This window comes from Cupriavidus sp. GW821-FHT07C08 (genome assembly GCF_059419025.1).
This window is the reverse complement of the sequence record NZ_JBWKQZ010000010.1, coordinates 57,672-173,014: the sequence shown is the minus strand read 5'-3', so window position 1 is coordinate 173,014 and position 115,343 is coordinate 57,672. Positions and strand designations below refer to the sequence as shown.

91 protein-coding genes and 7 pseudogenes (2 of these 98 cut by a window edge) are annotated in these 115,343 nt (G+C 59.2%); 53 read left to right on the top strand and 45 right to left on the bottom strand.

Translation table 11 applies throughout. From position 1 onward, the window contains the following. Positions 1-673, top strand: partial view of a citrate synthase gene (gene gltA, locus AC07UK_RS15580; RefSeq protein WP_494687239.1) — the 3' portion only. 629 nt of this gene lie to the left of the window's left edge; only the last 673 of its 1,302 coding nucleotides appear in the window; its start codon lies beyond the left edge, outside the window; the stop codon is at positions 671-673. Positions 674-823: 150 nt separating this feature from the next. Here the strand turns inward: gltA and AC07UK_RS15575 are convergent, their stop codons facing one another. The 4 genes from AC07UK_RS15575 to AC07UK_RS15560 all read right to left on the bottom strand — a co-directional run bounded on the left by AC07UK_RS15575 (position 824) and on the right by AC07UK_RS15560 (position 4,508). Further along, positions 824-1,987, bottom strand: a complete 1,164-nt coding sequence (locus AC07UK_RS15575) for an RNA-guided endonuclease InsQ/TnpB family protein (protein WP_494687240.1) — start codon at positions 1,985-1,987, stop codon at positions 824-826. A 144-nt stretch (positions 1,988-2,131) separates the two neighbouring features. Next, positions 2,132-2,419: an IclR family transcriptional regulator domain-containing protein gene (locus AC07UK_RS15570; protein ID WP_494687299.1), complete on the bottom strand. Its 288-nt coding sequence runs from the start codon at positions 2,417-2,419 to the stop codon at positions 2,132-2,134. A gap of 275 nt (positions 2,420-2,694) precedes the next feature. Next, a complete protein-coding gene (locus AC07UK_RS15565) occupies positions 2,695-3,567 on the bottom strand; it encodes a transposase family protein (protein WP_494687241.1) in 873 nt (290 codons plus the stop codon). Positions 3,568-3,797: 230 nt separating this feature from the next. After that, the gene (locus tag AC07UK_RS15560) at positions 3,798-4,508 is read right to left on the bottom strand and encodes a TetR/AcrR family transcriptional regulator (protein WP_494687242.1); all 711 of its coding nucleotides are present in this window, start codon (positions 4,506-4,508) and stop codon (positions 3,798-3,800) included. Between the two features lie 196 nt (positions 4,509-4,704). Here AC07UK_RS15560 and AC07UK_RS15555 point away from each other — a divergent pair, with 196 nt between their 5' ends. Genes AC07UK_RS15555 through AC07UK_RS15540 form a run of 4 tightly spaced genes read left to right on the top strand, consistent with a single transcriptional unit; the run spans position 4,705 to position 9,232 of the window. Further along, on the top strand, positions 4,705-5,700 hold the full coding sequence (locus AC07UK_RS15555; RefSeq protein WP_494693880.1) for a PDR/VanB family oxidoreductase: 996 nt from the start codon (positions 4,705-4,707) through the stop codon (positions 5,698-5,700). A 37-nt stretch (positions 5,701-5,737) separates the two neighbouring features. Further along, a complete protein-coding gene (locus AC07UK_RS15550; protein WP_494687244.1) occupies positions 5,738-6,757 on the top strand; it encodes a Rieske 2Fe-2S domain-containing protein in 1,020 nt (339 codons plus the stop codon). Positions 6,758-6,797: 40 nt separating this feature from the next. Next, positions 6,798-7,775, top strand: a complete 978-nt coding sequence (locus AC07UK_RS15545) for a Bug family tripartite tricarboxylate transporter substrate binding protein (protein WP_494687245.1) — start codon at positions 6,798-6,800, stop codon at positions 7,773-7,775. 2 nt (positions 7,776-7,777) lie between these two features. Further along, complete coding sequence (locus AC07UK_RS15540; RefSeq protein ID WP_494687246.1) at positions 7,778-9,232, top strand: NAD-dependent succinate-semialdehyde dehydrogenase; 1,455 nt, start codon at positions 7,778-7,780, stop codon at positions 9,230-9,232. Between the two features lie 36 nt (positions 9,233-9,268). On the opposite strand, the gene AC07UK_RS15535 is transcribed toward AC07UK_RS15540, so the two are convergent. After that, a complete protein-coding gene (locus tag AC07UK_RS15535; protein WP_494687247.1) occupies positions 9,269-9,898 on the bottom strand; it encodes a TetR/AcrR family transcriptional regulator in 630 nt (209 codons plus the stop codon). A 164-nt stretch (positions 9,899-10,062) separates the two neighbouring features. On the opposite strand from AC07UK_RS15535, the gene AC07UK_RS15530 reads away from it, so the two are divergent. From AC07UK_RS15530 to AC07UK_RS15500, 7 genes are all read left to right on the top strand, one after another. Beyond that, a complete protein-coding gene (locus AC07UK_RS15530) occupies positions 10,063-11,643 on the top strand; it encodes a linalool dehydratase/isomerase domain-containing protein (RefSeq protein WP_494687248.1) in 1,581 nt (526 codons plus the stop codon). Continuing rightward, a complete protein-coding gene (locus tag AC07UK_RS15525) occupies positions 11,634-12,152 on the top strand; it encodes an SCO family protein (protein WP_494687249.1) in 519 nt (172 codons plus the stop codon). The genes AC07UK_RS15530 and AC07UK_RS15525 overlap by 10 nt, the downstream gene beginning before the upstream one ends. A 92-nt stretch (positions 12,153-12,244) precedes the next feature. Further along, positions 12,245-13,753 carry a class I adenylate-forming enzyme family protein gene (locus AC07UK_RS15520; RefSeq protein ID WP_494687250.1) on the top strand — a complete coding sequence of 503 codons (1,509 nt, stop codon included), beginning with the start codon at positions 12,245-12,247 and terminating at the stop codon, positions 13,751-13,753. Between the two features lie 396 nt (positions 13,754-14,149). Further along, the gene (locus tag AC07UK_RS15515) at positions 14,150-15,592 is read left to right on the top strand and encodes an aldehyde dehydrogenase family protein (protein WP_494687251.1); all 1,443 of its coding nucleotides are present in this window, start codon (positions 14,150-14,152) and stop codon (positions 15,590-15,592) included. A gap of 58 nt (positions 15,593-15,650) precedes the next feature. Further along, a complete protein-coding gene (locus tag AC07UK_RS15510) occupies positions 15,651-16,769 on the top strand; it encodes an NAD(P)-dependent alcohol dehydrogenase (RefSeq protein WP_494687252.1) in 1,119 nt (372 codons plus the stop codon). A gap of 78 nt (positions 16,770-16,847) precedes the next feature. After that, positions 16,848-17,294, top strand: a complete 447-nt coding sequence (locus AC07UK_RS15505) for a nuclear transport factor 2 family protein (RefSeq protein WP_494687253.1) — start codon at positions 16,848-16,850, stop codon at positions 17,292-17,294. Between the two features lie 247 nt (positions 17,295-17,541). Next, entirely contained in the window at positions 17,542-18,717 is a 1,176-nt protein-coding gene (locus tag AC07UK_RS15500) for a porin (RefSeq protein WP_494687254.1), read from the top strand. A 190-nt stretch (positions 18,718-18,907) separates the two neighbouring features. Here the strand turns inward: AC07UK_RS15500 and argC are convergent, their stop codons facing one another. Next, positions 18,908-19,837: an N-acetyl-gamma-glutamyl-phosphate reductase gene (gene argC, locus AC07UK_RS15495; protein ID WP_494687255.1), complete on the bottom strand. Its 930-nt coding sequence runs from the start codon at positions 19,835-19,837 to the stop codon at positions 18,908-18,910. Between the two features lie 128 nt (positions 19,838-19,965). Here argC and AC07UK_RS15490 point away from each other — a divergent pair. From AC07UK_RS15490 to AC07UK_RS15480, 3 genes and pseudogenes are all read left to right on the top strand, one after another. Then, a pseudogene (locus tag AC07UK_RS15490) lies at positions 19,966-20,844 on the top strand (LysR family transcriptional regulator); the annotation flags it as partial. A 461-nt stretch (positions 20,845-21,305) separates the two neighbouring features. Next, positions 21,306-21,524, top strand: a complete 219-nt coding sequence (locus AC07UK_RS15485) for a hypothetical protein (protein ID WP_494687256.1) — start codon at positions 21,306-21,308, stop codon at positions 21,522-21,524. 153 nt (positions 21,525-21,677) lie between these two features. Beyond that, complete coding sequence (locus tag AC07UK_RS15480) at positions 21,678-23,219, top strand: tannase/feruloyl esterase family alpha/beta hydrolase (protein ID WP_494687257.1); 1,542 nt, start codon at positions 21,678-21,680, stop codon at positions 23,217-23,219. Here AC07UK_RS15480 and AC07UK_RS15475 read toward each other — a convergent pair. The 6 genes and pseudogenes from AC07UK_RS15475 to AC07UK_RS15450 all read right to left on the bottom strand — a co-directional run. Further along, positions 23,198-23,374 (bottom strand): annotated as a pseudogene (locus AC07UK_RS15475) (helix-turn-helix domain-containing protein); the annotation flags it as partial. The gene AC07UK_RS15480 and the pseudogene AC07UK_RS15475 overlap by 22 nt on opposite strands. Before the next feature lie 810 nt (positions 23,375-24,184). Continuing rightward, positions 24,185-24,592: pseudogene (locus AC07UK_RS15470) on the bottom strand (transposase); the annotation flags it as partial. A 373-nt stretch (positions 24,593-24,965) separates the two neighbouring features. Then, entirely contained in the window at positions 24,966-25,745 is a 780-nt protein-coding gene (locus AC07UK_RS15465) for a sensor histidine kinase (protein ID WP_494687258.1), read from the bottom strand. Between the two features lie 216 nt (positions 25,746-25,961). Continuing rightward, positions 25,962-27,707 (bottom strand): methyl-accepting chemotaxis protein, encoded by a 1,746-nt coding sequence (locus AC07UK_RS15460; protein ID WP_494687259.1) that lies wholly within the window; start codon positions 27,705-27,707, stop codon positions 25,962-25,964. A 33-nt stretch (positions 27,708-27,740) separates the two neighbouring features. Beyond that, on the bottom strand, positions 27,741-28,265 hold the full coding sequence (locus AC07UK_RS15455) for a chemotaxis protein CheW (protein ID WP_494687260.1): 525 nt from the start codon (positions 28,263-28,265) through the stop codon (positions 27,741-27,743). Positions 28,266-28,544: 279 nt separating this feature from the next. Then, positions 28,545-28,933: pseudogene (locus tag AC07UK_RS15450) on the bottom strand (LysR family transcriptional regulator); the annotation flags it as partial. A gap of 267 nt (positions 28,934-29,200) precedes the next feature. Between AC07UK_RS15450 and AC07UK_RS15445 the strand changes: the two are divergent. The 3 genes from AC07UK_RS15445 to AC07UK_RS15435 all read left to right on the top strand — a co-directional run bounded on the left by AC07UK_RS15445 (position 29,201) and on the right by AC07UK_RS15435 (position 32,362). Next, positions 29,201-30,121: a dioxygenase family protein gene (locus AC07UK_RS15445; RefSeq protein ID WP_494687261.1), complete on the top strand. Its 921-nt coding sequence runs from the start codon at positions 29,201-29,203 to the stop codon at positions 30,119-30,121. Positions 30,122-30,213: 92 nt separating this feature from the next. Beyond that, positions 30,214-31,560, top strand: a complete 1,347-nt coding sequence (locus AC07UK_RS15440; RefSeq protein WP_494687262.1) for an MFS transporter — start codon at positions 30,214-30,216, stop codon at positions 31,558-31,560. Between the two features lie 22 nt (positions 31,561-31,582). Beyond that, positions 31,583-32,362, top strand: coding sequence for a 1,6-dihydroxycyclohexa-2,4-diene-1-carboxylate dehydrogenase (locus tag AC07UK_RS15435; RefSeq protein ID WP_494687263.1), 780 nt, complete (start codon positions 31,583-31,585; stop codon positions 32,360-32,362). Positions 32,363-32,895: 533 nt separating this feature from the next. Here the strand turns inward: AC07UK_RS15435 and AC07UK_RS15430 are convergent. The 6 genes and pseudogenes from AC07UK_RS15430 to mdlC (AC07UK_RS15405) all read right to left on the bottom strand — a co-directional run. Beyond that, positions 32,896-33,178 (bottom strand): annotated as a pseudogene (locus tag AC07UK_RS15430) (amidase family protein); the annotation flags it as partial. 214 nt (positions 33,179-33,392) lie between these two features. After that, complete coding sequence (locus AC07UK_RS15425) at positions 33,393-34,853, bottom strand: benzaldehyde dehydrogenase (RefSeq protein WP_494687264.1); 1,461 nt, start codon at positions 34,851-34,853, stop codon at positions 33,393-33,395. A gap of 40 nt (positions 34,854-34,893) precedes the next feature. Beyond that, the gene (locus tag AC07UK_RS15420) at positions 34,894-36,246 is read right to left on the bottom strand and encodes an MFS transporter (protein WP_494687265.1); all 1,353 of its coding nucleotides are present in this window, start codon (positions 36,244-36,246) and stop codon (positions 34,894-34,896) included. 88 nt (positions 36,247-36,334) lie between these two features. Beyond that, complete coding sequence (locus AC07UK_RS15415; RefSeq protein ID WP_494687266.1) at positions 36,335-37,417, bottom strand: enolase C-terminal domain-like protein; 1,083 nt, start codon at positions 37,415-37,417, stop codon at positions 36,335-36,337. After that, on the bottom strand, positions 37,414-38,595 hold the full coding sequence (locus AC07UK_RS15410) for an alpha-hydroxy-acid oxidizing protein (protein ID WP_494687267.1): 1,182 nt from the start codon (positions 38,593-38,595) through the stop codon (positions 37,414-37,416). Before AC07UK_RS15410 ends, AC07UK_RS15415 begins: the two co-directional genes overlap by 4 nt. Positions 38,596-38,614: 19 nt before the next feature. Continuing rightward, on the bottom strand, positions 38,615-40,192 hold the full coding sequence (gene mdlC / locus AC07UK_RS15405; protein ID WP_494687268.1) for a benzoylformate decarboxylase: 1,578 nt from the start codon (positions 40,190-40,192) through the stop codon (positions 38,615-38,617). Positions 40,193-40,301: 109 nt separating this feature from the next. Between mdlC (AC07UK_RS15405) and AC07UK_RS15400 the strand changes: the two genes are divergently transcribed. Continuing rightward, positions 40,302-41,195 carry a LysR family transcriptional regulator gene (locus tag AC07UK_RS15400; protein WP_494687269.1) on the top strand — a complete coding sequence of 298 codons (894 nt, stop codon included), beginning with the start codon at positions 40,302-40,304 and terminating at the stop codon, positions 41,193-41,195. A gap of 68 nt (positions 41,196-41,263) precedes the next feature. Here AC07UK_RS15400 and AC07UK_RS15395 read toward each other — a convergent pair whose 3' ends face one another. After that, on the bottom strand, positions 41,264-42,166 hold the full coding sequence (locus AC07UK_RS15395; RefSeq protein ID WP_494687270.1) for a LysR family transcriptional regulator: 903 nt from the start codon (positions 42,164-42,166) through the stop codon (positions 41,264-41,266). Positions 42,167-42,323: 157 nt separating this feature from the next. Here AC07UK_RS15395 and AC07UK_RS15390 point away from each other — a divergent pair, with 157 nt between their 5' ends. Genes AC07UK_RS15390 through AC07UK_RS15370 form a run of 5 tightly spaced genes read left to right on the top strand, consistent with a single transcriptional unit; the run spans position 42,324 to position 46,110 of the window. Beyond that, positions 42,324-43,487 (top strand): RNA-guided endonuclease InsQ/TnpB family protein, encoded by a 1,164-nt coding sequence (locus AC07UK_RS15390; protein WP_494687271.1) that lies wholly within the window; start codon positions 42,324-42,326, stop codon positions 43,485-43,487. A gap of 59 nt (positions 43,488-43,546) precedes the next feature. Beyond that, positions 43,547-44,176, top strand: a complete 630-nt coding sequence (locus tag AC07UK_RS15385; protein WP_494687272.1) for an NADPH-dependent F420 reductase — start codon at positions 43,547-43,549, stop codon at positions 44,174-44,176. 19 nt (positions 44,177-44,195) lie between these two features. Then, positions 44,196-45,014 carry a DODA-type extradiol aromatic ring-opening family dioxygenase gene (locus AC07UK_RS15380; protein WP_494687273.1) on the top strand — a complete coding sequence of 273 codons (819 nt, stop codon included), beginning with the start codon at positions 44,196-44,198 and terminating at the stop codon, positions 45,012-45,014. Continuing rightward, positions 45,011-45,679 (top strand): alpha/beta hydrolase, encoded by a 669-nt coding sequence (locus AC07UK_RS15375; RefSeq protein ID WP_494687274.1) that lies wholly within the window; start codon positions 45,011-45,013, stop codon positions 45,677-45,679. The genes AC07UK_RS15380 and AC07UK_RS15375 overlap by 4 nt, the downstream gene beginning before the upstream one ends. Positions 45,680-45,708: 29 nt before the next feature. Next, the gene (locus AC07UK_RS15370) at positions 45,709-46,110 is read left to right on the top strand and encodes a DoxX family protein (protein ID WP_494687275.1); all 402 of its coding nucleotides are present in this window, start codon (positions 45,709-45,711) and stop codon (positions 46,108-46,110) included. 246 nt (positions 46,111-46,356) lie between these two features. On the opposite strand, the gene AC07UK_RS15365 is transcribed toward AC07UK_RS15370, so the two are convergent. Next, the gene (locus AC07UK_RS15365) at positions 46,357-46,674 is read right to left on the bottom strand and encodes an H-NS histone family protein (protein WP_494687276.1); all 318 of its coding nucleotides are present in this window, start codon (positions 46,672-46,674) and stop codon (positions 46,357-46,359) included. A 949-nt stretch (positions 46,675-47,623) separates the two neighbouring features. On the opposite strand from AC07UK_RS15365, the gene AC07UK_RS15360 reads away from it, so the two are divergent. Further along, a complete protein-coding gene (locus AC07UK_RS15360; protein WP_494687277.1) occupies positions 47,624-48,787 on the top strand; it encodes an RNA-guided endonuclease InsQ/TnpB family protein in 1,164 nt (387 codons plus the stop codon). A 139-nt stretch (positions 48,788-48,926) separates the two neighbouring features. Here the strand turns inward: AC07UK_RS15360 and AC07UK_RS15355 are convergent, their stop codons facing one another. Beyond that, positions 48,927-49,430, bottom strand: coding sequence for a helix-turn-helix transcriptional regulator (locus AC07UK_RS15355; protein ID WP_494687300.1), 504 nt, complete (start codon positions 49,428-49,430; stop codon positions 48,927-48,929). A gap of 99 nt (positions 49,431-49,529) precedes the next feature. After that, positions 49,530-49,820 (bottom strand): annotated as a pseudogene (locus tag AC07UK_RS15350) (BrxR family helix-turn-helix transcriptional regulator); the annotation flags it as partial. A gap of 63 nt (positions 49,821-49,883) precedes the next feature. Here AC07UK_RS15350 and AC07UK_RS15345 point away from each other — a divergent pair. Genes AC07UK_RS15345 through AC07UK_RS15330 form a run of 4 tightly spaced genes read left to right on the top strand, consistent with a single transcriptional unit; the run spans position 49,884 to position 57,508 of the window. Beyond that, positions 49,884-51,449: a hypothetical protein gene (locus tag AC07UK_RS15345; protein ID WP_494687278.1), complete on the top strand. Its 1,566-nt coding sequence runs from the start codon at positions 49,884-49,886 to the stop codon at positions 51,447-51,449. Next, positions 51,446-52,174: a hypothetical protein gene (locus tag AC07UK_RS15340; protein ID WP_494687279.1), complete on the top strand. Its 729-nt coding sequence runs from the start codon at positions 51,446-51,448 to the stop codon at positions 52,172-52,174. Before AC07UK_RS15345 ends, AC07UK_RS15340 begins: the two co-directional genes overlap by 4 nt. A gap of 1 nt (position 52,175) precedes the next feature. Beyond that, on the top strand, positions 52,176-56,492 hold the full coding sequence (locus AC07UK_RS15335) for a coiled-coil domain-containing protein (RefSeq protein ID WP_494687280.1): 4,317 nt from the start codon (positions 52,176-52,178) through the stop codon (positions 56,490-56,492). Next, complete coding sequence (locus AC07UK_RS15330; RefSeq protein ID WP_494687281.1) at positions 56,489-57,508, top strand: Wadjet anti-phage system protein JetD domain-containing protein; 1,020 nt, start codon at positions 56,489-56,491, stop codon at positions 57,506-57,508. The genes AC07UK_RS15335 and AC07UK_RS15330 overlap by 4 nt, the downstream gene beginning before the upstream one ends. Before the next feature lie 501 nt (positions 57,509-58,009). Here the strand turns inward: AC07UK_RS15330 and AC07UK_RS15325 are convergent. Both AC07UK_RS15325 and AC07UK_RS15320 read right to left on the bottom strand, forming a co-directional pair. Beyond that, positions 58,010-58,510 (bottom strand): ImmA/IrrE family metallo-endopeptidase, encoded by a 501-nt coding sequence (locus tag AC07UK_RS15325; RefSeq protein WP_494693883.1) that lies wholly within the window; start codon positions 58,508-58,510, stop codon positions 58,010-58,012. Between the two features lie 55 nt (positions 58,511-58,565). Continuing rightward, positions 58,566-58,940: a helix-turn-helix domain-containing protein gene (locus AC07UK_RS15320; protein ID WP_494687283.1), complete on the bottom strand. Its 375-nt coding sequence runs from the start codon at positions 58,938-58,940 to the stop codon at positions 58,566-58,568. Between the two features lie 184 nt (positions 58,941-59,124). Between AC07UK_RS15320 and AC07UK_RS15315 the strand changes: the two genes are divergently transcribed. Genes AC07UK_RS15315 through AC07UK_RS15295 form a run of 5 tightly spaced genes read left to right on the top strand, consistent with a single transcriptional unit; the run spans position 59,125 to position 63,137 of the window. Continuing rightward, complete coding sequence (locus tag AC07UK_RS15315; protein WP_494687284.1) at positions 59,125-59,388, top strand: hypothetical protein; 264 nt, start codon at positions 59,125-59,127, stop codon at positions 59,386-59,388. Positions 59,389-59,396: 8 nt separating this feature from the next. After that, positions 59,397-59,777 carry an E2/UBC family protein gene (locus tag AC07UK_RS15310; protein ID WP_494687285.1) on the top strand — a complete coding sequence of 127 codons (381 nt, stop codon included), beginning with the start codon at positions 59,397-59,399 and terminating at the stop codon, positions 59,775-59,777. Between the two features lie 2 nt (positions 59,778-59,779). Beyond that, the gene (locus AC07UK_RS15305; protein WP_494687286.1) at positions 59,780-61,096 is read left to right on the top strand and encodes a HesA/MoeB/ThiF family protein; all 1,317 of its coding nucleotides are present in this window, start codon (positions 59,780-59,782) and stop codon (positions 61,094-61,096) included. Positions 61,097-61,104: 8 nt separating this feature from the next. Further along, positions 61,105-62,625, top strand: coding sequence for a phosphotransferase (locus AC07UK_RS15300; protein WP_494687287.1), 1,521 nt, complete (start codon positions 61,105-61,107; stop codon positions 62,623-62,625). Next, positions 62,622-63,137 carry a ubiquitination-like system serine protease family protein gene (locus AC07UK_RS15295; protein ID WP_494687288.1) on the top strand — a complete coding sequence of 172 codons (516 nt, stop codon included), beginning with the start codon at positions 62,622-62,624 and terminating at the stop codon, positions 63,135-63,137. The genes AC07UK_RS15300 and AC07UK_RS15295 overlap by 4 nt, the downstream gene beginning before the upstream one ends. 514 nt (positions 63,138-63,651) lie before the next feature. Here AC07UK_RS15295 and kce read toward each other — a convergent pair. Genes kce through AC07UK_RS15275 form a run of 4 tightly spaced genes read right to left on the bottom strand, consistent with a single transcriptional unit; the run spans position 63,652 to position 66,864 of the window. After that, positions 63,652-64,593: a 3,5-dioxohexanoate:acetyl-CoA acetone transferase gene (gene kce, locus AC07UK_RS15290; RefSeq protein ID WP_494687289.1), complete on the bottom strand. Its 942-nt coding sequence runs from the start codon at positions 64,591-64,593 to the stop codon at positions 63,652-63,654. Positions 64,594-64,617: 24 nt separating this feature from the next. Further along, positions 64,618-65,055 carry a lipocalin-like domain-containing protein gene (locus tag AC07UK_RS15285; protein ID WP_494687290.1) on the bottom strand — a complete coding sequence of 146 codons (438 nt, stop codon included), beginning with the start codon at positions 65,053-65,055 and terminating at the stop codon, positions 64,618-64,620. A gap of 26 nt (positions 65,056-65,081) precedes the next feature. Continuing rightward, positions 65,082-65,849 carry a cyclase family protein gene (locus tag AC07UK_RS15280; protein ID WP_494687291.1) on the bottom strand — a complete coding sequence of 256 codons (768 nt, stop codon included), beginning with the start codon at positions 65,847-65,849 and terminating at the stop codon, positions 65,082-65,084. 40 nt (positions 65,850-65,889) lie between these two features. Next, positions 65,890-66,864 (bottom strand): Bug family tripartite tricarboxylate transporter substrate binding protein, encoded by a 975-nt coding sequence (locus AC07UK_RS15275; protein WP_494687292.1) that lies wholly within the window; start codon positions 66,862-66,864, stop codon positions 65,890-65,892. Between the two features lie 144 nt (positions 66,865-67,008). Between AC07UK_RS15275 and AC07UK_RS15270 the strand changes: the two genes are divergently transcribed. Together AC07UK_RS15270 and AC07UK_RS15265 are read left to right on the top strand one after the other, a co-directional pair. Then, positions 67,009-67,743 carry a TetR/AcrR family transcriptional regulator gene (locus AC07UK_RS15270; RefSeq protein WP_494687293.1) on the top strand — a complete coding sequence of 245 codons (735 nt, stop codon included), beginning with the start codon at positions 67,009-67,011 and terminating at the stop codon, positions 67,741-67,743. A 384-nt stretch (positions 67,744-68,127) separates the two neighbouring features. Next, entirely contained in the window at positions 68,128-69,291 is a 1,164-nt protein-coding gene (locus tag AC07UK_RS15265; RefSeq protein WP_494693879.1) for an RNA-guided endonuclease InsQ/TnpB family protein, read from the top strand. 135 nt (positions 69,292-69,426) lie between these two features. Here AC07UK_RS15265 and AC07UK_RS15260 read toward each other — a convergent pair whose 3' ends face one another. Together AC07UK_RS15260 and AC07UK_RS15255 are read right to left on the bottom strand one after the other, a co-directional pair. Beyond that, a complete protein-coding gene (locus AC07UK_RS15260; protein ID WP_494688338.1) occupies positions 69,427-69,615 on the bottom strand; it encodes an H-NS family nucleoid-associated regulatory protein in 189 nt (62 codons plus the stop codon). Between the two features lie 214 nt (positions 69,616-69,829). Beyond that, positions 69,830-70,504: a hypothetical protein gene (locus tag AC07UK_RS15255; RefSeq protein WP_494688337.1), complete on the bottom strand. Its 675-nt coding sequence runs from the start codon at positions 70,502-70,504 to the stop codon at positions 69,830-69,832. 326 nt (positions 70,505-70,830) lie between these two features. Between AC07UK_RS15255 and AC07UK_RS15250 the strand changes: the two genes are divergently transcribed. The 3 genes from AC07UK_RS15250 (at position 70,831) to AC07UK_RS15240 (ending at position 76,485) form a co-directional block, all read left to right on the top strand. Then, positions 70,831-71,850: a hypothetical protein gene (locus AC07UK_RS15250; RefSeq protein WP_494688336.1), complete on the top strand. Its 1,020-nt coding sequence runs from the start codon at positions 70,831-70,833 to the stop codon at positions 71,848-71,850. A gap of 1,038 nt (positions 71,851-72,888) precedes the next feature. Continuing rightward, positions 72,889-74,007: an RNA-guided endonuclease InsQ/TnpB family protein gene (locus AC07UK_RS15245; protein ID WP_494693878.1), complete on the top strand. Its 1,119-nt coding sequence runs from the start codon at positions 72,889-72,891 to the stop codon at positions 74,005-74,007. A gap of 924 nt (positions 74,008-74,931) precedes the next feature. Further along, positions 74,932-76,485, top strand: a complete 1,554-nt coding sequence (locus AC07UK_RS15240) for a methyl-accepting chemotaxis protein (protein WP_494687412.1) — start codon at positions 74,932-74,934, stop codon at positions 76,483-76,485. Between the two features lie 343 nt (positions 76,486-76,828). Here the strand turns inward: AC07UK_RS15240 and AC07UK_RS15235 are convergent, their stop codons facing one another. From AC07UK_RS15235 to AC07UK_RS15215, 5 genes are all read right to left on the bottom strand, one after another. Beyond that, positions 76,829-77,926: a porin gene (locus AC07UK_RS15235; protein WP_494687346.1), complete on the bottom strand. Its 1,098-nt coding sequence runs from the start codon at positions 77,924-77,926 to the stop codon at positions 76,829-76,831. Continuing rightward, on the bottom strand, positions 77,923-78,114 hold the full coding sequence (locus AC07UK_RS15230; RefSeq protein ID WP_494687347.1) for a hypothetical protein: 192 nt from the start codon (positions 78,112-78,114) through the stop codon (positions 77,923-77,925). Before AC07UK_RS15230 ends, AC07UK_RS15235 begins: the two co-directional genes overlap by 4 nt. Before the next feature lie 118 nt (positions 78,115-78,232). Then, positions 78,233-78,817: a cupin domain-containing protein gene (locus AC07UK_RS15225; protein WP_494687348.1), complete on the bottom strand. Its 585-nt coding sequence runs from the start codon at positions 78,815-78,817 to the stop codon at positions 78,233-78,235. A 47-nt stretch (positions 78,818-78,864) separates the two neighbouring features. Then, the gene (locus tag AC07UK_RS15220) at positions 78,865-79,851 is read right to left on the bottom strand and encodes a Bug family tripartite tricarboxylate transporter substrate binding protein (protein WP_494687349.1); all 987 of its coding nucleotides are present in this window, start codon (positions 79,849-79,851) and stop codon (positions 78,865-78,867) included. 29 nt (positions 79,852-79,880) lie between these two features. Continuing rightward, the gene (locus AC07UK_RS15215; protein ID WP_494687350.1) at positions 79,881-80,726 is read right to left on the bottom strand and encodes a fumarylacetoacetate hydrolase family protein; all 846 of its coding nucleotides are present in this window, start codon (positions 80,724-80,726) and stop codon (positions 79,881-79,883) included. Positions 80,727-80,863: 137 nt separating this feature from the next. Here AC07UK_RS15215 and AC07UK_RS15210 point away from each other — a divergent pair, with 137 nt between their 5' ends. Beyond that, complete coding sequence (locus AC07UK_RS15210; RefSeq protein WP_494687351.1) at positions 80,864-81,604, top strand: GntR family transcriptional regulator; 741 nt, start codon at positions 80,864-80,866, stop codon at positions 81,602-81,604. A gap of 286 nt (positions 81,605-81,890) precedes the next feature. Here AC07UK_RS15210 and AC07UK_RS15205 read toward each other — a convergent pair whose 3' ends face one another. After that, positions 81,891-82,802 (bottom strand): LysR family transcriptional regulator, encoded by a 912-nt coding sequence (locus tag AC07UK_RS15205; RefSeq protein WP_494687352.1) that lies wholly within the window; start codon positions 82,800-82,802, stop codon positions 81,891-81,893. Between the two features lie 235 nt (positions 82,803-83,037). On the opposite strand from AC07UK_RS15205, the gene mdlC (AC07UK_RS15200) reads away from it, so the two are divergent. From mdlC (AC07UK_RS15200) to AC07UK_RS15170, 7 genes are all read left to right on the top strand, one after another. Further along, positions 83,038-84,681 carry a benzoylformate decarboxylase gene (gene mdlC, locus AC07UK_RS15200; protein WP_494687353.1) on the top strand — a complete coding sequence of 548 codons (1,644 nt, stop codon included), beginning with the start codon at positions 83,038-83,040 and terminating at the stop codon, positions 84,679-84,681. A 110-nt stretch (positions 84,682-84,791) separates the two neighbouring features. Further along, positions 84,792-86,240 (top strand): benzaldehyde dehydrogenase, encoded by a 1,449-nt coding sequence (locus AC07UK_RS15195; protein WP_494687413.1) that lies wholly within the window; start codon positions 84,792-84,794, stop codon positions 86,238-86,240. A gap of 93 nt (positions 86,241-86,333) precedes the next feature. After that, positions 86,334-87,356, top strand: coding sequence for an MFS transporter (locus tag AC07UK_RS15190; protein ID WP_494687354.1), 1,023 nt, complete (start codon positions 86,334-86,336; stop codon positions 87,354-87,356). After that, the gene (locus AC07UK_RS15185) at positions 87,302-87,673 is read left to right on the top strand and encodes a hypothetical protein (RefSeq protein WP_494687355.1); all 372 of its coding nucleotides are present in this window, start codon (positions 87,302-87,304) and stop codon (positions 87,671-87,673) included. Before AC07UK_RS15190 ends, AC07UK_RS15185 begins: the two co-directional genes overlap by 55 nt. Positions 87,674-87,756: 83 nt before the next feature. Continuing rightward, entirely contained in the window at positions 87,757-88,917 is a 1,161-nt protein-coding gene (locus AC07UK_RS15180) for an alpha-hydroxy-acid oxidizing protein (RefSeq protein ID WP_494687356.1), read from the top strand. 640 nt (positions 88,918-89,557) lie between these two features. Next, complete coding sequence (locus AC07UK_RS15175; protein WP_494687357.1) at positions 89,558-90,256, top strand: hypothetical protein; 699 nt, start codon at positions 89,558-89,560, stop codon at positions 90,254-90,256. A 149-nt stretch (positions 90,257-90,405) separates the two neighbouring features. Further along, positions 90,406-90,837 carry an HU family DNA-binding protein gene (locus AC07UK_RS15170; RefSeq protein WP_494687358.1) on the top strand — a complete coding sequence of 144 codons (432 nt, stop codon included), beginning with the start codon at positions 90,406-90,408 and terminating at the stop codon, positions 90,835-90,837. Between the two features lie 50 nt (positions 90,838-90,887). On the opposite strand, the gene AC07UK_RS15165 is transcribed toward AC07UK_RS15170, so the two are convergent. After that, complete coding sequence (locus AC07UK_RS15165; RefSeq protein ID WP_494687359.1) at positions 90,888-94,097, bottom strand: sensor domain-containing protein; 3,210 nt, start codon at positions 94,095-94,097, stop codon at positions 90,888-90,890. A gap of 280 nt (positions 94,098-94,377) precedes the next feature. Between AC07UK_RS15165 and AC07UK_RS15160 the strand changes: the two are divergent. Beyond that, positions 94,378-94,446 (top strand): annotated as a pseudogene (locus AC07UK_RS15160) (zinc ribbon domain-containing protein); the annotation flags it as partial. Next, positions 94,415-94,570, top strand: a complete 156-nt coding sequence (locus AC07UK_RS15155; protein WP_494693882.1) for a zinc ribbon domain-containing protein — start codon at positions 94,415-94,417, stop codon at positions 94,568-94,570. The pseudogene AC07UK_RS15160 and the gene AC07UK_RS15155, both read left to right, overlap by 32 nt. A gap of 176 nt (positions 94,571-94,746) precedes the next feature. Here AC07UK_RS15155 and AC07UK_RS15150 read toward each other — a convergent pair whose 3' ends face one another. Further along, positions 94,747-96,456: a methyl-accepting chemotaxis protein gene (locus AC07UK_RS15150; protein ID WP_494687361.1), complete on the bottom strand. Its 1,710-nt coding sequence runs from the start codon at positions 96,454-96,456 to the stop codon at positions 94,747-94,749. A 720-nt stretch (positions 96,457-97,176) separates the two neighbouring features. On the opposite strand from AC07UK_RS15150, the gene AC07UK_RS15145 reads away from it, so the two are divergent. Both AC07UK_RS15145 and AC07UK_RS15140 read left to right on the top strand, forming a co-directional pair. Further along, positions 97,177-98,796, top strand: a complete 1,620-nt coding sequence (locus AC07UK_RS15145) for a methyl-accepting chemotaxis protein (protein ID WP_494687362.1) — start codon at positions 97,177-97,179, stop codon at positions 98,794-98,796. Positions 98,797-99,344: 548 nt separating this feature from the next. Continuing rightward, complete coding sequence (locus AC07UK_RS15140; protein WP_494687363.1) at positions 99,345-99,671, top strand: hypothetical protein; 327 nt, start codon at positions 99,345-99,347, stop codon at positions 99,669-99,671. Here AC07UK_RS15140 and AC07UK_RS15135 read toward each other — a convergent pair. The 5 genes from AC07UK_RS15135 to AC07UK_RS15115 all read right to left on the bottom strand — a co-directional run bounded on the left by AC07UK_RS15135 (position 99,618) and on the right by AC07UK_RS15115 (position 105,623). Then, positions 99,618-100,781 carry an RNA-guided endonuclease InsQ/TnpB family protein gene (locus AC07UK_RS15135; protein WP_494687364.1) on the bottom strand — a complete coding sequence of 388 codons (1,164 nt, stop codon included), beginning with the start codon at positions 100,779-100,781 and terminating at the stop codon, positions 99,618-99,620. The genes AC07UK_RS15140 and AC07UK_RS15135 overlap by 54 nt on opposite strands. Before the next feature lie 182 nt (positions 100,782-100,963). Further along, positions 100,964-101,656: a hypothetical protein gene (locus AC07UK_RS15130; protein ID WP_494687365.1), complete on the bottom strand. Its 693-nt coding sequence runs from the start codon at positions 101,654-101,656 to the stop codon at positions 100,964-100,966. Then, a complete protein-coding gene (locus tag AC07UK_RS15125; RefSeq protein ID WP_494687366.1) occupies positions 101,653-103,833 on the bottom strand; it encodes a zinc finger domain-containing protein in 2,181 nt (726 codons plus the stop codon). Before AC07UK_RS15125 ends, AC07UK_RS15130 begins: the two co-directional genes overlap by 4 nt. Before the next feature lie 26 nt (positions 103,834-103,859). Beyond that, on the bottom strand, positions 103,860-104,546 hold the full coding sequence (locus tag AC07UK_RS15120; RefSeq protein ID WP_494687367.1) for a hypothetical protein: 687 nt from the start codon (positions 104,544-104,546) through the stop codon (positions 103,860-103,862). Positions 104,547-104,558: 12 nt separating this feature from the next. Next, the gene (locus AC07UK_RS15115; protein WP_494687368.1) at positions 104,559-105,623 is read right to left on the bottom strand and encodes an SPFH domain-containing protein; all 1,065 of its coding nucleotides are present in this window, start codon (positions 105,621-105,623) and stop codon (positions 104,559-104,561) included. A gap of 343 nt (positions 105,624-105,966) precedes the next feature. On the opposite strand from AC07UK_RS15115, the gene AC07UK_RS15110 reads away from it, so the two are divergent. Together AC07UK_RS15110 and AC07UK_RS15105 are read left to right on the top strand one after the other, a co-directional pair. After that, a complete protein-coding gene (locus AC07UK_RS15110; protein WP_494687369.1) occupies positions 105,967-106,185 on the top strand; it encodes a hypothetical protein in 219 nt (72 codons plus the stop codon). A 218-nt stretch (positions 106,186-106,403) separates the two neighbouring features. Beyond that, positions 106,404-106,931, top strand: coding sequence for a hypothetical protein (locus AC07UK_RS15105; protein WP_494687370.1), 528 nt, complete (start codon positions 106,404-106,406; stop codon positions 106,929-106,931). Between the two features lie 743 nt (positions 106,932-107,674). Here the strand turns inward: AC07UK_RS15105 and AC07UK_RS15100 are convergent. Together AC07UK_RS15100 and AC07UK_RS15095 are read right to left on the bottom strand one after the other, a co-directional pair. Further along, positions 107,675-107,965: an immunity protein CdiI family protein gene (locus AC07UK_RS15100; RefSeq protein WP_494687371.1), complete on the bottom strand. Its 291-nt coding sequence runs from the start codon at positions 107,963-107,965 to the stop codon at positions 107,675-107,677. After that, positions 107,962-115,343 carry the 3' portion of a beta strand repeat-containing protein gene (locus tag AC07UK_RS15095; RefSeq protein WP_494687372.1) on the bottom strand. Its footprint extends 4,087 nt past the window's final position, so the window shows 7,382 of its 11,469 coding nt (coding positions 4,088-11,469); the start codon falls outside the window, past its right edge; its stop codon occupies positions 107,962-107,964. The genes AC07UK_RS15100 and AC07UK_RS15095 overlap by 4 nt, the downstream gene beginning before the upstream one ends.

The window sequence follows — 115,343 nt, the reverse complement described above, 5'->3', positions numbered from 1 at the left end:
GTGCGCCCCGTACACCGTCAACCCGGTGCTCGAGCGCGCGCTGGACCGCATCTTCATCCTGCACGCCGACCACGAGCAGAATGCCTCGACCTCGACCGTCCGTCTGGCCGGCTCGTCGGGCACCAACCCGTTCGCCGCCATCGCCGCCGGCGTGGCCTGCCTGTGGGGCCCGGCCCACGGTGGCGCCAACGAAGCTGCGCTGCGCATGCTGGAAGAGATCGGCAGCGTCGACAACATCGGCGAGTTCATCAAGCAGGTGAAGGACAAGAACTCGGGCGTGCGCCTGATGGGCTTTGGCCACCGTGTGTACAAGAACTACGACCCGCGCGCCAAGCTGATGCGCGAAACCTGCCATGAAGTGCTGGAAGAGCTGGGCCTGCACAATGACCCGCTGTTCAAGCTGGCCATGGAACTGGAAAGGATCGCGCTGGAAGACGAGTACTTCGTCAGCCGCAAGCTGTACCCGAACGTCGACTTCTACTCGGGCATCGTCCAGCGCGCGCTGGGCATCCCGACGTCGCTGTTCACCTGCATCTTCGCGCTGGCTCGTACCCCGGGCTGGATCTCGCAGTGGGAAGAGATGATCACCGATCCGGAGTACAAGATCGGCCGTCCGCGCCAGCTGTTCAACGGCGCAGCGCCCCGCGACGTGCCGGACATCGGCAAGCGTTGATCGCAACGTGTGCATTTTGCTCAGCCTACCGGTACGCAGCGAGATCAGCGGCATGGCCAAGCGGCATCACGGCACGGCTGCGCTCTATCGACGGATCGATATGACTGCATATGTTCATGGCATAAATCTCTCCTTGACGTCCTCTCCGCCCTAAAGGACGGAGATTCCTTCCGCAAGAGGGGCACGTCCACCCCCGGCTTCTGACGAAGCCTCATTCACAGCGGCTTTACCGGCCGCTGCGGCAAATGCTTCTTCCATGCTAGAAAGTCCCGTACGCAGGATATTCTTTGCTGCATTGACATCGCGCTCGTGTGAGGTCTGACACACCGGACAGGTCCACTTTCTGATGCTGAGAGCCTCCTGCCCGGCGGGACCCGTTCGTGACTCGCAGCACGAACAGGTTTGCGTGGAATAGCGTTCATCAACCTCCTCGAACCACACACCCGCGTTATCGCATTTGTACTGGAGCATGGTGCGGAACGCACTCCAGCCCGCATCCAACACAGACTTGGCCATGTTGGTCTGGGCGAGCGCGGAGGCGTTCACGTTGCCGATGAAGATGGCACCGTACTGCCGTACGAGTGCCGTGGATTGCTTGTGCAGAAAGTCACTTCTGCAATTCTTGATTTTGGCATGCAGTGCGGCGACGCGCTTCTTCTTGCGTGCCCGCTGGGCCTTGCCGATCGCCGCCTCATACCGACGGTAGAAGCGCTGGGCCTCGACTACTTGCCCATCGCTTGTTGCGGCGAAGTCCTTCAGTCCCAAGTCGATGCCGACTGACACGCGGCCTTCCGAGCGTGCAGCGACTGGCACCTTGACGGTCACGTTCAGATACCAGCGCCCCCGCGCATCTTCACTGAAGTTGCCCGCCCGCAGGTCGTATACGGACAAACCGTAACTGTCCCACAGGGACAACCAGCGGCCGTTGAAGCGCACCTGGCCGTGCCCATACTTCAGCGCTCCGGTTTTGAACGGAACCCAGCCCAGGCTGCGGCGGGCGCCGCCGCTGACGCGCCAACGCAGCTTTACCTTCTTGAACTGTTTTCGGCGACGACAATACTCCTGACCGATCTCCTGCACCGTATGGCTATGCAGGGACAAGCCTGCCTTGGTCGCGCCGTCGGTGCACTTCTGCAACTCGTACGCGCCGATGAAGCGCCGCTCACGCTCGAACACCCGCGCCGAAAGCTCATTGGCGTAATTCCACACGAAGTTCACCTCCCGCGCTTGCGCGCAAAGCCAAGCAGCATGCTTGTCCTTGATGCGCAGGCGCAGGACGCGGATGACGGTCGGAGTATGAGAGGAAGCTAACATACCGAGTCTATGACTCGGTTTTAGTCTTCCCTATAGCAGACCCTGCGCCGCTTACCCTGCCCTGAAGAGACGGGGCTTGCGCGGCAATCCTATGGGGTCAGGCATCACGATCGGTATTGCAATCGCATTGACGTCTGGATTTCATTACCCCAACGATATCGTGTAGCCATTAGCCCAAAAGTGAGCAATTGCCGAATCCAGGGTTCCCAGCTCTTCAGACACAAGGCTTGACCCCGTGAGCTGTAAGCCCGCGATCAGCGAGTTTCGGGTCGACTCATCTAGCGCCGCCATGTAGGATCGCCCAATCGCAGAACTCAAAAGCCCCAGCCGGCCTCCGATGCCAATTCGAATCACGATCGCAGCGGAGAGCGGTCGCACGCTTTCGATCAGGACAATCTCAAGTCCGTCGCGGACACCGAGGTGGACGCTCACCGTTACTCTAAAGATGTGCAAATCTGAACATTCAGAATGGCGCAAGGCGAACGGTGGTCCTTGCTGGAGGGCTTCGACCAACGGTGCTGACGCCTGGCCGCGCGGACGCGCGACCGGCTGCAAGCCACTGCTCGCGCACCAGACTCCTGTACGCTGTATGAACCTCGCCCCAGGAACCTTGTCGCGATCTGCGGTCTTTCCTTACAGGTAACCGCAGGACTTCATGGCGCCCTCGCACCGGAACACGGACATCCGTGCCTGCGCGCGGCAATCGTTCAGACAACTTCTGTCCGCGGCGGGCGATTCCGCCCGCTGCGGCAGCATGCACGCTCCAGCCCCGTCGCGCGGCGTACTTCACGGCCCATCAGAATCAGTTCGACTCCGGCACGGTGGCACTTGGCCGCGAGCTGTTGTCGGTATTTGGCATAGAGCAGGCCCGAGAGCATCCGGGCGCCCGTGGGACTAAGCTGGCCCAGTGCCTTCTTCTTGGCGCTGAAGTCCAGGTCCTCGGCCACCAGCGGCTTTCTGGCGTCCCGGGCCAGCCGGACGACCTGGCTCAAGGCGTCAGACAGCGCAGCCTCGCGCTGTCCTGAGGTGGCATCCTCGCGCAGCAGCGGCAGCCGCAGGGTGCGTAGCATGTTGCCGTACAGGTCAGTCTCGGTCACCGCCAGGTGGTCGGCGTTGAAGTCGACGCCAATGGCGCCGTGCTGGACGGCCAGCGTGGAGCGCTCCGCTGGTAGGTGATGGAAGGCGACGAACGCCCGCCAGCCGCGCTCGTCCCGGTGCAGCCGCCAGCTCAAGGCAACGTTTTCGGCGAGCGCGCGCTCGATGGCGGTCCGGTCGTAAGCGAAGTCCACCTCTTCACTGACCAGGTATTTTGCCTCGCCATCGGCGAGCAAGCGGTCAGGCAGGCGGATCTTAAGGCGGAACCGGCCGTTCTCGGCCGGAAGTAGCTGACAGAGCTGGTTGCCCGATGTCTCGCCCTTGGAGCCCAGGGAGAACACCTGGTGCGAGCGGGCGACGCGCCACGCTTCGCGCCAGGCCTCGCGGCCAGCATGCGACGTCAACTGCAGGTGGAACTGCTGCCGGAACAGCTTGCCGGTGCCAAAGCAGATGCCGGGCACCTTCGCCGCGAGGCGCGCCTCCACCGCACGGAGCCTCGACAGCCAAGCCGCCTGATAGAAGTTGATTTCCCGGTTTGTTCATAACCGGGTATAGGCATGCTTTTTAAACGCGCATGATCAGGTTTGTGCAATCTATCCAAAGATAGCTACATACCCCCGCTAGTGCGTAACCGGCTTCAATCCCTGGTCGACTCCCCACTCAGACATCTCGATCATGGCATCTTGATCAGATTCATCTCCGCCAATTCCGGTTCTCACGATTCATTGTCTCGGGCTGCTGCGCTCCACGCCACAATGAAGCTGTCAGCAATGACTTTCGCTAATTTTTCACCGGCGGACCACTTCATCGTTTCGAGGTGGATAGGCACGGCTACCGCCCCGTGGATGGCCACCACAATGCTGTCCGTAGCCAGTTTCAGTGGCATCGGATAGCGAGGCAGAGTATCGAAAAAATCGCGCACTGCAATCTCATATTGCTGATAGGCGCGTATCGCGACTTCTGTTCGCCCAAATGGCGTCCCCTCGCTGGTACTCGGTGTCGACTGACGCTGCACACCCGAAAACAGGATCTCATACTGGTCGAAATGGGCACGCCAGTGCTTCAGCATGGCCAGCAGTAGCTTGCGCAATCGCATCGCGGGATCGGCTGCACCGCGGGTCGCTGCAGCGATCTGCTCGATCGCCTGCGCAAGGTCTTCTTCGCGGACTGCCATGAATAGCGCCTGCCGATCCTCGAAATAGTGATACACAACGGCCGGCGTGTAACCCGCCGCTGCGGCGATGCCACGCAGCGATACCTTGGCGTACTCCTGTTCAGCAAAAGCCCGCCGCCCGGCAGCGATCAGGGCCTGTCGTACCGCCGCCTTTTCTTCGGGAGAACGCGCCCTCTTGCCGGCTGTCCTACGCACGACCTGCGCGTCGCTATCCGGCGCCGCTTTGTCGGTCACCGGGTTCTGTTTTCGCATGGAAACGCTGGAAGTCATGTGCTCGATGAGCAGTAAAGGTAACGCGCCGATCCTAACACGCTAGCCTCCATGGCTGGTGTTTACCCTCCCCCGCGGCACCGCGAATTCAGCTTGTCTCCACATAATTTTACGTGTTTAATTATCTGCAACATCGACAGCCCCCGATGTCCGCGCTGAACCTCACGGACACATGCCCATGCCTTCCACACCAGACTCAATCGAAGTCCAGGTCCACGCGATCTCGATCGCCGCCGCCGACGTGCTTGCCTTCGAGCTGCGCGATCCGCACGGCGGCATGCTGCCTGCCGTCGAGGCCGGCGCTCATATCGAGGTGCGCCTGTCCGGGAACCTGACCCGTCACTATTCGCTCATGAATGCGCCAGGCGAGCGCCACCGCTACAAGATTGCGGTGCGCTTGCAGCCAGACAGTCGCGGCGGCTCACGCTATATGCACGAGCGGCTTCGGGTCAGCGACCGGCTGGCGATCAGCGCGCCGCGCAACAACTTCCGACTCGCCGAGGCGCCGCCTCTGAGCGTGCTGATCGCTGGTGGGATCGGCATCACGCCGCTGTATTCGATGATTGCGCGGCTCGAGCAACTAGGCCGCGACTGGAAGCTGCACTATGCGGCGCGCAGTGCCGCAAGCGCGCCGTTGCTGGAGGAGCTGGAGCTAATCGAGCGCCAGCATCCGGGGCGCGTGCATCTGCATTTCGATGAACGGCACGCCGGCCGTCCGCTCGACGTGCGGGCGGTCGTAGCTGCCGCAAGCGGGGACGAAGGTACCCACTTCTACTGCTGCGGCCCTACGCCAATGCTTGTGGCATTCGAGCAGGCCTGTGCCGGCCTGCCTTCAGAACACGTGCATGTGGAGCATTTCGGCCCGAAGACAATGCCCGCGGCGGGCGTCGCTTACCCGCCTGCCGGCGAATCTTTTGAGGTCGCGCTGCGCCGTTCGGGCGTTACCGTAGAAGTACCGCCGCAGCGATCGATCCTCGACGTACTGCTCGATGCCGGCATCGACGCGCCCTTCTCCTGCGGAGAGGGATTCTGCGGCAGTTGCCGCACGGCGGTCATCGAAGGCCAGCCGGACCATCGCGACACAGTCCTCGATGCAGCGGAACGCGCGCAGGGCGACACCATGATGATCTGCTGCTCGCGCAGCCGCAGTCCCAAATTGGTGCTGGATCTTTAACAACATCCGACACACAGCAAGCCCCACAGGAGACGAAATGACGATGCATTACCCCAGGAACTGCTGGTATGTAGCCGCAATGAGCCATGAGGTCGGGCGCAGCCTGCTCGATCGCACCATCCTCAAGGAGCCGGTACTACTGTACCGCCGCGAAGACGGCAGCGTGGCTGCTATCGAGAACCGCTGCAGCCATCGCCGCGTTTCGCTATCGCTCGGCACGCTGGTAGGCGACCACGTGCAATGCGGCTACCACGGCCTGCGCTTCGACGGCGACGGCACCTGCGTGCGCATTCCGGCCCAGGACCGGATCCCGCCTCAGGCCTGCATCCGGGCTTATCCGATCGCCGAGCGCGACGGCTTCGTGTGGATCTGGCCGGGTCAACGCGACCTCGCCGACCTGAGCCTGGTTCCCGATTTCTCCGAGGTGTGCTCATCGCCGCGCTTTGCCGGCCGGCGCGCCAGCACCCTACCGGTGCAGGCGCCATGCCTGTTCAATATCGAGAACGTGCTGGACCTGTCCCATGTCAGCTACGCGCATGAGAAGACTGTGGGCACGCCCGAAGTAGCAGAGACGCGTCCTGAGAACGAAATCACCGATACCTATGTAGAGGTCCGCCGCACATTGGATCGCTCGAGCGCATCACCACTGTATCGACGGCTGTTTGACTGGCATGAGGTTAGGCATACCCAATCCATCCGGTTCTGGCCCGGCGGCAACGTGCGCCTGAACATCACGATCGAGCCAGTCGGCAACACCGATCCGTCACAGGTGCGCCACCTGCGCGTGGTCGGCCCGTGCACGCCCGAGACCGATACGACTCATTTCAAGTTCTCGGCAATGTATCGCGATTTTGCCCTGGACGATGACGACATCACCGCAACCATCGCCGAGCAGTTCCACAAGACCATCCTCGAGGACAAGGTTCTGATGGAGGATCAGCAGCGCAACTGGCAAGCCGATGGTGACGGCGTCCGGATGATTGACCTAGCTGTTGACCGGGCGCCGCTGGCCGCGCGCCGCATGCTCAGACAGCTGGCTGAAGACGAGCGTCAGTAGCCCCAGCGCCACGCATAACGACAATACAAGGAGACAACCCATGCCCCCCCGCACCCTTCTATGCCTGCTGGCATTCATCCCCATGCTGGCCTTGCAGCCGGCCGGCGCCGCACCGCCGGAGTCCAGCTATCCAATCAAGCCGGTCACGATCGTCGTCGCCTACCCCGCCGGCGGCGGGGCGGATACCATGATCCGTCCCATCGCCGAAGCACTCAGCACCCAGTGGAAGCAGCCGGTCGTGGTCGACAACCGGCCGGGTGCCAACGGCATCATCGCCACGCAACTTGTCAGCAAGGCCACCCCGGACGGCTACACGCTATTGCTGAACCTCACCGGGATCGTGCAGAACCTGAGCCTGTATAAGAAATTGCCGTATGACCCGTTCAAGGACCTGCAGGCCATCACACAGCTCGGCACGCAGCCGATGGGCCTCGCCGTGACCCCAGCTAGTCCGTACCGCACTGTCGGCGCATTGCTGGATGCCGCGCGCGCTGCCCCTGGCAAGTTCTCTTATGGGTCGTTCGGCACCGGCTCCACCGGCCACATCTACGGCGAACTGCTGCGCAGCACCGCCAAGCTCGAGATCCCGCATGTGCCCTACAAAGGCGAGGCATCGATGCTGCCCGACCTCATCGGCGGGCGCATCCAGCTGGGCTTTGTCTCGGTGTCCACCGCGGCCACGCATCGCGACAAGTCGCTGCGCATCCTCGCGGTGACCGGGCCACGTCGCATTGGCACGATGGCAGACGTGCCGACGCTGGCCGAGCTTGGCTACAAAGGCTTCGAAGCCGTGGGCTGGTACGGCCTGTTCGCGCCCGCCGGCACACCAAAGCCGGTGGTGGAGAAAATCGCTGCCGATACCAGGGCGGTACTGCAGAGCCCCGCCATTGTGGCACGCCTGCGTGATCAGGCGATCGACCCCACGGGCACCTCCCCCGACGATTTCACCAGGCTGCTGCGCGCTGACTACGCCAAGTGGGACGGCCTGATCAAGACCTTCAAGATCGAACTGGAATAACTATGATCGCACTCCAACACACCGCCCTTCTGAAGCCACTTTGCCTGATTGGCGGCGCGTGGCAAGGCGCGGACAACGGCGAGACCTTTGACGTCCTAAATCCCGCCAGCGGCGCCTGCCTGGCCAACGTGCCGGCGGCCGGGCGCACCGAAGCCTGCCGTGCCATCGACGCTGCCGAATCCGCTCTCGCCGCATGGCGCAAGCGGCCGGCACAAAATCGCGCCGCACTGCTGCGCCGCTGGCATGACCTGATCCTGGCGAATCAGGAAGACCTCGCGCAACTGCTCACCGCTGAGCAAGGCAAGCCGCTGGACGACGCCCGCGCGGAAGTCGCCTACGCCGCGTCCTTCGTCGACTGGTTTGCCGAAGAAGCTCGTCGTGTCTATGGCGACGTAATTCCGGCGCCGTCCGGTGATCGCCGCATCCTGACGCTGAAGGAGCCGGTTGGCGTTTGCGGCGCGATTACGCCGTGGAATTTCCCCTACGCGATGGTGACTCGCAAGGTCGCGCCCGCGCTGGCCGCCGGCTGCACCATCGTGCTCAAACCCGCCGAGCAGACGCCGCTGTGCGCGCTGGCGCTTGGCGTGCTGGCCCAGCAGGCCGGGATTCCGGACGGCGTGTTCAATATCGTCACCGGTGATCCCGTCGCCATCGGCAGGGCGTTGACCGACAGTCCGGTGGTGCGCAAGATCAGCTTTACCGGCTCTACCCAAGTGGGCCGCTTGCTGATGCGCCAGTCGGCCGATACCTTGAAGAAACTATCGCTGGAACTGGGAGGCAACGCGCCCTTCATCGTCTACGACGATGCCGACCTGGACGCCGCGGTAGCCGGATTGATGATCGCCAAGTTCCGCAACGCTGGGCAGGCATGCATTGCAGCCAATCGCGTCTATGTGCAGCGCGGCGTCTACGAGGACTTCGCCGCCCGGCTCGCGCACGCCGTCTCCGAACTCAGGGTTGGCAATGGTGCAGAACCGGGCGTGGAAATAGGACCGCTGATCGACGATGCCGCCATCGCCAAAGTCGAAGCCCACGTGCAGGACGCCTTGCGCCATGGCGCCCGGGTGCTGTGCGGCGGCCGGCGCCACGGGCGCGGGCGCACCTGGTTCGAACCTACCGTGCTCGCCGATGCCTCGACCGCGATGCGGTTGGCCACCGAAGAGACCTTCGGCCCAGTCGCACCACTGTTTCCGTTTGATGCCGATGACGAAGCCATTGTGGCGGCGAATGCCGTGGAATACGGCCTGGGCGCCTATGTCTACAGCCGCGACATCAACCGGATCTGGCGTGCGATCGATGCGCTGGAAACCGGAATGGTGGGCATCAACAGCGGGCTGATCTCGACGGCGGTCGCCCCGTTCGGTGGCGTCAAGCAATCGGGCCTAGGCCGCGAGGGCTCGAAGTACGGCCTCGACGAGTACCTAGTGCTCAAGTACGTTTGCCTCGGGGGACTATAGCCTGGAGCGCAGACCGGCTCGAAAGCCGGCCTGCCTTCAGCCTGCGTCAGCGGGCAGCGGCTGATCGACTATTGTCTGCGCACGTGCGGCGTCCACACCGAGCGCCCGCAGCAGGGAGACGCACAGGGAGCGCACATAGCCCGACGGGCGCGATTCGCTCAGCAGCGCCCGCATTGCCATCCGCACGCTGCCCACGACCAGGTCGCTGGCACTGGCAAGATCGTCGAACTCGAACTGGCCCGCATGTTTTCCGGCAATCAGCTCCGGGCGGGGATAGCTGAGCAGGTCCTCGTTGATGGACTGGCCATCCACCGACAACGCATACACGAGCCAGCCCCAAGCCGGCTTCTCGATCGTGCGCTGCAAGACGAGGCGCGTCTGCGCCGCAAAGCGCTCGACCGGATCGGCAATGGTGTGACAGCGTCGCTGGATCTCGTCGAACGGGTCGTGGCCAATCTCATTCCAAAGATCCGCCAGCAACTCGTCGCGGGTCTCGTAATAGTTGTAGAAGGTGCCGCGCGCTACGCCGGCAGCCTGAATGAAATCGTCGATCGTGGCCTTCTTCTCGCCCAGATCCGCGACCACCCGGGCAGCGGCCTCCAGCAGTTTCTGCCGCATCCGGTTCCTGCGCTCTTGCCCGATCTCCACCCGTCTAACGTTGTTCATGTTTGCCATTGTCCTATCTGGTTAGCATGATACCAAATAGACTGATAATGTTCATATTGACAATTTCAGTCCAATGAACCATGATGAATTCACTGTCGGCACAAGGCAGCGCTACCTTAGAAAAGTGCACTGCCAGTGGTATGTGCGCAAGAATGGAGACACACATGAACCACTCCCCTGCTCAAAGGGAATCAAGGATCTCTCCGCAATGGCTGGCGTCGACGCCGCTCTTGGATGATGTCCAGACAGGGAGCTTGCGGCATATCCTGAATCTCGCGGCCCTGTTGCCTGATGATTGGTCCGGCATGCAAGCGCGCAGCACATTGCAGGAGGATTTCGGCTCGCTGCGCTTCCAGCTTGCATACATGGCGTACGCATTGGGCCTCGCTCATGTGCATCGTCTTCCCGCCGCCCCTGCTGTCTTTAAGCAGCCGTTCGACAGCCTGATCGGCAAGATTCTTTCGCCTGATGTCTGGACCTACTGGCACTACGTCGGCACCGGGAACGGCCCGTTCAACAAATCGCTGGGCGAGCTTCCCGCGCAGTGGGATCCGGTGGTCAAAGACAACATCATGTACAGCGCCTATGTCCAAAGCATGGCGTTGCTCTATCACTACCTGTTCCGCGACGGCAAGTACGCTGCCGAGGGTGCCCTGACCTTCTCGGTCAACCCGCTGTTCTGGGGTGAAGGCGGGAAGCATTTTGCGTACGACGAGCGATCGCTCAACCAGCACCTCTACTGGAGCATGGTCGAGCGTGGCTACCTTGGCATCGCGTGCGAGCCCAATTGCGTATTCCAAATCTGCAATCAGCCCTCGATCTTGGGCTTTCGCTTCCATGACCTCGTCTACGGAGGCTCCATCGCTGAGGAAGTGACCACCGGTTACCTGCAGGCCTGGTCCGAGTTCGGGGTACTGAACGACGCCGGCCACTTCAACATGATGGTGCAGGAGCGCGAGCGCCAGGTGATCACGCCCAACATCCTCCCCTGGACTGATTTCTGGATGGCTTCGCTGATGCACGCGTGGAACCCGGACTTCGTGCAGCAACATTACCCGCGCTTTGTCGCGCGGTGGGTAAGCGATGGCCCGGATGGCAGCGCCTGGGTCATGCCTGCACCGACGCTCGCCCCCGGCGCTGCGGATCGGCCAACAGCGTATGACTTCGGCTGGGCTGCAGTCTGCGCTTCCGAGGTTGGCGACGAAGCCTTGCTCAATCGCCTGCATGCTTATGCTGATGCACGCCTGGACCCGACGTGGCATCACGGCGGTCTCTACTATCCGCGTTGTGACCAACGGCTCGACGAAGACGGCTTGTTGCGCGCAATGGATCCGCATACCAGCAATGCCTTGCTGCCCTATTCACGGCTCAATGTGCCCGGCGGCCTGCGGACCCTCTATGAAGGGCCGTGGAAGGACGAGCATTTCGCGCAGCCAGCCTTGGCATCCATGACGCCTTCGCTCGATGTTCGTCGGGCATGGTTCGATCCGCATATCAACGCCCTGGCACTGACGGTGGGCCCGGTACGCGATACCAGGGCCAAGCCTGAGGCGCGCCTTGAACTGGGCAACGTATGGAACCGCGGCGACTGGCGACTGGAGCGCGACCAGGAACTGCTGGCTTACGGAAAGGCGGACCAGGTCCTCTGGACCAGCCCCAACGTCCGGGTGGAACGGGCACATGACCAGATGATCGTCGAGCTCGATATCGTCGACACAACCACGATGGTGCTCTCATGGAACTGAAGGCCGGCCCGGGCGGAGAATTCTCGCTGATCGACCATGACGGGCAGGCCGTGACGCAGGAGAGCTATCGCGGCCACTACCGCCTGGTCTTTTTTGGCTTCACGCATTGCCGCGTGGTGTGCCCGCGCAACCTGGCGCGCCTGTCCCACATCCTCGAGGCGCTGGGTCCGCACGCCGAGGAATTCCGCCCCCTCTATGTCAGCGTGGATCCCGAGCGGGATTCGCCCGAGGTCATGAAGGACTTTCTTGCCAGGAACTATCCGCGCTTCACCGGTCTGACGGGAAGCCGGGACCAGGTCGATCAGGCCAAGCAAGCCTTCCGCGTCTTCGCCGAGCGCAAGAGCGATCCCGACGATCCCGACGGCTATGCCGTGCCGCATACCGCGATCACCTACCTGATGGACCGCAACGGCGGTTATCTCGCGCATTTCACGGAGAGTCTGCCGGAGCAGGAGGTGCTGCAGCGGATTTCAGCGCTACTGGATTCGGCAAGCTCCCCACGTCAGTAAGGATTACCTGAAGCAAGCTCAAGCGTTTTGCGGAAACCATCCCCCACTATCAACGCGCCAACCAATCAAGAGCGCGATGCGGAGACCCCGACGTGGAAACATCCATTGGAGACCTCATCAGGCATTCAGCAGTCAAGTATTCCGATAAGACTGCGCTGATTGTCGATGGAAGGCGTTACTCATTCACGGAAATCGACACCCTGTCGTCAAATTTAGCTGCCCATTTGGTCAGGCGCGGGCTTGAGCAAGGGACACGGGTGTCGCTCTACTCGCCCAACTGCGCCGAGTGGATCATTGCCTATTACGGGATCCTGAAAGCGGGTTGCGTCGCCAACCCGCTCAACCTGATGCTGACCGCGTCCGAGGCCCTGTATGCCATCCGCGACTGCCAAGCGGCCGCGGTGTTCGGCCAGTTGGACAAGCTTGCAGCGCTTCGCGAGCAGTCCGACAGCGCAGGTCCAAGCCTGATCTCGTTTCAGGGTCCGTCCGGCGGGATTGAAGGCTTCGAGGCCTGGATCGCTACCCCGCCAGAGCCGATGACCGACCGATGTCTGGTCGCGCCCGACGCAGTCGGCACCATTGCCTACACCTCCGGCACCACCGGCAATCCCAAGGGCGCAGTACTGTCACACCGCTCGATCCTGCTAAATACCGCGATGACGGCCACTTTCCATGTCCGCACCGCGCAGGACACGGTAGTCAGTGCGTTGCCACTGTCGCACGTCTACGGCAACATCGTCATGAACAGCGCCATCGCGTATGGCATGACGCTGGTGCTCCACAGCACGTTCAAGCCCGAGGACATACTGGGCAGTATCCAGCAGCATCGCGCCACCTTATTTGAAGGCGTGCCGACGATGTATATGTATTTGCTGGACTTCCCGCAGCTCGCCGACTACGACCTGTCATCGCTGACGCGCTGCACGGTCGGCGGGCAAACCATGCCGCTGGCCAAAATGGAACAAGTCGAAGCACGGCTCGGGGTTCCCCTACTTGAGCTGTGGGGCATGACGGAACTTGGTGGCCTGGGTACCACCCACTGTCTGCATGGACCGCGTCGCCTCGGATCGATCGGTATCCCACTGCCGTTCATGCAAGCGCGCGTCGTCGGGCGTGGCTCCGCTTTGCCTTTGGCGAAAAATGAGGTTGGCGAACTCATCCTGAAGGGACCGCTGACGATGGAGGGCTACCTGAACGCCCCCGACGCCACCGCCGAAACCATTGATGCAGAAGGCTGGCTGCACACCGGCGACTTGGCCTATATCGACGGTGACGGGTTCATCTATATCGTGGACCGGCTCAAGGACATGATCATCACCGGCGGCTACAACATCTATCCGGCCGAGCTGGAACGGGTGCTTTGCGCACACCCGGCGGTCGCCATGGCGGCGGTGGTGGGCGTGCCCGATCCGACCAAGGGCGAACTGGCGAAAGCATTCGTCGTCATAGCCCGCGGCATGTCCGTTACCCAGGACGAACTCCTGGACTTCTGCCGAACACGCCTCGCCAACTACAAAGTCCCGAGGATGGTGCAGTTCGTCGATGACCTGCCAAAGACTGCGTCGGGAAAGATCTTGCGCCGGCACCTGAAACGCCGCTAACGCACTTCAGAAATCCAAGAGGGCAAATATGGCTTGTTGCCTGTTGGCAATGGCGGCGCTCGGCCCGGGCATCGCCTTGATAGGCTGGCTGCGGCAGATGCTGGGAGGCACGTCGACTGCGAAGTGCTGTCCGGCCATGGCATCCCGGCATCGTTCTCGTGCCGCGCTTGTGGCTGCGCTGGCGTTGATGGCCCCTGCCGGTGCCACCTTGGCGAACTACGGATGGGCCACTTGGCAGGCTCATCAAGTCCACTTGAAACAAGCCCTCGACCAAGTGGAAACCGACCTTCAAGCGTCTCGCTGCAAAGCAACCCCGGCACCGGAGGCGCGAACAGGACCCCCCAACGGCAGCGTAGCGCTGCTTTCCCAACATATCGCGAAAGAGCGAGGAGACAGATGAAACACCTAACAGCAGAACCAGGACGCGCACCATACGCGATGACGATCAACGGCAAGCGGGTCGAATCGGCGCAAACAGGGGTCGCGCTAAATCCGGCAACCGAGGAGGAAATCTGCCGCTTTCCCATGGCATCCAGGGACGATCTCGAGGCTGCCGTCGCAGCAGCCCGAGCGGCGTTCCCCAATTGGGCTGCCACGGTGATCGAAGAGCGGCAGCGCGTGGTCACGGCGCTTGGCGACATTATCGAGCGCAACTTCGAAGCGTTCGTCCAGTTGCTGTGCACGGAGCAAGGCAAGAGCCGTGCCGCAGCCGAATGGGAGATCGGCGGATCGGTTCACTGGTGCCGCGAGATTGCGAAACAGCGCTTGGATGACGAAACCGTGGACGTGGGCAGCGACGACGCGGTTATCACGCGCTACACGCCGATCGGCGTCGTCGCAGGGATCACGCCGTGGAACTTCCCGCTGCTGCTGGCAATCTGGAAGATCGCGCCGGCCCTGGTCGCGGGGAATACGATGGTGCTCAAGCCCTCCCCTTACACACCGCTGTGCACGCTTTGGTTCGGCGAGCTCGCACAAGACGTGCTGCCGCCTGGCGTGCTCAATATCATCTCCGGCGGCAATGAACTGGGGCAATGGCTGACGGAACATCCGAAAATCGGCAAGATCGCATTCACCGGCTCCACCGCAACGGGCAAGAAGGTGATGCAAAGCGCGGCAAGCAACCTGAAACGCCTGACGCTGGAGTTGGGCGGCAACGACGCAGCCATAGTGTTGCCGGATGTTGATCCGCGCAAGATCGCCAAAGACCTGTTTTGGGCATCGTTCGCCAACAGCGCGCAGTTCTGCGTTGCCTGCAAGCGCCTCTACATCCACGAAGAGATCTACGACGAAGTCGCCGAGGCGCTGGTCGCTTATGCAAAGAGCGTGACCATGGGTGAATGGACCGGTCCCTACGTCGAACTAGGTCCGTTGCAGAACCGCATGCAATACGACAAGGTGCGGGACCTGCTGGACGACTCGCGGGCACAGGGACACAAGTTCCTGCTTGGTGGCGAGGTCCCTGACCAGCCTGGCTATTTCATTCCGGTCACGCTGATCGACAACCCACCTGAGGATTCACGGTGTGTCACCGAGGAGGCGTTCGGCCCAGTGTTGCCACTGCTGAAATGGCGCGACATCGACGACGTCATCGAACGAGCAAATCGCAGCAACTATGGCCTTGCAGGCTCGGTATGGTCCCGCGATACCGACATGGCACAACGCATCGCCGCCCGCCTGGAAACCGGAACGGTATGGATCAACCAGATCCACGTTTTCTCTCCGCACGTTGCCTTTGGCGGGCACAAGCAATCGGGCGTGGGCATCGAGAACTCGCTGCATGGTCTGGCCGAGTACGCCAACCTTCAAACGATTCGAACCAAGCCATTGGCGACCTGATACGGGCAGCTTCATTAGGCAAACCATGACGAGCATTGGAAATTGGGAGTAAGAACTGATGGAGAAGACAAACCTGCGGACCGTCAAGGCCGCTGTCGTACGGGAAAAGTCGGGCCCCTTCCTGCTTGAGGACATCGGTCTGGAGGAACCACGCGACAACGAGGTGCTGGTCAGGATTCTTGGCACCGGCGTCTGCCACACCGACATGGTAGTGCGCGACCAGTATTTCCCGACACCGTTGCCCGCCGTATTGGGCCATGAGGGTGCAGGCATCGTGGAGAAGGTTGGCGCTGCTGTCACCAAGGTCGCGCCCGGCGACCATGTCGTGCTGAGCTACGCGAGCTGTGGCGTGTGCGCGAACTGTCAGAAGGGACTTTATGGGTACTGCACTGACCTGTATGCCCGGAACTTCTCGGGTGCGCGCCCGGATGGTTCTTCGCCGTGCTGCACCGCGCATGGCGGACGCCTAAGCGGATATTTCTTCGGCCAATCGTCGTTCGCCGAGTACGCGGTGGCGACGGAGCGCAACGTAGTAAAGGTGCGCGAGGACGTACCGATCGAGTTGATGGGGCCGCTTGGCTGCGGCATCCAGACCGGTGCAGGTGCGGTGATCAATGCGCTGAAACCTGGCGCGGGCTCAAGCATTGCCGTGTTTGGCGCAGGATCGGTCGGCCTGGCGGCAATCATGGCCGCACGCGTAGTCGGCTGTACCACCATTATCGCGGTGGACATCGTTCCTGAGCGGCTTTCTCTGGCTCAGGAACTGGGCGCCACGCATGTGATCAATGGCGCGGAGTCTGATGCCAGCGCGGAGATCGCGGCAATCAGCGGTGGTGAAGGCGTTCAGTACTCGCTGGAATGCACAGGGGTTCCGCGTGTGGTACGCCAGGCAGTGGACTGTTTGAGGCTGACAGGTACCTGCGGATTGATCGGGGTCGCCCCACTAGGTACCGAAATCGCACTGGATCTCAATACGATTCTATTTGGCCGTTCGGTAAGGGGCATTATCGAAGGCGACAGTATCCCTGACATCTTTATTCCTCAACTGATCGAACTCTGGCGCCAGGGGCGTTTCCCATTCGACAAGCTGGTGCGTAAATACCGTCTTTCTGAGATAAACGAGGCGGTGCAAGCGAGCGAACGGGGTGAAGTCCTGAAGGCCATCGTCACTCCCTAAGCGGTTGTCAGTTCCCGGGCACGATGCCCTGGCGTGCTCGGGTCGATAGCTTTGCCCTTCCTCTAAGGAGAGGATGTTATGAATGTTACCGATATTGCCACCAGCTGGCTTGACCAACTCCAGCAACCTGACTCCGTTGCGTTTGCCGACCTCTTCACGGAGGATGGCCTGTACGTCGACCCATCCTTTGGGCTTGTGCGGCGTGGCCGCGAGTTTGTTCGTCTGCATCACCGAAAGTGGCACGCTGCAGTCCCCGACTTCAAAGCCAATCTCGAGCGGATGCTTGTAGACGGTCTGACCGCAGTCCTTCTCTATGAAGGGACGGGGACATTCACAGGCGAGCCGCTCGGGTCAAGCGAGAGTCCGATGCAGCCGACCCATCGCGCATTCAAAGCGCGCGCCGTCATTGTTCTCGACCTTAACGAGAACGGGCTCGTCAAATGCTGCACTGAATATTATGACCGTTCCATTATGCCGATGGGCATTAAAACGCCTTTTTCAGACAATCCACACGCAACCCAATAGCCTTTTTCATCGAAATCGCATTTCGAATGTGTCTAGTCCGCTAACTTCGTGCAGGGCAGATAAGTAACAACGAGGGTGTGCTGTTGCGAGAGGACGAAAACATCGACGCTCCTCACTAGTAAGAAGACAGAGAATGGCCAATTTCTAAGGCCAGGACCGCCAGGTCAGCGCCGAAGAGGGAAGAGTGAATCACGTTCAATTTGATGTCCCTCTGCCGCTATAACGATTTCATTGGAGACAAAAGAGAATGAAAAAAGTACTGATGGCGCTTGCCGCGTCAGGGATGGTCGCGGGCGCCGTACATGCTCAGAGCAGCGTCACGCTGTATGGCGTCATCGATTCCAACATCGAGTACGTGAACAGCATCCGCTCTGCCTTGCCGACTCCGGCGAATCCGAAACCCAGTAACGGGAGCGTTCTCCGCATGGGCAGCGGCGGCTTCGCCTCGAACCGCTGGGGTCTGCGCGGCGTGGAAGATCTCGGTGGCGGTCTCGCCGGCATCTTTGTAGTCGAAGCGGGCTATAACGGAGACAATGGTGCCTCGTTCAATGCCACGCGCACCTTTGACCGCCAGACCTACGTTGGTTTGCGCAGCAGCAAATTCGGCCAGCTGACGTTCGGCCGCCAGTACACCTCGATGTTTTTGATGCTCGGTAACTACTCGCCGACCGTCTACGCACCGCAATACGAGCCGATCACCTTCATGACCGGCCTGAACTTCCGCGAAGACAACATGGCGCAGTACATGATTAAGTTTGGGGCGGTGACAGCCCGTGCGCACATGTCATTTGGTACCGGTGTGTTCTGTACCGGCGGCGTGAGTCCCTGCGCTGGCTCCGGCGAGACCCCAGGCAGTTTCCGCGCTAACATGGGCTACGGCGGCGCAGTCGATTACAACGATGGCAAACTGGGCGTTGGCATTGCCTACGACGAGTACGATCCGACCGCTTCAGTATTCGGTGACACTGGCATCGCCCGCTTCAGGAAGGCCACTGTCGCAGCAGGGTACAGCATTACGCCGGACCTGCGCCTGCAGGCCGGGTACCGTTGGAGCCGAAATGCATTTTCGAACGGCGTCGTGGCACTGCGCGACAATCTCTACTGGATCGGAGTTAACTACACCCCAATCACTAACCTCGACTTGACGCTCGCATACTACTACGACGACGCCAAGATGGTAACTCCGACCGCCACAGGTGCTACGGCCGTGGGCACCAACCCGGCCAATCCGTATCAGATCAGCTTCATGGCTGCTTACAACCTGACGAAGCGGACCAACGTGTACCTGACTACTGCATGGTCTAAGCACGCCGGCCTGGCCTTCGGCGGCCTCGCTGCCACAGGCGGGGCGAACACCTATATCCTGGGTGCCGGCAAGGACAGCCAGTTCGGCGCCGCTTTCGGAATGCGCCACATCTTCTGATTCTTCACGGTGGAGCTCTATTGGTGGCACCTTCGGGTGCCATTTTTTTTGGTTCATCGCCGATTTCCGAGGAAGGCTGATGACCCGACGACCGCGTTCGGCCATCATGAGACATCCGACGGCCACGACCAGATTGGCGGCAATCGTTGGCATATGGGTGCGGCAGACATTTAGCTCACGCCATCGGCCGCTATTGCTGCGTGAGCATCAGGTTCAGGTTCTGAACCGCGGCGCCGGCTGCGCCTTTGCCAAGATTGTCGAAAACCGCGGACAGCAGGACGTGCCCGTGTTCCATGTTAGGAAATACGCTTAAGTGCATGTCATTCGTACCGTTCAGCACTTGCGGATCCAGGTGCTTTAAAACGCACGACTCGTGCAACGGCAGGACATGTACATTGGCCGCCCCGGCATAGAGGCGGGCGAGGCATGCGTGGAGCGTGGCGCCATCCACGTCGGGGGCCAGCAGCCTCAACGCGAGGGGCACCGTCAGCACGATGCCCTGGCGGAACGCACCATACGCGGGAACGAAGATGGGACGCTGCGCGAGCCCGGCGTGCTGCTGGATCTCCGGGGGATGCTTGTGCGCGAGTTCCAGGCCATACACCTGGAATGCCGGCGCGCTGACGGCATCCGACCCCTCATACTCCTCCACGCCGGCACGCCCGCGTCCGGAGTAGCCGGACACCGTATGAATGCTGACCGGGTAGCCGGCTGGGACAAGCCCGGCCTGCACCAGGGGACGCAGCAGGCCAATCGCACCGGTCGGATAGCAGCCGGGATTAGTGACCCGTCGCGCATTCTCGATGCGCGCGGCCTGTCCCGGTGCCATTTCCGGAAAGCCATATGTCCAGTCCGGATGCGTGCGGTGGGCGGAACTTGCATCGATCACCCTGACGGCGGGATTGACGATGGCGTCCACCGCCTCGCGTGCGGCGGCGTCGGGCAAACAGAGGATGGCGATGTCGCAGGCATTGATGGCTTCCGCACGACGCCGTGGGTCCTTGCGTTCCGACGCGCCAAGCGTGAACAGGCTGAGGTCGGTCCGGCCGCGCAGCCGTTCGTGGATTTGCAACCCGGTGGTGCCTTGGTCGCCGTCGATGAAAACCAGGGGAGAACTCATGCGAGGAATACTCCGGTGAATGAAGGGGGTAACACGTCGAAGGAGCCCCAATCTTCCATGGACCGCTAGAATAGGGAAAGTTGAATTTCACAACCTCGGCATTCAGTTTTCCTGAATTTGGAGCCCACATGCGAGAAATCAGCCTGGACCGCCTGCGCACGCTGGTCGCCATTGCCGACCATGGCTCATTCGCCGAGGCAGCGCGTGCATTGCACCTTGCGCCGCCCACGGTCAGCCTCCACATCGCTTAACTGGAACACCGCATCGGGGCACCGCTCCTGTCGCGAAAACGCGGACAGGTAAGGCCGTCGGCGATCGGAGAGGTGCTGGTGGAGCGCGGGCGTCGGCTGCTGGCCGACGCGGAGCAGGCGCTGGACGATATACAACGACAGGTGGAGGGTCTCGAAGGGCGCGCCCGGCTCGGTGCGTCGACTGGCGCGATCGCGCACCTGCTGCCACAGGCGCTCGAGGTGCTGCGCCAGCAGCATCCCGCCATCGACATTCAGATTGCGGTCCTCACTTCGCAGGAAACACTGTCCCGACTGGCGGACGGCACGCTGGATATCGGACTGGTTGCACTGCCTCAGCCACCGGTGGCCGGACTGGTGATAAAGCCCTGGCGGCGCGACCCCGTGATGGCCTTCGTGCCGGAGCATTGGCAGTGCCCGGCCCGCGTCACGCCGGAATGGCTCGCCGCCCAGCCTCTGATTCTCAATGACGCGACCACACGCCTCTCGCGTCAGACTGCGGAGTGGTTCGCGGCCGCGGGACACCATCCCGCACCACGCATTCAGCTCAACTACAACGACGCGATCAAGAGTCTGGTCGCGGCGGGTTACGGCGCGGCGTTGTTGCCCCACGAGGCCACCACGCCATTGCCGGACAAGCGCATCGTCATGCGTCCGCTGCGCCCGGCGTTGTGGCGGCGGCTCGGCATTGCACATCGTGCGGGGTACGTTGAACGTTCCACGCAACACGTACTTGATGTGTTGTGGGATCTGCGATTGACTGTACGAAGGTATTCCCCGAACTACTCGCCTCGCCGGAGTTCTTCAACCGAGATGCCCATAGTATGGCGCTCATGAGAGTGGAGCTCTAGTTTTCAGTCCCCGGCTTTAGATAGTGTGAACACGCCCTAGCCACTATTTCAGCCACCTTCGCATCCAGCTCGTGCAGATACCCCAAGGACAACAACCCGGCCGACTTCATAGGCAGCGATGTCCTGCCGATCACGTTCGGCGCCATCCGAGGCGCCCGGGATAGGGTCAGCTGACACGCGCTGTCGCCAGCATGCATGACGACAGGCCACCGACGTTCTGGACCATTCTCAAAGGCAATGGGGTAGACCACCCCTATCACTCGACAACCTGGGAAGATGCACAGGACAAGCACAGACGAGTGTTCGAAAAAGTGCGTCGCAAAGCAGCCGGCGTCACGCGCTGAAAAGTGATACATAAGTGCTGATTGATTGAATCATGTTGTATCACTAACATCCATTGCAACTGGCTGGATTGATGTAAATCAAAGCCACGTCGCGAACGCCGCCACGCCGAACAGCGTGCGCGCCATGTTGCCCGGCGTCCTGCCAGAGAAGCATCACACCTTCTTCCTATCCGGCTTGGTGCCGGTAATCCCCGCACCGCTCAACGTCCCGGTGCTGGCCCTCTTCATGCATTCGCAGCCTTGAAAAAGGGGGGGCGCGACAAGGCGCTCCGACGCTTCCCCCGCAGCGGCTTTACCTTGTTTCAGTCGTGCCGGCAAAGCCGCAAATATAAGCGTGGCGCCACCAGAGGAGACAATCATGTTTGAAGGGACTTACCGGACCCGTGCGTCCGCGCAGATGCTGTCGCGCTGGCGCAATGCCATCGGCGTTGCCCTGGCACTGGGCATCGGACTCACGCTCAGCGCGTGCGGTGGCGGCGACGGGCCGCCAGCAGCTGGCACCGTGGCCGCGGTCGACTACTCGGCAGCCTGCACTTCATTGCAAGGCAAGGCCATCGGCGGGGCGAGCATCACGGCGGCAAAGCGTATCGAGGCGGCGGGCATGCTGCCCGGCTATTGCAAGGTTTCGGCAACCAGCGGCACGATGCTCGACATAGAAGTGGACCTGCCGGACAACTGGACGGGCCGGCTAATGCAGCAAGGCGGCGGGGGCTTCGATGGGCAGGTGAAGACCGTGGAGAGCTTCAGCGCAGGCTTTCCACTGTACCAGCCGCTGCAGCGAGGCGTTGCCTATGCCGCGTCGAATGGCGGGAACCGTACTGGCGATCCTTCCGAATTCCTGAAAAGCGAAACCGAGAAGACCGACTATGCCTATGCCGCTGTCGGCACCACGATCGCTTTCGCCAAGGCAGCAGTCAAGGCGTTCTACGGCCGCGCGCCCAGCTATACCTACTTCAACGGGGCGTCCAATGGCGGTCGCAATGCCTATATCGCGGCGCAGCGCTGGCCGGACCAGTATGACGGGATCATCGCCGGCGCGGAAACCATGAACATGGCGACGCAGACAGCGGCGTGGCTCAATCTGGCCCGGCATGCTGGCTCCGGCGACATGCCCGCCGCGGCCCAGTGGTCAGCGCTGAACGCTGCCGCAGTGGCAGGGTGTGATGGGCTGGACGGGATAAAGGACGGCATCATCTCCAACCCGAATGCCTGCACCTTCAGTCCGGCCACGCTGGCGTGCGATGCCCCCGGCGCCGATGCGGCCACTTGCCTGAGCCCCGGACAGCTGCGCACCGTCCAGGAACAGGTGGGGCCGTTGAGCGACTCGGCGGGCGCGCTGGTTTACTCGGGCTACTACTGGGCCGATTTTAACGAGTATCTACCCTATTACGCGGCCCTGGGTGGGGGCTTCGCCGCCATCGCCACGGGTAACGCAGCGTGGATGCTGCCCGCCGCACAGCCAGGCAGCCTGCAGGCAACGTTCGACGTGACGCGGGACTTGCCGCCGATCGCAGTCGGCTTGCAGCAAGCCGGGGCCGAACATGATATGCGTGCCATCGCGCAATACGTGTCGTCGGGCAAGAAGCTGATCTCCTGGCACGGCGGCGCCGATTCGCTGCTTTCCGGCAGGGACCATGTTCGCAATTTCATAACAATGACCCAGCTTGCGGGCGCTGGTGCGGCCAATGCACGCTTCTACCTCGAGCCGGGTGTCGGGCATGTGCAAGGCGGCGTTGGCCCGGACCAGGTCGACTATCTTGGTGCCATGATCGACTGGGTTGAGAAATCGGTTGCCCCTGAGCAGCTGCAGATCTCGAAGATGGACGCGCGGCAGAACGTGGTACGCACCATGCCGCTGTGCGTGTACCCGAAATTCCCCAAGTACTCGGGATCGGGAGATGCCAATCTTGCTGCCAGCTACAGTTGCGCGACGAGCTGAGCAATCGCAACAGCCTTGCTGGTGGCAAGCATCACATAGCCCGCCCCGCGCCGCCGCAACGTCTGCGCCGGGCATTCCCCGAACGCGCGCCGGTACTCCGCGCTGAAGCGCCCCAGATGGGCAAAGCCCCAGCGCAGCGCCGCCGCGCTCACTGATCTGGAGGCGAAAATCGCGAAGCTGGCCGAGGGCGGTGGGATGCCGCGCGCGACAAGCACATGTCGCGTGGCAAGCTGCTGCCGCGCGACCGCGTGCAGCAGCGGTTCGATCCGGCGATCCGGGCACGCCGTTCCTGGAGCCACTGAACTTCTTCGTGTGGTTGCGGCCATTTTTGCATCTTTTCTGGCCCCGAGTGGCACACCCGGGTCTATCCACGGGCTCGCGCGCTCATCTACACATACGCGCGCATGCCTGCCCTGTAAGCAGATGCATTCCGCAAGGCCCAACCAGCATAAGCATCACCAGCGCGGACCAGAATATACGGACATTCAGATGGCAACTAGGAAAAGGATGACGAAAAATGGGGCACGGCCCCTGCGTCTGTTGATCGAAAAATGGTTCGGTTCATCCGCGTCAATCCCATGCCGAGTCACCGAATTCGGCCGCACGCGCTCGAATCGGAGGCGCTATGTTTGTGTCGAGGCTAAGCGCGCGACAGGTTCGCTTGCCATTTTCTTCTTCCGGCACGACGACGGGTCCTGGCATGTGTTCCCGCCTGCAGCCGAATCGACGGTGAGCTGTTCCGGAGCACATCCCGCCTCGGAATCAGCGTGAAAGCGATCGTTATGCCCGCACGCTCAACTGCCCGCGATCCTCACATAGGAGTACTGGACTCGTCGACTCTCCAGGGCTGACTTGATCGCAAATCGCCTTCCAGCGTCTCAAGCTCCGGGCGCTACTTTGGTGCTTGGCACCATTTTGTGCTTATATCAGTTCCCCAAAAAATGGGCGTTGTTGCATAAGGGCCGCTAACAAAACTCCTCGACAAATCGGGAGCAGATGACAGCGCAACCAAGCGTGAGCAGCGCGAGATGGATATCGAGGCGCCGTTCGAAGCGAATGCGCAGCTTGCCGAAGGCGGAAAGCCAGGCATGCGTGCGTTCGACAACCCAACGATGCTTGCCGAGGCGACCGTTCTTCTCGATGCCACGGCGTGCGATTCGTGGGTTGATGCCCCGCTTGCGCAAATGCCTACGACACCGCGCGAAGTCAGCGTGAAGCTTGTCGGGGCGGCTTCGCGGTCGGCCGGACAGGCCTGGCAGCGCGGGTATTGCATCGACCAAGTCTTCGAAGACAATCGAATCGTGCCTATTGGCCCCGCTCACGGCCAGCGCCAAAGGAAGGCCGCGCCGGTCTACGACGAGATGACGCTCCGCCGTGATGCCAGCACAACGCACCGACCATGATCGGCTCCTCTTTGGCTTCAAGACCCCAAAATGGCTAGAGGAATGCATGGCCGAAGCTCAGCCAAAGTTCGAGGCGCGTGAAGCGACCCTTCTGAATCATGTGTTTTCAGAGCTTCCATTCAAACCAACCTGAAGGCAACAGGCGAGCTTCAGTTTCCCGGCCGTTAGACTTCCCTTAAAGGTTGCTTAGTGCCTCCAGGATGGCGTTGTGGTGCGACCTTCTTACCGGGGGGAAGCCACCCTTGTGAGGAACACTATCAATCGGGTAACGCCGAGAAGGAGCTGTGCTTGTCGCGCTCCTCCTGGACACATTTTCTCTTCACCAGGAGGTGGCGCAAGACTTTTATTGCCGACGATCGCGCTTTGATTGCTGAGAAATAGCGATTGAGATCGTTGTACCGGAATCTGGGGCACTCTGGACCCGTAATGCGGTTCCCAAAGCGTGCGCCCGTTCCCTCATACCCAGGAGCCCAAACGATGAATCTGGCAAAAGATGCGCCATATCGAAACCACGGCCGTTATCGCTAATCTCGAGCACGATCGCCTCAGTGTTGCTGATAAGCTTCACCGTGACTTTAGAGGCGGCAGCATGCCTGGAAACATTGGTTAGCGATTCCTGCGCTATGCGAAAGATCAGCGTCGCCTGACTATCATCTAAGGAGGGCTCTGGACCGTGCACCTGAAGTCGGCATATGGCGCTATTGCGCTGAGAGAAACTCACAGTCAGCCATTGCAGCGCAGGAACGATGCCGTAATTTAGTGCGACAGGGCGCAGATGATTGACGACATTGCGCACGGCGCCGATGGCCCGCTCCACAAGCTCGCGCATTTCGCCCAGCTTTTGCATCCCAAGCGGGTCGATCGACGGTCGCATTTCAAGTAACGACACGTCCATCTTAAGCGACGTCAACAGCTGGCCGAGCTCATCATGGATTTCCATCGCGATATGCCGGCGTTCTTCTTCGCGAGCGGCCTCAAGATGGGCGGAAACCTGCCTTAGCCGGTCTGAGGTCAATGGCTCTTCCACGATACGAGGCATCGTATGAGCGAAACTATCCGAGGAAAGGGCGACGAGATCCCCGAACGTAATTCGGCGCAACGACATCGGGGCCCGGTCGATCATGCTTCTCTCCTACCTTGGATAGCTTCAAAAATCACTTTAGACTTCTGCCATATAATTCGGCAAAAATGACGAGGATGCGCTCTGCCACTCGCCTCCTCTTTGCTTAACCGAGCCTCTCGCCAGTATTACTCGCACCGACTTCGTCTTCGCAATGGTGCGGTTCAGCAATTTCTGTCCATTCGGATTTTACCCGCTCACTTTGTTCGGATGGAACCCTCAGAACGAATCCCAGCCGTCAGTGCCGGTATTCCTGACTGTCACAGAACCATTCGCACTCGACAGGTCGTCCTTGGCACTAGCCTTCGAGTCCAGTCGCGCCACATTCCTGGAACTGCTCGGAGTACGGCGCTCGACCGGCGGAAGACGCTTCATTGGCACTAGAGCGGGCCGCACCGGGGCTGCTTGGGGCATTTCGTTGCTGCTTAGCTTGAAGACTGCTACCGCCCGCACCAGTTCATGGGCCTGCACCTTCAGTTCTTCTGCCGCAGCAGCACTTTCTTCCACCAGCGCGGCGTTCTGCTGCGTGGTTTGGTCCATCTGGCTCACCGCTTCTCCGACTTGCGTGACGCCCGCGCTCTGCTCGGTACTGGCCGCACTGATCTCCCCCATGATGTCGGTTACGCGTTTGATCGCGGTCACGATCTCCTGCATCGTCACCCCGGCATGGTCGACCAGCGCCGTGCCCTGGTCGACGCGTTCAACGCTAACGGTGATCAAGTTCTTGATCTCCTTCGCAGCCTCGGCGCAGCGTTGTGCCAAGTTCCGCACCTCGCCGGCCACCACCGCGAAGCCACGGCCCTGCTCGCCGGCGCGAGCCGCTTCCACCGCCGCATTGAGCGCCAGAATATTAGTCTGGAATGCGATGCTGTCGATCACGCCGAGGATGTCGCCGATCCTCTTGGAGCTGTCGTTGATGCCCTTCATCGTGTCCACAACCTGCCCCACCACCTCGCCGCCCTTGACTGCGACCGCAGAGGCACTGAGCGCCAACTGGTTCGCTTGCTTCGCATTGTCAGCGTTTTGCTTGACAGTCGTCCCGAGTTGCTCCATTGACGCCGAGGTTTCTTCCAGCGCGCTGGCCTGCTCTTCGGTGCGCTGACTGAGGTCCTGATTGCCCTGCGCGATTTGCGCACTGGCTGTGGCCACGCCTTCGGCGTTCTGGCGGACGTTCGAAACCACTTTGACCAGGCTCGCTTGCATATCCTTTAGCGCCTTAAGCAATTGTGCGGTCTCGTTCTTGCCTCCAGCGTCGAACTGCACGTTCAAATCGCCGGCTGCCACGGCGCGTGCGACAACCACCGCTTGGTTGAGAGGGCGGGTGATGGAGCGGATAATCCAGATCGCCATCAGCACGCCTAGCATCGCGGCGAAGGTAGACGAGGTCCACACTGCGGGCTTAACACTCGCCAAGGTGGTGGTTGCCTCGGTTGATGCCTCCTTCAAACGTTCGATCTGGAAACTTATCATGGCGTCTACCGCCGCGTTGTAGGCCACTTGTACCGGCCGCAGTTCCGTCAGCAAGTGAACTTTGGCTTCTTCCATTTGGCCGGCAATCACCAAGTCAATGAACTTGTCTTGGAGAGGCAGGAACTTGCTGCGGACCTCGAAAATCTTTGACAGAAGAGCTTTCCCTCTTTCCGATTTAGTGTCCGCTTGTAATTTCTCCAGCGCGTCGTTGACGAACCTGTTCGCGGACTGGATTCTCTCCACCTCCTTCTTACCCTCGGTCGGGTCATTCATGATGATCACGTTGCGCATCGAGACTCGCACCTGATCGACGTTGTTCTTGATCTTGTTGAGCAGCGCGACCCGCGGCACGCGTTGATCTATCACTTTTTTGAACGCTTCATCGATCGTGGCGACATTCGCGAGCGAGATGCCGCCCATGACGGCGAACAGCAGCACCAGGATGCCGAACCCGAGCGCGAGTCGGGTAGATATTCTCATGTCATTGAGGTTCATGATGATGGCTTCTTGTATAGGGATGTGACTGCCTTATGACAGCGTTTGCACGACAAGCCCCATTTCTGCGCTCGTCATGAGTTTTTCGATGTCCAGCAGAATCAGCATGCGCTGGTCGAGTGCACCGAGAGCAAGCAAGTAGTCACCGGTAATGCTGGAGTTGAACTCGGGCACCGGTCGCAGTTGTTCGGTAGTCAGGGAAACCACGTCGGACACAGCATCCACCACCATGCCAATCACGCGCCGACCAATGTCAAGCAAGATGACAACGGTGAAGCTGTTGTATTCGACCTCCTCTAGGTTGAACTTCAGCCGCATGTCGATGATCGGAACGATCACGCCACGCAGGTTCATCACGCCCTTCAGAAATTGGGGTGCGCTGGCGATTCGCGTCGGCTCTTCATACGAACGAATTTCCTGCACTCGGAGGATGTCGATGCCATATTCTTCCGCACCGAGCTTGAAGGAGAGGAACTCCCGCACTTCGGTTGGCAGTTGGATTGTCGCCACTGCGCTAGCGGAAACTGAGGTAGACGCTCCTTCTGTCACGTATTGCATGTTCTGGCTCTCCAGTCTTCGTGTGACCTCCACATCGCGGGAGGACAACATTCTCCTGGAGAATCAACGTCACATATCGAATAACCTTAATATGATTGTTAATACATTTAACGCATATAGGTATGCCTTTTTTTGGGGAAATTGATAGGTGCACAGAAGTGGTGCATCATCACCAAACCGCGCCGGAGTTTGAGAAGCGCTGGAGGCGATTTTCGGCGACAGAGCCTTCGGGAATCGACGAGCCCGTAGGGTCTAGTCCTATGTGAGAATCCCGAGGGCTACGGTAATCATTTCACTGAGCCCCACTTCCACCTGACTGTCCGCACCGCACAGCTCGCGGATCAGTTCGGGCAGGAAGCAGTACAGCATCGAGGGCACGAAGCCGATACCGAACCAGCGCTTCTCATTGGGCCAATGCGGCGCGTGCCTTCAATGGCTTCGTCCAGCTGCTGGGTCGACTGCGGCGATTGCTCCAACAGGAAGTGCCCGGCCTCCGTCAAGCGCAGGCCGCGACCGACTCGGTCGAACAGTGCCACGCCGATTTCTTCCTCGAACTGGCGAATCTGACGCGACAGCGGGGGCTGAGCCATATGCAGCAGCGAAGCCACCCGCGTCACATTCAGTTCCTGGGCGACGGTCTGGAAATAGCGCAAATGGCGAAGCTCCATGTTAGGTCTAACCCATACCTCCAGAGTATTTATTCAGACATTTTGGGTCTTGGACATCGCAAAAGTCGAGGCACATACTCAAAGGCAGACCTTAATGGACCACAAAGGTCTGAGGGCACTACGGCGGTGTAACTGGCCCATGGAACCTTCCTAGCCCCCGCGGGTGTGCAGGATGCCGCCAATGTGCGACCTAATTAGAGAGTCCGTTTTTGGATCGGTCCTGATCTGACCGGCCGCCCTTACTCACAGAACAAAAGGAGACAAATCATGGCGGAGTACACCCAACAACAGCTGCTGGATCTGGTGAACCAGTCCCAAGTCAATCCCGGCAATGACCGCGTGCGACAGATCACCGAGCGTATGGTCACCGATCTGTTCCGCGCGATCGATGATCTTGATATCAAGCCCGACGAATTCTGGGCCGGCATCGACTGGCTGTCCCGCCTGGGCGCCAATGGCCAGATCGGCCTGATCACGGCCGGTCTTGGCTTCGATCGTCTGATCGACATCCGCGAAGTAGAAGCCGACGCAGCCGCCTGTCGCGCAGCGGGGACGCCGCGTGCCATCGAGGGCCCGCTCTACATCCCCGGCGCGCCGCTTGCCCAAGCCGAAGTGCGGCTTGACGAGGATCCCGTGCCGGGCGAGATCCTGATCATGGAAGGGCAGGTGCGGGACACCAACGGCAAGCCGGTGGCAGGCGCACTCGTCGACGTCTGGCATGCCAACGAGCACGGCCGCTACTCGCACTTCGACCCACAGCAGACACCATATCACCTGCGCCGCAAGATCGAGACTGACATGCAAGGCCGTTATCGCTTCCGCAGCTTCATCCCGCCCGGTTATGCAATTCCGCCGAACAGCCCGACGTCGGAGCTGTTCGAAGCGCTCGGTCGACACGGCAACCGCCCCGCACATATCCACTTCCTTGTGACCGCCGAGGGCATGCGCACGCTCACGACGCAGATCAACATCCCGGGTGACACGTTCCTCGACGACGACTTCGCCTTCGCCACCCGCGATGGCCTGATCGTCGCTTTGGAGCCGAATACGCCGGCGCAGGGCTATGAGAGTCTGGGCGTGAGCGCACCGTTTACCCGTGCGCACTTCGACTTCGTGTTGCAACCAGCCATCGATGCAGACGAAGCTCGCCCCGAAGCACGAATGGAGCGCATCGCAGCTACCGTGTAATGCTGGGCGCGGACCTGCCGCGCCGCGTGCTTCATCCGAACAACAAAATTCGACGCGATTCGCATGCCGAGCGCGTTATGGAGACATGCACCATGACTACCCCTCTCAGCTGGTCGATTCCAGCGCTCATCGACAAGGAGCAGCCCGGCGCTTTTCAATGGCGCGTGCTGATCCTGTGTTTCGTGATCGCGCTGTTTGACGGCTTTGACACCCAAGCTATCGCCTTTACCGGCCCGGCCATTCTTGCGTCGTTCCACTTGCAGACAGGGGCACTAGCGCCAATCTTGACCGCTGGCATCGTCGGCATGACCGTAGGCGCCATGACGCTGGGACTCGTCGCTGATCGAATCGGGCGACGTCCCGCCATCATGGTCGGCCTGGCGCTGTTCGGCATGTCCACATTGGCTACAGCGTGGGCCACCGAACCGAATCACATACTCGTGCTGCGTTTCATTGCGGGGCTCGGCATGGGCGGCTGCACGCCGGTGCTGCTGGCCCTGGCCGCTGAGTACGGACCTGCCCGCCTGCGCGGCACCATCATGACCGGTGTGCTGCTCGGTTTGCCCGCCGGGGCGATGCTGGGCGGCCTGCTCGCGGCCCGCATGCAGTCAGTCATCGGGTGGCAAGGCATCTTTGTCGTAGGCGGCGCAGCGCCGCTGGCGATGCTCGTGCTGGCCTTTATGCTGCTGCCCGAATCGTTGTACTACAAGGCGACGCGCGGCGACGCGCTCAGCCAACGCTACATCGGCGACGTGCTGGCGAAGATTGTAACGCGCCCGCTCCCGGCCGATGCACGCTATACGGTGCCGGACGAAGCTGTGGTCAAGGCCAGCGTCAAGGCCCTGTTTGGCGGCGGTAACAGTGGAAAGACGGTGGCGATCTGGGCCGTGTATCTGCTCAACTGGGTGGCCTGGTTCATGCTCCTGTCGTGGTTACCCACCGTGCTGAAGGCGGCCGGCCTTCCCGCGACGCAGGCACCGCTGGGCACCGTCATTGTGAACGCCGTGTTCATCGTGTGCGCAATTCCGCTGTCGTTCATCCTGCCGCGCGTGGATACGCGCCGCTTGCTGGGCAGCATGTTCGTGCTGGGCATCGCCGTTGCCCTAGGCTTGAGCTATGCAGGTGAGAACTGGACGCTAGTGTTTATACTGGTTGGCATTGCGGGGTTGGGTGTCGGCGGCCAGCAGATCGCGCTGAATTACCTGATCGCAGGCGCGTACCCGACGGCCTTGCGTGCAACCGCGACGGGTTGGGCCATTGGCATGGGCCGAGCGGGCGCCATCGCCGGCTCAGCGATTGGCGGCACGTTTCTCGCCTGGGGCGGACCGTCGGGGTTCTTCCTTGCCTTGGCCGCGCCGCTCGCGGGTGCCGCCATCGCCGTGCTAAGCCTGCGGCTGAGCCACGCCTCCACTGATGCGGCGATGTCGGCCAGTCACTGAACTTTCAATGCCGCCGATAAAGATGCAGAGATTTAAGGACCAATTGGCGCTCGTGACGGGCGCTGCCCAAGGCGTGGGACGCGCCACTGCCAAACGTCTGGCCGCTGAAGGCGCGCATGTGGTCGTAGTGGACCGCGCAACGGCGCAAGGCAATACCGTCGTGGAGGAGATCCGAGCCGCGGGTGGTCTCGCACTATTCGTCGAGGCCGATCTGGAGACGCACCAAGGGGCGCGCCGCATGGTGGAGGCTGCCTTGGGGGTGACAGGTTCGATCGACGTTGCGGTACATAACGTGGGTGGCACAATATGGGCCAAGCCATACTGGGAATACACGCCCGAGCAGATGCAGCGCGAGGTCAACCGCTCTTTGTGGCCAACGTTATGGTCGTGCCGGGAGGTGATTCCGGTTATGCGGGCACAACGTAGCGGCGCGATCGTCAATGTCGGTTCGAACGCCACGCGTGGCATTTATCGAGTACCCTACTCGGCTTCCAAGGGCGGCGTGCATGCCGCGACAGTTTGCATGGCGTTGGAGTTGGCCAAGTCCGGAGTGCGAGTAAATTGCGCCTCGCCCGGGGCGCTTGACAACGGCGTGCGCGCCATTCAGCGAAACACCGAACCGCCGTCGGAGCGCGACGAAATCTGGATGCAGGAGATGTACACGTCGTGCCTTAAAGACACGCCGCAGGATCGCCTGGGACACGCCGAAGAAGTTGCTGCAGCGATCTGTTTTCTTGCCGCGCCGGAAGCGTCCTACATCACCGGACAAGTGATATACGTAGCGGGCGGCGATATCGGCTGAGCGCCAGTTTCTCTGCCGCGGGCGGTTGCCAAAAGCGACAGGCGGCGGATCAGCAGCCCGTGTCCGGCAACGCTGCCCGCGCACCTCCTATGAAGTCGTGATTTACGGCGCAGGGGTTGCTCCCCTGCCACCTCACCGCCGTAGGCCAAGCTTTATCCACAATCTCTGACGGCTTACTCGTACAAGGCCGGCCATTCGAGCGATTGCAATTGCACCGAGCACGGAAGCGACTGCCGAACGCACAGCACAACTAAGCCATCGGCGCTGGCGCCAAACTCAACTAAGCGGTCCCTGTCGCATCTGCCCGGTACTGAAGCTCCATGCTACGGCACGCAGGCGCTGTATGCCACATGCACCGCACAACGCAACTGCCAAAGCTTCCCTTCAAAGCAGCGGCCACCTTGGTATAGCCATGCTGTGGGCAACCTGGATCGCAAAAACATGACAGGCCAACGGACTCGACCGTCATATGGCTCCACCTACATGACATCTCGGGGATGAGTTGGATCTTCAGGCACAGCGTGTTAATACCTGTGAGGTATGTATCTTAGACATCCTCGGTCTTCGTAGCGGCGCGCCTTTCCGCCTTTTCCGACCGACGGCCGTAATCCGGCCATGCCGTTCAGCGCAGCCGGAATCCGTACCGAGCCACCGGTGTCAGTACCCAGTCCGACAGGCGCCATGCGCGCGGCTATCGCGACGCCCGTTCCCCCGGAAGAGCCGCCAACCATGCGAGTCGGATCGTAGGGGTTGTGACGCCAGCAAACGGTGCGTGGTCGTCGTAATGCCAAACGCGAGTTCACGCATGTTCGCCTTCCAATGGTCGGCGACTGTGCAACAGCGCCAATCCTCGACACAAAGCTGCGCCTGCTGATCAATTTTGGTGCGGTCATATTTTTTTTGTCTGCCTCAGAATTTCTTGCCCTAAGCCCAAACGGGAGCAAACTGCGAAGCCAAGTGCTAACGCGGCAGAATTGGCTGGCCGCGTTTCCCAGCGCGCCTCGTTGGCTTCGGCATGTCTATAGTCGTGTCAGAACGGATAGTGGATCGGCTTGTCTAGTGCACTGACCCATTGGGTCTGCGTGAACTCATGGAAATTGGCCGGCCCGCCAAACCTGCCGCCATTGCCGGATGCGCCCATGCCGCCGAAGGGAACATGGAACTCGTTGTTCACGGTCTGGTCGTTCACATGCACCATGCCCGCGTGAATGCGGGACGATAACGCCAGCCCGCGCGCCAGGGATTTCGTATGGATCGCCGCGGCAAGGCCATACTCGGACGCATTGGCAAGCGCCACGGCTTCCTCTTCGTCTTCAAAGACCGTCACCGGGGCGACCGGGCCGAAGATCTCGTCCGTGAAGGCAGGCATTCCCGTCGTCACGTCCGCCAGCACCGTAGGCTCGTAGAACAGGTTTTCATACTTGCCTCCTGCGAGAACCCTTGCCCCCGCTGCGACGCTCCGCCTGACAATGCTGTCGATGCGGTCGCGCTGCTTTTCGTTGATCAAGGGTCCAAGATGTACCGGTGACAACCGTGGGTTGCCGACCTTGAGGTTCCGCGCGCGTTCCGCCAGCCTCGATGCATACTGGTCGGCTATGGAACGATGCACCAGATGGCGCCCCGTCTGCATGCAGATTTGGCCCTGGTGCAGGAACGATCCCCAGGCACCGCTCGATGTGGCAGCGTCAACGTCCGCATCGTCCAGAACGACGATCGCGTTGTTGCCGCCAAGTTCCAGCGCAACCCTCTTCAGCATGCGCCCGCAGATCTCGCCGATCGAACGGCCGACGGCAGTCGACCCGGTAAAAGAGATCATCCCGACCTTAGGGTGCCGCACCAGCGCATCGCCAGTCACCGGACCACCAGGAATGACATGGAAAACGCCCGGAGGCAGCCCCGCATCTTCGAACACCTTTGCCAGCAGCAGTCCGCCTGACACGGCGCTCTGCTGGTCCGGCTTCAGGATGACCGCGTTGCCCACCGCCAGCGCCGGCGCAACGGACCGCATCGCGAGCAGGATGGGGAAGTTCCATGGCGCGATTACGCCCACGACACCCACTGGTACATGGCGGCAGATATTTATGCGGCCGGGCATGGCCGAAGCGTACAGCGCGCCTTCGGGTTGCATAGGCATTGCCGCCGCCATGAGCAGCTGCTCGTAGGTAGCGTGAAGCTCCCACTCCGCCTTGGCGCCAGTCGAGCCGCATTCGCGGACGTTCCACTCGTTGATTTCATCCGACCGCGCCTTCAGCAAACGTGCGGCTTCGCGGAGAATTTCAGCTCGCTTGTCGAAGGTAGTAGTAGCCCATCCCGGTTGCGCCAGATGTGCGACGTTCGCGGCCCTGTCTATATCCTCAGCTAGTCCCGTCCCGATCGTCGTTAGGGTTTCTGCGGTGGATGGATCGACGACATCGGCAGCACCACCCGTTCCAGGCACCCAACCATTCGAGAAGATTCGCCCTTCCCATGCGTTCGAACTGCTAATAGTCATCAATTTCTCCACAAATGCTGTAGGAATATCGCCAGCGTCATCAATCGACAGAGCCGGCCAGAACCTGCACGGCGCCCGACTCCCTCTTACCGTGATTCGAGATTAGGAAGACTGCGATAGCGGCCACAACGCCGGGGATGGCAAACACCATGAAGTTGAACGTGTTAGGAAACTGCTGGCTCAGGAGGTAGCCACCCAGTGCGGGCCCTGACATGGCGCCGAACCGCCCGGCTGCTGCTGCCCAACCAACTCCTGTCGACCGTACGTGCGCCGGATATAGCTGGGCTGCGAAGGCATGTACGATGCACAAGGTACCAATCGTCGTCGCCCCCGCACATGCGAGCAGCAAATTGAGGACTGCCGGTGTTTGCTTGTACCCGAGCAGTTCGATTGAGACAGCCGCCCCCACGAAGAAGAAAATCAGCGTCGGCTTGCCACCATAGCGATCCGCCAACCATCCACTGCACAGTCCACCTACGACAGCGCCAACGTTCAGCGTAATCAGGAACGACAGGCTGGAACCAAGGGAGTAGCCGCTGGCGGCCATCAACTTGGGCAACCAAGTGTTGAGCCCATAGACCATCAGCATGCACATGCCGAACGCGGTCCACAGCAGGAAGGTATCTGCAGCTCTGCCGTGCGTGAACAGTTCCGCAATGCGCAGGCGCGGGGGCTCTTCGACCTTGGATTCGCCCAACGCTGTCACAACGCTTGCCACGCTGCCCTTGTACTGCGGTGCGTAACGGCGGAAAAGGGGCTCGATTTCTGGGAAGCGGCCGCGCCCAGCCAGGAAGCTGATCGACTCAGGCAGCCAGCGATAAAGCAAGGGAAACGTAAGTAGCGGAAGCCCGGCGATCAGGAAGTTCGCACGCCAGCCAAACTCCGGGGTTATCGTCTTCCCCAGGACCGCTGCGATGACGCCGCCAACGGAATAGAAGCTGAGCATGATCGTCACCATGATATTGCGCTTGCCGGGCGGAGACATTTCCGTCATCAGCGCCACGATGTTCGGCACCATCCCGCCCAGCCCCACGCCGGTCAGGAAGCGACAGATCGTGAACTGCGTCGTGTTCTCGCAAAAGCCATTGGCGAGCGCCGCCGCACTGAAAAAGACCAGGCAGGCAAGGATGACCTTCCTGCGACCGAAACGGTCCGATGAACTGCCCAATGTCAGCGCTCCGACCATCATGCCGAACAGGGCACTGCTGCCGATGAAACCCGCCGCGACGGGGGATAGATTCCAGTCACTCATCAGGTGCGGCAGCACGGACCCATAGATCACCAGGTCATATCCGTCGAACAGCATCAACATCGAACACCAGAACATGATCATGAGGTGAAACGAATTGACGCGCGTATCCTTCAGTACATCGTCAGCGATGTTCTGTTTCATGGGTGTCTCCAAGTTGAGTGGATTTGCTGGTCTATGCCAGCATTCAGGTATTGCTTCTGAAATATGTGTTCATTGACATGGGGGCGGGTTAGACGGCGAAGCGTTCCACTTGGTCTTCGCGCCAGACAAGGCCGGCGCCGGCAGATTGCCCGAAGTGGGCCATGCCGTCCTTGAATTCGATTGCGGGCTCGAGTACTGGACCGGCGAGATCCATCCTCTCGAGCCAATGACAGGTCGGGGTCACCGCCAGCAGGTGGGCGCTGAACTCCTGAAAGATGTGGCTCGACATGGGCAGCGCCGCTTGCTCGGCCAGCGCGCTTGCGCGCAGCCAACCGCTTACGCCGCCGATCTTCATCAGGTCGGGCATGCAGAGATCACACGCTTGCGCGCCGAGCGCCTTGACCATGTCCTCCGGACCGAACCAGTTTTCGCCCATCTGCACGGGCACGTTCAAGGCGGCGCGGACGGCGGCATGGCCCTGGTAGTCGTGCTGCAAGGTCGGCTCTTCGATCCAGGCAATCCCTTCCCGTTCCAGCGCCCGGCCCCGGCGCATGGCTTCCGGCACACTCAGGCCCTGGTTGTAGTCGACCAGTATCTGCACGTCGCTGCCGACGGCGGCGCGAATGGCACGTACGACGGCAATATCCTCTTCCAGCGTCGGATACCCGATCTTCGTCTTGATGGCGGTAAAGCCCTGCTCGGCGGCCGCCTTCGCGCGTTCCCGGCCAAGCGTTACGCCATCCATGCTGTGACTGTCATACGCGCGCAGCGGCCGCGCCTTGCCGCCAAGAAGTTCCACGAGCGGCAGGTCGCAGGCCCTGGCCAGCGCATCCCATGCCGCCATATCGATGCCCGCTGTTGCCATCCTGACCAGGCCGGTATTGCCGATCAGGCGAAAGCGCGACTGCAGCGCCTGGTCGATGGCGTATGGGGCGAGCGGCATGCCAACGACCACGGTCCCCAGCTCTTCCACCATCCGCTGCACGGGCTTCAGCGCGAGCGGCGTATAGGTGAACACATAGGCCCGGCCCGTGATCCCGGCATCGGTCAGCAGGTCAATCAGAACCAGCGGCGACGTCGCCACCGTTCCTACCGCCGTCTTGACTGGGTACTCGAGCGGTACGTTGACGGACCGCGCACGCAGGCTGGTAATCTTGATTTCGTTTTTCATGGGGTACAGCAAAGAAGCGGCTCGTTCGATTGCCGGTTTCGCGTTGTTTGCGAAGCGCAGGCCCAGATGTAGTCGGTGTCCAGTTGCGTCACCGCCGGACAGCCGATTTGTGCGAGCGTGGTATCGATCTCGCTCTTTAGCATCGACAAGGCTGCTTCCACACCTCGCTCGCCCTGCGCTGCCAGCGCGTACAGCGTTGCCCGGCCCAGGAGCACAGCCTTTGCACCCAAGGCAACGGCCTTGACCACGTCCGACCCACGGCGGATGCCGCTGTCTATCAATACCGGAGCACCGATGCGTTGCGCCGTGACAGACAAAGCTTCGAGCGGGGCGATGGCGGCGTCCAGTTGCCGTCCGCCATGGTTTGAGAGGATGACGCCGTCCGCACCGAGTTCGATGCAACGCTCGGCATCGTCGGGGCGGCTGATACCTTTGATCAGCAATGTATGCGGCCACATGTCGCGCAGCCATTTGAGGTCTTGCCACGCAAAGCTCGCATCCATCTGACGGCTCATCAAAGCCGCCTGGATTTCGGCGTCCCTAACGTCGGCCGAAGCAAAGTTGGCGAGCTGCGGCATGCCATGCCGGACGAGATCCCAGGACCAGCGCGGATGCACGATGCCATCGAGCAGCGTGCGCAGGGTGTATCGCACCGGCATGGCGAATCCGTTGCGCAGGTCGCGTTCGCGCTTCCCATTGACCCCGACGTCCGTGGTCAGCACCAGCGTCGTATAGCCGGCCGCCAGCGCGCGCTGCACGAGCCGCTCGGCGAGCTTCCTGTGCACGATGTACAGCTGGAACCAGAGTTCGCCCGATGCAATGTCCGCAACGGCCTCGATCGACGACGTCGACGCCGTCGACAGCGCGAAAGGTATCCCGAACTTGCCTGCCGCCCGGGCCAGCGCGAGATCGCCATCCGGCCAGAAGATGCCGTTCAGCCCGGTCGGCGCGATCACCATCGGCGCGGACAATGGCTTGCCGAAGAGCGATGTCCGGGTGCTGCGGCTGCTGATGTCGACCAGGCGGCGTGGCTGGAACTTGACCTTTTCGAAGGCGTCCCGGTTGTGCCGCAGGCCGATCTCGTCTTCCGCTCCGCCCTCGAGGTAATCGAACACCATGCGCGGAAGGCGCTTCCTGGCGAGAGCGCGGTAATCTGCCGTGTTGACAGGCTTGCTCATGACACAGTCCCCTGCCCGCTCAGGCACGCGTCTCCACCTCGATGAGCACTGGCCGGTCGCCGACAAGCGCCTCTCGAAGCGATGTGATCAGCGTTTGGCTGCTGTCTGCGTGCAGGGCCTCTACGCCGTAGCCGCGCGCCAGCGCGCAAAAGTCCAGGCCGGGCACATCCAGGCCGGGCACGTTGTCTGCCTCGAGCACGCCGGCGAACCACCGCAATGCGCCATACGTGCCGTTCTTCATGATCAGGAAGATGGCCGGGATGTTGTATTGCGCAGCCGTCCACAGCGCCTGGATGCCATAGTTGGCCGAGCCGTCGCCGATCACGCCGATGACGCGGCGTTCCGGCTTCGCAAGTTGGATGCCCACGGCAGCAGGCAGTGCAAAGCCCAGGCCGCCGGCCGCGGCGAAGTAGTAGCTGCCCTGCTCGGTCATGCGCAAGCGCTGCCACATGGCGTTGGTCGTGGAGGTGGACTCGTTCACGTAGATGGCGTTGCGCGGCGCCATCTCGTCCAGGATGTCGAACACGCGCTCGGGCGCCAGCGGGCCTTCTTCTTCCTCGGCCAGCGCTGGACGCACGCGTGCGGTCGGCATCGGGCGCGAGGCTTGGCTTGCCGTCTCGGCCAGCGCGCGCAGCGTGCCGGCTATGTCGGCGATGACGGCGTCACCCATCGGGGCCCGCGCAGCCTCGTTGATGTCACAAGTAATCGAGATAAGACGCGTGCCTTTGGGCAGGAAGTCGCCGGGCTCGTACTGGTGGTATCTGAACACCGGCGCACCAACGACCAGTACCAAATCGTGCCCTTCCAGCAGCCGGCTGATGCTCGCGATACCGGCTGGCAGCAGGCCGCGGAAGCATTCATGCGTAGTCGGAAACGAACAACGCGGTGCGGAGGGGGCCATCCAGACCGGCATCGCCAGCCTTTCGGCCAGCGTGACCGCCGACCCGTTGGCGCCGCACGCATCGACATCCGGGCCGACGATCATCACCGGATTCGATGCCATCTCCAGCGCGCTGGCGAGCCTCGACAGCGCCTCCTGCCCGGGCATGCCTGCCATTTCCACGCGTCGGCTGGCGAGATGCTCAATCCCAGGACCCGCCTCCTGTTTCCAGTCGTCGTACGGCACCGACAAATACACCGGACCTGAAGCGGGCGTTGCCGCCATGTGGATCGCACGGCTCAAAGCCAGCGGCACCTCCTGCGCGCAGCTTGGCTCGGCACTCCACTTGACCAGCGGGCGCGGCAGGCTGGCCGCGTCCACGTTGGCCAGCAAGGCCTCGACGCCGATCATCGGCCTGACCTGCTGCCCCGCGGTGACCACGAGGGGGGTATGCGAGTTCCAGGCGTTGGCGAGCGCCCCCATGGCATTGCCCGTACCGGCTGCCGAGTGGAGATTGACCAGCGCCGGTTTGCCGTTCGCCTGGGCGAACCCGTCGGCCATGCCTACGACCGCCCCCTCGTGCAAGCCGAGGATGTAGCGGAAATCCTCGGGAAAATCCTTAAGGAAGGGAAGCTCGTTGGAACCTGGGTTCCCAAAGAACGTGGTCAATCCCTGCGCGCGAAGGATCTCGTAGCAAGCCTGGTGGACGGTCGTCATCGCAAAAACTCCTAGTCAACGCAGGCATGCTAGGGTTCAGGAATAAATAAATCCAATCATCATTTTTTTGTTCTTAAAATAGATGGCATCTATACGAACGTGCGAACCCATGACCACGGACCTGAACCTGATCCGGACTTTCGTCGCCATCTACGAGACACGGAGCGTGAGCGCCGCAGCGAAGCGGCTGAACGTCACGCAGCCCTCCGTCAGCTACGCATTGAACCGCTTACGCGATGTGCTGAACGACCCACTTTTTACGCGCACACGGGACGGCATGGTGCCCACTTTCAACGCCACGCAGCTCTTCCATTCGTTCAGGAGTGCGCTGGACAGCATCGAAGTGGCTATTTCGGCGACGCGACAGTTCGATCCGCAACGCTCGAAGCGCTCGTTCCGGCTGGCACTTTCCGATCTGGGCGAACTGTATTTCCTGCCGCTGCTGGTGCGCGAGCTAAAGCGCATTGCGCCGCAGGTCGGCCTGGAGATCGTACAGATGGACAGTGAGCGTATTGGCGATTGGCTGCAGACGGGCAGTGTCGACGCGGCAGTGGGGAACGTCCAGCTTACCGGCGGACGGGCGCGCAAGAAGACGATTTTCACGGAGAGCTACTCTTGCCTGCTGAGCGCCTCACATCCAACCATCGGCGACACGCTTAGCCTCGCTGAATTCGTGGCGGCAGAACACGTCGTGGTGGCGCCATTCACCGGTCACCATCTGGTCGAGGACGTCATGAACGAAATGGGACTGACGCGCAAGGTGGCCTTGCGGGTTCCGCACTTCACAAGCCTTGTTGCGGTGATTGCTTCCACCGACCTGCTACTGACGCTACCAACCCGCATCGCCAATGCATTTGCCATGGACGGTCGCATGCGGGTGCTGCCGCTGCCGTTACCAATTCCTTCTTTTGACGTCAATCTGTACTGGTATCCGCATGCCGAAGATTCGACTGCACAGCAATGGTTTTGCGACACCATCAGTCGGGCACTGAGCACAGTATGACGTCTGCCTTGGGGGTTCGGCCAAGATGGGTGCCAAAAATTACTTCGGCTCCCGCCGCCGTCCCCTTCTCAATCGTCCCAACTGATGTGTTCGAAGCGTTCCGCAAGAAAATTGACTAATGCGCGGACCTTTGGCGAGAGATGCTTACGCGATGGGTATACCGCGTAGATGCCCAACACAACGGAGCGGTAATCGGGAAGGACCTCCACCAGATCCCCGCGTCGCAAGTCTTTGAAGACCATAAAGCTAGGCTGCAGGAGGATGCCGCCACCGCTTATTCCGATCGCCCGGCATGTGTCTCCATTGTTGCAACGGACCATCGCGCGCGTCTGAACCGAATGCGGTTCACCATGAGGTCCGGTGAAACTCCATTCGTTGCGAGTAGCAAAATGAGTGTACGCAATCACCTGGTGGGCGAGCAAATCGTCTGGAGTTATCAGCGGAGGATGCTGAGACAGGTACGCCGGCGAAGCACACAACCTCATTCGGGTGCTCGCCAATCGTCTCCCGACAAGCGACGAGCTTTCCATGCGCGCGATGCGGACAGCCACATCGAACCCTTCCTCGACAAGATCAACCACGCGATCATTTAGGGTGATATCAAGCTCAATCTGCGGGTAGGCGGCCATGAACTCCGCCCACAACGGCGCAAGATGCTGAATGCCGAAACTCAATGGGGCATTGAGCCGCAACACCCCGACAGGCTCTTCTGATCCAGACGCCGCCGCGTTCTCGGCGCCTTCCATCAGGATGAGAATTTCCCGCGCCTGCTGATAGAAGTCGCGCCCCTCGTCAGTCAATGAAAGGCGTCTTGTGGTTCGGTGCAACAAGCGGACACCGAGCCTTGATTCCAATGCATTGACATAACGCGACACCGCCGCCTTGGACATTTCAAGTGGCTCCACGGCAGCAATAAAGCTGCCTTTCTCCACAACTGTGCAGAACACCTCCATCTCAAGAGCTCGATCCATCACTTGTCTCACTAATCGGCACAATATGTTGCATTAAACCATCTTTATCTCACAGATTGAACCTATAAGATGGCCGCACGCCCCGTCTCTTCAGGGGGTAAGCGGCGCAGAGTTTGTTTGATATGGGAGAAGGCTAAAACCGGGTCTTAGACTTGGTATGTCAGCCAACTTTCATACTCCGACCGTCACTCGCGTCCTGCGCTTGCGCATCAAGGACAAACATGCTGCCTGGCTTCGCGCGCAGGCGCGGGAGGTGAATTTTGTGTGGAATTTTGCAAATGAGCTTTCAGCGCGCGTGTTTGAGCGCGAGCGGCGCTTCATCGGCGCCTACGAATTACAGAAGTACACCGACGGTGCGACCAAGGCAGGGCTGGGCCTGCATAGCCACACCGTGCAGGAGATCGGACAGGAGTATTGTCGCCGGCGAAAGCAATTCAAGAAGGTCAAGCTGCGTTGGCGCGCTAGCGGCGGCGCCCGCCGCAGCCTGGGCTGGGTTCCGTTCAAAACCGGAGCGCTGAAGTATGGGCACGGCCAGGTGCGCTTCAACGGCCGCTGGTTGTCCCTGTGGGACAGTTACGGTTTGTCGGGATACGACCTGCGGGCCGGCAACTTCAGTGAAGATGCGCGCGGGCGCTGGTATCTGAACGTGACCGTCAAGGTGCCAGTCGCCGCCTGCTCGGAAGGCCGGGCATCGGTTGGCATCGACTTGGGGCTGAAGGACTTCGCTGCGACAAGCGACGGACAAGTGCTGGCGGCCCAGCGGTTCTACCGTCGATATGAAGCGGCGCTCGGCAACGCCCAGCGGGCAGGCAAGAAGAAGCGTGTTGCGGCGCTTCACGCAAAAGTCAGAAATTGCAGAAAAGACTTTCTGCACAAACAGTCCACGGCACTCGTACGGCAGTACGGTGCCATCTTCATCGGCAATGTGAACGCCTCCGCGCTCGCCCAGACCAACATGGCCAAGTCTGTGTTGGATGCGGGCTGGAGCGCGTTCCGAACCATGCTCCAGTACAAATGCGATAGCGCGGGCGTGTGGTTCGAGGAGGTTGATGAACGCTATTCCACACAAACCTGTTCCTGCTGCGAGGCTCGAACAGGTCCCACGGGGCAGACGGCTCTCGGTGTACGAGAGTGGACCTGTTCGGTGTGTCAGGCGTCACACCAGCGCGACGTCAACGCAGCGAAGAACATTCTGCGTATGGGACTCCTTAGCATGGAACAGGCATTTGCCTCAGCGGCCGGTAAAGCCGCTGTGAATGAGGCTTCGTCAGAAGCCGGGGGCGGGCGTGTCCCTCTTGCAGAAGGAATCTCCGTCCTTTAGGGCGGAGAGGACGTCAATATATAGACTGACCTCATATCTCAACCGTTTCAGAGGTTCACATGAACGTTACCGTTATTGGCACCGGCAACATGGGCGCTGCATTCGCGCATCAGCTCGATAAGGCCGGACACAAGACCCGCATCACAGGCCGTGACCTGGAGAAGGCGCAGGCTTTGGCAAGCAAGTTTTCCAATGTTGAAGCGGTCCCGGCCGACCAAGCGGTCGGTGACAACGATGTTGTGATCCTTGCCACCGCCTATCCCGACGCCGTCAGCGCGCTGCGCGGCCTTGGGGACCTGTCCGGCAAGGTTGTCATTGACATCACCAATCCCCTGACCGCGGATTACATGGGCCTGACAATCGGCCACAACACCAGCGCCGCGGAGGAGATCGCTAAAGCGTTTCCCGAGGCGCAGTTGGTCAAGGCGTTCAATACCCTTTTTGCCCAGGTACTGGCCGACGGCCCTGTTTTTGCAAACGGTCAACGCGGCTCGGTATTTGTGGCTAGCGACAGCAATCGTGCCAAGCAAACCGCCATGGCACTGGCGGAGAGCCTCGGGTTCGCCACAGTCGATGCAGGCGGACTCGCCAATGCCCGATATCTTGAGCCGCTGGCTGGCCTGAACATCTACCTGGGTTATGGCGCGGGACTTGGCACGTCAATCGCGCCTACCTGGATCAGCAAGTAATCCGTTGATTCGAGACCAGATGAACCATCCGTATCCGGTGCTTTTTGTTTCCCACGGTGCACCAACGTTCGCCATGGACCCCGGGCCAGCAGGCGCAGAGTTGGCTGCCCTGGGGCGAGAACTTCCGTCGCCTCGCGCGATTGTCATCGTCTCACCTCACTGGATGACGCGTGATGGCCTGCGAATCACAGGTAGCAAGTCGCCTGAAACCATCCATGACTTTGGCGGGTTCCCGGCGGCACTTTATCGCCTCCGTTATCCAGCCCCGGGAGACCCCCAACTTGCTCAACATATTCAGGAGATGTTAAGCGCCGACGGTTGGTCTGCCGCAGTGGATGATCATCGCGGGCTTGACCACGGGGCATGGGTTCCGCTGCTTCATCTGCTGCCCGATGCCAACGTACCAGTAGTACAGGTCTCCATGCCAATGCCGCTCGATCCGGTGGGTGCCTTGCGACTTGGGATCGCGCTGCGTCCATTGCGCGACGAGGGCGTGATGATCGTAGCTTCTGGCAGTCTGACCCACAACCTTTACGAGTTCCGCGGCTCGAATGGCAGCGCAGCACCATATGTGGAAGCGTTTGCAGATTGGACCGCGAACGCTTTAGCCCGCGCAGATCTGGCGGCGCTGATCGACTACCGCATGCAAGCGCCTGAGGCTGCGCGTGCCCATCCTACCGACGAGCATTTCCTTCCGCTGTTCATCGCGCTGGGGGCCGCTGGGAGCAAGTATGCGCTGCGCAAACTGCGGGGCGGCGTTGCTTACGGTGTCCTTGCCATGGACAGCTATGTCTTCAGCCCTTCAGATATCGACAACGCAAAGCAGGCTCTATCGTGACACATCGAAAATTCTCCAGCCTTCAGGTCGAGCCCCATTCCGGGCTGCTCTTCCGGAAAAGCAGCGAATCCGACGAACCTCGTGCACGTCTTCTGCTGCTCCATGGCGTGGGCGGCAACGAATCCAACCTCGCATCCTTTGCATCCTATCTGCCGTCGAATCTGGAGGTGCTGCTATTGCAAGCGCCACTGCAAATCGCGCCACAGGGCTTCGCATGGTTTCAGGTCAGTTTCACGAGCGAAGGCCCACGGATTGACCCGGCGCAAGCCGATGCAAGCCGTCGCCGCTTGCTGACGTTCCTCGATGCTCTGCCGCCACTGCCCACCATCATTGCTGGCTTCAGCCAAGGTGGCATCCTCAGCGCCAGTGTGGGATTGAGTGCCCCACAAAAGGTAAAGGGATTCGGACTTCTCAGCGGCCGGATACTGCCAGAACTGGAGAGCGATATTGCGCCGGCAAACGCGTTGGCTACGCTGTCCGCCTTTGTTGCTCATGGGCGGCATGACACCAAGTTGCCGCAGTACTGGGCTGACCGGGCCGATGCGTTACTGACCCGACTAGGCGTTTCGCATGAAACGCGACTCTACGACATGGACCACGAAATCGTCGCTGAAGAAATCACTGACTTCGCCCACTGGCTGAGCAAAACGCTGGACCTTCACTAAGCCCCTTCCCTCATCCAACTTACTCCATCATGATCGACAACCGCACCACACCTTTTGCAGCCTTCATTCTCCGCATCGCGCTGGGGACTATGTTCCTCGCGCATGGCCTGACGAAATTGCTGGTCTTCACGCCGGCTGGCACGGCGGGCTTCTTCCAGTCTGTCGGGTTCCCCGGATTCCTGGCCTACCCCATCATTGCCTTCGAGATCCTTGGTGGCATCATGCTCCTTCTCGGCGTGTACGCTCGATGGGTCGCCGCCGTTGCCGCTATCCAACTATTCTTCGCATCCACCGTACATTTCGGTAATGGCTGGAGTTTCACCAATCCCAATGGTGGATGGGAATATCCGGTTTTCCTGTCGGTCTCAGCGCTCGCCATAGCATTGCTGGGTGACGGCGCCTATGCGCTAAAGCGTTCCCAAAAGGACTGACTCCTGGTAGCCAAGAGGTTGGACTCAAGAGCCGAAAAAACTTGAGCAGGCAGCGCCGAATTATCAATGGCCAAGGAAGCGCTGCCCAAGTACTAGACCGAGACCTGCGCATGGGGCTATCCGAGAATGGAAGAAGCCTTGCCACAGCGGCCGGTCAAGCCGCTGTGAACAAGGCCTCGTTAGAGGCTGGGGGCGGACGTGCCTCTATTGCAGAAGGAATCTCCGTCCTTTAGAGCAGAGAGGACGTCAAGCTTCCGCAATCAAGAATCGATCGCGATTTTTGCCAAGCCAGGCCGGTGCGCGGCCGCGACCCGACCAAGTTTCGCCGGTCTTCGGGTTCTGGTATTTCGGCGGCAAGGGTTCACGCTTCGCGCCAGCGCCAGCACCAGAGCCGGCAGGACGACCGCGACGGCGCTTCGCAGCGATATCGTCAACACTGAGGCCATACTGGGCCATCAGCGTCTGAATCTGCTCAATGACTCCTGCAACTTCGGTAGCTCGCACTTCCGCCAATTGAGCTTCGAGTCTTTCCTTTTCTGCCAACAATTGCTTGTATGTAGCCATTGTTTTCTCCATTTCTGTTGTAATTGCAGCATGGTACATTATTGCGGGGAATGCAACACATGATTCCCCCTATTCCACCGCCTCACTTTGCCGCCAAGAGGCCACTACTGCGAGCAACATTCGAGCTTGCGAAAAGGCTGATGCGTCACCAAGACTCGGAAGCGAGAATGTGCGTACCAGTTTCTGCGTTTCAAATTGCCGAAATCACAGCAAGCTTCAGACCTTGAACACGTGATGTGAGAGGGGAACGCCGATACCAACAATCGACTCGACCTGAAGCCAATTCTCATGCCCCCCATCCCAAGCGGGAGAAGATAGAACTGTTCAAGTCTTGGCCACTATCGCGGCCTGCCAGAATCTGAATACCGAGATCGGCCCCATGGGTGTTTCGCCGCTCTGAAGCCCAGCATTAAGAACTATCTTGGCGAGGCTAAACTCGATAGCTACGTTAACCAAAAACTTCTTCGTTGGTAGAGTCCCGTAGAAACCAAGATTTCCAGTTGATCAGGTCGGCTAACGCCTTGCGGCAGTGTGTCGTTCGTGCAAAGTCCTGGCAAGAACCGTCCTTTGGGACAACTGCAGCGCCCTGGCGAACTACGCAGCCACGGCGCCATTTTGGTGGCGCCGTAGCGTTGGCGAGGGCGTGAAGAGGCAAAGCTTTATGGCAATGCCAAGGTGGGCAATATAGCAGCCAAGATGAGTGCTTTCCGCGCCCACCGAGGTGACCTACGAAGACTCAGCTACAGCCAAAGAGTAGATTGCGGTGCCAGGGCTGGAGATTCCTTCATGCGTCTAGTCCTGAACGGCTAAGCGCTACAAATGCTGAAAATTTATGCCTCTGCCAAGTGTGCTGACCCGGTAGAACCGCCGCTTACCCCGTCTCTTCAGGGCGGGGTAAGCGGCTTAGGGCCTATGATTGGGAAGGCTAAAACCGAGTCTTAGACTCGGTATGTTAGCCACCTCTCATACTTCGACCGTCACTCGCGTCCTGCGCTTGCGCATCAAGGACAAACATGCTGCCTGGCTTCGCGCCCAAGCGCGGGAGGTGAATTTCGTGTGGAATTTTATCAATGAGCTATCGGGACGCGTGCTCGAGCGCGAGCGGCGGTTTATCGGGGCCTACGAGTTGCAGAAGTACACCGACGGAGCGACCAAGGCGGGTCTGGCCTTGCATAGTCACACAGTTCAGGAGGTTGGGCAGGAGTACTGTCGTCGCCGAAAGCAATTCAAGAAGGTCAAGCTGCGTTGGCGCGCCAGCGGCGGCGCTCGCCGCAGCCTGGGCTGGGTTCCGATCAAGACGGGGGCGCTGAAGTACGGGCACGGCCAAGTGCGCTTCAACGGCCGCTGGTTGTCGCTGTGGGATAGCTACGGTTTGTCGGGATACGACCTACGGGCAGGCAACTTCAGTGAAGACGCGCGCGGGCGCTGGTATCTGAATGTGACCGTCAAGGTCGAGAAGGCGCCTCGGTCAGAAGGGCGGGCGTCGGTCGGCATCGACCTCGGGCTGAAGGACTTTGCCGCGACTAGCGACGGACAGGTGCTCGAGGCCCAGCGATTCTACCGACGACATGAAGCGGCGATCGGCAAGGCCCAGCGGGCGCGCAAGAACAAGCGCGTCGCGGCCCTTCACGCCAAAGTCAGGAATTGCAGAAATGACCTTCTGCACAAGCAGTCCACGGCGCTCGTACGGAAGTACGGTGCTATCTTCATCGGCAACGTGAACGCCTCCGCGCTCGCCCAGACCAACATGGCCAAGTCCGTGTTGGATGCGGGCTGGAGCGCGTTCCGCACCATGCTCCAGTACAAATGCGATAGCGCGGGCGTGTGGTTCGAGGAGGTCGATGAACGCTATTCCACGCAAACCTGTTCGTGCTGCGAATCACGCACAGGTCCCACCGGGCAGACGGCACTCGGTGTTCGAGAGTGGACCTGTCCGGCGAGTCAAACCTCACATGAGCGCGATGTCAACGCAGCGAAGAACATTCTGCGTATGGGACTCCTTAGCGTGGAACAGGCATTTGCCACAGCGGCCGGTAAAGCCACTGTGAATGAGGCTTCTTCAGAAGCCGGGGGCGGACGTGCCCCTCTTGAAGAAGGAATCTCCGTCCTTTAGGGCGGAGAGGACGTCAAACCTCGCCACGGCATTGCCCGACGGGCGAGAGCCATTGCGCCTGCACCCAACTCCTGAACGCTACGCAAACGTCGCGCCGGGCAGGCGATCCGCGGTCTTTTCGCTTGCAGGTACTACCAGCTCAGTTGATTGTCGAAAGATAATGAGCAACCTCTTCCGCGTTCTTCAGCACAATCTGTTGCGCTTCCGGCCTCTTCCCTGTCTTGCCATCGAGTCCTAGGTTCCGCAGTAGGTAGAACAGCAAAGCCTGTCGACACTCGAGTTCTGCCTCACCGTTCTCCATCCCATAGTCGAGTTCGATGACCCGTTGGTGTGCCTCGGATAAGGCCGGATGCGGGGCCAGGACGAGCTTTACTATGGTTTGCCACTCTTTGTCATCGGACTGCAACGCCACAGCCTGCACAATTTCCGCAATGCTCAAAATTCGAGCGATGACAAAGTCGCGGAACTGGTTACGCGAATGGCAAAACGCCCTGACATGCCAGCGAAAACCATCATGAGCAAGCGCATGCGGAGATAGCACTCGCTCGGTGGGCTCTGGACGCGTCATTGACTGGTAAGTAACGCGCAGGGCACCCCCCTCCCGTATCGCCCTCAATAGGGCTGCCAACGTGATAGCGGACATCGTTCGCCCCGGGATGGGAGTAGTCGCAACAGGAGGACACCAACCCATGAAACTGGGCTCATTCTCCAGGCCCGCGGCCGCAGCCAGCAAGTCATTTAGGTAGTGAGCCGGTTGGTTCGTTGGGAAAACTGGCTTGAAAGCTGCCCCGGCGAGGTAGATCCGGCCACTGCGGTCGTAGACAAGATTCGACGGGGCCAGCTCGGCGTACCGGGCGATATCCAGGGACGCCTGAGGTGTGGAGATTCCAAAGAAATCGACAAGGTCGCCGCGATTCAGTTTGCCCTCCCAGCGCAGGCGAAAGTCGATGAACTCTAGTCGACGCTCCTGGCTCCACTTAGGGGCCCCTCGAGCCGACTTCGCAGGCAGGACATGAGAACTTGAAGGGGGCATAGGTAATCATCATAGCACATCTAATTTCTTTACCGGTATAGTTTTTATGCGTATACTAATTATATGCGTATCGACGAACCCTACCTGCCTGGTGCAGCCCTTGTCCTTTCCGACGACAGTCCCGGCGAGAGGCGAGCTGATGTGCCGCATATACCGATCGAGAATGAGTTGGATGGGCTGGCCATTGAAGTAGGTCGTGAGGGGCTGGGCCAAAGCCTCCTCGACCTTTCAAGGCAACAGCGCAATCTCCTCCTCCTGCGCCCCCTATTTCAGCTGGAGCTGAACAAGTTCCGAATTGGCGCCGAATCCAATGGCGACCAAGCGCTGTTTGCGGGCATCGATACCCATTACCTGACGCTCTCCGCCTTGGATTTCATGATGGAGGGGACGACCATGAATATGGGCGCCACTCATGATGAGGTACTACGCCACCTCTCCCATGTTGCGCAGGAGATGAAGCCGGGATTCACACCGGTGCAATGTGGCCGCGTGGCCGAGGTGATACTGGACACCCTGGACAACAAGGTCAACGCATACCGGGAATTCAGCTTTGATTTCTTTGATGCTGCTCAGAAAGCAGCCAAGTCGGTTCGTTTTCGTCTGGTGACATACGAACCGGACCTGGAAGACGTTTATCGCTATCGACCTACGGCGGAAGGGTATCTCGTCTATCTGGGCATGCTGGACCTGTCTCCCGAGGACTCGCAGGAACTCATGGAGAAGATACTTGACCTGCTGGTCCAGCGCGGACGGTTTGAGGCCGCACTGGAAATAGCAAAGAGGGCGCGTAAGCTATCTATCGAGCATCGGCAGCTCATTCGAGATCGACTGTTGCAAGCGTACCGCGCACCCGGTTCGGTTAACTGGAGCAGGGAAATGGCCGGAAAGCTGGCTGAGGCGCGCACCCATGTCCGTGGTCGGCAAAGTGAGGACCAGCGTATGGAGGATGCGGTCCGGGAAGCGCTTCTCACCGCCGACGAACCCAAGACGAGACAAGACCTGGCGCAACTGCTGAAAACGCTCCAAAGCGCGGGGGTTATCCGCTCCAAACTGGTAAACGACATCACAGTCGCACCTGAGGAATTCCTCGAATCGCAGCGCGCAGTCTTCCGCGCTCGCCGCCCTTCCGGCCTTCCAGACCTTGAAACGACACTGTTTCCGCAAATACTGGCCCTTTCGGCCGGCGCACTGACAGAGAACGCTGACCAGTGCATCAGTAGCTTTTATCCTCCAGCCTGGCCGAAGGTCTACGACTTGAACACCGCATTTGGGCTGCTACTCGAGCGCCGCGCAGAAGATATAGAGCCGGACACCGACGATGGCGAAATTGCCCCGTTTGTGCCGCCGCCAGACCAGTTTTCCAAAGAACTCATTGCATCCGTAGAGGCTTGGCTGAGAAAGCACTTCAGCACCGGCCGCAGCTTTCGCGTTGACGAACTGCTGGTCATGGCAGAAGAGGAAGGCTTGGACGAGCCCATGCGTAGATGCATGGTCTTGACGCTATTCCGCTCATTTGCTCTGTCGGAGACCCTCTTCCCCGACATGCGTTCGGATGCGGCCGGCCGCTTCAGCCTGAATATCGCCGAGGGAACAAACCTCATGTTCTCGCCCAACGGAGAAGAACAATGACAAGCACGGCACAACCCACGGTACGGAATGCTGCACGACTGGTCTACAAGGCCCTACATACCAATCTCTCACCGGCGAATGACACACTGTACCGGGAGCTACTGGACTTGTATCGCGCTGACACCAAATTCGCCACCGATGTTCGGGAGATCGCCGACGGCATGGAACTATCCGTCCTCGATTTCAGCGAGCGCGGACTCATCGTTGTTCCAACCTCCCGCGAGAGCCGGTTTGCCGTGCGGATTGCCGATATCCGGACAAACCTAAAGCCTGACCAAAAGGCAGGTCTGGTTCTCGCGCACATCGCGATTGCATCGGTCTTCTTCCCGACCACGGATGGACTGGAAGACGACAACTACATCCCACCTCCCGCGAGCGTCGCGCAATTCCGTGACGCGCTGCACGCACTATCGCGTCGGCTTAAGGATGCCGGCGAGGGCCTGAAGGACGTGCCGCTGGAACTTTCCCCTGGATGGGAACTTGTCTGCTCCATGCCAATCACGGTGCCGGCGAGTCAGCGTGCGACTCCAACCTCTATCACTGGCTTGATTGGCATGGCGCTGACGAACATGGTATCCGGCGGGCTGGCGCGCCTGGATAGGGATTCCACCGACGAATCGCTCGCAACGTACACGGCGACACATCGTCTACGCGTCCAACTTAGGGAACTGACGCTGCGCCGTCTGTTTGAGTTGGCACAAACGGGAAATCAAGAAGGGGTCTGAGATGCAGAAAATTTCGAGAATTTATGTCGGAAACTATGGCATTGACATGGCCTGGTATGACGGCATCCTCTTTGACCTGACGGCACCGGAGACCGGCGAGCCCACCGATACCATCATCAATCTCGAGAATGGCGGTGGCAAGACGACGCTGTTGAGCTTTTTCTTCTCGTGCTTCGAGACTTCACAGGACCGCTTTCTCAAGCATATCCAGAACAAAAACCACCGGTTTCATCAATACTTTGCCCGAGATGGCCTGCCAGGTATCGTCCTGATGGAGTGGGAAATGCCTTCTCGTGTAGACGGAGGAGCCCCATATCGCATGGTTATGGGTCAGGTCGTTGCCATGAAGTCAAACGCGGACGTTAGTGAAGTCGACCGCGTCTTCTTTAGCTTTGAAGCCAATGCGGGACTGCGTTTGGAGTCTGTTCCGGCCCCGAAGCTCACCATGGCTCCTGCGAACACCATGGCGGAATTCTCGCGCTGGATGCATGAAGCCCAGAAGCTGGCTCCTGACTTTTTCCAAACCCGTACGCAGCAAGACTGGCAAAGACACCTGCGTGATGAGCGCCAAGTTGATGTCGAAATGCTCCAGCTCCAGGTCAACTTTTCCGCGCAAGAGGGTGGTATTGACACCGGATTCCTCACGTTTGAGTCGGAACCTGAGTTTATTCGCAAGTTCTTTGACCTGACACTTGATCCAGAGCGGTCCGCGTCTGTTCGACTTGCTGTCGTCAATACGTGCGACAAGCTACGACGCAAACCTTTCTTCCAGCGAAGACTGGCGGAGCTCGAAACACTCCAAGGGAGCCTGACCCATTTCGATACTGTGGCAAAAGGCTATAAGCATGAGCAGGATTCACAGCTCGAAACCTTACAGAGAGGCGGAGGACTGATTCTAGCTCTGGAAGCGCGCACTCGAGATCGGACCGCGACGGCAGAGGCACAACAGAAAATCGCAATCGCCCAAGAACAGTCGGCGACCGAAAGCCAGCAGTCTGAAAAGGCGTACGCCGCCGAGGAGGTTGTGCTGACGTCCCTTAGGCATCGTCGCAACGTCCAGTCTGCAGATGACAGCTTGAGGGATGCCAACACGCACCACCGCACCGCGAAGCAGACTCTCCATCACCTCTTGGCTGCGAAAGCTCGTGGAGAGATTCTAGCAGTCGAGTCCCACCTGGCAGCTCTTGAAACGCAAGCGGCAGTTGCCGCGGAAGAGCTGGAGCCTTGGCGAGAAACCGTCTACCGGCATGGTGCAATCCTTCGACGCGCGATAAATAATGAGGAAAACCGCCTGCGGAATGACGCGAGCGCAGCTGAAAGCACCGAGGTAGCGGCCGTCGCGAATCGAAAGACTCTTGCGGAGGAACTCTGCACGCTGAGCATCAAGGAGACGCGCCTTCTCGGCGAGCGTGCCAGCCTTTCTGCAGCGGAAGACGCATTCGCTACGACCAAGCTTCAACTGGTGAAGGACGACCTCCTGGGTTCAAATGAGGAAACTTCTGATGCCATCATGCGATGGCAAGCGGAAGTGATCAAAAGCCAGACGGAAGAGAAACAGTGTCTTGCCGCCGTTGAGTCGCTCCGGGCACAAGAGCTAGATTGGCGCAGAAAATCCAAGGTGGACGGTGAAGAGTCCGCGCGACTGTCTGCGCTCGTCGAGCAGCGACAACAGTTCATCGATGCTGGCCTTAGTGAGCGTGAAGCGCTCTCCCAGTTGTCGGTGATGCGGCAGGCCGTTGATGCGGAGGTGGCTGATCCGGACTCGCCGGCATTGACGGCGGCGCTTGAGCGCCTGGTTCAAAGTTGCGATCGCGAACTGTCCCTCCTGGATGTTCACATCGCTGAACTTCGTGCCAGCAAGACCGCTATTGAAGAAACAGGTGTTGCTGGCAACTCACGTGACATCAATTCCGTGGTGACATGGTTGCGACAGCATGGAGTGCAGTCTGCCAAGCCCTACAACGCCTATATTTCGCAAACAATTCCTGACGCTGACCGGGCCCGGACATTAGTTGCCGGCAATCCAGCTCGGTTTCTGGGTGTCTGCGTAGCTTCGTCGGACTTCCCCATAGCGCAAGGCCTGACTGTTCCGCGCCCGCAGCTCAGCTCACCGGTGACCATTTCCGTCACGACACTGGACCCCGAGGTTCTGCTTTTTGACCAGATTGTCATCAACGCTGCAGACGACGCAGCGTTCAATATCGAGGCGGCCGCAGCACTGCTTACTACGCTGGAAGTTCGGCTGGCCGCCGAGAGTTCTCAACGAGAAAAGCTTGCGAATCGACAGCACGACGCATTGGCCGGCAAGCAACGCCTTGCTTCGTATGTCGAACGGTTCGGTAATGGAGCCCTCCATACGGCTGGGGCAGACGTAGCACGGTTCACTGCGGAAAGCGCTGCTGCTCAGGAACGAGCTGCAGCAGCCGAACTGAGAGCGGTTGAATGCCAAGAGGCGGCAACCGGTCAGCAACGCGCGGCTGCACAGTTTGCTCAGGCAGCTAAGGATGCCGAACGGCACGTGCGCGAGATCCAACGCTTTGTCGAAACCCATGAGAGCGGACATGCGTCTCGACTCGAGCGTCTCGAGGAGACTCGCCTCGAACTGGCGACCATTGTGGAGCGCCGGGCGGAAATTGAGGTTGAGCAAGAGCGCCTGAACGACGCGGCAAAGACGGCCTATAAGAACAAGGTAGAACTGGAAGCGCTGGCGAAGTCCCTCGAAGAAGAACGAGGCCGTCTAAAGTATTATGACAAGGCGTTTCCGGCCGCCGAACATCTTGCCGAGAATCCGCAAACCCTAGCCCTCCTGAGGCAGCTTTATACGGACGCGGTAAGGACGTTTGAGTCTGAAGAGAAAGACAGGCTGGGTCTTCTTCACCTGCAGCTTGAAACGGCCCGCGGCCAAGTTACTGACAAGAAGCAGGCTTTTACGAGAGACTTCCCTGGCGTCAAGATGGCGGAGATCGCACCGTACCACAACGCCAACTTTGACGCCCTCATTCCAGATGCCAAGGCGGAAATAGACAGGACCCAAGCTGTCGCGGTCGACGCAGAAAAGGCGTATGCCGTTGCTCAGAACCAGTTGAAGGAATTTCAGAAGGCCAACAAACCTGGCTACGCTCCAACTGCTGAAATGGAAGCTTTTAGCGATGTCGAGCTTGCTGGTCGCATCGACAGGGTGATGGACCTCAAGTCGGCAGCAGAGAATGCCGCTCAGACAGCCAGAAGAGCCTCCGCGCATGCCAAGGAACTCACCAAGGAGGCAGAATCCGATGCCAAGGCTGCCCATGGTCTGTCGACAATGCTACGCTCCATGCTCACTTTGCCAGAGCTGATTGTGGCGGAACCCGTAGTGCTGGATACTGATATCAGTCGCCAAGCAAACACACTCGTGGCGGAGCACAAGACCATGGCGTCCGCTGTTACCAAGGCACGTAACACAGCTTATAAGGCGTTTGAAGACCTCCGTGCTGCTGCGACAAGTGATTCTCTGAAGGAGGTTGAACCCGAAATTGCTACCCAGCTGCAGCGCAACGACTTCGAAGCGGCCTGCGCTGACAGCCAGCGCCTGCTGGAAGGAATCGTCGACCGGATTGGCACCACACAAGCTAGCCTCGACGGAATGCAGGCTGACTTTGACGCCGGTGTTGGCGAACTACTGAACCTGACGAACAGCGCCATCACACTACTCAACTCGGCGGCGAACAACAAGAAGGTACCCATTGGGGCCCCTTATGTCGGCGGCAAGTCGATGATTAAGATGCGCGCCCGCTTCCAGGACATCTCGTTAGATGTCCGCCGCCAGGCTCTGCAGCACTACCTGGACCACCTTATCGACACGAGCATCGTGCCGACAAAGGGCCCGGAACTTGTCGCAGAAGCATTGCTACGCATGCATGGGAAGCCACTGGGCCTCCAAATGCTGAAAATGGTGCCGGATGAAGCATTGCAGTATGTCCCTGTCGACAAGATCCAGAACTCGGGAGGGGAAGGTGTCGTGATGGCGATGTTCCTGTACCTCCTCATCAACCAGCTTCGTTCTGAGACGCAAGCCAAGCTGAAGAAATTGGGCGGCGGACCGCTCATCCTGGACAACCCATTCGCAAAGGCCACTACCCCCACTTTGTGGAAAGCTCAGCGCTTGCTGGCGCGGTCTATGGATGTGCAGCTCATTTTTGCGACAGCCCTCCCCGACTACAACACCGTAGGCGAGTTCAGCCGGTTCATTCGCCTGCGCAAGGCTGGGAAGAACACCAAGACAGGGCGTTGGCACCTTGAAGCCGCCGATTTCAAGCTTCGAGAGCAGGACGCGGCATGACAGAAGATTTTTTGGCCAAGCTTACGCAAGGTACTCGCAAGCGGGTTCAGCTTGAGGATGTGCGCCGCATATTCTTTGATGTTCGGCCTGAGCTTTCCACCAGCCCGTCGCGAAACGCCCACCTACTGGAGACCTTGCGAGCGCTCGAGACCGCTGGCCGAATTCAATTGCCGGCTGCCGGCAGTTGGGAGAAGTTTGGTAATCCGCCACTGCCCAACTGGATTCAATTGGCCAGGGAACGATCAGCCGTTGAGCGAGAAGACTATTCCGCTGTTCCTTGGGTCCCCGAGCTGGGCTTCTGGCCGGAACTGAAGCCTTCGGCCCTACCTGCAGCCAAGAGCATCAACACGTTTTTGCTGTGCCGGCGCGGTACGCTGCGGCTGGTGCCTATCAAGGAGCGCTCGTTGGAGATTTTCGGTGATGAGAAGCGGCTTGACGGCCTCTGCACCGGAGGCGCGTTGTTCGGGGGTCGATTGCCGCTGTCGGCCATCGGCGCCTTTCAGGTGCCCTTACCCCTGCCCTATCGCCAGGCGGATGCACCGGGACGACCGGCGCTCGTTCTGGAAAACCACAACAGCTTCTGGAGCTTTGGCGAATGGAACGAGCAAGCCAAGCGCTATTCCGCTGTAGTCTTCGGCTCGGGAAAGGCATTCCTCAGCAGTGGAGCAGCCCTCAAACAGGTTCTGCGCGAGGTGGACGGCGTCGGCGTTGAGTATCTCGGAGACTTGGACCCCACGGGTGTCCGGATTCCGCTCGACTTCAATAGGGCGGCATTGCCCGGCAGTATCCGCATTGAGCCCGCGCTGGACCTCTACAGATGGTTACTCGAGAACGGCATCCGACGGCCACGCGACGAGAGCCAAGACCTTCCGGGAACGCTGGGGCAGGAATGGCTTGGCACCGAGCTTGGCGAAACATTGACGCAGCTTTGGGCGGAGGGGCATTGGATTCCGCAGGAAGCGCTTGGATTCGAAGCTCTTTTTGAAGACAGCTTTTTGTATCGCCCACATGGCTGACTGCCACCGGCCTCCCCGCTGCGCAGCAAGGGGAGGCCTCGTCCCCTTTTCACGCCCCCTTCTTTTGTGCGGCGCGGCATATGCGGGGCGCGGCCGCCCCCTGTGTAAGCTCTTGATCTGGGCGATAGAAACGCCTAACGTGACAGTTTGGTGCGAGTATTCTCCCAGTGCACCTCGCACCAATGTCCCGCTGTGGAACTCCATCCACGGGAAAGCAGTCGTAGTTCCTCTTCTGATCCACGACAAAGAAGGCCGACATGCTTAGTCCACATGAAATCGCCGCACTACTGCTACTTGGCGACGCTCAGGAAATCGACGACATCGAACCTGAGCATTTGTACAGCTTACTAGCCCACAAACTGGTTACGCTGGAGCATGGCCATGACACCAACAACGCCTACCCCCGACTGACGAGGCAAGGGCATTCCATTCTCGAAGCTGTACGCAGAATTCGGTAACGGTCGAACTGTGGACGCAGGCTCTGTCGAGGACTTCACTAGCTCAATACATATTAGCTAGTTGCATTAACTCAAGCTGCTGCAATCGTATTGACATTGCCTGGTCACTGACTCCGAATGTTCTGGCCAAATAGGCAACGTCAGTCTCTTCAAACAGGTCCAGCCTGTCACACTCTCGCCGCAATAGAGTTTCTGGCATTAACAGAGCCGAGGCGAATCTGTTTGCCTCTCTTTCTTCTTGCGCTGTCGTCGATGAGTTTGGGGAGTTGTATGCCTCATCCGTAGACGCCCCAACGCGTTGATAGACGCGCAGTGTAGTGTCAATAAAGAGTCTATCCCCACTTGTGTCATGCAACACTAGATGTCCCAGCTCATGTGCAAGCGAAAACCTCTGGCGGTTTGAATGGTGGTCCGCGTTAATGAGCGCAATGCGTTGCGCCCCCTTAACGATAAGGACGCCAGACACGTTGTCCTCGAGTGCATCAAAGTGCACCTCCACACCGAGCGAATCGGCTACTCGACCTAAGTCCACAGGCACGTGCATGGCAGAAGCGTCGTCGAGAACCTTTGCTGCCTGACGTTCGATGAAATCAGTTCTCTCAGTTCTTCGGTGCATGCTCATCTTCCCTATTGATCAATTGCTCGATCTTCTGCTTGAGAGCTATCGGCACGCTTTGCGTGCGACCACCAAAGGTCAAGGCCTGTAACTCCGCCGCGGGTTCAGCGGCACGGATGTCCGCCACAGCTGGCAGAACTTCCAGGATAGACACCTGCAGGACTTCGCAGATGCGATAGAGAACGTGCAGAGGCACTTTCTGGTTGCCATTCTCAATATTAGTTATCGACGTGCGCTCGAGCCCAACCTCTCGCGCCAACTCGGATTGAGTCAGTCGACGCCTAGTCGGGAGGTTGCTCTCCCGGTTCTTTTTGAGGCGTTCGCCAAGTGCCTGGTACAGGCGCCTCTCGTCGATCATTCTCCACATTCCCAGCATTTCCAAGTGCCTGAAGTCTATGTCCCCGTGTTGACGAAGTCAACATTATTGACATTCAGCACGTGACACCACGTTTGCAACACTGACATGTTTGAGATATTGACCAATGGTTCAGCGAAGAGTAGGATTTGCCTCAATCCGGTAATGGTGCCGGCGGGAGAATGTCATGAACGAGCATCAGCCCAACCACCCCAGGACTTACTTTTTCTTTGCTGGCGAGGAGAAGTACGAGACCGAGCTCGAACAGGTCACAGGAGCGTACGTCAAGTCGCGCATCGCCAACCTCCCGCCGGGCGCAACGCTGCAGCTCGATGGCGAAGGCAACGAAATTGACCAGGTTTTTGGCGACAACGACGCAGTGTCCTTGGTTCTCGGTCACGGCCACGGTCCCCGCCGCTTCACTGTGGTCCCTCCCGCCACGTTCGGTTGAGGTGACGCATGGGCCCTTTCGACATCCACCTCGCGCGGCTTCGCCAGCGCTGGCCTGGAGCACAAGTCCAGCCCATCGCGAATGTTGGCACGCTTGTTTCACTGCCCGGGATGCTGCTGCCTTCGGGATGGAACAAGCCGAACACCGATATCCATTTCTTCGCGCCAACTGGCTATCCATATGCCAAGCCCGACTGCTTCTGGGCTGATGAGGACTTACGCTTGGCGACTGGCGCGCTGCCTCAAAACGCAAACACCGGCAACCCGATGACCGGGCTTGGCAAGAACGCGTTGTGGTTCTCATGGCATACCGAGCACTGGAATGCGAGCCGCGACGACCTGCTCACGTGGGTCGCCTCGATCAAGGATCGACTTTCCAGGTTGGTGTAATCATGCTGAAGCTGCCTCTACCTGACGTCCAGCGGTTGCAGACTTGCGCCCGTGACGGAGAAGTGGAGTCCTGTGCGGTAGGCCTTGCTTACCCGGCCGGCGCACAGCAGTCCGGGCAGCAGTACGTCGTCCGCGAACTGGCTGAGGTGCCCGACAGCGCGTACGCGAAGCGCACGGCAACGTCTGCAGTGCTGCGACCAGAGTACTGCATAGAAATCAGTAACCGCGCGAGGCAGGCTGGTGCGGGCGTGGTCCTGGCCCACACCCACCCGGGCCAAGGCGCCCTCCAAGGCTTCTCTGCCGTTGACGATGCTGGCGAAGAAGCTCTTGCCCCCTATTTCCGTTCCCGAATCCCGGGCTTGAAGCATTTCGCAGCCGTCTTCACTAGTCATAGCGTTCACGCTCGAGAACTGGGTACGCACCAGATTGCTGATGTGGCTGCGATCGGACGCACGGCTCTCTATCCCTCTTATCGCGGGACCGTCCGGGAGGACTTCTACGACCGCCAAGTACGGGCTTTCGGCACCACCGGACAGCAGGTACTAAGCCAACTCTGCGTTGCGGTAGTCGGACTTGGAGGTACCGGGTCCGTTGTAGCGCAGCAACTTGCGCACCTCGGCGTCGGACGCTTCGTTCTGATTGACCCCGACAAAGTTGAAGCGACCAACCTGAATCGTCTCGTTGGAGCGGTGTTGGAGGATGTGGGCAACACGAAGGTGTCGGTTGCCGCGCGCCACATTAAGGCGATCAACTCGCCAGCGCAGTGTGAAGAAATCGTCGGTGACATCACCTACCCCGACGTTGCTGCGCACCTGCCCAATGTGGACTTCATCTTTGGCTGCACAGATTCGATGGCCAGCCGAGCAGTGATGAACCAGTTGGCCTATCAATACCTGGTGCCGTGCATCGACGTCGGTGTCGGCATCTATGTCAACGCGGGGAAAGTCCAATACATAACGGGCCGCGCTCAGATGTTGAGTCCCGGGCTCGCCTGCATGGTCTGCACCGACAAGCTGGACGCCGAGCAAATACGGCGGGAACTCATGACAGAAGACGAGCGGCGCAAAGACCAGTACATCCAAGGTGAAAAGATACCTCAGCCGGCCGTCGTGTCACTGAACTCAACAATGTCTTCTGCCGCAGTGACGATGTTTCTAGCAGCGGTAACGGGCATCCCGTCTGACGCACGTTTGCTCCATTACGATGGCATCAGGGGGGCAATGCGGCCTGCTGGGATGGAGCCTCGCCCTCACTGCATTGTTTGCTCCTCTGAAGGAGCACTGGCTCGCGGCTCGTCCTGGACGTTGCCCACACGATAGGGAACAGCATGCTACCGCGCCCGAAAATCCTGTGGTTCGGAGGACGTCCCAAAGACGACGACCATCGTGAGGCAAAAAATAGGCTGCTTCAGATCGATTACGTCGAGCAAGGGTTCGTGCCCGATTTCCGTTTCGCACGTGCAGCCGTCTTTTGGGCGGCTCGACCTGATTTCGCACATGGCCTGGCTGAACTGAAGTCGCATCTTGAGGCAACAATCGACGCCGGCTTGCTGCCCTACATCGTGGTGGATACGCCCACGCAAATCAACGCGGTCGAGCGTATCCTCAATGACAAGCTTCCGAAACTGCCGGCTGGTATCCCAGAAAGCCGGTATCGACTGCGCACCACGCCATTGCAACATCATGAGGCACCCAACGAAGCCTTTCTGCATTCACCGGGTCCATCAGGCAATGCCTCTCTCGTCATTCATCTGCCGCCGGGTATCACTCTAAGCCACAACCAGGAACTGCTGTTGCGGCGCGCCTTTCACGACTGCAAGTCCGTCGAGATGGAGCTCATCACAGGTGGGCTGTCTGGCGCGATGACTTTTTTGGTCTCAGCGACGCTCAGCGATTCGAACGCGGGTGCGAGGCCAATGCCCTTCTTCGCAAAAATCCATAAGTCGGACCGTTTGCAAGAAGAACTCAAGCGTTACAAGCAGTTTGCCGAGTACCACATTGCTTTCCATCTGCGCCCGAACTTCGTAGCAGACCGGTGCCTCTTTGGTGTAGCTAACGGGATCCTTGTTGGCAACTTCGTTCAGGAATCAAGGTCATTGCTCGATGCTGCACAAAATGGACAAGGTCCTCGATATATCCAGACATTGTTCACAGACACGCTGGCGGTATTGCGTAGTGAGATGCCGCTTGCCGATGGAGCAGCAGTGACTTCGGTTGTTGAAGCACTGGAGCCCTTCTGCCAATACTGGCGAATCCCGGCAGAACGTATCAAGTCCGCAAGGCTTTTGGGTGGAGAGGTACATGACTCCGACACTTTGTGGCACAAGCTGGTTAACCTGCCACCTCGTCCCTGGCGCCGCTGCGCCATCCATGGCGACATGCACGGGGACAACGTGCGGGTGCGCAAGGATGATGCCATCGTCATCGACTTTGCCCATGCCGCTCAAGCTCCAGCAAGCGCTGATTTGGCAAGTCTGGAAGTCTGGCTTTCGTTCAGACGCCATGCTGCCGACAGCCCAGCGGAAGGCGTTTGGCGCACGGAAATGGAGGAGTTGTACCATCCTAACCGCTTGCTAACAGACGCCTCAGCGTCTGAACCTGCAGGCGCCACAGGATGGTTGCGGGATTCAGTCAGGGAGATTAGACGAATAGCGAGTGCCTCTACTCATTCGGCGGATGAGTATGCGCGCGTGCTGGCGGTCTATCTTCTCCGCCACGCATCGTTCCCTGCCGATGAAGGAAATGAGGCCGACGATGAAGCTCGCCGCACCTATGCCTATTGGCTAGCCAATAGGCTAATTATGGCGCTTTGCGAGACCACACCAGAGCTAATTGAGGAAGCCGCATGAAACAGCGTGCCAAGAGGATTGTGTTTAAGGGTCAAGTGGAGCGGCGCCATGAGGCCAACGCGATGCTTTCTGAGCCCGGGGCAACAGTGCTGGTACACCGTGGTGTTGCCCGTTCACTCGCAATGGCCTGCCCGGATGGTTGTGGTGAACAACTGACAATTAACCTCGATGGCCGCGCCGGCCCCGCATGGCGCATCTATGCTTCAGAGCACGGGTTGTCGGTCTTTCCGTCAGTCTGGCGGGACACTGGCTGCAAGAGCCACTTTATCGTCTGGCGCTCCAAGATTTACTGGTGCGACTGGGATGAACTTGACACGCCCTCCGAAGAGATAGTTCAGCAGGTGCTCGCCGCAATGCCGTACGAGTTCACGCCCTATACGGAATTGGCAGATAGCCTTGGACTAGTACCATGGGCTGTACTGACCGCTGGACGCAAACTTGCGCAATTACGATTGGCCGAGCGTGGCCATGGTGACCAGCAGGGCTCCTTCCGTCGCCGTCGACCTGCATGATGTGGTACCAACACCTGAACCGTCACTTTAAAGATGCGCCATTCTGAACATTCAGAATGGCGCAAGGGGAACGGGTTCCTTGCTGGAGGGCGAAGCCAGAGGGGGCTTCGGCCAACGGTGCTGACGCCTAGCCGCAGAAACTCGCCCCAGGGACCTTTTCGGTAAGCATCCGACTGGACGGTTACCCTTGTCGCGATCTACGGTCTTTCCTTACAGGTAACCGCAGGACTTCATGGCGCTCTCGCACCGGAACACGGACATCCGTGCCGGCACGTGGCAAACGCTCAGACAACTTCTGTCCGCGACGATCCAGCCCCCGCCGCGCGGCGTACTTCACTGCCCGATCGTCGACGTGTAGGCCAGGCCGGATTGATCAGAATCAGTTCGACTCCGGCCCGATGGCATTTGGCTGCGAGCTGTTAGTGAGGGGATCGTCCCCACCGATAAACCCACAGCTCGGTCCACACCATCTGAGCAACTTCGGAAATTACGGCGATGGATTATCCAATCATTGTTATCTGAAGTTCACGCTTGGAGCGCCCTTGAGGGACAGCATCTCCCGCGCTTCGTCGGGCGTCGCGATCTCATGACCAAGGCTCTCCAGCAGTTGGCGGACCTTTCGCACCTGCTGCGCGTTCGATTCGGCTAACTCTCCGCGGGAGATTAACAGCGAGTCCTCGAGCCCTACACGGACGTGACCGCCCATCGTCGCCGCCGCAGTGGCTAGGCTCATCTGGCTGGCCCCAGCGCCGAGCACAGACCACTGGTACTGGTCTCCGAAGAGCTTGTCGGCGGTGCGCTTCATAAAGATGAGATTCTCAATATCGGCGCCGATCCCGCCGAGAATGCCGAGCACAAACTGGATGAAGATCGGCGCCTTGAACATCCCCGAGTCGATGCAGAACTTGAGGTTGTATAGATGCCCGACATCGTAGCATTCATGTTCGAATTTGATGCGGTGATTCAGCCCAAGCTTTTGGGCCACCATGCCGATGTCGCGGAACGTGTTGCTGAAGATGTAGTTATCTGACTCAAGAAGGTAGCGCTCTTCCCAATCGAATTTCCATTCTTTATAGCGCCGCGCCAGAGGATGCATGGAGAAGTTCATGCTGCCCATATTCAGCGAGCACATCTCAGGCGAGAAGCGTTCCGCAGGGGCAATACGTTCTGCCACGGTGTTACGCAGGCTGCCGCCAGTGGATAGATTGACCACTGCATTTGTTGCAGCCTTGATTGTCGGCAAAAACCCGAGGAAATGCTCTGGGTCGATCGAGACGGCGCCATTCTGCGGGTTACGAGCGTGGAGATGCAACACCGCCGCACCGGCTTCGGCCGCGTCGATCGCTTGACGCGCAATGTCCTCGGCGCGGTATGGCAAAGCGTCTGACATGGTGGGTGTGTGGATTGCACCGGTGACGGCACAGGTAATGATGATCTTGCGGGAAGGCTTTGACATGATAGGGCCCGTGGACAAGGAAGTTCAGTGCTCGACCGGCTGGCGCTGCCAGACCAGTTTAATGACGGTTTCGACGCCATCCTGCATTTGCGGCGGTGTCGTCAATACGACCGTGTCCTGCTCGAAGGTGACGGACCGGCGCAGGACCGTACCGACCCAGTTTGGATAAGTTGAAATGTCCACGGAATGCAAGATCCAACCTGCCTCCAAGCTGAACTGCCCTGCGTACGCTATAGAGGATTTATAGGCTTCCGCACGCTGGTGTTCCGGCGCCGCCTGCCTGTCGCCGTCTAAACGCTCTCGACCTTCATGCGCAATGAGGGCCATCATGCGGCCGTCGCTGCTATAGTGAATGACGCCAGACGGCATTCCACCGTAGACGTCATGCATCCGTTCACCGCGAGGGCCGACGGCATAAGCCTCGCGCAGGAACCAACTTCCGATCAGTGCATCCACGCTCATAAGGACTCCAGGGGTTACGATTTCATTCATGACAGCACCGCCACGGCTCGGACCCAACCGGCGGAAGCGGCTTGAATCTTCACGGGAAAGCAAATCACGTGAAAACCTGAGGGCGGCAAGAGATGCAGGTTGCTCACTTTCTCCATCTGGAAGTAGCCGATCTCCCGACCTGCCTTGTGCCCCTCCCAGATCAAAGACGCATCCTTGGTTTCACGGTAGCGCCTAGCGGTGAAGCTAAACGGCGCGTCCCAGGACCAAGCGTCGGTTCCTACAACTCGCACGCCCCGCTCAGTCAGATATAGCGTCGCCTCACGCCCCATGCCACAGCCGCTGTCGAGATAGTCGTCTTTTCCGTACTGAGCCGCAGCGGCTGTGTTGACAAGGACGATGTCAAGGGGCTGTAGCCTATGGCCTATGCGCGCGAGTTCTTTGGCAACTTCGTCGGCTTGCACCACATGGCCATCCGGTAAATGCCGAAAATCAAGCTTGACGCCAGGTCGGTAACACCAGTCCAGAGGCACTTCGTCGATCGTCGCGGCACGCTCCCCGTGATTCATCGTCGAAGCGTAGTGCCAAGGGGCGTCCATGTGAGTGCCGTTGTGCGTCGACAGATCGACGCGTTCGACGGCCCAGGATTCACCGTCAGGGAGATCCTCTGGACGAAGCCCGGCAAATGGCTTTGCCAAGGCGTCGAAGGTCTCGTGGTGGTTTTGGTACCGAATCTTCGGGCCGTTTCCGGGCCGGTCAACTGGCAAACCATTCTCGATGGCGACAGACAGGTCGATGAGCCGCATTCAGTTCAGTTGAGTAGTGGGATTGAAAGTCAAGAGACCGCTAATGCTTAGTCAAACCGATGGCACTTACCATCTCCAGCAACGTAGCGTTTTCCTTGGCGAAGAACTGGTTTGCCGACGTGGCTGACCCTCCGGCGGGCTCACTACCGTTGTCGTGTAGTCTCTGAATGACCTCGGGCTGCTTAAGGATGGCGTTGACCTCGTTGTTCAAGCGGGTCACGACTTCAACAGGTGTGCCCTTGGGTGCAACCAACATGAACCACAAAGAGAAGTCGATGCCGCGTAGCCCCTGTGCCTCGAAGGTGGGCACGTCTGGCAACGCTTCCGCCCTCTTGCGCGTGGAAACTGCAAGTGCTTTGAGCTTCCCGGACTGGATGAAAGGCCGTACCGTGCCGACGTTGTCGCAGAAGGCCTGCACGTTTCCACCAAGGAGATCGGTAATAGCATTTGCCGCACCCTTGTAGGCAATGTGGTTCACCGTGATGCCGGCCGAGCGAGCAAAAATGGCTGAGCAGATATGCTGTGCTGAACCGTCTCCGGCATTAGCGACCGTGAGCTGGCCGGGCCTGTTCCGTGCGTACTCCACCAGTTCCTTGAGCCCTTCACCGGGCTTTTTCGAAGCGGTCACGAGCACCATTGCGGCTGACGAGACCTTCACGATCGGCACGAAGTCCTTAGTAGGTTGGTAGGGTGCCTTCTGGAACAGGTTTGGACTGACAGCTAGCGGCCCAACTCCTGCCAGAAGGAGGGTGTAACCATCGGCGGGCGCCTTTGCTACAGCATCTGAACCGATGATTCCGCCCGCACCGCCCTTGTTATCGACAATGACGGGTTGACCAAGTCGTGCAGCGAGCTTTTCAGCCAGGAGACGCGCGATGCTGTCCGTACCACCGCCCGGCGCATATGGCACCACTAGACGAACCGGCTTCTGGGGGTACTGCGCCGCCACCGGCGAACTGATCCAGGCAAGAGCCAGAAAGGCGCTCACGACTAGAGGGAATGCCGGCTTCAGCATCTTGGTCTCCTGTTCGGACGCGTGCTACGCATCACTTAGTTATTCGAATGACTAAATTATAGGTTACACCTCCCGACTGTCAAGGGCCTCGATTTACAATTGCGGACATGGCGGGTCAGTCCAGTCCCGCACCAAATTGATGCCATGGGAAAACGCATTGATCCGGAACAGGCGGTGGTTGCCGCCGAACCAGCACAGAATCGACGACGCAAAAGTGACGCCCGGGATAACATCCTGCGGGCAGCCGAGAGCCTGTTCGCAGAATGCGGCTTCAAGGGCTGTTCCTTGCGCAATGTTGCTGACAGCGCCGGGGTAAACCAAGGGATGATTCACTACTTTTTCCGCAGCAAGGAGGCCTTGTTCCAAGAGGCGTACCTACGCGGAGGCACCCCAATGGTGGAAGAGCGCCTTCGGTTGCTCGACGAGGAGGAGACTGCGGCGAAGGGAAAACCGGTCCAATTGGATCGTCTGATCGAGATCTTTTTGGGGCCAGCGTTCAGGCTTGCGATGAGCGGGGCGAGCGGACAAGCTTTCCTGCGCATGCAGGCGCACCTCCAGCTCGATGGCACGGAGTTCGGCAAGGAACTGCGGCGGCTCCTCTACGATGAATCGTCACGTCGTTTCGTGGATGCGTTAGAGCGCAGTCTTCCAGGGCTTTCGCGCGAGGACGTCGCTTGGCGCTTTGTCTTCATGCTTGGCGCTTATCAATACGCTCTCGCGGATACCGGTCGCATCGAAGCCATTTCCGAAGGCCGCTGCTCCGGCCATGACTTCGCCGAATCGCTGCGCCAGGTTGTGCCCTTTCTTGCGGCTGCGATGCGCGCGCCAACATCGGCCGTCGGCAAACTTGCATCGCAGCACCTCGCCGAACCGCAATGAACGCACAGTTTGCCCTGAACACTACAGGCATGTTCAGATTGTTCGATACAGCTAAAGTGGACTGACGCCTGGATTGTGTGCCGCAAGCAATCCAGACAACGTACTCATGGCTGCGCTACGCGGGCGACGAGCTTGATGCCAACTCAATTAGTGGTGAGCAGCCTGTCGTTGCAACGATGAATGGAGAACCCGCTGGAGTACGGTGGAAATCGCCGCTTGCAGGACGAACGCCGCGATGAGGACGTCCTCATAGGTGGAGAAAGGACCGGCCATGAAATTCTTTCTGACCCAATAAGATAGCCGCGCAAGCCCCGTCTCTTCAGGGCGGGGTAAGCGGCTTAGAGGCTGTTATGGGGAAGGCTAAAACCGAGTCTTAGACTCGGTATGTTAGCCACCTCTCATACTCCGACCGTCACCCGTGTCCTGCGCTTACGCATCAAGGACAAACACGCCGCCTGGCTTCGTGCACAGGCGCGGGAGGTGAACTTCGTGTGGAATTTCGCCAATGAGCTTTCGGCCCGCGTGTTCGAGCGTGAGCGGCGCTTTATCGGGGCCTACGAGTTGCAGAAGTACACCGACGGCGCGACCAAGGCTGGCTTGTCCCTGCATAGCCACACGGTGCAGGAAATCGGGCAGGAATATTGCCGCCGCCGAAAGCAGTTCAAGAAGGTCAAGCTGCGTTGGCGCGCCAGCGGCGGCGCCCGCCGCAGCCTGGGCTGGGTTCCGTTCAAAACCGGAGCGCTGAAATATGGGCACGGCCAGGTGCGCTTCAACGGCCGCTGGTTGTCCCTGTGGGACAGTTACGGTTTGTCGCGATACGACTTGCGGGCCGGCAACTTCAGTGAGGACGCGCGCGGGCGCTGGTATCTGAACGTGAGCGTCAAGGTGCCAGTCGTGGCGCGTTCGGAAGGCCGTGCGTCGGTCGGCATCGACTTGGGACTGAAGGACTTCGCGGCGACAAGCGATGGGCAAGTGATCGAAGCCCAGCGGTTCTACCGTCGATATGAAGCGGCGCTCGGCCGGGCTCAGCGGGCACGCAAGACGAAGCGCGTCGCCGCGCTGCATACCAAGGTCAAAAACTGCAGAAAAGACTTTCTGCACAAGCAATCCACGGCACTCGTACGGCAGTACGGTGCCATCTTCATCGGCAACGTGAACGCCTCCGCGCTCGCCCAGACCAACATGGCCAAGTCTGTGTTGGATGCGGGCTGGAGCGCGTTCCGCACCATGCTCCAGTACAAATGCGATAGCGCGGGGGTGTGGTTCGAGGAAGTCGATGAATGCTATTCCACGCAAACCTGTTCCTGCTGCCAGGCACGAACAGGTCCCACGGGGCAGAAGGCTCTCGGTGTCCGAGAGTGGACCTGTCCCGTGTGTCAAACCTCACACGAGCGCGACGTCAACGCAGCGAAGAACATTCTGCGTATGGGACTCCTTAGTATGGAACAGGCATTTGCCGCGGCGGCCGGTAAAGCCGCTGTGAATGAGGCTTCGTCAGAAGCCGGGGGCGGGCGTGCCCCTCTTGCAGAAGGAATCTCCGTCCTTTAGGGCGGAGAGGACGTCAATATCCAGGTCCATCGCATATACGCGAGCTCGTGAAGACCGGAATCCCGACCGTCGCTGATCGACAACTTCCACGCTCTATGGACGAGCCTGTCCTTGTCCGTGCCGCGCCTGCAACGGCTACTCGACCCGAAAATGCTCGGCGCTCTGACCGGCATTAACAGCGCGCTGCAACCAGTCCGGCCTTTCCCCCTGACCGTCCCAGGTACGGCCATCCGCGCTTCGGTAGCGCACGACCTTGCGAGCGGCACCACCATCGAAGCAGCCCGCCCGGACAAGCTCCTCATACGAAATCCCATTGCGGACCATCTGCATTCGCACCCAGAGAATCGCGGCAGCTTTGTCCGCAGAATGTGTGCTGACTGCCCGAAGATCCTGAGTCGGCTCAAACGGATCAGGTCTTCTGGATCTAGGGGCACTGCGAACCTCGTTGCGAACAGATTGTGTTGATTTCATGAGTCAGAATCGTACCGCATTTTTCGCCGCCCTGAAGAGAGGGAACCTGCGCGACGATCCTATCCGATCAGTGCAGCGTGTGTGCATCCCTTGGTGTATCGGACTGGACCTCTCTACGCGCACAGAAAGTAGAGCCTTTTGAACCGTTCGTAACGCGTGTAACTTCGTAGCCAAGACGTTTAAAGGCCTGGTCCACCTTCCGTGTGTGCAACACACACGAACTCTTATACATCACTGGTGGCGCATTCGGATGGTCCAAATTATCGACTAACCCCAACTCGAACATCTCTATCGCCTGTAATGCAAACGCGTCGCCGATCTTTTGGTTGCACAATTTCTGTAGCTGCCTGACATGCGCCGCTAGTTTACCGCGCAGCGGAATTCGGAACGTATGAGTCTCCTCCCTGGTCAGCGCAACCGGAACTGAGCCGTGGCGATACCAGGTATCAATCGCTTGCCAGACTGTGGGTTCCGACGGGTCGGCCAGCCAATGCATCCGTGCATCCTCAATATAGAGAACGAAGCTCAGCATCGGCATCTTCGGACCGTTGACTACGAGGACATCAAACGCCGCGCGACGAGCGTGTACGTATCGGCTCGGGTCAAATTCAACCAAATGCTCGAGAACCATGCCCGTGAGTCGGGAGCCCACGCCGCCGTAAGAACTCGCTGGGGCCATGAGACCCAGTTGAAGGGAGGACGCGGCTTGCATCCGCTCACCAAATTTCGCATCTGTGTTCACTTCAATTAACTCCTATATCTACAATCTCAATGCGGAACAGAGCAAGGTTAATTTGCAGTCAATAACAAATCAACGTATAAATTGAAATCATCACAAAATATCCAAATATTTAAACAGAAACGCCTAAAATCGATATCACCTTACCGTTCCGCATAAATAGTTGGATATTTCTCCTTGGTTGTTGAATTCAAATTACAGTCGATCTATATTATTTGAGCGGCAGCACACTGCCGCCATTAGATTTAACGACTATCAACGGTATAAAAACTACGGAACCAACTTGCCGAAAGGGTTCCGCCTACTCGAAGAATTAATAGGAGAATTTCATGTACAAGAGCACGCCCAATCGTTCCTCGTTAAAAGAGGCCAACTCCCACTCCGTGCTGAATACCGATAGGGATTTCCGCACTCGCTTCATCAGCGACTTTGTTTCCTACATGCGCGATTGCGCATTTACCGTTGATGACGCCTACTCATATTCTAATATTGTCTACGCCCTTGCCATCTCGTATCGACCGCTTCTTGATTTTTGGCGCAAACTTGATACAGATATCGTAGTGACGGCGCTGAGCGTCTACGCCCCGCTGCAGTCTTTTAATACGCATAGTGCCTACCGCGAGCACGCAGAAACGATGCAGGATATCGGCGACTATTTGTTCATGAACCAGCACGATGAACTGAACGCAGAGTTGCTCGCACAGCTTCCCAAATCCAATCGCCCCGATGAGGCAGGTTCGGCGTCAGACTGGATTTGCGAGGAACACGAAAGGCGAGGTGACATCAAGAACTTCGAGTACGCTCAGGCCGATGGTTACAAATGCGGTCGTGCGGCACTCGCGCACCTTGCACGTCTTGAAGCCGCAGCAAACGGGAAGGCGGTCCTGTCCATCGACGCGAAGTGTGCCCAGGATGTCCGAAAACAGGCCATTATGCCGCGCACCAGTCCGGTCGGAGCAACCCCTGATGTTGACCATGATGACCGATCGGAAATCGAACTGTATAGCTTATCAAGCGACGGTGTTCTTACCAAGATTAGTCCTGAAACTATCGATTTCGTGGAACACCATGGAACTGAAATGGTGGTACCCAAAGACATGACAACCCTTTTCTTTTCCGAGATGAACGAAATCTTTGATTCCATCGCAAAAGACCTCAGCGCCGAACTAGGGACGCCCGTCACCAAAGAACACGTCGCTTGGGCGTACAGTACAGTGCTCCGTCAAGGGCACGCGGAAGATGAGCCCAGTTTCTCTGAAATGGTGAATCAGGCTGTGCGGGATGCAATCGCCATGAACCTTGATATCAAAGCGCTCCTATGGGAAAAAGACGAACGGGACGAGCAGTAGCCACCCAGCATGCCGGTCCCTCACTTTGTGCCCTGCTCTATCTCACTGCTGGCCTTGTCGTTCTAGACTGAAAGGTGGACGACAACTTCAGTGGTACGTGCGATGACTCCGACTAAGATCTTCAAGAATGTGGTCGAACTCTTCCATCGGTCCACAACTGCAAGCAATGCAGCCGGGCAACTAACGCTAGTAGAACTCTCTGAGCTCGCGGTAAGAGATGGCGCGGAGTTCGAACGCCTGCTCACTGCAGCCGGTGTGCCCTCCATGCCGGCAGTCCACCACAGGCCAGGTGCTCGACGGAAGTGGAGCCAACTCCGTGGCTTTGATAGGGCCACATTCAACCATGAAGCTTATCTAGCGTCCCTCCGAGACGGGCTGTGATGGAGCGATAACTCCCCGCCTCCCTGGCCGGTTGCCTCTACGAATGTGCACTAACCATCATTGGCCGTTAATTCTGAGATTTTCGCATTTCAACGGCCAATCCTTAAGAATCAATGAGTTACTCTCTCACCTCCGTCGTCCCTGCTGGCAAAGCTCGACATCGGTATTAGGCTCATCCCTACAACGAATTCAGAATAATCTAATTTTCTTTCTCCACATAATCGTGGATAATTATACCCTCTTCATTTCTTCTGCTACTGCCTCCAGGGTAGCTTCGACCACGCTGCTCAGGGGTGAGGGCGTGGTTATTTTTTTGGCAAGCGCAACGGCCCTTCATGCCAAGGTCAGGATCTCTGTCCTTTAGCTGGATTGATATTGAGACAGTCAGCGGGTTGTTGGACTCGCACATGTCGCCCACCTTCATTGTCCTCAGCCGCTGCAGGTCCAAACGAATTTTGGTAAGAAAAAGCAATCGCCGCATTGCACAATTCACGCCTAATCGCAGACGCTATTGACCCATTAGAACCGCCGCGCAAGCCCCGTCTCTTCAGGGCGGGGTAAGCGGCTTAGAGGCTGTTATGGGGAAGGCTAAAACCGAGTCCTAGACTCGGTATGTCAGCCACTTCTCATACTCCGACCGTCACTCGCGTCCTGCACTTGCGCATCAAGGACAAACATGCCGCCTGGCTTCGTGCTCAGGCGCGGGAGGTGAATTTCGTATGGAATTTCGCAAATGAGCTTTCGGCCCGCGTGTTCGAGCGTGAGCGGCGCTTTATCGGGGCCTACGAGTTGCAGAAGTACACCGACGGAGCGACCAAGGCTGGCTTGTCCCTGCATAGCCACACGGTGCAGGAGATCGGGCAGGAGTATTGTCGCCGCCGAAAGCAGTTCAAGAAGGTCAAACTGCGTTGGCGCGCCAGCGGCGGCGCTCGCCGCAGCCTGGGCTGGGTTCCGTTCAAAACCGGAGCGCTGAAGTACGGCCACGGCCAGGTGCGATTCAACGGCCGGTGGTTGTCCCTGTGGGACAGCTACGGGTTGTCAGGCTACGACTTGCGGGCCGGCAACTTCAGTGAGGATGCGCGCGGCCACTGGTATCTGAACGTGACCGTCAAAGCGCCTGTCGCCGCGCGATCGGAAGGTCGCGCGTCGGTCGGTATCGACTTGGGACTGAAGGACTTCGCCGCGACAAGCGATGGGCAAGTGATCGAAGCTCTGCGGTTCTACCGTCGATATGAAGCGGCGCTCGGCCGGGCTCAGCGGGCACGCAAGACGAAGCGCGTCGCCGCGCTGCATACCAAGGTCAAAAACTGCAGAAAAGACTTTCTGCACAAGCAATCCACGGCACTCGTACGGCAGTACGGTGCCATCTTCATCGGCAACGTGAACGCCTCCGCGCTCGCCCAGACCAACATGGCCAAGTCTGTGTTGGATGCGGGCTGGAGCGCGTTCCGCACCATGCTCCAGTACAAATGCGATAGCGCGGGGGTGTGGTTCGAGGAAGTCGATGAATGCTATTCCACGCAAACCTGTTCCTGCTGCGAGGCACGAACAGGTCCCACGGGGCAGCCGGCTCTCGGTGTTCGAGAGTGGACCTGTACGGTGTGCCAGGCGTCACACCAGCGCGATGTCAACGCAGCGAAGAACATTCTGCGCATGGGGCTCCTTAGCCTGGAACAGGCGTTTTCCACAGCGGCCGGTAAAGCTGATGTGAATGAGGCTTCGTCAGAAGCCGGGGGCGGGCGTGCCCCTCTTGCAGAAGGAATCTCCGTCCTTTAGGGCGGAGAGGACGTCAATCTTATCAGTCGGCCTTTTCTTGCGATCGAAAGCTATGCACTTTCAGATGCTGATGCAGACGTCGAATACGCCTACAGGCAATACCTGGTTGATCAGATGCCCCGCCCAACGTAGCGCAGATAGCACCAGATGCTCGTGATAGCATTCCACACCGGCATGATGGGGGAAAGATGGAGAGTTCCAGACGGGTCGGCTATCATGATTTCAAGGCCTACACGCAGCGGCTTGCAAACGGGAAGTACCAAGGCTTCGTACTCGTACAACACCACACTCTCACTGGGACGATCCAAACCGTCTTCCGTGCCGGGAAATCGGCAGGCGCAGAGTCGGAAGCCTTTGCCAATGCCGAATCGAAAGCGGCTCAACTAGTCGGTATCGCCTATCCTCCGAGTTGAAATCAACCGAGACGACGGCTGTACTGGACAGTTTCACGTATCCCCAAGCTCCCCCGACTACGCCGACACACTCGGCGGAGACATCAAGCACTTCTCTGAAGCCAAGGAACGTCGCGTAGATTCCCATGCAGACTTTGGTCCCGAACCCTGGCGGCCCAATTTGCACATAGCGACGCTCCGCTGAACCTGACGCCGCTATTCCCCACTGACATTCGAATCGTTCGTGAACTTCCACAGGCGCACTACATCGACGAAAAAGAAAATGGCCCTCCCAATTCTCCAAATTTTATAAGGATATGGCTAATTATATGTAGGAATTTTCTCAATTAAGTTATTTAGCAAAAGGACGTTATATCGCATCAGGAGTTCGATGCACCTCGGGTGGCGTCGCCCCATTTATGTCCACCGCGGCGAAGCGCGGGCACCGGTACCAACCGTGGCTACGCGAGGATTCCGAAGGTCCTTGATGAGGATTGCTGCCAAACGCGCAGAAGTAGGAGGAACGAACGCAATGCTAGATAACTTGAGCCTGAAAAGGAAACTGCTGTTGCCCGTGGTGCTGGGCTGGTTAAGCTTGCTCGGCATCACGCTGTGGAATGCCTGGCAGATACGTGAACTCCGCATGGAAGAGCGCCGTCTAGACCTGGTCCACGTCACCGACACCGCGGTTTCCGTTGCAGCCGAGTACGAGGCGCTAGCCAAGGCCGGAAAGCTGCCGGAGGAAGCGGCCAGGCACCAGGCAATCGAGCGCGTGCGCGCCATGCGCTTTGGCAACGACGGCTACTTCATGTTGATGGGCTCAGACACCGTGGTGGTGATGCACCCGTTCAAGGCCGAGATGAATGGCAAAGCCATGGGCGACTCGAAAGACCCCAACGGCGTCTACTTGTTCCGTGAAATCGCCGCGATCGGTAAAGGCGCCGGCAAGGGCTTTGTCGAATACCTGTGGCCCAAGCCCGGCGCCGAGGCGCCACAGCCCAAGCTGAGCTACGCGACCAACTTCCGGCCATGGGACTGGAACTTTATCGCCGGGGTTTACCTGGACGATATCGAGGCCGAGTTCCGCGCCGAACTGATAAAAGCATTCGGCATCCTGTTGGGCGTGGGCGGCCTGATGACAATTGTGATGGTGCGCATCTCCGTCAGCCTGCAGAAGCAGTTTGGCGGCGAGCCGGCCACAGCCGTGCATATCGCCGGAAGCATTGCCGAGGGCGACCTGACCAGCCACGTCAAGGTCCGCCCCGATGACCAGCATAGCGTGCTGTTTGCGATGCGGCGTATGCAGACGCGCCTAACCGACGCGATCGGCAGCATCCGCGGATCCGCCGATTCGATTGCGGGCGCGGCCAAGCAGATAGCAGCCGGTAACGCCGACCTCTCGCGCCGCAGCGAGGAGCAGGCGGCGTCGCTGCAGGAAACCGCGGCCAGCATGGAGCAGCTCACCAGCACCGTGCGCCAAAGCGCCGAAAACGCGCGCGAAGCCAGCCGGCTTGCGGAAGGCGCCTCAGACATCGCCGTTCGCGGCGGGGCTATCGTCGGTCAGGTCGTGGAGACGATGGGCGAGATTAAGAATGCATCGGGCAAGGTGGTCGACATCATCGCAATGATCGAAGGCATGGCCTTCCAAACTAACATCCTGGCGCTGAACGCTGCGGTGGAGGCCGCCCGTGCAGGAGAACAAGGGCGCGGCTTCGCGGTGGTGGCCGGGGAGGTGCGCACGCTGGCGCTGCGCTGCGCCACTGCCGCCAAGGAGATTAAGGCGTTAATTAGCAACTCCGCGCAGCGTGTCGAGGACGGCGCGGTGCTAGTGGAAAGCGCGGGCAAGGCGATGGACGAGATCGTCGACGCAGTCAAACGTGTGACCGGCCTGATGGGCGAGATGCGCGCGGCCACTGAAGAGCAGACTGGCGGCATCGAGCAGGTCAATCAAGCGGTATCGCAAATGGACCAGATGGCGCAGCAGAACGCAGCGTTGGTGGAAGAGGCGGCGGCCGCGGCGGCGTCGCTGGAAGACCAGGCCGATGCGCTTCATCATGCCGTCGGCCAGTTCCGGCTAGGGGCCTGAAGGCCACTGCGGGCAACCGATTAGTGGACCCCTCGTTTGCGAAGACACCTGCGCGCAGGCTCTCGTTCCGGTAAAAGCTTCTGCCTCGTTACTAGGTGCTGGCGATGGTGGGTCCTCTCGTTGGAAGAAAAAGTGCGGCACCCCAGCCGGGTATATCAGGCGCCGCGAAAGCGGTCATAGCCGGGGCTTGGCCCGCTGCCCCAAACTTTGGCGTCTCCGATGGTTCGCGACTGGCCCGCCAACAGAGGACTTGTTCTTTTTTTATGTGAACTCCGAAGGCGGGCACTGGTCGCTAGAGCTCCTTGGAGCCCTACGCAGGCTCTGAAGCCTTGAAGGAGAGTAGTTAAAAGATGTGCTTGACACCGATCATGGCGCCAAATTGGTTGCCACCAGGCTGCGGACTGCTACTGCCAGAAGTGCCGCCGCTGCTAACTGACATGGCGAGCTGGCCATGGTTGTCGATGTAGCCAGTTGTTGCGTAGGCGGACGTACGTTTCGAGAAGGCATACGTGCCGCGTAGCGCGCCAAGCCATGCCTTATTGGCACTGTTGTTGAAATGCAGGTAGTAGATCTGGCCAGCGAGATTGAACGCCGGCGTGATGTCGTGCGAAACACCGCCGTAGTACAACTGGCTATGTGCCGTTGCACTGCCCTCATTGTTGCGGATGGACGCGCCGACTCCGATCTTCGCCCTAGAAAGCAGCAAATATCCTCCCAGGGACCAGCGGTCGTCCTTGAGACCGCTGCCGACAAGCCCACCGGCGGCACCAGTCCCACCACGGAGTGAGTCATAGGCGGTGGAAACGCCCCACCAGTTGGTGTCGTACTGAAGCAAGACTGACCATTCGCGGCACGCCTTCTTGTCAGCCGGATTTTCGCCGGCGCAGTTTGTACCTGCGGGATTCTGGCCTGCATTGACAGTATCTCGACCCAAACTGTACGTGCCTCCGACAGTGAAGCCTCCAAAGGTACCCTTGTAGGCAATGGCATTGTCCGCGCGTGCATTCGGCCGATAGCTATCCAGCGCGTTCGCTCCATATATGTTCGGTCCCAAGATATCGGAGTCCAAGGTTGACCAGAAGAGCATCGTGTACTGGCGACCAAAGCTGATTTGTCCCCAGTTATTGCTCAGCCCGACGAATGCCTGGCGACCAAACAAGCGCCCGCCCTGGTTTGACGTGCCAGAGTCTGGCGCGAACCCCGACTCGAGCACGAATACACTCTTCAATCCTCCACCGAGTTCTTCAGTGCCCCGCATTCCCCAGCGCGATGGAACTGTGCCGGTCAGATTTGGCATGCGAACTACGCTATCCTTGCCCGCGCCAATGTTGTTGACATACTCGACACCCGAATCGACCACGCCATAGACCGTGACCGATTGCGCGGCGGCCGTCAAAGTCACGGCGGAAAACAGACTGACCAACCAACGTCCCCTTCTCATTTTGTTTTTCTCCCTAATTTTCTCGTTATTTCCTGCGATTCATGCGGTCCGTCGCCATGCTTCCCAGGCGCAAGCTCTTCCAACGCGCGAATGCCTGGCCTCGATTCCTTCGGGTAGGCGCAACAAGGCCAAAAATCATCAGTAATCGCGCGCGGCAAGGCTTTTCCCTTGAGCACAACTTCGATCATGATTGTGGCGACCGGAGGACCTAAAGGAGCCAGGAGGGTCGGACGGCGTTGCCGATCAGACGCATCCGGGCCGGGTAGATTTTTAGCGTGATGGTCCGGCTGATGGCCCGTGGCGCGGCTAGCTGAATTTCGCTGCCAATTCGGGTTCGAAAGCCCCGTCAATCAGAACGAACAGCATCCGACATGGCTTGCCGGAACGATTCGCCCACGCGTGGTTGGTGCCCCGCTCGACCAGAAAATCGCCCTGTTTCATCAGAACTTCCTCCTGATCGAGCACCAGCGTGATCTCGCCTTCCAGAACCAATGCATAATCGACCGATTCGGTGCGGTGCATAAACGGGTGTTTCACTTGTTCGCTGTAGGTCGATGCGGTGGCCGTGCCCAGCGCGTCCCAAGCAACCTTGGCATCCGCCCCGGAAATGCGATCGAGCCATTCACCTTCGGGGCCGAATTCGATGATCCTAACGACGGTGCCGTTCTTGCTCGGCTCCAGCCTGAGCGGCCGTGAGGTCGGGTCGGGGCCGTTGTCCACCGGCGCGGGAGATTCGTCGGTCATCCACAGGTCTGTCAGGCAATAGCCCACGCGTTTTGGATTGGTATGCACTGACGGGGCCGGGCCGTCCGAGGTAATGAGCGAACGTCCGTGGGCGTCGTGTCCGGTGACGATCCTGCGAACGTAGCCTTGAGGGCGGGTTGTATCCATACATACTCCGGTGAAAATTGGCAGTTCACGCATTCAATTTCGAATGCTTATTGCGTGATGCCGGTTTGCTTGATGAGCGCCGACCATTTCGTCAGCTCTTGCGTGAGGTAGCTAGAGAACGCTGCGGACGATAGCGGTCGCGGTTCCATGCCGCTTTCCATCAGTCCGCGTTGCAGGCCGGGGGCGCGCAGCGCTTCGTTGATCGCAGCGTTAAGCTGCGCCACCACGCCGCTTGGCGTTGCGGCGGGTGCAAGGGCACATACCCAGGTGTAGTCCTCGACGTTCGGGAGGCCCGACTCGGCAATGGTGGGCACGTCCGGCAGTTGTGGATCCCGCTTCAGGCTGCTGATCGCCAACGCCTTTACCTTGCCCGCCTTGATCAAAGGCATGGCGGCCTGCAGCGCCACGCTGGCGACCGGCACCTGGTTGCCCATGGTCGCGGTGAGCGCCTGCGAAGCGCCCTGGAAGGGCACGTGAACCGTATCGATGCCGCCAAGGATGCGCAACACGTGCTCTGCGGTGAGATGCGGCGTGCTGCCGACGCCCGCGCTCCCATAGGAGACGCTTTTTCCCTTGTACAGGCGTAGGTACGCCTTTAGGTCGGCAGCCTGCTCACTCGGATGCACGACCAGCACGTTCGGATTGACCGCGATCAGTGAGACGGGTGCGAAGTCGCGCAGCAGCTGGTAGCCAGGCTGTTTGTACAGGCTCTGATTGACGGTGATCGCGCTAGTTGTGATGAGGACGGTGTATCCATCCGGGGGCTGGCCGGCCACGTATTTTGCGGCGACATTACCGCCGGCACCGGGACGGTTTTCCACGACGACGGATTGCCCCAAGCGCATCCCGACATGCTGAGCCACTAGCCGACCGGCGATATCGGCGGGACCACCTGGCGCGAATGCCACTACGAAGCGGATTGTTTTGGTCGGGTAACCGTCCTTGGTAGCAGCCAGGACATTCATCGGGGAGAGGGCCCAGGCAGCGGTCATCATAGCCACCACGGCCAACGCAAGGCGGCGCTGCGGAATCACGGGCTTGTGCTGTGGTTCGGGCGGCCTGTTCAAAGCTCATCCTCCACGGAGTTGGCAAGCACGCCAATCCCATCAATATGGATCTCGATGGTATCGCCGGGCTTCATGAAAACCGGCGGCGTACGTGGATAGCCAACACCGGCGGGCGTGCCCATGGCGATCACGTCACCGGGTTCCAGGGTTAGGCATTCGGTCAGCAGTGAGATGGTTTCCGCCACATCCCAGATCATGTGGTCGGTGTTGGAATCCTGCATGGTTTGCCCGTTCAGGCGGGACTGGATGCGCAGGCCAGTGGCACCAACGGGCAATTCGTCCGGCGTGACGATCCACGGCCCGAATGCTCCGGTGGCATCGAAGTTCTTGCCGATCGTCCATTGCGCGGTCTTGCGCTGGTAGTCACGCAGCGTCGCATCGTTAAAGCAGGCGTAGCCCGCCACGTAAGACAGCGCATCGGCTCGAGTTGCGTACCGAACCCGCTTGCCGATGACGACCGCGAGTTCGGCTTCGTAGTCAAGCTTATCGGAGCAACGCGGGCGCTGGATGGGTGCATCCGGGGCCAGCATCGAGGTCGCCCCGCGGAAGAAGAAGGCCGGGTATTCCGGCTTAGCGTTTCCGCCTTCCGCGGCGTGATCGTAGTAATTCAGGCCAAGGCAAATGATCTTGCCCGGCCTGGCCAGTGGGGTGAGCAGCCGCACCTTGGAAAGCGGCAGGCGCCTTGCGCTGGCCAAGGTCTCGTTTAAACGGCCCCGTGTCTGGTCGGAAAGTTCGAACCATTCGCTCCAGTCCGCGACACCCACCGCCGCGTCGACGATCTCGGGGCCTTCCACGACGCCGAGTGAGACTTTTCCGTCGCATTCATACCTTGCCAGCCGCATTGCTTCTCCATCCAAGAGGGAAAACGGTTAAATATCGATATTTTTTCCTATACTAAGAAACATCGATATTTTTGTCACTGGGGTTTACGCTTAGGTTACACATGCCCATTGGCTCAAAAAATCGATAAAATTTGCGCATGCGAGCATCACTTTCCCCACCAGTACCTCTTGAGGCAGTCACCGACCAGGCGCGGAAGCCTCCCCCACCGGCCACGGTCGCCAGTTCGGTTTACGAAAGATTGCGGGACGATCTCCTGACAGGCAGCATCGAGCCTGGCTTCAAGTTACGCATCGATGTCATTTGCGAGCGCTACGCCGCGGGCAACACACCAGTGCGCGAAGCGCTGAGCCGCCTTGCGGCTGAAGGGCTGGTTCTGCGCCACGACCAGCGAGGCTTCACTGCCGCTCCCCTTCACCTTGACGAACTTGAAGCACTCACACGCACCCGCTGCGACATCGATCAGCTGGCGCTGAAGGATGCGATGGCCCATTCCTCAACCCAATGGGAAGAGCAAATCGTGCTGGCCCTGCACAGGCTCTCGCGCACTCCGCGTTCCGCACAGGACGATGCCTACGTGCCCAATCGGGAGTGGGAGCAACTACACCGCGAATTTCATCGCAGCCTGATCGCAAATTGCCGCTCCCGCTGGCTCAAGCAGTTCAGCGAGGAGCTTGCGGATCAGGCTTACCGCTATCGTCAATGCTCGATCCGCAATGCTTATGGCGTTCGGGATGTGCATGCGGAGCATGCGGCTGTGGCAGAGGCGGTGCTGAAGGGGGATGTCGAGCTAGCTGTGTCTTTGCTGACGCAACATTACTGGCGAACGGCCGAGTTCATCCAGAAGTCTGTAGAGCAAAACAGCGGGGGAGTTGCGTAGCTTGCCGAAACCGCGAACCTTGTGTGGCCATTCGCGATGGACCGGACTGGGGCATCCGGTTGGTGGCATGCGCCAGGTCCTACTCATCCTCAATCTCTTGGCCCCCTGAGGCCAGCCATCAAGCGGGCATGCGGCTGCGTGCGAACAGGGGTCGCGCCGCCCTCACCTTGCGCATCGATACCGCGAAGGCGCAATAGGTCCGTTTCCTACCAAAGCGAGAATCAACGCCAGGACTCGAGACCTTCCCGAGCAGTTGCTCCATCCAGCGCCCAGCGCAACACCTCCATCATTTCGTATCTTTTGTGGCGAACAGTTCGATCAGCTGATTCCGCATCCAAAGGTTGGCTGGATTCTCGTGCGCTTTCTGGTGCCAGAAAATCGACACCTCGAACTTGGGCATAGCAAGCGGAAAGGGAAAGACTTTGAAGGCGCCGCTCTGGGCAAGTTGGCTCGCAACTCGGTTGGGAATCGTCGACATCAGATCCGTGCAAGCCAGGACGGTGGGAATCGCCATGATGTTCGGGATGCGGGTCACGATATTGGCGTGCTTCTTCACAAGCGTCTCTTCGACAAACCGGTGCCCGCCGCCGACCGAGGTGACCACGGCATGGGCCCCTGCAAGGAAAGTCTTTTGTGTGAGCGATGTCTTCGCGGCAGGATGATCGGCGCGGACTAGCACAACGTACGTTTCTTCTATCAGCTTTGCCGAACGGATTTCTCGTCCCTTGAGCTTGGGGAGATGCCCTATCGCCAGATCGATGCTGCCGTCCGCGAGGCCTGCTCGAATCGCCTCCACGCTGAGCGTTTGCGCCTCAACCTTTACTGAAGGCGCAACAGCGCGAACTCGCTCCAGAAGCCGTGGCAGAAAACTGATCTGCCCCATGTCTGTCATGTGGAAGCGAAAGGTCTGGTCGCTCGTAGCCGGGTCGAACACGTTGCGATGCTCGATCGCACGCCGTGCCTCGGCCAACGCGCTTTCAATTGGCCCTGCGATTTCCTCGGCAAACGCTGTTGGCTGCATCCCTTCGCTTGTCTGCACGAACAGCGGATCGCCGAACATGTTGCGCAGCCGCAAAAGTGCGTTACTCATCGCAGGCTGAGTGATGCCGAAGCGTTCAGCTGCCAGCGAAACGCTATGTGTCTCGTATACAGCATTAAAAACGCTCAGAAGGTTCAAGTCTGCCCGGTAGATATTCATTTTTTGAATTTACTGAATACAGCAAATAAATTGGCTGTATACGATACACGCTTCTACACTTTGGTCAACCTCTGCCATTCCATCGCTCAAGACCGGCTTTCGCGATACCGCAACTGCGGAAATTGGAGCGTCGGTTTCGATAGTGGCCAAAGGTCGGATGCCCATGGGTACCTGCTAATCCCGTTCATCCAATCCAACGCTAGCGCTGCAATGAGCCGGCAGGAAAGTCCGTGCTATGAAAATTCTTGACGACAAGATGACAGCCAACCATCCCCCTGCCCTGCCGGAGCAGGCGCCCAGCAAAGTCACAGTGCGCGAAGCCGTTCTCCAGTTGCTCCGGCATTTCAATATGCATTTGGTCTTCGGCAATCCAGGCTCTACCGAGCTACCTTTGTTTCGCGACTTCCCAAGCGACTTTCGCTACGTACTTGGCTTGCAGGAATCCGTCGTAGTCGGAATGGCGGATGGCTACGCACAGGCTAGTGGCAATGCAGCGTTCGTGAACCTGCATTCGGCCGCCGGCGTGGGCCACGCAATGGGCAACATCTTCACTGCCTATAAGAACAACACGCCGATGGTGATTACCGCCGGTCAGCAAGCGCGTTCGATCTTGCCGTTCGATCCGTTCCTCCATTCCGCGCAGGCAACGGAGCTGCCCAAACCGTACGTAAAGTGGAGTTGCGAGCCTGCCCGTGCGGAAGATGTTCCGCTGGCTATCGCCCGGGCTTACTACCTCGCCATGCAAGAGCCCCGCGGGCCGGTTTTCGTTTCCATACCTGCTGATGACTGGGATAGGAAGACCGACCCGGTAAGCCCACGCGCAATAGGCACGGCATCGCTGCCGGATCCCCGGATCCTGGCGGAAATTGCACAGGCGTTGAACGGCAGTGAGCGTCCCGCCTTTGTGGTCGGCGCGGGAGTCGACAGGAGCAATGCTTGGAAAGAAACCGTGGAACTCGCAGAAAGGCACAAGGCACGCGTCTATGTGGCGCCGATGTCCGCGCGGTGCAGCTTCCCGGAAGACCATCGGCTCTTCGGGGGATTTCTGCCGGCAATGCGAGAAAAGCTGGTCGATCGGCTTGCCGGGCACGACATCATCTTGGTCCTTGGCGCGCCGGCATTTAGCTATCACGTTGAAGGTGCCGGGAGTCACGTTCCTTCCGGGGCAGCGCTGTACCAAATCATCGATGATCCGGCCACTGCCGCGTGGACGCCCACAGGAACAGCTGCAACGGGAAATGTTCGGCTCGCCGTGCAGCATCTTCTGGAGAAATCGGTACCACGTCAGCGTTCTCTCCCCCCGGAACGGGAAGGCATCCCGCGCGTGGCGCCCCCGCCTGCAGGCGAGCGTATGTCGGTCGCCTATGTCATGCAGACACTTTCGGAGCTTCGGCAACCGTCAGACATAGTCGTGGAAGAGGCGCCAAGCTCCCGTCCTGTCATTCAGAAATATTTGCCAATCGTCGAAAGCGGAACTTTCCTCACGATGAGCAGTGGAGGACTTGGATACGGCTTGCCGGCGGCGATCGGCGTGGCGATGGCAAAGCCCAAAGAGAAGGTAATCGCGCTGATCGGCGACGGCTCCAGCATGTATGCCATCCAGGCACTGTGGAGCGCAGCGCAACTCAAGCTGCCGATTACGTTCCTGATTCTTAAGAACCGGCGCTACGCAGCCTTGCAAGACTTCGCCAGTATTTTCGGTTTTGAACCCGGCGAAAGTGTGGAGGGTACAGAACTGCCAGACATCGACTTTGTTTCACTTGCCCAGGGACAGGGTTGCGCCGCTGTCCGGGTCGAGCACACAGGTGACTTTCACGAAACGCTTCTCTCGGCACTGCGTTCGCCGGTGCCTACCTTGGTGGAAATTGAGGTGGCGTAAGCCGATTGAACGTACCCAAATAAAGCATTCCAAGGAGACAAGCAATGACCCAGACAGCCGCTCAAGCCGCCTCGCGCTATACCGCATCCGAGCAAGTGAAGACGCCTTTCATGAATGAGCCGCTATGGCGTGGGAGGTTCTTCAGCCAGCAGTGGACAACCGGCGCCGGCGAGACGTTCCCCGTAATCGACAAGGCGAACGGAGAGGTAATTTCGACGCTCGGGCAGGCATCGCCTGACGATGTACGCAAGGCTGCAAAAGCGGCGAAATCGGCCCAAGACTCTTGGCGTTCCACCTCCTATGAGGCCAGGGCGGACATCTTCCGTCGCGCTGCAACTCTGGTCCACGAACACAGGGAAGAGCTCGCGGTCTGGCTAATGCGTGAAACAGGTGCGATTCGACCCAAGGCAGATGTCGAACTTAAGGCGGCGACTGGCATTCTGAACGCCTCGTGCGCAATGATTACGGAGCCACAAGGTCTTCTGCTGCCGAGCAATGCTGGCCGCATGAGCTTCGCACGTCGCGTGCCGCATGGTGTGGTCGGTGTCATCGCCCCTTTCAATTTTCCGCTGCTCCTTGCCATCCGAGCAGTATCCCCGGCGCTTGCCACTGGAAACGCCGTCATTCTCAAGCCAGATACGCGGACTGCCGTCGCGGGAGGCGTGCTGATCGCACGGATACTGCAGGAAGCCGGCTTGCCTGACGGCGTCTTCCATGTGCTGCCCGGCGGCGTCGATGTCGGCGAAGCGATTTGCACGGATCCGGATATCTCGATGGTCGCCTTCACTGGTTCCACCGGAGCTGGCCGCAGAGTAGGCGAGCTATGCGGAAAGCATTTGAAGAAGGTCTCGCTTGAGCTGGGCGGCAAGAATTCCATGATCATTCTTGAGGATGCCGACCTGGACCTCGCCGCCTCCAACGCCGCCTTTGGTGCCTGGCTTCATCAGGGCCAGATTTGCATGGCAACCGGCCGCATCCTCGCACAACGCAGCATTGCCTCCGCGCTGGTGGACCGTCTCGTCGAAAAAGCCAGTCATCTCAAGGCCGGCAACCCGATGAGCGGCCAGGTGGCTCTCGGTCCCATTATCGGCGAGCAACAGCTCGGCCATATCAACGCGATCGTCCAGGACTCAATCAGTGCCGGCGCGACGCTAAGAGCCGGCGGCAGCTTCGAAGGCCTCTTCTATCAGCCAACAGTATTGGACAACGTCAAGCCGGGCATGCGCGCGTTCGACGAAGAGATCTTCGGGCCCGTGGCTTCGATCACAACGTTCGACTCGGACGACGAGGCTGTGGCGTTGGCAAATGCAACCCAATACGGCCTGTCGGCGTCTGTCATTTCCCGCTCCGTTGGCCGTGCCATGGCAATCGGTAACCAGCTGAAGACAGGCTTGCTACATATCAACGACCAGACCGTTCATGATGAGCCTCATATCCCCTTCGGCGGCCGGGGGCAGTCCGGCAATGGTGGCAGCATCGGCGGGCCGGCCAACTGGGAAGAGTTCACCCAATGGCAATGGGTCACTGTGAAAGACACGCCGCCCAGCTACCCCTTCTAAATGCACCGATTCTGATTGGATCACGGGATCCGGAGACCCCGGAGACCCGGACCAGGGACACTTTTCGGCCGCCAGAACGACAAGGAGACACTCATGCAGTCCACGACACAACAAGAAAGCGGCTACGTCGAGGCAGTACCTACAGACCAGAGCGCCGAAGCAGCGATCCAGCGGCGTACAGTCATTGCCGGCTGCATTGGTACCGCCATCGAATGGTACGATTTTTTTCTGTACGGCCTCATCGCACCGCTGATCTTCGACCAGCTGTTTTTTCCGAAGATGGACCCGGCGGCGGGCTCCATCGCAGTTTTCGCCACCTTCGCGGTAGGGTTCGTCGCTCGTCCTCTTGGTGGAGTGATATTCGGCCATTTCGGAGACAAACTCGGACGCAAGTCGGTACTTCTGATTACTCTGTTGCTGATGGGCCTGTCCACCATGGGGATCGGCTTGTTGCCTGCTTACACGCAGATCGGCATTTACGCCTCCGTCTTCCTAGTCGCGCTTCGTTTCCTGCAAGGCTTCGCTCTTGGTGGTGAGGCGACGGCGGCTGGCCTGATGATCGTGGAGAGCTGTCCGGAGCGCAAGCGCGGCTTGTATGCCGCTTTTATCCAGACTGCCGGGCCTATCGGGGTGATCGGTGCGTCCCTGTCCGCGCTCCTGATTTCGCGTATGCCAGAGGCCGACTTGCTTTCATGGGGCTGGAGGGTGCCGTTCGTGTTCAGTGGCATCCTCGTCGCAGTCGGCCTCTATATCCGCCTGAAGGTCGAGGAGTCGCCAGCGTTTGTTGCCAATCAAGGTGCCGCCGCTACCGCCAAAGTCCCGGCATTGGATGCGCTCCGGAATTTCGGGAAACCCATTGCCATCATCCTCTTCGCCGCAATGGCAGAGACCACCTTCTTTTATGTTACATCGATCTTCTCGCTGTCCTACGTGACGAAGAGCCTCGCTCTACCGAAGGAGATCATCACGACGGCCATACTCATTGCCTGCGTCCTGGCCCTCTTTACACAGTTCCATATTTCGGGTCTCTGTCGGATCGTATCGGACGCAAGGGCATGTTCATGTCGGCAATCCTGCTTGGCGCGATTTATATGTACTTCTTCTTCGGACTCCTGAACACCAGAGATCCGTCGATTATTATTGGAGCAATCATCGTTGCTGCTGGCATCATCCACCCGCTGATGTTCGCCCCCGAAGGGAGCTTTTTTCCCGAACTACTCCCCACGCGAGTCCGCTTCAGCGCCGTATCCATCGGTAAGCAGTTTGGCACTGTCCTCGGCGGCGGCATTGCTCCATTGATTGCCTCGAGCCTCCTGGCGAGCAGCGACGGCAATCCGCGTGTGATTGCGATGTATTACAGCGCGATCGCAGTTGTGGCGCTGTTCGCGTTGTACTTTGCGCGGGAGACCAAGGATCAGAAGATTGCCTACTGAAGACAGGATCACCGCATACTACAGGTCGCCTTCAGCTTGTCGGCATACGGACAAGCAGGCAGTTGGATCAAAGTGGTGAAACAATGAGCAGAACCTGCACGAGCGTCGAGCATTACCGTCAGCTCGCCAAACGCCGCCTGCCAAGGCTCGTTTTTGACTATGTCGATGGGGGTGCTGAGGACGAGTCGACCTTGGCACATAACCGGTCGGCGATTGAGGGAGTCCGCCTGATTCCAAGATGCCTGGTTGACGTCTCAGACCGGCAACTAAAATCCTCACTGTTCGACGAGTCCATTGATATTCCGGTAGTGGTAGCACCCACCGGGCTCAACGGCATGGTGTGGCCCAACGGCGATATCGCGCTGGCCCGGGCAGCCGCTCGCGCGAATGTGCCGTTCGTCCTTTCCACTGCCTCGAACGCGACGATTGAAGAAGTCGCCGACAAAGCAGGAGGGAAGCTGTGGTTCCAGCTCTATATCGTCAATCGGAAGATCGCAGATGACCTTGTAGACCGGGCCCTCCAGGCAGGATACAAGACGCTCATGTTGACGGTCGATGTGCCAGTCAGCGGCAAACGGGAAAGGGATGAGCGCAACGGATTCAAGGTTCCCTTTCGGTTGACGCCTAAGACCATCTTCGATGTCCTGTGTCATCCATCGTGGGCATGGCAGATGGCTCGCCATGGCACGCCACAGCTCCGAAACATTGCTTCTGCACAGGCCGCGGACGTCAACAGTCAGGGTGCCCTGCTTTCGCGCCAAATGGACGCGAGCTTTTCCTGGGATGACCTGAAGCGCCTGCGCGATCGCTGGCCGCATCGGCTGCTGGTGAAGGGTGTTATGAATGCGCAGGATGCAAAGCGTATTATCGATTGCGGCGCAGATGGAGTCATCCTCTCCAACCATGGTGGGCGGCAGCTGGACGGGGCCTGCTCGCCAATTGAGGTACTGCCCGATGTTGCCGCAACAATCAAGAAACCCGTATTGATTGACAGCGGCTTCCGGCGCGGCGTCGATATCGTTAAAGCCCTTGCACTAGGTGCGTCAGCAGTTCAGCTTGGCCGCACGACGCTTTATGGGCTCGGAGCGAGAGGAGAAGACGGAGCCTTCGAGGTACTGTCACTCATCAAGACCGAGATCGACCGCGTCCTCGCACTCATCGGATGCGCAAAAATTTCTGAGCTCTCCGCGCAGTATGTCGCGAAGAATCCCCGCTCGCTGAGCCGCCTGCAAACGCCGCATTAAGGCGAGCTCGTGCACAGCCTTGGAAGATCTCGCTGCTCCGATCGGCGTTTGACCCAATAGAATCGCCGCTCTGCGACCTAGCCTCGCTTCAACGCGTTCCCCCGCGACCATTCTCCGTCGCGCCGGGCTCGTCCCGTGGACCTTACCACCAAGAGCCTTGGTAGACGAAGTACCTTTCCATGAGGCATCCCCAACTTTGGTGGGGCACGCCGGGACGCCCGCTGTGCTAAAGGCTTACATCTGCGTGTCGATAATCAAGTACCGGCCAACTGAATCTTTTGGCCACGCAACTGAATCCTTTGATTCAGCGTAGCTCGGACCAATCACACGCCAAGCAACACCTGACATCACACAGGGCTGGCTGTGCCCCCCAACGACGTGTCTAGTGCAGGCAGGTAGCCCCCGTGTTCCAGTCACCATTGCACCCCTCAGGGCTTCATCTTTTCGAGGACTGCGAGTCCACCCGCGGACAAATACAGTTCGCTCATTCCACAAAAATTAACAGAGGCCTCCCATGAGCGTACCCCCATCACGCATAGCTCGAACTTCGCTTCGGCACTCACGAGTCAAGTTCCAAGAGTCGACAAAGCCAGCAGTATCGTGGGTTGCGGTTGTCACAGTATTCATCAGTGCTCTTGCCTTGTTGGGCACAATCTTCTATTGGGCACAGAAGACTGCCGGTCATGTTTATCGCGAAGCATATCTGCTGACGTTCGGCTTTCAGCCTGATGCCATTCCTTGGAATGCCGACGACCTAGCCGTCCTGGGCTACTTCACTCAGGCGACCGTTCTCTTACTCCTGCTAGTGGCGTTCGTCATCATGGCTGTGGTTACATCACTTTTGATGTTCTGCGCCAACTGGGCCGCTAGTCATTTCGCTCAATTGCAGGCGAAGAAAGATGCCCCACAGAAACGGCAGACGAAAGTAAACCTGGTTACCACTGAGGTTCTCGTCTGCTGGGCGATTGCAGGGATGTTGACGGCGCTCGCCTACTTCATCGCCTTTCCCTTGGCGCTGTTCGATCAAGTGAGAGAAAAAGGATTTCGCGAAGCGGAGAGCACGATAATGGCTATACGCGAATGGAATCTCCGTTCTCTAAAGAAGGATCATTTCAATTTCGTCGAGATTGCTCGCGAAAAAGCAGACCCTGTGTCTGGAGTGGTGATTTCCTGCACGGAGAAATTTTGTGGCCTGTATTCACCGGTCGGCCCGGTTCATTCGCACACTGTGCCTCTCTCAGATATCAAGTCGTGGGCGAAGATTGAGTGGGAGGATGTACCGCTCGAAAAGCGGAGCGATTCGAGCAGGAGCAGCAGGACAAGCGCAGGAGTTCAATAGAAAAAACCTCGTCGACCGATCAGATTTGCACAGCCTATCCGCATACAGCTGGATACCCATTGCAAATGCGGCAGCATTTGCTATTCTTCGCCGGTGCGCTACACGCTGAATCCAGCTTGCAGGCGTGCATTATCCAACCAGACAAGACTATGGCCACGAAAGCAAAACCTGTAGCAAAGACTGCAACGAAGACCGCTGCAAAGAAGGCCGCACCGGCAAAGAAGGTCGCTCCAGCCAAAAAGGCCGCTGCGGCTGCACCTGTCGCGAAACCGCTGAAGGACACATTCAACAAGTCGAGCCTGCTGGCACACCTGATCGCCCAGACTGAACTGGACAAGAAGACCGTTCAGACGGTCCTCGCACATCTTGAGAACACCATGGTTAGCGCGATTCACAAGAAAGGCGCTGGGGAGTTCACCCTGCCTGGCCTTTTCAAGGTGTCGGCAATCCAGGTGCCGGCCACCAAGAAGCGCTTCGGCAAGAACCCGTTCACCGGCCAGGACCAGTGGTTCGCGGCCAAGCCGGCCTCGGTAAAGGTAAAAGTGCGGCCGCTCAAGAAGCTGAAGGACGCTGCGCTGTAATTGTACGTACAGCCTCTCCGCCCTAAAAGGGCGGAGATTCGCGACAACTCTTAGTTTCCTCGCTCTAAGGGAAGGCGCCTTGGCAGCATCGTCATCTCTAGCTTCGGCAAGGGTCTACTAAAGAGAAAACCCTGTGCGAACTGACAGCCATTAGCCGCGAGAAATGCAGCCTGCTCGACGGTCTCGACGCCTTCGGCGATAACTTCCTGCCCCATGCAATTAGCAATAGACAGAATCGCCTTAACCAATTCTGCGTGACGTTGGCCAAGCATCGCCTTGCTTACGAACGATTTATCAATCTTCAGCGTGTCGATGGGAAAGCGTGCTAGATAGCCAAACGCGGAGTAGCCCGTACCGAAATCGTCAATGGCGATAGAGAGCCCCATCGATTTGAAGGTTGAAAGCGTCTCCGATGTCGCCTCGTTTTCCTCAAGCAGCAGGTTTTCGGTAATTTCGATCTCCAGCCATTGCGGTTCGCAGCCCGTTTCGCAAAGAATCTGCGCCACTGTGCGGGCCAGCCCCCGGTACTGGAATTGTTTGGGGGAGAGGTTCACTGCCACCCTGTGTAGACCATTTCCGCCAACGTTCCATTCGGCCGCCGTACGGCAGGCTTCCCGCAGCACCCATTCTCCAAGCTTAACGATGAGGCCGGTTTCCTCGGCAATCGGGATGAACTCGCTCGGCGCAACGAGGCCCACGTCGGGCCGATGCCATCTGATTAGCGCTTCCGATCCGGTCACATCGTGATTTTTGAGGGAGACCTTGGGCTGGTAGTGCAACTCAAGTTCCCCACGCTCGATCGCGCGACGCAGATCCGATTCAAGCGCAAGCCGCTTAGCGGCATCGATGGTTAGATCTTTCGAATAGAAACTGAATCCACGCCGGCCAGTACGCTTCGCCTGATACATTGCCGAGTCCGCGTACTTCATCAGATCGTCGGCGTCGGCACTATCTTCCGGATACTGTGCAATGCCCAGGCTGCAGGAAATGAACACCTCCCTGCCGTTGAGCATGAAGCCTTCGTCCAACTTGGTGATGATCGCCTTCGCAATATCTTCAAGGACCTCGCGGCTTCCGGCATCCGGCAGCAGAACAGCGAACTCATCTCCGCCCAGACGAGCCACGGTATCGATGGGGCGAACGCAGCTGCTCAGGCGGTCTGCAGCCTCGCACAGCAGTTCGTCACCGACCGCATGGCCTAGAGTATCGTTTACTCCCTTGAAACGATCCAGGTCGATCACCATCACGGCACCCGCAGCGCAATTCACTGCGTCAGCCGCAAACGTTCTCCGCAGACGCTCGTCGAGCGATGCCCGGTTTGGTAGGGATGTAAGGGGATCGTAATAAGCCATTCGCTGGATATACTCACGTGTGGCGCACAATTCCGTGATGTCGCGCCCCACCGCCAGCACGCTTGCCACCGTGCCATCCGTACCGAACTCTGGGGTCAGTCTGACCAGATTGCAAAGATCCTTGCCATCCTCAAGTTTCAACTTGAGCTCAAATTCGCTCTCGCCCCCACTCTCGAAGACCTCAGTCAGCCTTCGCTCGTAATCGTACGAACAATGTCCCTGCAGATACTCGGAAGGCAATTTTCCGAGCATCGTGGCGGGCTCAACGCCGAACAGACCCGCGCAGGTCGGGTTGATGTAGAGGCATCTCAGATCGTTACCATGACGCACGATGACGTCGGGGGAATGCTCGACGAGAGTACGGAACTCTCGCTCGCGATCGGCGAGCCGCTCTTCCAAACGCTTGCGCTTGGTGATGTCCCGGGCGAGCCCGAGCACCCCGGTTACCTTACCATCGATGTCGAATACGGGTACCTCGCGCGTTTCGAACAAGACTCGTTCTGCAGTGTCTGGATAGACGACCCACTCCTCGTTGACACGAACACGCCTTGCCTTAATCGCCTCCCAGTCCATTTCACGAAAGAAGGCAGCCAATTCCGGGTTGAACAGGTCATGATCCGTCTTCCCAAGGATTTCCCGTTCCTGCTTGCCGACAAAGTGTTCGAACGCGTGGTTGCACGACAGGTACACTCCGTCGGCGCTCTTATGCCACACCATGTCTGGAATTGCTTGTAGCATGCTCAAGAGCCGCGCGTGCGCCATATTGAGCGCTTGTTCCGCCTCCTTGCGAGCGGTAACGTCGCGCGATAAGACAACAAATGTCGCGGCGAGCGGCGCCTCGCCTCCTAGCTTCGCAGCTGAAAGCTCAAACCAGCGCCTTTCGCCATTCGGCAAGTCCAGAGTGATGAAATGCCCGTCAGCCTTACCCTTTTTGTCGGCCTCCTCAATGGACTTCATCGCCGCAGCCGCTTGCTGCGGTTCGAGCACCTCCGAAACAGTCCTGCCTAGAAGCGTTTCCCTGCGCGCGGCCAGTAGATTGTCATGGTTGGTCCAGATATTCAGATAACGACCGTCTCGGTCGACTTCAAAAAGCACATCGGGAATGGCTGCGACGACCCCTTCCATGACCTCAAGCGCGTGCTTGAGTTCTTCCTGGGCCCGATTTTGCTCCGTCAAGTCAACGATCGCACCAATCAACCCCGCGGCACGGCCTTGCCTGTCCTGAAACACCGCCTTGGTGACCGACACCTCGCGTTCCTGCTGCAGCTCGTTCCTTGTTCTCAATTCATGCTTTTGTAGGCCGCCGTTGACAAAGAGCGCTTCATCGATGTCGTGGTAGATCTGCGCGAGCTCATAGGGGTGAGTATCGAAGACAGTTTTGCCAAAGAAATGCTCTCTTGGCGCACCGAAGAATGTCTCGAATTCCTTGTTCACGCGGAAGTATCGGCCCTCCCGGCTTTTCGAGAAGACCGGGACTGGGATCGTATCGATCAGTGTATTGAGAAAATCCTCTCGTTCTTGAAGTTTTGCCTCCGCCTGCTTGCGTGCCGTGATGTCGAAGCAAACAGCGAGAACACTGAGGTTGATGTCAGAAGCCGTTGGAACTACAAGGCGGACAAAACAAGAATTACTTCCGAAGAGGAGAGGTGAATCGCACGCAAGTTCAAGATCGCGCGGCGCACCCGTCTCGGCAACCTCTCGAATCGCGCTTTCGTATAGCTCCAGGTTCTCCGAAGAAAGCAGTTCCGCATCGCTTGGCAACGTTGATGCGTGGCCGACTTTGCGACGCAGCATCTCGACTGCGGCAGGATTCGCATAACGCCGTTGGTATAGGGCGTCATACCCGAGAATGGGAACGGGCAAGTCACCTGCCAGAATGCAATACTCGCATTCGATGCTCTCTGACATGGCATTGGCTCGATCAACGCGGTCGGTTGAGTGCATCAGTTTGTTTCACCCTGCAGTTTCTTCAGAATCATACTCGAGGTGGTCCTCGGCCTTTCCGATGCGAGAGGCGACTGGGACGGCCCGCGTTCTCGATCTAGTCCATCTATTTCGTTTACGGCAGCTGGCCAAATAACTGGAAGCTGACCTATGTAAGAATTTACTGATTTTCTTGTAGTCGAGCACCGCACATCGAAACGCTCAGCTTGGAGCGTTCCGGCCCATGCTTTAGTATAAATGCGATGGCGCAGGCGTGTGGCTCGAGGAAGTTGATGAACGCTATTCCACTCAGACCTGTTCCTGCTGCAGGCTCTACGGCTCGCGTAGGTCTCGCAGGATTAAGCCTGCGAAAATGGACCTGTTCGGTGTGCCAAACAAGACACGACCGAGACGTCAATGCGGTGAGGTCATCCTGCGCATGGGCATGGGGCTATTGAGAATGGAAGAAGCGTTTAAGTTCCACCGAGTGATAGATCTGCAATGGACGTCCTCTCCGCCCGAAAGGACGGAGATTCCTTCTGCAAGAGGGGCACGTCTGCCCCCCGCCCCTGACGAGGCCTTATTACAGCGGCTTGACCGGCCGCCGCGGCAAAAGCGAGTAGACTTCTGCTAATCAGAAGCTATGCCAATCCCCACCTTCTGCCGATGCCGGAGCCTGATTGCTCTTGACGGCAATCCTGGCCAAGGGACGTCCTGCGGGCTCACGTGATTTTCCCGGCATTGCAACTCCGCTTGCCGGTCGTGTCGGTGTGGATGATTGAACGATAGAGAATCTTGAAGACTCAGCCGATTCATTCCCGAGCTTGAAGAACATGACTACCTGCTTCATCTTGCCAGCCTGCTCCTGCATCGACTGGGCCGCCGCCGCCGCTTCTTCTACCAAAGCAGCGTTCTGCTGGGTCACTTCGTCGATCTGATTGACTGCCTGATGCACCTGCTCGATGCCCTTAGTCTGCTCCTCGGAAGCGGCAGAGATTTCTTCGATAACGTCGGAGACCTGCGTGATTGCCTTATCGATCTGACTGAAAGCAACGTTTACGCTACTCACTCGTTGGGCGCCTTCATTCATTTTAAGCGCCGACGCCCCAAGCAGTTCTTTGATTTCCTTCGCTGCACCTGATGCACGTTGTGCGAGGGACCGAACCTCCCCTGCCACCACGGCGAAGCCGCGCCCCTGTTCGCCTGCGCGGGCTGCTTCGACGGCGGCATTGAGCGCCAGAATATTGGTTTGGAAGGCGATCCCTTCGATCATTCCGGTAATCTCAGCAATCCTCGCGGCGTCAGAGTTGATCTCATCAATGGCTTCTACCATGGCTGCGACTTCCTGGCCGCCCATACCTGCCACCTCTCGCGCCTTGACGGCCAACGAACTGGCCTGCCTAGCGTTCTCGGCGTTCTGCCTCACCGTCTCGGTCAACTCAGTCATGCTCGCCGCAGTCTGCTCCAGCGACGCAGCCTGCTGCTCAGTGCGAGCTGACAGGTCTTGATTGCCCGCAGCTATCTGGCTAGTCGAGGTAGCAATCGAATCAGCACCGACGCGTACCTCCGAGACGGCCCGTGCAAGACTGTCATTCATCTGTTTCAGCGAGAGGAGAAGAAGGCCAGTCTCATCTTTCGCTTCAACTTCTATCTTGCAGCTCAGATCTCCGTTGGCAACGGTGTGCGCAACCTTGATAGCCTTGCGCAAGGGAATGATAAGGGAACGGCCGAGCCACACCGACAGACCAATACCCACTATGAACGCCAAAGCGGCGAGGCAAAACAGCTTGGTGCGTGTGGCCTGATAGATTCCTGCAGCTTGATTGCCGGTCTCGATAACACTTTCGGTCTGATGCCTGATCAGCCCCTTGAGAGCATCGAAGTAGCTCCGTTGATCCTCGCGCAACTTGGTCAGAAACAGTTCTTTGGCTTCCTGCCTCTTCCCGGAAGCAGCCAGCTCCATAAATTCATTTTGCGACGTTCCATATCGATTCCTGGCTTCCAAAACGTTCCGGAGCAACTCATTTCCTCGCTCCGATCTGACGGCAGCTTCCAATCGGGAGTAGTTCTTGGAACTTTCTTCTTGACCATCCAGAATAGTCTGCCTTTCTCGATCAATATCGGATTTATTTTCCAAAAGCAGGATATTCGCCATGCCACTGGAGTTTCGATTAACGATATCAATAATATCGTACGCCAAAACTACCTTATTGTATTTATCCTCTACAATAAATTTCGTTGCGTCGCTCAACAACCCCGAGCCTGACATGCCAAGCCATGTGCAGACTGCAAAAAGAGAAAGGAACAAGACGGAAGTTAGCCCAAATCGGGTTGCAATATTCATTTTCCCCGTATTCATTTAAAATTCCCCTATATTTAGTTTTCTTCAGCGCTTGCGCTCACCGATCCGGACCTCGCTACTCTCGTGAAGCGCTGGAATTGGAGCGAAACGCACAACCATGCATCCCTCAGAGTTACCCCAAGGATTGAATAACCATCCGCCATCAGGGTAAACGGCTCGAATGGTCAGCTTCTAAATTTAGGTAAATACTGATTTCTTATTAAGGAAATGCTTATATATGAGGTTTGTGAGCAGCGACGCAAGTAAATCGGTAACTGCGATAGCCCGAGCGCGTGGTTCGAGGAGGTCACTGAACGCCCCACGCAGACCTGTTCCCGCTGCCTGTTGGGAATCGCAAACGGTCCCGACTCTCAAAAACATTCGACACTGTCGTTGTTGGTGGATGACGCCGCACCACAGCTCTGTAAGGAACCGCCTACCACCGATGAGGGGTTCTTAGTTGCCCGCCTTTTGCCGATGAATGAGCTGGCTTTCTGATGGGAAAATCGGCTTTTCGATCCAGGAGCCGACTAGAGGTAGGGTGGTGCATGACACCTCTTGCCCCTATTCCCTATGCGTACGCATCCACGATGCATTCGTCTGAGATCGTTCCGCAATCCCCGACACCAATGCCTGCCTCTTCCCCCTACAGCCGCCTTCGCGGCGACGCTCGTCGCTTGAGGCACTTTACCGTTAAATTAGTTTCCTAATCCGAGCCGCACCGTGAACCACTGGACCATTCGAACTCGCATCTTGGCCAGCTTCGCTCTCATCCTGCTGATAATGGGGCTGATGGGGGTAGTCGCGTTCAACCGACTTTCTGCAATACATCACGAAAGCGACAGCATGCAAAAGGATGCGTTGCCGGGACTCCATTTCAGTACTGCAATGCGCGCGACATGGGGAGAACTCTACGTCCTTGGCTGGCAAACAATGACCGCTACCAGTGACGAAGAACGCCAGCGGTATTTCATACTGACCCGCGACGCCCAGCAGCGTTTAAACGCATTCGAGCAAAGCTACGAAGCCACTATCGTCAGTGATGACGACAGAACGCGCTTCCATGCGTACAAGGCAATCCGTGCCAAATACGAACAAATGTCGCGTATGTTCAGCGAATCTAGTTCCTGGCAAGGCGCAACAGCAGCCCAGGCTGCTCTTCTTGGTCCGCTCCATACCACCTGGGTCGAGGGCCGCAAAGCCGCGCAGGCGCTGGTGGATAACAGCGATAGCAAGGCCGACCGAGCAGCCTCCGGCATCACCCGCTCCGTTGAGTTGGCAAAGATGAGCATATCGGTGTCCTTGCTCGTAGCGGTTGTTGCTGCTGCGATCTGCGGACATCTGGTATTGCGCACGATCACCGTGCCAATGCAGGGCATCGTGGGACTGCTAGCCAACTTGCGCGGTGGCGACCTGCGCCATCGCCTGGCCCTGAACCGCAAGGACGAGTTCCTGGCCGTGGAGCAAGGCTTCAATCGGATGGCGGGGGACCTCACTGGGCTGGTCGAGCACACTCAGCGGTCTGCCATACAAGTAACCACTTCGGTGAACGAGATCGCAGCAACCGCACGTCAACAGCAGGCTACCGCCACTCAGACTGCCGCAACCGCCGCAGAGATTAGCGCCACTTCGCGCCAGATCTCCGCCACGTCGCTCGATCTTGTACGCACCATGGACGAAGTGTCCGGCGCTGCGGAACAAACCGCCGGCCTAGCCGGTAAGGGCCAGTTGATTCTGGCCCACATGGGTACCACCATGGACCACGTGATGGAGACCGCTGGTTCCGTCCATGCCAAGTTGGCCACTCTCAACGAGAAAGCTGGCGATATCAGCCATGTGGTCACCGCGATTGCCAAGGTCGCAGACCAGACGAACCTGTTGTCACTCAATGCCGCCATCGAGGCCGAGAAGGCGGGAGATGTCGGTCGCGGCTTCTCCGTTGTCGCCACCGAAATCCGCCGCTTGGCGGACCAGACCGCAGTTGCCACCTACGACATTGAGCGGATCGTGCGCGAAATCCAGTCTGCTTTGGCTTCCAGTGTCATGAGCATCGACAAGTTCATCGAGGAAGTGCGGCGTGGAATCTCCGAAGGAGCGGAGGTCAGCGATCAGATGTCTCAGATCATCGGTGAGGTGCAGTCGTTGGCTCCGCGAGTGCAGTTGGTCAACGAGGGCGTCCAGGCTCAGGCTGAGAACGCCGATCAGATTAATCACGCCCTAATGCAATTGTCCGAGGCGGCCGGGCAAACTGTCGAATCGCTACGCCAATCGGGCCAGGCGATTGACCAGCTAACGGTGGTTGCCAACGACCTGCGTACCGGTGTGTCGCGCTTCCATGTCTGATTGCAATACGAGGCAACAGGATGCAGTACCCAGAGGGGACTCGTAGCGTGGCTGGAGGAGAAATCCCATATACACGCCGCTTGCTCGACTATGACCGTGGCGTAGCGGTGGCCTGGTTTTTGGTAAGGCGAAGGCGAAGGGCGCTCTCCGTCCGGTGATCACGCCTCGGATCCTCAGGCATGCGGACCCATGGGGCCGCTACCGCCACCCCAATTGGTGGGGCGGCGAAAACCCGGCGTCAATTTTCTCCATGCCTGGCACTCGGTCAGGCACGATTCGATAACATTGGATTCCATATGGGCCATCCCCGCTCCGACCGTCGCGCGTGCTGATGCGTCCGAGCGGTTGGGGCGTAGATTGGGGCAAGGTCGGTAATCTGCGTTGTCACGGGAGATATTGTTTTTTCCGGTGCGGAGCAAGAATAAGCAGTTGCGGAGACGTTCTTCAAGAATTTGATTGGAGATATTCGCGGAGAATTATCCTCCGATACTCCTGTGCATTTCGTCTGTTTCCCTGGTAATCACGATGGGACATTCAAAGCATCTTCCATGGCGCGCGATATTTTGATTGAGCGCGTGCGTGAAGCCGGGGAAGCTGCAATTGAAGACAGCGTTGTCTCGCTCTGTACCGAACCTCAGGCCGCGTACTTTGCCTTCGAAAAGCGCATGACATCTGCGGAAGTTATTATTGGCGATCCCTTGTGGAAACAGTACCGAATTTGCATCGGTGAAAAACGTATTGGCATCAGCGCTATAAATGCAGCTTGGATGTCTAAGGTTCCAGACGGGCAAACTGGTCTTTCCGTTGACGTCCTCTCCGCCCTAAAGGACGGAGATTCCTTCTGCAAGAGGGGCACGCCCGCCCCCGGCTTCTGACGAAGCCTCATTCACAGCGGCTTTACCGGCCGCTGTGGCAAATGCCTGTTCCATGCTAAACAGTCCCGTACGCAGGATATTCTTTGCTGCGTTGACATCGCGCTCGTGTGAGGTTTGACACACCGGACAGGTCCACTCTCTGATGCTGAGAGCCTCCTGCCCCGTGGGACCTGTTCGAGCCTCGCAGCAGGAACAGGTTTGCGTGGAATAGCGTTCATCGACCTCCTCGAACCACACCCCCGCGCTATCGCATTTGTACTGGAGCATGGTGCGGAACGCGCTCCAGCCCGCATCCAACACAGACTTGGCCATGTTGGTCTGGGCGAGCGCGGAGGCGTTCACGTTGCCGATGAAGATAGCACCATACTTCCGTACGATCGCCGTGGACTGCTTGTGCAGAAAGTCATTTCTGCAATTCCTGACTTTGGCGTGAAGGGCGGCGACGCGCTTCTTCTTGCACGCCCGCTGGGCCTTGCCGAGCGCCGCTTCATACCGACGGTAGAACCGCTGGGCCGCCAGCACTTGCCCGTCGCTTGTCGCGGCGAAGTCCTTCAGTCCCAAGTCGATGCCGACCGAAGCTCGGCCTTCCGAGCGCGCAGCGACTGGCACCTTGACAGTCACGTTCAGGTACCAGCGCCCACTGGCATCCTCACTGAAGTTGCCGGCCCGTAGGTCGTATCCCGACAAACCGTAGCTGTCCCACAGCGACAACCAGCGGCCGTTGAAGCGCACCTGGCCGTGCCCATATTTCAGCGCTCCGGTTTTGAACGGAACCCAGCCCAAGCTACGGCGGGCCCCGCCGCTGGCGCGCCAACGCAGCTTGACCTTCTTGAATTGTTTTCGACGGCGACAATACTCTTGCCCGATCTCCTGCACCGTGTGGCTATGCAAGCCCAGCCCTGCCTTGGTCGCGCCGTCGGTGTACTTCTGCAACTCGTAGGCCCCGATAAAGCGCCGCTCACGCTCGAACACGCGCGCCGAAAGTTCATTGGCGAAATTCCACACGAAGTTCACCTCCCGCGCCTGCGCACGAAGCCAGGCGGCGTGTTTGTCCTTGATGCGCAGGCGCAGGACGCGAGTGACGGTCGGAGTAGGAGAGGAAGCTAACATACCGAGTCTAAGACTCGGTTTTAGCCTTCTCCCATATCGAACTCTGCGCCGCTTACCCCGCCCTGAAGAGACGGGGCTTGCGCGGCGGTTCTACTGGGTCAGCCAACTGCTTTAGCCCGCCCAAGCATCTCGCCGGCGTTAGACCGGCGAGATGCTTGGGCACTGCAGAGCTTTGGCTTCGATTACCCCACCGTTGCGGAGCGGGGAGAATCGGCAAACTGCTGCTGGTTCTGCGGCTGGACTCGGAGGAAGGGGACATCTCCGGGCTTGCTAGCCACCACGCGTACGTCGGGAGCCGGCTGCCCTGCATTCCCGCCTTGAGCCATACCGTTATTCAACCAACCTACGACCGCAGACCTGTCATTCGGTGGGACTGAAACGAGAACCTGGCACGGTTCCGAGCGGGAAGCAGCAAGCTTACCGGTGAGTTCCACGCTCTTCTGAAGGTCAGGGCTGCGCTTGGCCAGCATGGTTGGAGGCAGCCCCACGGTAGTACCTTTCCACGCATCGACATTGACAGCCTTGCCTGCGTCATCCTTCTGAACCAAAGTCGCAGTGTCGGTCTTTACCGGCATGTTCTGTGCCTTTAGCGATGCCTCAAGAGTCCTGGCTTCGGAAAGGTCCTTTTCCTTACCGTTGCGCCAGCCGAGGAAGCCCCCTGCTGCGCCCGCCAGAATAGCGGCATTCCTGCAGGCCACATTGGAACCGCCAACTGCCTTACACAGCGCGAAACCCGCGACGGCGCCCAATCCAGCACCGACGGCTGCTTGGTCGCCAGCATTCGAACCACTAACGGTACCGTTCGTGGCGCAGCCGGACAGAAGAAGACAGGCAGAGGTGATAGTGCAAATTGCGAAGCTAGCTCTTGTTTTCATCGTTGCGAGTTCAGTTCTTTGAGTTGGCGTTCAAGCTGCTGATTCATCTGCTTCACATATGCATCTTCGGCCTGTGCTCGCGCGCGAGCTTCCGAGGGCTTAGCTCCTGCACCCCGCTCCTGGTCAGATACAAGTCTTGGGGCCGATGTCGGCTGTCCCTGTGCCACCAGCGTAGGAACAGCGTCCGCCCCTTGATAGACCGCGTTGCTCACTTCCCGGATAGCACTCGAACGTCCGGCCGTGCTCTGCTGACGCAAGAACTCGATCGTTCGCTCACGCTGCCCGGAGAAGTGCAGCCCCGCCATTAGTGCAAATTTCGCCTGTTCAGGCTGTCCCAGTTCCGCAAGGCTGGTGGAGAGATTTGCCCACGCCGCCGTCCTACGAGGCGCGCGACGCAGAACTTCCCCGAGCACCGTCAATGCATCCGCCTGCTGCCCGCCTTCGCTCAGCGCATACCCGAGGTTGTTGAGTAGCTCAATGTCGACTGGGTCAGCCTCAACGCCGCGCTTGAAAGAGATAATTGCCTGGCTGTAGTCAGCCCGTTGGAGGGCTGCCTTTCCTTCCGCGTTCGCACTTCGAGCCGTAGCACGGTCGCGGCTCCCCGCCGACGGCGCCGCCTGCTGCTGCATACGCTCTGTGAGCGCATCGACATTACGCCAGTCGGCCGCAGCGACGTATTGCAATACACCACCGATATCCTGCGGCAAGGCCGCGGTGTTGGCGGGCGCTGACGGTTGAGGAGGCGCAGAAGCCGGGGCGGACTGTGCCTGAGGTGCTACCTCGGGCGCCGGCTGCACAGCCGGAGCAGGCTGTTGCACTTCCGTGGCGTTCGGGCTCGCCTGCACTGGAGTCGCCCGTGGTGCCTCGTAAGTTGCAATGTTTCGCGATGCGATGACGTCCGGCTCACCTGCTCTTGTTCTCACCCCCTTAGACAGAGGCGGCGCCAACACTACAGCCAGTGCCACGACCGAAGCCAACGGCAGAACTAGCTTGTCTCGCGCAGTAGTAGACAGCGCCGGACGGTTCGGGCGCTGGCAAGCATCCATCAGCTTCTTCCGTTGCTCTTCGTCGAGCTCGGACGTATTGATGGCGGCAAGCTTCTTCTGCGCGAGTAGTGACTGACGCAGGCGCTGTGAGTAAGAGAGGATCGAGTGGCGTCGAACAGCGCCATAGAGTACTGCAGCACCCACTGCGCTCAGCATCAATCCTGGGCTGTCGATGTGGCCAACCGCATTGCCACCGAAGAAGGTGATACCCCCTGCGGATACGGCAGCGACCGCGGCGGGAATGAATCCCATCCGTACCGACTTCTTTCTGCTGTGGTCCTCTGGCGAGGCATCGGCTACGAGATTGGCCGTGCTCGTGCCGTCCGTCCAAACCTCATACGAATTTCCCTCGTATTCGTAGACGACACGACAGACAGGCAATATCAGCGTAGAGCACTGCTTTGAGGTAGACGCAGTCCAATGCCAGTCTTTCTGGCGGTCTCCCTGCGCGTGCTGTTTGACGCTATCGTCGATGACAGCATCGACAAGCGCTTTACCCCTGCCTTGATACGCGTCTGACTGAGTAACGGAGAACGCTTCGATCTCCACGCCACTCGTGTACGACACGTCGTAGTCGGTTGCGTCTGCACGCCCCTGGCAAAGCTCAATGAGATTTGAGGTAAGAGGAAGCGCGCTCTGCTGCAGACGACTGCCGGCGTATGTCAGCACCGCGAATCTTCCGGAGTCGGTACCGTTTACCGGGCGCCAGTCTGTGACGGTCTTAGTTTTTGTTACCGGCCGCGAATTTCCCTGGGCGTCGCGCTCGAAGACGGTGTAGTGCTCGGTCCGGTCATAACCGAAGCTGGCGGTCCACTCGGCCTCAAAACGCCCGGAGAAAACGTAGGCCGGTGCATAGAACTGCTCGACCTTGGTAAAGGTGGCATGTTCCAGCAGGTTGTCTGGCGTGTACTTCCCGGAGGCCAGATGCTGATAGACAGCGTCTTCCAGCTGTGCCCTAGTGACAGCCATTGGCACAACGAGGGTCGGTGCATCCGCCAGTGCTTCCTCTTCTGCGGCAGGAATCTCCGTGACGGCCGAGCAATACACGCATTTTAGGGCGCGCGCTCCAGCCGAATACTCCAGACTCGCTCCACAGCCCTTGCAGATGAGTTTGTGCTCACTATTTTCCAAACCACTTCTCCCCGTTTAATCAGTAGTTACGCGTGTGAGCGAGCGGCAATGAGGGCCTGCCAGTGTTGCGTGAGCAGGCGCTCAAGCTTGCTCAACGTCAGATTGGCTTTGTTCACGTCGGCACTAGTGGCAGCTGCTTGCAGCATGCTTATCTCGACAGCAATGGCTGCGGCCTCAGGAACTGCTACGCCATTAACGGGTGAAGGGGCGTATCGCATGTCTTCCGCCAGCTTTGCGCAACGGTCTGAAACAGTCTTGTCATCGAAGCTGCCAGCAAGCGACTGGAGCTGATGCATCCACTCATGCTGATAGCGAGGGGCTGAGGCCTGGACTGCCTTGTCCACAATCGTAGCTGCCGAGCTAGCCAGGACACTTCCCACAACAAAGCTACCGATTGAGAAGATCAGCAGTGTCCAGGCGAATGCATCGCGGGAAAACAGCGCAACGACAAGAGCGGCGCAAGCAAGGAGGAAGGCGACGGCGATGGTCAGTCCCATCGGGCCAAGCAACGCTAGTCTGCCGGCGTTGGTCCTCGCTGATGGCGCAAGCGGGCTGGGTAGGTAGATCAGCGTCCCCGCCAGCAGAGCCACGGCAAGGGCGGAACAAGTGACCGTAAGGCTCCAGGCGCCTGTCGGCAGCAAAGCATAGAGCGCCAAAAGAAGTGTGAGCGCCACCAGTGCGCCGGCAATGGCGAGCTTCCCTTTGATATTCATTATTTGCTTCCCTTAGCTCGCCAGAATCTTCTGCTTCTCGCCTTCAAACTCGGCATCTGTAAGAACCCCAGATGCCCGGAGTTCGGCCAGTTCCTTGAGTAGTTGAATTCTTTCAGCAGGGCTAATTCGACCTTGTCCACTGCTTGGAGCGGCAGTAGGCTGTTGTGCGGGGGATGGAGGGGTAGGTACCGGTGCCTGAGGCTGAATTTGCGTGGCGAGCTGGGAATAACCTTGCCCCAAGGCCGGACCCATGCCAACACCCATGCCTAAGCCAAGGCCCGCGCCAAGAACGGTGCCAGCAGCACCTTCGTTACCGGCAGCGGTTTCCATGACGTCAAAGCTTCTTTCTTGCTGATAAGTGAAGCCGATAATTCCCATCTCTGCGCGTTTCGCCAGCGCGCTCTTGAGGCTCTTGACCGCAGGGTCTTCCTCGGGGACGTTGATGGAATGGATGTTGAATTGCGCGAGCCCCACTCCATATTCCGCCATTTCAGCGGACAGCGAGGTTTTTAGTGCCTCAGATAGGGATTCGAGTTGCGTACTGATTTCGAGGACGGAGATTCCAGCACGCGTGATGGCGTTCGCGATCTCAGTTTTGATGCGAGTAATAAATACGCCTCGAAAGTACTCCGCCAGAGTATCACTGTCGAAGCCCGACAGTGTTCCAACGAGCTTCAGGAGGAATTTTTTTGGTTCGGTGATCCGAATACCATACTGTCCGAAGGCGCGGACAGGAACCATGATTCCATACTTGGGGTCTTGAAGCTGAATTGCATCCGGTGTACCCCACCGAACGTCGAGATTCGTGACTCGATTTACGTACCAGACTTCCGCTGTGAACGGGGATTTCCCCCCAAACGGAACGCCGATAAGCGTACGGAGGACTGGGAGGTTTTCAGTGCTTAGGGTGTGGCGACCAGCGCCAAACGGGCCTTCGTACGTTCCGCCGCGTACAACATACGCTTCCTGGGATTCGTTGACGATGAGTTGCGTCCACGTGGACAGCTCTTCAGAAGGAAATTTCCAAGCCAGCAGGTTGGGACTACCGTTCCACTTCACCAAGTCAATGACTGCCATACTTTTACCTAACCCGCAAAAATGTCAAGCAGCTTTTTGTTATAAGCCACCGCTTAATTGTTTCGGCCTCGTTTATACAACTAGTGTTGCAAAGTGTGCCCCCCCTCGGAAGGAGGGGGGAACGTCTTCGCTAAGCAAGCAATTTCAAGCCCGCCGAACGACTAACGGTCGGTAAGCTGAAAGCTTTAACTGAAGCTTCCGATGGGCCCGTAACGTCGGGATGGAAATATGCTCGGGATAGCTATCAACAGCCGCTGCAGGAAATGGTGTTGAAGGAATTTGGTCCTGCCAGTCGACCGTCGGCAGGACGGTTGCCGGCTGCACAGTCAGTGGAACGCTTCTGTTGGCCACCCCTGCCTCTAGCAAGAATCTCTATACGCTCAGCGTTACCGGCATGCCATCGGCGGGCTGTAGCATGCAAGCGGGCATCACCTACGCCGGCAACGCAGCGATTGCTTTCCTGCCGGTAACTAACAGCAATCTCTACAGTCGCACGCTCATCTATCTAATCAAGGCTCCCGACAATTCACTGGTCGCATATGGTCAGTTTTCGAAGCAATAGGCGCAAGCTCCTTTGATATAGAAGGCCGTCGCGGCAGGCGGCAAACATGTGCCGCTTGCCGCTTGCGCACCAGGTCCTCCAGCGCGCGTTGCCACTTGGCCTTCTCGAACGCCTGCCGATCCTTGGAGCTTTGTAGTCCAGCAATGGTTGGTGAACACGTACCCCCACCATTGGGGGTACGGAATTCGCATTGCGACGCCGATGACCTATTGCTGCAGATGAATTTTATTCTCAACACCATGCATGGAGAAGAAATGAAGGGAGTATTGGTTTCGGCCGCAGTAAGCATCGCGGCTCTTTCTGGATGCGCGTCTATCGTCGGTAGCTCAAGCCAACCCGTATCTGTTCAAGCGATGAAAGGTGGATCGCCGGTTTCGGGGGCGACATGCGAACTGACGAACGACAAAGGGTCTTGGTATGTAACGACCCCCGGCTCTGTTACCGTGCACAAGGCCTTCGGCGATATGAGCATCAAGTGCCAGAAAGAAAGCATCGACCCTGCGCTCACAACAGCCAAGTCGTCGGCTAATGGCCTCGTGTTCGGGAACATTCTGTTTGGCGGAATTATCGGCCTCGCTGTTGATATGGGAACTGGATCTGGATTCGACTACCCGAGCATGGTAACGGTCCTCCTGGACAGCATGCCGAAGCCTGCATCTCCCGATGCCAAGGCCACACAAGGCGTCTCCGCTGTGGCGAACGTGGTTAGCGCGCAACCCGCCCCCCAGTCCACTGAAACCAAGTAACTGACAGAAATTTGCCTCCGCCCCGTCGGAGCGGAAAAACAAGCCCACCCCGCTGCGTAATGTCGTTCAGTTAAGCACTGAACGGCATTTTTCATTGTTAGCCGCAGAACCGGTTGTAAACCGCCAGCTGCAATGTTAACTTTGCGGCGCCGTGCTATCTGCTTACCTCGACTATCTCCTGGAAGCGCCCGCAGTTGTGGCCCGCCGCGCAGGTATTGTTCAGTGTCTCGTCGCCGCCAAGGCTGCAGCGTTGGCGTTCTGCCCCGGCATGCTCGCCACACCACCACTGGCCAGCATGGACAGCGCAGTGATCGTCGCCAGTTGGCCGGTGGTCGGATTGCCCTGGCCATCCGTCACGAACCCCGCGACCTGGTTGGCCAGCAGTGCACTGGTCGCCCCGCCAATGGCACCATATCCAGCACCCGACGCGTCCCACGTTGGCGACGGCCCGCAACCCTAGGCGCAGCTTGGCTTGGCGGGGGCTCAGCGCCCCGACGCGGGGCTCTGTTGCAAGTTTTTTGCCCAGACGCGGTTTTTGCCCGCGCAATCCGGATTCGTTAAATAGCAAGGCGCGCCCACACGGGCGCGCGGATGCCCAGACTTATCCAAAGAAACAGGCCTTCCGTTGCAATCGAATGATGCACCAGAACGGATGTGCGAGGGCGCCACGCCATACCGCCACCTGATGCGCTATGCTTTCCCTCACCCTCGACACTCGTCTGACCTGCTCCGTTTGTGGCAAGTTACACCTTGACGGAAATTAAGAATTCCGGACCGAGTTCGTTTTGTAACTGTTCCGCAAGCTGAATACCCCGCTCTTTGAATGCCGCCTCTGCTTCTATGCTTTTGAAGCCAGAACTCGCAGGGTCCGCCATATTCAAAGTTTCATCAAACGCGCGTGCCCAGTCAGCGAGTCGTTGCTTTAGCTGGTCAGAGATAGGCAGGGCATTTGGGTCGATGTCGCCATATGCCCCTGGTGACATGTCCCACAAGGGGTGGCATTGGTAGTCGGCCATTACCTTTATTTTTCTCATTTCACACTCCCCCGCGGGTTCGCACCCACGATAAACCCATTGCTTCCAACTGTAACCGCGATTCGTTGTTGTTGGCCATTCACGGTCACCTCATAAATCGGCCGCCCGGTCCCGGAACCTTGGTAACCGACGATCTTTCCTCGCGTTACAGCCTCCATAACAACATCGGGAATCTGAGTCGGCGACACACCCATTTTCGCAAACTCCGAACCATGCTCCTCTATGATGTGTTGAAGGCCTGCGCTTGAACTACCTGTTTCAAGGAACACAGTCTGACCACTTGGTGTCATCCCTGTAGCGACGACATTCTGCGGCGTAAATTTCACGCCATTCGCAGCAAGTGTGTCGAGATCTGCTTGGCTAACTGCCGTCCTTGTGGCAACGCGAGCTACCCCACCATCAAGAACGTCCGTAGCGGCGCTTCGCACAGCCCCGCCGCTACCGCCCAGCCCACCACCCATGTCGCCGGCAATGGCCACCATCGAACTGGTCAGCATGCCCTCCGGCGTGCCAAGCCAACTCGCCACGGCAGACCCGAAAGCCGTCAGCTTGTCCTTCACCCCGTTCCAGCACTCGTGCATGGAACAGTTGTTCAGCGCTTCGTTTTGCGCCGCGTTGGCCGCTGCCATCGGGTCTTGGCCCAGTGCCGAGGCAATGCCACCACCCGCGAGCATCGACAGCGCCGTTATCATCGCCGTCTGCTCGGGCGATGCCGCACCACTGCCCACCACCACCGCACCAATGAACGGCGTCAGCGCCGCAGAAGACGCGCCGCCAATGGCCCCTCCAGCGCAATCCCCACCCATCATGCCCTGCGCCGCACACCCCAGCAGGGCATGCGCAAGCACATTTAGTGGCCCGGAGCCAAACGTGTCGCTCGACCCGATGCCATTAGCCCCCACCGCGGCGAGATCGTTGCCAACACTGTTCAGGAGTGCCTGCCCGAAGCCGCCACCATTGACCGCCGTACTCACGCCGGCACTAATCAACCCGCGCTCGCCGATCTTCAGTGCGGTATCACTCAGGTCTGCCAGCGTCGTGGCAGGATTCGCCTCGGTCACGGTCCCAAACGTATCAATCCCGCTGTTACCGACCAGCCCCTGAGTCAACCCCGCCGTGAGCGCCGACGCCGCAGCTCCCTTTAGATCCGACCCCAAGTCAAACTTGCCGGTGGCGATCAATTGGCTCGTGCCGTTGGCCACAAAGCCAGTGGCCCCAGCTGCAAGCCCGTAGGAAGCAACGCTTGCGAACTCCATCAGCGCCGGGCTGATTGCTGCGAAAGCAATCGGGTCAATCAGTGCATCAAACGCAGCCAGAACTTCCGGGCCCAGAATGCAGGACATGACTACCGCCGCGACGATCGCGACCAATTGCACGGCCCCAAATGAGCCGCCGTCCTTCACAAAATCCGTATGGAGGTTGTCGGTCTGCGCTACCTGCGTAAAGTTGCCGCCCAGTTGCGCCTGCAGATTCGCCAGCAGCTGCTGCGTGCCGGCCGCGTCCACCGTGCCGTTGGCGCTCAGTTGCTGCAATATCCCGCCCACGTTGGCGATGGTCTGAACATTCAGGTCCATGTCCGCCGCACTCATGAACCCGCCCGGCTGGACGACCGTACCCGTTGTGTTGGTGTAGCCACCCTTGACGCTGTTCCATATCTGTCCGACGTCCACCACGTTGGCCTGATTGGTCAGCGAGTCGGTGTTCACCGTCAGCGTCCCGCCCGCCGTGATGCTGCCCGTGTTCAGGATGCTGCCGTTGCCATCCTGCTTGAAGTTCAGCGTGACGTTCTGCCCACTGATATTCCCGCCTGCCGACATCGCCTGCGTGCCCGCCGGCAGGTACACCTGCGGCATCAGCGCCATGAGGGTCGGACAGCTTGCCGCGCCGTTGGCCGTGCAACTGGGGTCGGGAACGGTCTGCTCCACGTACCACAGCATCGGCTTGTCCAGCGCGCTGACCTGCGTCTGGGTCAGCGCCTCGCCCAGCTGCACACCGTTGGCCTGTGCGTACGCCAGCGCGTTCTGGTACAGGACCGCCTTCTCGAGCTGCGTGGTCGACAGGTTCTGCTTGCTGTCGTAAGCCAGCCCGTCAATGAAGCTCGCCTTGCCGGTCTGGGCCAGCGCTGCCTGCTGCAGCAGCAGGTTCTCTTCTTCGGGATTGAAGTAGAACAGCGTCGAGCCGGGCTGTAGGCTGGCCGGCAGGTTATCGAGCAGCGTCTGCGGCCCGAAGCCGGCCGACAGCGCTGGGTTCAGTTGCCCGTCCACATAGGAGGCCTTGCCCGCCACTGGCGTCGGCAACTGGCCGCTGCCAACCGAGCGCGGCACACTCAGATTCAGGCCCGGCATCGTCTGCGGGCTCAGGGAAATTACCTGCGAGGGCGCGTTCACGCGCGGCGTGTAGGTGTTGGCCGTGGTGATGCCATTGATCAGCCGTGTGCCAGTCAGCGACACCTCCGTGCCGATCACGTTGCCCACGTTCTGGATCTGGCCGCCCGAGCTGATGGTGAGGTTCGGCGCCTGGATGGTGCCGGCAATGTTGCCCACCGGCGTCGGCGGGTTGATGACGCCGCCCGTGGCCGTGTACGCGCTGCCGTACAAGGCCGCGCAATGCTCGGGCGACCCGCACGCCCAGATGTCGTGGCGCTTGTCGCTGCTGAACATGCCCGTTTCCTGCACCCAGTGCGAGTGCCAGTAGGCGTTCAGCGTCTGGGCGCTGTTGACCACGGGGCCGGCCACGTTGATGACGGCGTTGGCGCCTGCCGAGATCAGGCTGCCGACGTTGGTCAGCGATCCCGCATTGATCTGCAGCGTGTTGCCAGCCGAGATCACCGACGAGCTGCCGGACTGCTGGTCGACGTAGCCTTCGCAGTAGCTTTCCTTGTAACCGCCTGCGGTCATGCAGCCGGCGTATTGCTGTTGTGTGCCGTAGTTCTGGTGCACGGTCACGGGCGGCGGCAACGTGTTTGTGATGGCGCCCGCCACGTTGAGCTGGATGTTGTTGCCAGCGACGATGTTGCCCGAGGTATTGGTCAGGCTGTCGGCAGGTGTTGTCGAGGTCGCCGTGGAACCCACGCCGCCGATCACGATGTCGTGGCCGGCGATCAGGTTGCCATAGGTGTTGCTGGTTTGACCCGCAGCAATGACCAGGTCGTGGCCCGCATAGATCGATGCATTCTGCTGGTTGTAGCCGAAGGTGGTGGTATTCGGGTTGTTGCCACGCGGTTGGCCAGCCGTGCCGCACGCGGTGTCGGGCACGCCGGAGGCACAGCCTACTTGCGACGAGTAGCTCTGCTGGTTGCCACCCTGGTTGGTCAGGCTTGCGGCGTTGATCAATACGTTGTTGCCAGCGTAGAGAATGCCCTCATTGACGAGGTTGCCGCCGCTTACTGTGAGATTGCCGCCGGCTGCGATCAAGCCTAAGGGAGGTGACCATGCCACTGAACCGCTGACCGACGGGGCAATGGAGTTGGCATCGATCCCATAATAGGCCGGCAGAGACGGGTCACCTGTCGAACCACCCGGGTCAACGATGGGACCGAGGGCGTTGATGGCGTTCAGAAAGGCTGTCAGGCTCGCCTGATCTACGCGGGTAATTGCCTGATTGGTAATTGTCGGGGCGACCGTGCCATTGCTGAGCGATTGCACGTTCAATGCGACACCGTTCAGTGCGGAAATCTGTCCGCCGCGATTCGACAACGAATCTGCCAGGATTGAGATCGTGTTGCCAGCGGAAATGACACCGGATGTACCGGCCTGCTGCGTTGTAACGGTCTGATATACACCGGGCAGAGCAAAGGATTGGGAGCCAGATCCTGCTGTGGACGGATCCATTGCAGCCCAGGACCAGCCGTAATAGAGCCCGCCACTATCGTTCTGATAATACCCTTGCGCGACCCATGTAGCCCCAAGTGTCAGCGTATCGCCGGAGGTAGCAGGTGCGGTCGTCGATGACAGCAGGTCGCCTAGCGTTGCCACGCGGATCTCGGTCTTTTGTACACTGGCGCCGCTGTCACCTGCTACAGTCAACCACATGGTTATCGTCCGCGTACCAATCGGTGTCGACATGAGTAGCGCCGGATCATTAACCCAGGTGGTGGTCGTCTGCTGCCCGCTCGGCGCCGTCTGATCATTGACCACGCTGCCAGCCTGAATGCTCACGTTGTTGCCGGCTGCGATCGTGCCGCCGGTGTTCTGCAACACGCCCCCGATATTGAAGATCACATTTCCTGCCGCCTGCGTCGTGGCGAGCTGGTTGTCATACGAGCCGCCATTGACGGCAAGCGAGGCCATCGATTCGACCGTACCGCGATTGGTTCCCGAACCGTTGAGCGTCAGGTTTCCACTGGTGTGCAAGATGGCACCACCAGCGTTGTAGAGCGTGCCATTGACAGTGAGGTCACCCGCGCTGATCTGCCCGTAGTTGGCAAAGGTGCCGCCGGTCGAGAGCGTCGTCGGCGCCGCGCCATTGATCGTGCCAGCGTTGGTGAAGCCGTTGATGCCACTGACCGTCGCCCCTTGGCCACCCACGTTCCAAGTGCCCGAGACGTAGATCGAACCAGCATTGAGATTGAGCCAGCCGCCCTGGTTGATCGTGCCCTGCGATGGATCGAAGGCCGTATTGATGGCGGAGATGCCCAGGTTGCCCTGTGCGAGGATGTTGCCGTTGACGTTGTAGAAGGCGCCGTTGCCGCCAGTCAGCGTGAGCGAGAGATCCCCGGTAGCCGATCCGCCCTGGGCATTGGGATCGCCCGCAAAGATGAGCCCGCCCTGATTGTTAAGCGTGCCGGCGGTGATGTTCAGCGCGTTCAGCCCCATCAGCGACCCGCTGTTGGCAAGCGCTCCGCTGACGGACACGTTCGTGGCACGGCCATTGACGATGCCCGCATTGGTGAAGCTGCCGGCCGTGATCGTGGTCGTGCCGGTGGAAGCCAGGGACGCCCCAAAGCCATTGGTCAGGTTTCCGGCCGACACGGAGAGATCACCGCCGGCCAGTACGTTACTGGCGTTATTGAGGCCGCTCCCCGCCGTCAGCGTGGCATTGCCGACCACAAGGACCTGCTGGCCCGCGAGCGACAGCTGATTGCCAGCGTGCACGTCGAGCGCGCCGCCGACAATGGCATCCCCTACCGTGACATTGCTGCCACTGAGCGTCGTATTGCCGGTGGAAATGATCTGCGACTGGCCCGCATCGAGACCCGACTGCGCCGCGACAGTGATGTCCCTGGAGCCAGCGAGCGTGCCGCGCAGCGTGACATTCTTGCCGGCAAGATTGACCTGGCCTGCCACGGTGCTGCTACCGGTCAAGGTCAAGGTCTGGCCCGCCTGCAACCGCGTATCGCCATTGGCGGACACACCCGCCACGGTCACATTGCCCTGCGTGCCGACCACGTTGACCACGCCCATGGCGGACACACCGCCTGCGGCAGTGACATTCTGCGCCGCGCGTAAATCAAGATCGCCACCGGTGGCTACCGGACCACTGAAGCTGATGCTGCCGTTGCCGGATGTCGCCGTGAGATTGCCGACCACAGTAGCCGCCCCGAACGCGCTATCCCCGCCGGCCGTGGCAGTGAACCGCCGCCCGCCTTGGATGTCGCCGAGAGTCACGCCGCTGCCGGCCAGAATGCTGATGTCCCTGGCAAAGCTCAGCGCGCCGCCACCCGTGATCGCACTCCCTGCATGGAAGGTGCCCGTGCCGAGCCCGAACAGGCTACCCGTGAGCGTCATGCCGCCTTGCGCGCCCAGCGTGGTGTCACCATTGACCAGGCCGCCGGAAAGGATCAGGTTGCCTGCCGCGCTGGCCGTCAGGTTGCCACCCGTGGTCAACGCACCGGCCACGGCGAGATTGCCGCCGGTCGCGGTCAATGAAATGTCGCCGTTGGCGGCCAGTTGGTCGCCAACAAATAGGTTCCGGCCGGAAACGATCGTTGCAACGTCGTAGCCCAGCACCGTCCCGTTGAGCGATGCGTCCCGTGTGGCGGTCACCTGCAGGGCGCCACCGGACACCGTTGCGCCCGCGACGCTGACATCACCGCCGCCGGCTGCACCATTGGCAACAAGGGTAGCCGCGCCGCCAGCCTGGACCTCGCCAAAGGCAAGGCTGTTTCCCGCCGAGGCCGACAGCGTGCCGTTGGTCGCGACGATGCCGGTAACGTTGATATTTCCTGTTGCGGACAGGGTCGCCTGGTCGCCAAATGCCACACCTCCGGCATTGAGGTTGCCGCCGGCCTTCAGGGCACCGGTATGCTGCGCGGCGATGCCGCCGGCGATTGTCATGTCACCGCCGGCATTGAGGCTGGCCGAGCCCCCCGAAAGCAGCAGCCCGGTAGCGGACAATGCTGTGGCGGCTGTCGCCGCGAGATTGCCCTGGGTAGTCACGTTGGCCAGGTCGATCCGACCTGCGCCGGCAGTCACCGTCAGATCCCCGACGGTATTGAGATCACCAGCGACACCTATGTTGCGGCCGGCCGCGAGCGTACCCATGCCACCGCTGTTGATGGCACCGGCAACGGTCACATCACGGGTGCCTTGCAGGGACAAGTCGCCCGCCGAGGCGGCTACGCCAGACAATGCGACATCCCCACCACCAGCGTTTCCGTTCGCTGTCACAACGAGCGGGCCGCTTACCGCCTTCACCGAACCGAGGCCGGCGCTATTGCCCGCCGTCACGGTCACGGTGGATCCCTGCAACCCACCACTGAGCGCGGTGTCGCGCCCGGCAACAACCGTGGCAGCCTGACCGAAGGCTGCATTGCCCGCACCATAGATATCGCGACCTGCCTCGAGCGTGCCGTTCGACTGGCCGGCAACGGTACCCGTGAGCGCGATGTCCCGCCCAGCCTGCGCCGCGATGGTACCGGCCGCGGCCACCTGGCCGCCCAGGTTCACGTCCATACCGGCCGAAACCGACAGTGCCTGGTTCGTCGCCACGCTGCCGGAGACTGACGCACTGCCGGCCTGGGCGAGCAGCCCAAGATCGCCAATGGCCTGAACCGAGCCCGTCACCGTCACATCGCGCCCGCCATTGAGCTGCACCTGCGTACCGCCGGCCAGCGCGCCACTGACGGCAACGTCCCGGCTGCCCTGGACCAGGACCGCGCCAGGTACGCCCACCGTTCCGGTCAGCGCCGCGTCGCCACCGCCTGCATTGCCATTGGCAGTAAGCGTCAATGTCTTCGCAGAGATGACATTGTTGAGTGCCGCGTTGTTGCCGCCTGTGGCCTCCACGTTGTCGGCCTGCAGGGACCCGGTAAGCGCCAGGTCGCGCCCGGCCAGCAGCGTCACGGCCTGGGTGATGCCCTGCGTTCCCGCGCCAGTGATGTCTCGCCCGGCGATCACGGTTCCGTCTGTTCCACCGGCCAGCGTGCCATTCAATACCG

What these genes read in the sequence shown, in the direction of transcription:
- AC07UK_RS15275 (WP_494687292.1), bottom strand. Translation starts at nt 66,864, where the DNA reads ATGCTGAAGCCGGCATTCCCTCTAGTCGTGAGCGCCTTTCTGGCTCTT.
- AC07UK_RS15165 (WP_494687359.1), bottom strand. Translation starts at nt 94,097, where the DNA reads ATGTCAGAGAGCATCGAATGCGAGTATTGCATTCTGGCAGGTGACTTG.
- AC07UK_RS15225 (WP_494687348.1), bottom strand. Translation starts at nt 78,817, where the DNA reads ATGGATACAACCCGCCCTCAAGGCTACGTTCGCAGGATCGTCACCGGA.
- AC07UK_RS15365 (WP_494687276.1), bottom strand. Translation starts at nt 46,674, where the DNA reads ATGGCTACATACAAGCAATTGTTGGCAGAAAAGGAAAGACTCGAAGCT.
- AC07UK_RS15575 (WP_494687240.1), bottom strand. Translation starts at nt 1,987, where the DNA reads ATGTTAGCTTCCTCTCATACTCCGACCGTCATCCGCGTCCTGCGCCTG.
- AC07UK_RS15115 (WP_494687368.1), bottom strand. Translation starts at nt 105,623, where the DNA reads ATGGCAGTCATTGACTTGGTGAAGTGGAACGGTAGTCCCAACCTGCTG.
- AC07UK_RS15260 (WP_494688338.1), bottom strand. Translation starts at nt 69,615, where the DNA reads ATGGTCCGCAATGGGATTTCGTATGAGGAGCTTGTCCGGGCGGGCTGC.
- AC07UK_RS15240 (WP_494687412.1), top strand. Translation starts at nt 74,932, where the DNA reads ATGCTAGATAACTTGAGCCTGAAAAGGAAACTGCTGTTGCCCGTGGTG.
- AC07UK_RS15300 (WP_494687287.1), top strand. Translation starts at nt 61,105, where the DNA reads ATGCTACCGCGCCCGAAAATCCTGTGGTTCGGAGGACGTCCCAAAGAC.
- AC07UK_RS15330 (WP_494687281.1), top strand. Translation starts at nt 56,489, where the DNA reads ATGACAGAAGATTTTTTGGCCAAGCTTACGCAAGGTACTCGCAAGCGG.
- AC07UK_RS15280 (WP_494687291.1), bottom strand. Translation starts at nt 65,849, where the DNA reads ATGCGGCTCATCGACCTGTCTGTCGCCATCGAGAATGGTTTGCCAGTT.
- AC07UK_RS15550 (WP_494687244.1), top strand. Translation starts at nt 5,738, where the DNA reads ATGACGATGCATTACCCCAGGAACTGCTGGTATGTAGCCGCAATGAGC.
- AC07UK_RS15455 (WP_494687260.1), bottom strand. Translation starts at nt 28,265, where the DNA reads ATGCAATACGTGACAGAAGGAGCGTCTACCTCAGTTTCCGCTAGCGCA.
- AC07UK_RS15440 (WP_494687262.1), top strand. Translation starts at nt 30,214, where the DNA reads ATGACTACCCCTCTCAGCTGGTCGATTCCAGCGCTCATCGACAAGGAG.
- AC07UK_RS15515 (WP_494687251.1), top strand. Translation starts at nt 14,150, where the DNA reads ATGAAACACCTAACAGCAGAACCAGGACGCGCACCATACGCGATGACG.
- AC07UK_RS15235 (WP_494687346.1), bottom strand. Translation starts at nt 77,926, where the DNA reads ATGAGAAGGGGACGTTGGTTGGTCAGTCTGTTTTCCGCCGTGACTTTG.
- AC07UK_RS15425 (WP_494687264.1), bottom strand. Translation starts at nt 34,853, where the DNA reads ATGACTATTAGCAGTTCGAACGCATGGGAAGGGCGAATCTTCTCGAAT.
- kce (WP_494687289.1), bottom strand. Translation starts at nt 64,593, where the DNA reads ATGTCAAAGCCTTCCCGCAAGATCATCATTACCTGTGCCGTCACCGGT.
- AC07UK_RS15510 (WP_494687252.1), top strand. Translation starts at nt 15,651, where the DNA reads ATGGAGAAGACAAACCTGCGGACCGTCAAGGCCGCTGTCGTACGGGAA.
- argC (WP_494687255.1), bottom strand. Translation starts at nt 19,837, where the DNA reads ATGAGTTCTCCCCTGGTTTTCATCGACGGCGACCAAGGCACCACCGGG.
- mdlC (WP_494687268.1), bottom strand. Translation starts at nt 40,192, where the DNA reads ATGACGACCGTCCACCAGGCTTGCTACGAGATCCTTCGCGCGCAGGGA.
- AC07UK_RS15335 (WP_494687280.1), top strand. Translation starts at nt 52,176, where the DNA reads ATGCAGAAAATTTCGAGAATTTATGTCGGAAACTATGGCATTGACATG.
- AC07UK_RS15535 (WP_494687247.1), bottom strand. Translation starts at nt 9,898, where the DNA reads ATGAACAACGTTAGACGGGTGGAGATCGGGCAAGAGCGCAGGAACCGG.
- AC07UK_RS15390 (WP_494687271.1), top strand. Translation starts at nt 42,324, where the DNA reads ATGTCAGCCAACTTTCATACTCCGACCGTCACTCGCGTCCTGCGCTTG.
- AC07UK_RS15230 (WP_494687347.1), bottom strand. Translation starts at nt 78,114, where the DNA reads ATGATCGAAGTTGTGCTCAAGGGAAAAGCCTTGCCGCGCGCGATTACT.
- AC07UK_RS15120 (WP_494687367.1), bottom strand. Translation starts at nt 104,546, where the DNA reads ATGAATATCAAAGGGAAGCTCGCCATTGCCGGCGCACTGGTGGCGCTC.
- AC07UK_RS15315 (WP_494687284.1), top strand. Translation starts at nt 59,125, where the DNA reads ATGAACGAGCATCAGCCCAACCACCCCAGGACTTACTTTTTCTTTGCT.
- AC07UK_RS15210 (WP_494687351.1), top strand. Translation starts at nt 80,864, where the DNA reads ATGCGAGCATCACTTTCCCCACCAGTACCTCTTGAGGCAGTCACCGAC.
- AC07UK_RS15545 (WP_494687245.1), top strand. Translation starts at nt 6,798, where the DNA reads ATGCCCCCCCGCACCCTTCTATGCCTGCTGGCATTCATCCCCATGCTG.
- AC07UK_RS15360 (WP_494687277.1), top strand. Translation starts at nt 47,624, where the DNA reads ATGTTAGCCACCTCTCATACTTCGACCGTCACTCGCGTCCTGCGCTTG.
- AC07UK_RS15415 (WP_494687266.1), bottom strand. Translation starts at nt 37,417, where the DNA reads ATGAAAAACGAAATCAAGATTACCAGCCTGCGTGCGCGGTCCGTCAAC.
- AC07UK_RS15465 (WP_494687258.1), bottom strand. Translation starts at nt 25,745, where the DNA reads ATGATCGACCGGGCCCCGATGTCGTTGCGCCGAATTACGTTCGGGGAT.
- AC07UK_RS15270 (WP_494687293.1), top strand. Translation starts at nt 67,009, where the DNA reads ATGGGAAAACGCATTGATCCGGAACAGGCGGTGGTTGCCGCCGAACCA.
- mdlC (WP_494687353.1), top strand. Translation starts at nt 83,038, where the DNA reads ATGAAAATTCTTGACGACAAGATGACAGCCAACCATCCCCCTGCCCTG.
- AC07UK_RS15400 (WP_494687269.1), top strand. Translation starts at nt 40,302, where the DNA reads ATGACCACGGACCTGAACCTGATCCGGACTTTCGTCGCCATCTACGAG.
- AC07UK_RS15435 (WP_494687263.1), top strand. Translation starts at nt 31,583, where the DNA reads ATGCAGAGATTTAAGGACCAATTGGCGCTCGTGACGGGCGCTGCCCAA.
- AC07UK_RS15500 (WP_494687254.1), top strand. Translation starts at nt 17,542, where the DNA reads ATGAAAAAAGTACTGATGGCGCTTGCCGCGTCAGGGATGGTCGCGGGC.
- AC07UK_RS15345 (WP_494687278.1), top strand. Translation starts at nt 49,884, where the DNA reads ATGCGTATCGACGAACCCTACCTGCCTGGTGCAGCCCTTGTCCTTTCC.
- AC07UK_RS15310 (WP_494687285.1), top strand. Translation starts at nt 59,397, where the DNA reads ATGGGCCCTTTCGACATCCACCTCGCGCGGCTTCGCCAGCGCTGGCCT.
- AC07UK_RS15100 (WP_494687371.1), bottom strand. Translation starts at nt 107,965, where the DNA reads ATGAGAAAAATAAAGGTAATGGCCGACTACCAATGCCACCCCTTGTGG.
- AC07UK_RS15205 (WP_494687352.1), bottom strand. Translation starts at nt 82,802, where the DNA reads ATGAATATCTACCGGGCAGACTTGAACCTTCTGAGCGTTTTTAATGCT.
- AC07UK_RS15105 (WP_494687370.1), top strand. Translation starts at nt 106,404, where the DNA reads ATGAATTTTATTCTCAACACCATGCATGGAGAAGAAATGAAGGGAGTA.
- AC07UK_RS15305 (WP_494687286.1), top strand. Translation starts at nt 59,780, where the DNA reads ATGCTGAAGCTGCCTCTACCTGACGTCCAGCGGTTGCAGACTTGCGCC.
- AC07UK_RS15420 (WP_494687265.1), bottom strand. Translation starts at nt 36,246, where the DNA reads ATGAAACAGAACATCGCTGACGATGTACTGAAGGATACGCGCGTCAAT.
- AC07UK_RS15135 (WP_494687364.1), bottom strand. Translation starts at nt 100,781, where the DNA reads ATGTTAGCTTCCTCTCCTACTCCGACCGTCACTCGCGTCCTGCGCCTG.
- AC07UK_RS15320 (WP_494687283.1), bottom strand. Translation starts at nt 58,940, where the DNA reads ATGATCGACGAGAGGCGCCTGTACCAGGCACTTGGCGAACGCCTCAAA.
- AC07UK_RS15355 (WP_494687300.1), bottom strand. Translation starts at nt 49,430, where the DNA reads ATGTCCGCTATCACGTTGGCAGCCCTATTGAGGGCGATACGGGAGGGG.
- AC07UK_RS15370 (WP_494687275.1), top strand. Translation starts at nt 45,709, where the DNA reads ATGATCGACAACCGCACCACACCTTTTGCAGCCTTCATTCTCCGCATC.
- AC07UK_RS15460 (WP_494687259.1), bottom strand. Translation starts at nt 27,707, where the DNA reads ATGAACCTCAATGACATGAGAATATCTACCCGACTCGCGCTCGGGTTC.
- AC07UK_RS15190 (WP_494687354.1), top strand. Translation starts at nt 86,334, where the DNA reads ATGCAGTCCACGACACAACAAGAAAGCGGCTACGTCGAGGCAGTACCT.
- AC07UK_RS15215 (WP_494687350.1), bottom strand. Translation starts at nt 80,726, where the DNA reads ATGCGGCTGGCAAGGTATGAATGCGACGGAAAAGTCTCACTCGGCGTC.
- AC07UK_RS15525 (WP_494687249.1), top strand. Translation starts at nt 11,634, where the DNA reads ATGGAACTGAAGGCCGGCCCGGGCGGAGAATTCTCGCTGATCGACCAT.
- AC07UK_RS15195 (WP_494687413.1), top strand. Translation starts at nt 84,792, where the DNA reads ATGAATGAGCCGCTATGGCGTGGGAGGTTCTTCAGCCAGCAGTGGACA.
- AC07UK_RS15540 (WP_494687246.1), top strand. Translation starts at nt 7,778, where the DNA reads ATGATCGCACTCCAACACACCGCCCTTCTGAAGCCACTTTGCCTGATT.
- AC07UK_RS15555 (WP_494693880.1), top strand. Translation starts at nt 4,705, where the DNA reads ATGCCTTCCACACCAGACTCAATCGAAGTCCAGGTCCACGCGATCTCG.
- AC07UK_RS15530 (WP_494687248.1), top strand. Translation starts at nt 10,063, where the DNA reads ATGAACCACTCCCCTGCTCAAAGGGAATCAAGGATCTCTCCGCAATGG.
- AC07UK_RS15505 (WP_494687253.1), top strand. Translation starts at nt 16,848, where the DNA reads ATGAATGTTACCGATATTGCCACCAGCTGGCTTGACCAACTCCAGCAA.
- AC07UK_RS15295 (WP_494687288.1), top strand. Translation starts at nt 62,622, where the DNA reads ATGAAACAGCGTGCCAAGAGGATTGTGTTTAAGGGTCAAGTGGAGCGG.
- AC07UK_RS15395 (WP_494687270.1), bottom strand. Translation starts at nt 42,166, where the DNA reads ATGGATCGAGCTCTTGAGATGGAGGTGTTCTGCACAGTTGTGGAGAAA.
- AC07UK_RS15445 (WP_494687261.1), top strand. Translation starts at nt 29,201, where the DNA reads ATGGCGGAGTACACCCAACAACAGCTGCTGGATCTGGTGAACCAGTCC.
- AC07UK_RS15265 (WP_494693879.1), top strand. Translation starts at nt 68,128, where the DNA reads ATGTTAGCCACCTCTCATACTCCGACCGTCACCCGTGTCCTGCGCTTA.
- AC07UK_RS15385 (WP_494687272.1), top strand. Translation starts at nt 43,547, where the DNA reads ATGAACGTTACCGTTATTGGCACCGGCAACATGGGCGCTGCATTCGCG.
- AC07UK_RS15185 (WP_494687355.1), top strand. Translation starts at nt 87,302, where the DNA reads ATGTCGGCAATCCTGCTTGGCGCGATTTATATGTACTTCTTCTTCGGA.
- AC07UK_RS15410 (WP_494687267.1), bottom strand. Translation starts at nt 38,595, where the DNA reads ATGAGCAAGCCTGTCAACACGGCAGATTACCGCGCTCTCGCCAGGAAG.
- AC07UK_RS15140 (WP_494687363.1), top strand. Translation starts at nt 99,345, where the DNA reads ATGGCGCGCGATATTTTGATTGAGCGCGTGCGTGAAGCCGGGGAAGCT.
- AC07UK_RS15560 (WP_494687242.1), bottom strand. Translation starts at nt 4,508, where the DNA reads ATGCGAAAACAGAACCCGGTGACCGACAAAGCGGCGCCGGATAGCGAC.
- AC07UK_RS15170 (WP_494687358.1), top strand. Translation starts at nt 90,406, where the DNA reads ATGGCCACGAAAGCAAAACCTGTAGCAAAGACTGCAACGAAGACCGCT.
- AC07UK_RS15130 (WP_494687365.1), bottom strand. Translation starts at nt 101,656, where the DNA reads ATGAAAACAAGAGCTAGCTTCGCAATTTGCACTATCACCTCTGCCTGT.
- AC07UK_RS15285 (WP_494687290.1), bottom strand. Translation starts at nt 65,055, where the DNA reads ATGAGCGTGGATGCACTGATCGGAAGTTGGTTCCTGCGCGAGGCTTAT.
- AC07UK_RS15325 (WP_494693883.1), bottom strand. Translation starts at nt 58,510, where the DNA reads ATGCACGTGCCTGTGGACTTAGGTCGAGTAGCCGATTCGCTCGGTGTG.
- AC07UK_RS15480 (WP_494687257.1), top strand. Translation starts at nt 21,678, where the DNA reads ATGCTGTCGCGCTGGCGCAATGCCATCGGCGTTGCCCTGGCACTGGGC.
- AC07UK_RS15180 (WP_494687356.1), top strand. Translation starts at nt 87,757, where the DNA reads ATGAGCAGAACCTGCACGAGCGTCGAGCATTACCGTCAGCTCGCCAAA.
- AC07UK_RS15150 (WP_494687361.1), bottom strand. Translation starts at nt 96,456, where the DNA reads ATGAATATTGCAACCCGATTTGGGCTAACTTCCGTCTTGTTCCTTTCT.
- AC07UK_RS15250 (WP_494688336.1), top strand. Translation starts at nt 70,831, where the DNA reads ATGTACAAGAGCACGCCCAATCGTTCCTCGTTAAAAGAGGCCAACTCC.
- AC07UK_RS15380 (WP_494687273.1), top strand. Translation starts at nt 44,196, where the DNA reads ATGAACCATCCGTATCCGGTGCTTTTTGTTTCCCACGGTGCACCAACG.
- AC07UK_RS15340 (WP_494687279.1), top strand. Translation starts at nt 51,446, where the DNA reads ATGACAAGCACGGCACAACCCACGGTACGGAATGCTGCACGACTGGTC.